The organism is Pseudomonas sp. PvP025 (assembly GCF_017832155.1).
Taxonomy (GTDB): Bacteria; Pseudomonadota; Gammaproteobacteria; order Pseudomonadales; family Pseudomonadaceae; genus Aquipseudomonas.
In genome coordinates this window covers 806446-921788 of sequence record NZ_JAFIBJ010000001.1, presented here as the reverse complement: position 1 = coordinate 921788, position 115343 = coordinate 806446, and the positions used below count along the sequence as shown (strand labels likewise).

The following is a 115343-nucleotide window of genomic DNA, read 5'->3' as shown; positions in this document are numbered from 1 at the left end:
CCCTGAAAAACCTCAAGGACAACAACGCCGGTCAGCCGTCGACCCTGGTGCTGGTCATCGGCGAGTCGACCAACCGCCAGCGCATGAGCCTCTACGGCTACCCGCGCAACACCACGCCGGAACTCGACAAGTTGCGTGATCAACTGGCGGTGTTCGACAACGTCATCACCCCGCGCCCCTACACCATCGAGGCGCTGCAACAGGTGCTGACGTTCGCCGACGAAGAGAACCCCGACCTGTACCTCAAGACTCCGTCGATTGTCAGCGTGATGAAACAGGCCGGTTACAAGACCTACTGGATCACCAACCAGCAGACCATGACCAAGCGCAACACCATGCTGACGACCTTTTCCGAACAGGCCGACGAGCAGGTGTACCTCAACAATAATCGCAACCAGAACGCCCGCCAGTACGACGGCGACGTGCTGGCGCCCTTCGCCAAGGCCCTGGCCGACGGCGCCGAGCGCAAGTTCATCGTGGTGCACCTGTTGGGCACACACATGAGCTACCAGTACCGCTACCCGCCCAGCTTCGACAAGTTCACCGACCGCCAGGGCGTGCCGAAGGGCGTCAGCGATGCGCAGTTGCCAACCTACAACAGCTACGACAACGCGGTGCTGTACAACGATTTCGTGGTGTCGAGCCTGATCAAGGACTACGCCAAAAGCGATCCCAACGGCTTTTTGCTGTACCTGTCGGACCACGGCGAAGACGTGTTCGACTCCGTCGGTCACAGCACCCTGGGCCGTAACGAAGCCAAGCCGACCGCGCCGATGTACACCATCCCGTTCATGGCCTACGCGTCGCCCAAATGGCGCGAAAGCCACGACTGGAGTTTTGCCGGCGACCTGCAACGCCCTTACAGCAGCTCGCAGTTGATTCACACCTGGGCCGATCTGGCCGGGTTGAGCTTCGACGAATGGGACCGCAGCCGAAGCCTGGTGAGTGACAGCTTCAAGCCGCGTCCGCTGATGATCGGCAATCCTTACGAGACCAAACAGAAGGGCTTGATCGACTTCAGCCTGATCAAGCCGAAGAAGATCGAACCGAACGAGGTAGTACTCAAGTAGCCCCCCCTGAAACAAGAAGATAATAATCATTCTTGTTTAAGCCTAAAGTTGCACGACTCCTTTCGTCTTTGAGCCAAGGCCTTTTTTATCGAAAAGGCTACAAAGAAAAAAGGAGTCTGCCACCATGCTTTCGCCCTTCACCCGCTCCATCACCCTCACCCTCGGCCTCTTCGGCGGCGTCTTCAGCCCTGAGCTTCTGGCTGAAACCGATCCCGAGCACACGTCTTCCACGGCACTCGAACTGGCCGCCACCAGCGTCACCGCCGAGGGCCTGGATACCAACACCGAACACACCGGGGCCTACACCACCGGCGCCATGAGCACCGCCACACGCCTGAACCTGTCCATCAAGGAGACCCCGCAATCGGTCTCGGTGGTCACCCGCCAGCAAATGGACGACTTCAACCTCAACACCCTGACCGAGGCCTTGCGCCAGACCACCGGCGTCGTGGTGCAGCACAACGACTCGGACAGGGCCTCGTACTCGGCCCGCGGCTACGGCATCAGCAACTTCCAGGTCGACGGGATGCTCAATACCTTCGGCTTCATGAAGTCCGACGCCGACACCATCATTTACGACCGTATCGAAGTGGTACGCGGTGCCACCGGCTTGACCACCGGCGCGGGCGACCCGTCGGCCACGGTCAATATGGTGCGCAAGCGGCCGACCGGCCAATGGCAGGCTAAAACCGGGCTCAGCGCCGGCAGCTATGACAACTACCACAGCTACGTGGACGTGGGCGGCCCGCTGGCGTTTGACGGCAGGCTGCGCGGGCGCGGCGTGCTGGCCTACCGCGACAGTCAATCGTACCGTGACAACTACACGCTTCAGCGCGTGGTGGGCTACGGCATTCTGGAAGGCGACCTGAGTGACGACACCGTGCTTGCGGTGGGCTATGACTATCAGGACAAGCAGGTGCAAGGCACCTCCTGGGGCACCGTGCCTTACTGGAACAGCCAGGGGGGCAAGGCCGGGCTGTCACGCTCCACCAACATGGCCGCGCACTGGAGCTCCTGGCCGCTGACCGACAAAACCCTGTTCACTACCCTCGATCACAAACTGGGCGGGGACTGGCGCCTGAAAGCCGCTTACACCCACCGACAAAGCGATACCGACGGCAAGGTGTATTACGGCGGCACCGGCTTCCCGAATGCGGACCGCAGCGGCATGGGCGCCTGGGCCAGTCGCATGGTCGGCACCTCCAGGATGGACGTGTTCGACTTCAACCTTTCCGGCGCCTATTCGTTACTGGGGCGGCAGCATGAATTGATGATGGGCTACGGCCAATCGCAGCAAAGAGACGCTTCGCCGCATCAGCGCAATGTACTGCCCGACGGCTACCGCACCATCGAAGACTGGAAGCACATGGGCGGCATCGGCAAGTTTGCCGATGTCACCACCGGTCTCAAGGGTGAACACAGCCGCAAGGAGCAGAAAGCGGGCTACCTGGCCACACGCCTGAGCCTGACTGACCGCACGCACGCGGTACTGGGCAGCCGCTATGGCAGTTGGGAAATCGAAAACTCCTGGCCCCAATACGATAATGACGACCAGTGGATCAAGTCCGATAAAAACCACCAGGTCCACAATGATATGTGGACGCCCTACGCCGGCCTGCTTTACGACCTGACCCCGGCCTACACCGTTTACGCGAGCTACACCGACATCTTCAAACCGCAGGACCGACGTGATGCCAGCAGAAAATACCTGGAGCCCGTGGTCGGCAGCAATTATGAGGTGGGCCTCAAGGGCAGCCTGCTCAATGAGCGCTTGAACCTTGCCACCGCCTATTTCTGGAGTACCCAGGACAACGTTGCGGAGCTGGACGACTCAGTGCCGCCGGACCCAAAGACGAGAGAGTCGTTCTACAAATCAGGCGGCAAGGGCAACAAGGTGCGCGGGTTTGAAGTGGAGCTGGCCGGTGAAGTGATGCCCGACTGGAATATCACGGCGGGCTACACCTACACCCACTCCGTGAACGGCAAGGGCCAACGCAACAACGTCGAGCAACCGCTGAACCTGCTGCGGCTGTCGAGTGCATATCGGCTGCCGGGCGCGTGGCGCCAGTTGACGGTGGGCGGCGCCTTCAACTGGCAGAGCGAAACCTATGCCTGGAGCAACAGGCCGACCGGCGAGCGCGACGCCAAGGGCAACCCCATCACCACTCGGGCGAAGATCACTCAACAGGCTTACTCGCTGGTGAACCTGATGTCCCGCTACCAGTTCAACGAACATGTTTCGGCGTCGCTTAACGTCAATAATTTATTCGATAAAAAGTACTATGAGCGCGTCGGCTTTTATAACGGCGTGTACTGGGGCGACCCACGCTCGATCACGTTGGCGATGGACTGGAAACTCTGAGGTCCGCGTCTGCAACGTTAACAAAGTTGTTATCACTGACTGTTGCTTGCGTTAATTTCCACTTAATAAGATCGCCCCACAATCGCCCCATGAGTTCGCCCGTGGAGCGAACGAACAACGATCACTCTTAATGGAAATACTGCCATGAAACTTTCGACCTTGATGCTTGCCAGCCTGATGACCCTGACCTCCGCCGCCGCCTTTGCAGAAGGTGGCTCGGAGCGTTCGAAGCAGTTCTACAATGACTTCACCTTCATGCAGGAAAAGACCCACGGCACTAACGAACAAACTGCTTCCGCTGACGGCAAGACATTAAAAGCCGATACCGACGAACAGCAGCAGCCAAACAGTTAATTTAACGCTTCGTTAATCTGCACCACCCGTTACCACTGCGCGCCTTTGGCAAACGGTTTATTGGGCGCCATTTAATGGCGCCCTTTTTTTGCGGTTATTTATTAAAGCGGTTTATTCCAGAACAGCATGCGGCCATTGGCCGGATCAAATACCGAATCATCGAACCCGAACTTTCGATAGGCCGACTGTGCCACTTCATTGCCTTCCAGCACTTCCAGGGTGATTTTGCAGCAGCCGCGCTGGCGCGCGATTTCCTCGACCTTTTGCAGCATCTTCTGGCTCAACCCCAGGCCGCGAAACGCTTCCATCACCGCCACATCGTGGACGTTGACCAACGGGCGACAGGCAAAGGTGGAAAAGCCTTCAAAACAATTGACCAGACCGGCAGGCTCGCCCCCCACAAACGCCAGCACGCTGAAAGCGTAGGGGCGCTTGGCCAGTTCGGCCGGCAGTTGCTGCACAAGGTCGGCGGGCAGGCTGTGCCCCCCGCCCATGGGGTGTTCGGCGTAATGGTTGAGCACCAGGGCAATCGCCTCGGCGTGCACCGGATTGGTGTAACTGGCTTGCAGCACCAGGATATCAGGGGTGTCCATCAGCGTCCTCGATCATGACAGCAAGGGAATCGGCTCCCTTTGAGGGCACCGATTGTAAGCGCGGAGTCAGCAGCGGATGAAGGCGATTCACTACAAAGGCATGTACGAAAAAGCGAAGCTTACGCAGCGAAAAGTTTGTCACAGACCAAAACGCTGCCATTGCATCTCCTGCAGTCGGCTCAGGGTCCGTCGAAATGGGAACGCCAGATAACCCTCCGTGTACAGGCTTTGCAGCGGCACGCTGGCCTCTATGAACAGCGGCACCTTGCGGTCATAGCACTCATCCACCAAAGCAATGAAGCGACGCACGCTATCATCGTGCACCGACAACTGCGGCAGTTCGCGATCCCCCGCTACCACGCGCGTGGCAGCGTCTTCAGTGCCTCGGGCGATGCGCCCCGGACGCTGTTGTGCACTGAGGTTGGGCACCTCACCCAGCAGAATCGCTTTGAAACGATCGCACAAGAGCATGAAGTCCATCGCGGCCAGGGGTTGCTCGCACAAGTCGGGATAGCGGCACCACAGCACCGTGTCACTGGCCTGCACCGTCATGATCGAACGATGCCCTACGCTGATCGCCCCGCCGCCGAGCGCTGGCCCGTCGCTCAATGTCTCGAACACCGCCGCCAGTGCATCGGCCTGATTGACCCAGTAGCGCTGCACATCCACGCCCGGGTGCAAACGATGATCCTCGCCGCCGTCCACGGCCACCACGTGCATATGCTGCTGGATCGCCGCGATGCCCGGCAGGAAACGCTCGCGGTTGAAGCCACCGGCATACAACTGGTCGGGTGGCTGATTGGAGGTGCACACCACCACCACGCCGTGCTCGAACATCACCTGGAACAGACGGCCGAGAATGATCGCATCGCCAATGTCGTTGACGAACAACTCATCGAAGCACAGCACCCGCACGGCCTGGCTGAGCTCACGGGCCAGCGCCTGCAAGGGATCCTGGATGCCGGTGAGCTGGAACGAGCGCTGATGCACCCAGGCCATGAAGTGATGGAAGTGCTGACGCCGCGCAGGCACCCGCAGGCTTTGGTAAAACTGGTCCATCAGCCAGGTCTTGCCACGGCCCACCGGCCCCCAGAGGTAGACGCCGGTGATCGGTGCACGGCCCTCGTGCAAGGCTTCATGGCAGGCGTGCAGCGCCTCGACCGCCCGGCGCTGGGCGTCGTCGGGGACGAAGCCCTGCTGCGCAATGGCGTGCCGGTAGGCCGCAAGGGGCGATTCGAACGTCATGGATACCTGCCCTGACCACACCACAATCAACTGTGGGAGGGGGCTTGCTCCCGATGGCGCCGGACCGGCCAAAAATCAATTGACTGGTACACCGCTATCGGGAGCAAGCCCCCTCCCACACTCGGAGTTCGCCTGCGCTATATCGATTTACGCCAGGCTCTTGCTGACCACCTCAAACACATCGCTGGACAGCTCACCGCAGCCACGAATGCGCTCCAGCTCGGCCTTCATCAGCGCCTGGCGCGCAGCGTCGTATTTGCGCCAGCGCGTCAGCGGTGCCAACTGGCGCGAGGCGATCTGCGGGTTCAACGTGTTCAACTCGATCACCAGGTCCGCCAGGAAGCGGTAGCCCGAGCCATCGGCGGCATGGAAGTTGACGAGGTTCTGCCCGGCAAACGCACCGATCAAGGCGCGTACCTTGTTCGGGTTCTTGATGGTGAACGCCGGATGCTGCATCAGCGCCTTGACCCGCGCCAGTCCGCCCGGCAGGGTGCTGCCGGCCTGCACGCTGAACCACTGGTCCATGACCAGCGGGTTGTCCTTGAAGTTCTCGGCGAACACCGCCAACGCCTGCGCCTTCTCCGCCTCGAAGGGCGAGTTCACCAGCACCGCGAGCGCGGTCAGGCGCTCGGTCATATTGTCGCTGGTGTCGAACTGATCGAGGGTGGCCGCCAGCACTTGCGGTGTGCCGCTGAGCATCAGGTACGACAGCGCGATGTTCTGCAGCGCGCGACGGGCAAAATGCTCGGCCGCCGCGACATACGGGGTCTGCTTGGACAACTCGCGATTGGCCTGATAACGCAACCACAGGCCTTCGAACAGGTTATCCGCCAGTTGCCTGCGCGCGAACTCGCGGGCGGCGTGGATCGCATCCACATCGGCGACTTCGCTGATTTCCGCCAGGTACGCTTCGCCGGGCAGCGAGAGCATTTCGGCGACCATGGCCTGGTCCAGGCTTTCATCACTCAATACCGAGCGCAGTGCATTGATCAGGCGTTGATCCAGCTTCAGCGCCTGGCCGGCCTGGTGCTGGCCGATCAGTTCCTGCAAGACCTGCACCGACAGTTGCTGGCCGGCATCCCAGCGGTTGAAACCGTCGCTGTCGTGCTGCATGAGGAACATCAGTTGGTCGCGGCTGTACGGGAAGCTCAGTTTCACCGGCGCCGAGAACCCACGCAGCAGCGAAGGCAACGGCTGTTCAGCGATATCGACAAAGGTGAAGGTCTGCTCGGCTTCGGTCACCGAAATCACCCGCGACGTGGCGCCGGCAGTTGCTTCACCCGCCAGGCGCAATGGAATGCCGGCGCCCTTCCCGTCCAGCAGGCCCAGTTCCACCGGAATCACGAACGGCAGTTTTTCGACCTTGTCCGGCGTTGCCGGGCAGCTCTGGCGGAACGTCAGGCTGTAGGTATTGGCGGCCGCATCAAAGGCTTCGCTCACCGCCAGACGGGGCGTACCGGCCTGGCTGTACCAGCGCTTGAACTGGCTGAGGTCGGCGCCGTTGGCGTCTTCCATCGCCTTGATGAAGTCGTCGCAGGTCACCGCCTGGCCATCGTGGCGTTCAAAGTACAGGTCGCTGCCTTTGCGGAAACCGTCGGCACCGAGCAGGGTGTGGATCATGCCGACCACTTCCGAACCCTTTTCGTACACGGTAAGGGTGTAGAAGTTGGAGATCTCGATAAAGCTGTCCGGACGCACCGCGTGGGCCATGGGGCCGGCGTCTTCGGCAAACTGGTGGGTTCGCAGATAGGCCACGTCCTGGATGCGCTTGACCGTGGCCGAGTTCATGTCGGCGGAGAAGCCCGAATCACGGAACACGGTGAAGCCTTCCTTGAGCGACAGCTGAAACCAGTCGCGGCAGGTGACGCGGTTACCCGACCAGTTGTGGAAATATTCGTGGGCGACGATCGCCTCGACGCGCTGGTGCGCGGCGTCGGTGGCGGTTTCGGCGCGGGCCAGCACGGCGCTGGAGTTGAAGATGTTGAGGCCCTTGTTTTCCATGGCGCCCATGTTGAAATCGTTGACCGCAACGATCATGAAGATGTCGAGATCGTACTCACGGCCGTAGGTTTCTTCGTCCCAGCGCATGGATTTTTTCAGGCTGGTCATGGCGTGCTGGCACTTGTCGATATTTTCCGGCTCGACGTAGATGCGCAGCGCCACTTCGCGCGCGGTCATGGTGGTGAAGCTGTCTTCGACGCACCACAGGTCACCGGCCACCAGCGCGAACAGGTAGGCGGGTTTCTTGAACGGGTCTTCCCAGGTCGCCCAGTGCCGGCCGTCTTCGCCAGGGCCGCTGGCAATCGGGTTGCCGTTGGACAGCAGCACCGGGTAACGGTGTTGCTCGGCGATCACCGTGGTGGTGAAGGTGCTCATCACGTCCGGGCGGTCAAGGTAATAGGTGATCTTGCGAAAGCCTTCGGCCTCGCACTGGGTGCAGAACATGCTGCCGGACTTGTACAGGCCTTCCAGCACGGTGTTGGTTTCCGGGTGGATCTTGACCGTGGTGTCGAGGGTGAAGGTCGCACTCGTTGGCTGCACGGTCAGGTGGCTGTCGGTCAACTGGTAGTCAGCGGCGGTCAGCGCCTGATCGGCCAGGTTCACGTTCAACAGTTCCAGCAGTTGCCCATCCAGCACCAGCGGCGGCAGGCCGGCGCCGCGCTCGGGGTTGCGGCGCATCACCAGCTGCGCGTGGACCAGGCTGTGGTCCTCGAACAACTCGAAGGTCAGGTGCGTCTCGTCGATCAGGTAGTCCGGCGCCTGATAGTCCTTCAGGTAAATCATCTTCGGTTGTTCGGTGCGCATGCTGGGAGTCCTTCTACTGATGCACGGCGAGCTGGTAGGCCGTGTATTTACGAATATTGATAACGCCGGTATCGAAGATCAGGTATTGGCCCTTGATCCCCAGCAGCGTGCCTTCGGCAATCGGGTTCTTGTCCAGGTTGAAGCTGACGATCTTGGTCGGGTACTGCTCGACCGGGTAACGAATAGTGAGCGGCTCAACGTCGGCAATGGTTTGGATGGCCTGCAGGCCAAAGCGTTCCTGCAACGTCACCAGACATTCGGCGCAGTTGGCGAACAGCTCATCGCGCACTTGCTTGAGATCAACGGTCTGCGCATCGCCCTTGAGCAGGGCGCGCCAGTTGGTCTTGTCGGCCACCTGGCTGCGAAACAGGTCTTCGACGAAACCCGATTGCTGACGCGTCGCCACGCGCATGATCGGCAGCGCCTGGCTGGCCCCCTGGTCGAGCCAGCGGGTCGGCAACTGGGTCGCGCGGGTGATGCCGACCTTGATCCCCGACGAATTGGCCAGGTACACCACATGGTCGGTCATGCAGAAGGTTTCGCCCCACACCGGATCACGGCAGGTGCCGGCGTCGTAATGACAGCGCTCCGGGCTCATGATGCACAGGTCACACTGGGCCAGTTTGGTCATGCACGGGTAGCAGTAGCCCTGGCTGAAGCTGGTCTTGGTCTTGCGCCCGCAATGGCTGCAATGGATGGCGCCGAGAAACTCCAGGCGGATGTGGGTGCCGATCAGGGGATTGACCGGCACCTCCGTGCTTCCCAGGCGAAACGCGTACTGAACGGTCGGCTCACCGAGTTGCGCCGACATTTTGCTGACTGCACCGCGACCAATTTCAATCAATGGATCGCATCCGACTTGAACAGAATATTGGGCACCGTCTCGGCCTTGGACGCGCATTCCTGCGGGCCCATGTAACCGGTGCGCTGGTCTTCCGGCAGGTTCTGGACCTCCCAGGCGATCATCGCCTGCAGCGACAGTTCGCGCTGCTCGGCGGTGAGCTTGCGGCCATCGGACCATTTGCCGATTTCCACGGCGAGCTTGAGGCTCTCGTAGATATCCGGGGTGATATTTTCGATCATTTCAGCAAAAGAGGACATGGGACTCTTCCTTATCAAATAGACGCTTTGCGGCGGTTGTAGAGACCACCCAGCAAACCGGTGAGGCAACCGATGACCAGCCCGCCCACATGGGCCGCGTTGGCGATTTCGCCGAAGCCGATCATCGAGACCAGCCCCGACAGGCACAGCAGCAGCCATATCAGCATCATCGCCAGCACCCCACGGGGCAGGCGATACGCAGGGTTGGGCGAGAGCAGTTGAAAGATCCAGCAATGCCCGAGCAGGCCATACAGGACGCCGGACAAGCCACCGAACAGGCCGGGGCCGCCGTACGCGTATTGTGCATAGTTGGAAACCAGGCTGAACAACAGGGTCAGGCCCAGCAGGTTGATGCTGCCCTGGCGCGCTTCGATACGCCGACCCAGCTCCCAATACCACATGCCGTTCATGGCCAGGTGCAGGATGCCGAAGTGGATCAGCATCGGCGTGACCAGCCGCCACCACTGCCCCTCGGCCAGCATCTGGGCGAACGGGGTGAACTGGATGTACTCGCCCATGACCCGAAACGGCAGGAAGGTCAGCCAACCGACGGCTTGCAGGTTTTCACCGAGCAGGGTCACCGCGCCCACGATCAGACTCGCCAGCAGCACCAGCGCCGTGACCGGGCTGTGGCGCACTTGCTGCACAAAGCCTGGGCGCGCGGCCGGCGCCTGCTCGGGAATATCCAGTTGCCGGTCGGGGTCGCCGGCGGGAAAGCGCTGATACAGCACGCGCACGTCATCGCTGATGCCCTCGGGCACCCACAATACCTGCTCGCCTGCCTCTTCACTGACGTGATGGGGCACTTGCATGCGTTGCAGCAGCTTGACGAAACCGCCCAGGTCGACGCTCAGGGGCAAGCGCAATACAGCCACGGTACTCATTCAATAACCTCGGGACGCTCAACGTCGACCCATACGAATTTAGCCGGATCCAGTCGGGTTTCCTGGTCCAGACGGTACGCCACCAGCTTGCCGTACAGCACCGCGCTGTAATCCAGGCAGGCCAGGTTCGGGCGGATGGGTGCCGGATTGCCGCTGCGCCAGTAATGGCCGACGAACAGCAAGGGTTCATCGACGCCATAGCGCAGCAGTGAATTTTTTTCGCTCGAGGACAGCGGCGTGCGCGCCACCGGCTCGGGCAGTGCGTCGGGCTGGAAGACCACGTCGCCGTAGGTCTTGGGGTCGTCCTCCCAGAACTTGGTGCGAAAGAACGAGCGGGTCAGGCCGTCGCCGCCGGTCAGCGTCAAGCCGTGGGGCAGGCGCATGTCGGTACCGCGCAGCAGGCGGTCGAAGGCGTTGCAGGCAAAACTGCCGGGCACGGCGGCCGCCTGCAGAAAGGACCGGTCGATGCAGCCGTCGGGGAATCGGGCGCGCAGTGGCTGGATAAAACTTTCGTCCCAGCACGCATGCACCACGCGAAAACGCCCGGCGTCGACGAACAGCGGCATGTCGTAGAACCAGCCAAGGAAATCCTGCCAGTCACCCGGGTGCTGCTCGAACTGGGTCAGGGTTTCGTGGATCAGCCGCGCATGCCGGGGGTTGTGCTCGCGCACGAACTGCTTGCCACTGCCCGGCGGCGCCGCTGTGGTCCAGCCCAGCGCGTTGAACTCATGGTTGCCCATGATGCACAGCGCCTGACCGGCCACTGCCATATCGTGGACGATATGCAGCGCCTCGCGAATGCGCGGGCCACGGTCGATGATATCGCCGAGGAACACTGCCATGCGCGACGGATGGCGCCAGGTGCCGCCCTGCTTGTGGTAACCCAGGCGTTCGAGCAAGTGCTCAAGGGTATGAGCGCAACCGTGCACGTCACCAATCAGGTCGTAGCTACGCGCGGGATCGAGCATCAGTCGCCTCCACCCCCCAAGCGGCTGCCCCAGCCCAGCTTGGTGCGGCACACTTCATAGTAGTTGTGGTCCAGCGGGTGAATCAGGCGCAACTTCTGCGCCTTCTTGCTCACGGTGATGGTGTCACCGGGCGCACAGGTGAAATGGTTCTGCCCGTCGCAGGAGACTTGCGGGTAGATCTGCATGTCTTTGGACACCACGATTTTCAGCTCGCTGTTGCCGTCGACCACAATCGGCCGGCTGGACAACATATGGGGGTACATCGGCACGATCACAATGGCATCGAGCTTGGGATGCATGATCGGGCCACCGGCCGACAGCGCGTAGGCGGTGGAGCCGGTCGGCGTGGCGACGATCAGGCCGTCGGCCTTCTGGCTGCACACGAACTGGCCGTCGATATACAGCTCGAACTCGATCATCCGCGTGGATTTGCCAGGGTGCAGCACCACGTCGTTGAGCGCATCGCCCTGGCCGATGGCCTCGCCGTGGCGGCGCACTTCGGCCTGCAGCAGGAAGCGGTTTTCCACCAGGTAATGGCCGTCGAGCACCTTGGCCACTTCGACTTCCAGCTCATCGGGGCGGATATCGGTCAGAAACCCCAGGCTGCCGCGGTTGATCCCCAGCACTGGCACGTTATGCCGCGCCAGAGCGCGTGCGGCGCCCAGCAGGCTGCCATCGCCGCCGACCACAATCACCATGTCACACACTTCGCCGAGCATCTTGCGCGAGGACGTCTGCAAGCCGTGGCCGGGGAGAATCTCGGCGATGGTGTCTTCGAGGATCACGTGCAGGTGGCGTTCGAGCAGGAATTTTTTCAGCCGGCGGACGGTGTCCAGCACCTGGGTACTGCCCAGGCGACCGATAATGCCGATATTGCGAAATTGCTCCATGGGGCTCCTGCGGGTTCCGGGTGCGGCGAAAAACCACGATTATGGGTGAAAGGCCGCGTCAGGCAAAACCCTTTGTCAGCGCAAAGCCTTGATGACAATGGTTCTCACGCAGCTGCGTCACACTTAAAAGGCTATGCTCGGAGCATGACTGTGTTCCCCGACCTGCACACCTTGCCCCGCCAATTGCGTCACCCCGAGGTGCGCGACCTCGCGTGGGTGATCCTGGCGCCGCCGATGCTGGCGCAGACGCCATGGCCGCAACGCCACCCGCTGGCCGGCAGCGACTGGGTGCAGGCCCCCTGCCGGCTGGAACACTGGCTGCGTCAGTTGGACGAGGACAGCAGCGCCCTGCAGCACTGGCTCAGCCTGGCACGCACGCGGCGCCTGGGCCTGTATTACGAGCGCCTCTGGCAATTCGCCGTGCAGCACGCACCGGGCGTTCAGTTGCTGGCCGCCAACCTGCCGATCCGCCGGGCCGGGCATACGCTGGGCGAGCTGGACATGCTGCTGCGCGACCGCGATGGCGTGCACCACCTGGAACTGGCGATCAAGCTGTACCTCGGGCCGCAAGCCGGTAATGGCCAGGCCACCGAGCAATGGCTGGGCCCGGGCTGCCATGACCGGCTCGACCGTAAGCTGGCGCACCTGGCCGAGCATCAACTGCCGATCTCCGCCCGCCCGGAAAGCCGCGAGGTGCTGGCCGCGCTGGATGTTCAACAGTTCGACGCGCACCTGTGGCTCGGGGGTTACCTGCTGTATCCGTGGCCGGGCCCGGCCGAACCGCCGCTGGGCGCCCATCCGCAGCATTTACGCGGCAGTTGGTTGCATCAGCGTGACTGGCAGGACTTTGTCGCCACGCGCCCGCCGGGCCGCTGGCAACCCCTGCCGCGCCACGCCTGGCTGGCCCCGGCGCATTACCCGGCTGATGAGGTGTGGAGCGAGGCCCAGATGCACACGTGGCTGACAGCGCTGGACCCGATGGCGCCGGCGCAACTGCTGGTGCGGCTGGTGCAGCAGGGCGAAGACTGGGAGGAAGCCGAGCGCCTGTTCCTGGTCGCCGACCTGTGGCCGAATGTGCCGGGCAACCCCTGAGGGTCAAACCGGCTGCGACTTGACCTTCAGGTGCCGGGCGTACCAGGGCCGCCTCGGCACGCGCTTGAACAGCCCTTGCAACCCGTCGTCTTCGGCGCTGAAGGTAATGCGCAGCGCCAGCTTCATGGTTTCCGGGTCCATTTCCATCGACTTGCCCATCTGCAACCCCGGCGTGGTGCTGCAGCCATGGGTATCCGGCCCCAGCCACGGATCGCCCACTTCCACCCAGCGGCCCGGGGCAAACCAGGCCACGCCATTGACTTGCATGCGGCTGACTTCGCCCGGATTGAAACGCGCATGGGCGCGGAACCAGTCTTCGATGCGGTCATCGATCCAGCCGTGAAAATGCCAGAACACGGGGTTCACATGGGATGAAAACGGATCGCCGAGAAAATCGTTTTGCGCCACATACCAGCGCGCCGCGAAGTCCGAAGGGTCGCGGGCGAACGGCACCGGCGCGCCATTGGAGGGGTCGCGCGGCACCGACGCCCAGCGCATGTGCAGCCAGTCGTGCAGGCCCAGCTCCATTTCCGAGCCCAACTGGCCGAGGGTCAACCGCGCCAGATAGCGCGGGTCGCGGTATTGGGATTCCCACACCTGGAAGTTGCTGTGGTAGGTCTCGGCGGCCTTGATATCGCTGACCCACTGGGTGTAGTCGCTGTCGTCCGGCGCCGACCAGGTGGGCGGCAGGGAGAAGCCATCGTGGTTGTCGAAGTAACGCAAAAAGCCCAGGCGATCGCGCTCCAGCGCCGGCTGGGGGGCGGGAAATTGCGGCCATGACGGCAGGTCCTGCATCGAGCGCGCGGTGCCGAGCATGTGGCGGTGCATGAAGAAGAAATCGATGCCCGAGCCGTTGCGGTCCTTGCGCTTGCCACGGGCGTCACGCTCCTGCCCGCGTGGGCCGGGTTGCCAGCCGATGCCGCGCAGGGCGTCGCGCTTTTCTTCGGAGAGCTTGTGCCACTGGTCGCGGGTGGCGTGCCAGAGCTGGTGAAACAGGCGGTGTTCGGGCGCGATCAGCCAAGCCAGCAAGGTCGGGTTGAGGCCGATGCGCTGGCGGGCTTCGGGAAACAGCTGTTTGTGGGCGATGAAGCGGTTGTCGCGCTCGGTCAGTGCCAGGGGGCGGTCGAGATCGAGGATTTGCCCACTGAGGGTGCTGCTGCCGGCGTTGGCGAAATCGGCCCACACCTCGTCGAGGGTCATTTTGAATTCATAGGCGGGCGCGCCACCGGCCGAGTCACGGTCGATCAGCCGCCAGTAGAGCAACGTGCCTTCGCCCGTCAGGTCGCCCAGTACGCGGTAACGCGGTTCGCCCTCGGCACGCAGGTTTTCGGCGGTGTCCAGGTAGCCGCGCAGGCCACGGCCACGCGGCGCGATATCCAGCAGCAGCTCCAGGCCGTGCAGCGGCAGGCCCTTGAGCCCGGCGTCATGGCCTGTCAGGCGCAGGCTCCACACACCGCGCAAGGTATTGGCCAGGTGTTGCCCGGTGGTATCGGCCAACGCCACCGTGGCTTCGCCGGGGGTGATGGGAAATTCTTCTTCCCGCGTCAGCTCGCGATGGGCGTAAAAGGCCGCCGGCACAGCCGCGCCGGTCAGCGCCAGGCCTGCGATGAACCCACGTCGAGAGATCGTCATTGTCTACCTTAGGAAACGGCTTAATCAGAGCTAGAACGTTTGCAGCCCGACGAAATTTACCGCCCCGCCCTGCCCGCCTAAATTTCCTCTGTCATGGCTCGTCCTTCCCAGATAGCAAAGGCCTCAACTGACTGAGATGGCAATGACAAAACCACGTTCGAAAAAGGCGCTGTATCTCGGCTTGCCGCTGGCCCTGGCCCTGGCCATTGGCGCCGGGGCCGGGTTTCTGGTCTGGGATCACTGGTTCAAGGGCAATGCCGGCTACCCGCTGGAGGTGATCAGGCAGGCCAATGAAATGCAGGACCGCCTGTTGTCGTTCGACAGCCACATCACCGTGCCCATGGATTTCGGCACCGCCGGCAATGAGGCCGACAAGGATGGCAGCGGCCAGTTCGACCTGGCCAAGGCGGCACGCGGACGCCTCTCCGGCGCAGCGCTGACGATTTTCGGCTGGCCGGAAATCTGGAACGGCGACAATGCACCGCACAGGCCCACCGACGGCTTTGTCGAAGAAGCCCGCCACGAGCAGGAGGTGCGCTACACGATCATCACCGGCATGGTGCGCGACTTTCCCAACCAGGTCGGCATCGCCTACACCCCGGATGACTTCCGGCGCCTGCATGGCGAAGGCAAATTCGCGATCTTCATCAGCATGCTCAACGCCTACCCGCTGGGAGATGACCTGAACCAGCTGGACCTGTGGGCCGCGCGCGGCATGCGCATGTTCGGCTTCAGCTACATCGGCAACAATTCATGGTCGGACTCGTCGCGCCCGTTGCCGTTCTTCAATGACTCCACCGATGCCCTGGGCGGGCTGTCGCAGATCGGCCAGCAAGCGGTGCAGCGCCTGAACGACCTGGGCGTGATCATCGATGTGTCACAGATGTCGACCCAGGCGCTGGAGCAGGTCGCGCAATTGAGCCGCACGCCGATGGTGGCCTCGCACTCGGCGCCGCGCGCGTCGGTGGACATCCCGCGTAACCTCAGCGACAAAGAGCTGCAACTGATCAAACAAAGCGGCGGTGTGGTGCAGGTGGTGGGCTTCCCCGCCTACCTGCGTCCGCTGAGCCAGCCCACCCAGGACAAACTCAACACCCTGCGCGCGCGCTTCGACCTGCCGCCCCTGCCCAACCTGGCCATGGCGCTGATGCCGGGCGACGCCATCATCGCCGCCTGGCCCGAGCAGAAATTCGGTCAGTACGCCCAGGGGCTGTACGGCATCCTCGAAGAAGAACCCAAGGCCAGCCTCAAGGACTGGGGCGATGCCGTTGATTACACCGTGCGCAAGATCGGTATCGATCACGTGGGCATTGCTTCGGACTTCAACGACGGCGGTGGTATCGAGGGTTGGAACAACGTCGGCGAGGTCCGCAACGTCACCGCCGAGCTGATCCAGCGCGGCTACTCCGAAGCCGATATCGCCAAGCTGTGGGGAGGTAACTTCCTGCGGGTATGGGACCAGGTGCAAAAAGCCGCCAAGCCGTTGGCCAACCGTTAATCAACCACGAAGCAAGCCCATGACCGACCGCCGCACCTTTCTCAAGCAGGCTGGCCTGCTCGCTGCCAGCCTGCCCCTGGGCGCTTCGCTGATGCCGTCGGCGCTGGCCGCCACGGCAAACGATCCCTGGACGGGATTGAAGCAGTTGTTCGACCAGGACCCGAGCTACCTGCATTTCTCCAACTTTCTGGTGACCTCGCACCCCAGGCCGGTGCGTGACGCCATCGAGCGCTATCGCCTGCAGATCGACCGCAACCCCGGCCTGGCGATGGACTGGGACCTGCAGGAAACCTGGAAGCGTGAAGGCCAGGTACGCGACTGGGCCGGCCGCTATTTGAAGGCCACACCGGCACAGATCGCCCTTACCGGCAGCACCTCCGAAGGCCTGGCGATGATCTATGGCGGCATCAAGGTGCGGCCGGACCAGGAAATCCTCACCACCGTCCATGAGCATTACGCCACCCAGAGCGTGCTGGATTTTCGCACGCTCAAGGAAGGCACACAGGTGCGCCGCATCGAGCTGTTCGAGCGCGCCAGTCAGGTGTCGGTGGATGAAGTGCTGGGCAATATCCAGCGCGCCATCCGCCCCAACACCCGCGTGCTGGGCATGACCTGGGTGCAGTCCGGCAGCGGCGTGAAGCTGCCCATCGGCGAAATCGGCACGCTGCTGAACGAGCACAACCGCAACCGCGACGACCAGGACCGGATACTTTACGTGGTCGACGGGGTGCATGGTTTCGGCGTGGAAAACCTCGACTTTCCCGACATGCAATGCGATTTTTTCATCGCCGGCACCCACAAGTGGATGTTCGGCCCGCGCGGCACCGGCGTGGTCTGCGCACGCGACAGCAAGAACAAATACGTCACGCCCATGGTGGCGACCTTCTCCGAAGACACCAATTTCGCCACCCGCATGACCCCCGGCGGTTATCACGCCTTCGAGCATCGCTGGGCGGCGGATGAAGCCTTCAAGCTGCACCTGCAACTGGGCAAGGCGCAGGTGCAGGCGCGTATTCATGAACTCAACACCGAGCTGAAAACCCGCCTGCTCGCCCATCCGCAGATCGAGCTGGTGACACCGCGCAGCGCGGCACTGTCGGCCGGTTTCACCTTCTTCCGGGTCAAGGGCCAGGACAGCGACGCGGTGGCGGCCTATCTGATGAAAAACCGTGTGGTGGTCGATGCGGTGGAGCGTGATGCCGGCCCGGTGGTGCGCACGTCTCCCGGCCTGCTCAACTCCACCGATGAAATCCAGCGTTTCATGCGCCTGCTGAGCCAGCGGGTGTGATGCCCTTTTCCCTTTGAACGAGATGCCCACATGACTCCATTCCAACTCAACCCCCTGACGGCACTGGCGTTGACTGCCGTGTGCGGCGCGCTGTTGCCCAGCCTGGCCTGGGCCGATACGCCGCAACCGGGCAAAGTGTTCAAGGACTGCAAGGACTGCCCGGAAATGGTGGTGCTGCCGGCCGGCACCTTCACCATGGGCACCCCGGACGATGAAGTCGGCCGCGAGCCCGACGAGGGCCCGATGCATGAGGTGACCTTTGCCAAGCCTTTCGCCATGAGCCGCTTTCAGGTGACCGCCGGCGAATGGGACAGCTACCTGCGCCAGAGCGGTGTGAAGATCGCCGACGGCGACACCCGCCCCGGCCGCGAATGCATCGCCAGCAAGCCGCGCTACCCCCAGGGCCCGCGTCAGCCGGCGGTGTGCATGGACATGGACGACATCAGGCAGTACGTGAGCTGGCTGTCGAAAAAAACCGGCCAGCGTTACCACCTGGTCAGCGAGTCGCAACGCGAATACGCCGCCCGCGCCGGCTCCACCGGACCGTTCCCCTTCCCGTTCGACGAAGGCAAGGGCTACAGCATCGCCCGGCACGCCAACACCTATGGCCCGGCGGATGGCTACAGCTATTCGTCGCCGGTGGGCAGCTACCCGCCGAACGCGTTTGGCATGTATGACATGCATGGCAATGTGTATGAGCGGGTTGCCGATTGCGAACATCCCAACTACATCGGCGCGCCCACCGATGGCAGCGCGTGGGTGGAGCCGAACTGTGAGGGGTATCAGATTCGGGGTAATGACTGGGGCGAGGCACCGGTGTTTTCGCGGTCGGGGAATCGGAACAATATTTACCCGCAGACGCGTGGGGATTGGGTTGGGTTCAGGGTTGTGCGGGAGCTTTGATCAGGGTTTGGTTGGGCGCTTTTTTGGGGGGCATATCCGTTTTTTGGTGATGGCTGATATGGGTTCCGCCCTTACGGCGGGTCACTTTTGGAAAAGAGCCCCAAAAGTAACCAAAAGGGCTCTTGCCCCACCACTCGGCACCTCGCTTAGGCTCGGTGTGCCCGCACGCAGACTTGAATCCGTGGGCCGCCGCAATGGGCCATCCATGGCCCAGTGCGGCTAACCCGGCGTCCTGCCGGGTTACCCACGGATTCAAGCCTGCGTGCGGCCAGCGTGGTTGACGGGGCGCTTGAGATCAAGATCAAAAGCCAAAGCAGAGCCAGAGCCAGAGCCAGAGCCAGAGCCAGAGCAGATCAAAGGCAGTGTGATATCCGACAGACAAATGGAGATCAACTGTGGGAGGGGGCTTGCTCCCGATAGCGGTGGGTCAGCTAAAAATAAGCTGACTGACACTCAGCCATCGGGAGCAAGCCCCCTCCCACAGTTTGTACAGCGTACGGCAGACAACCCCGGTCGGCTCTAAGGCCGCCGCGCTCTTGATCTTGATCTGAGGCGCCCCGTCAAACACGCTGGCCGAACGCAGGCTTTGGAGCGTGGGTAACCCGGCAGGACGCCGGGTTAGCCGCGCTGGGCCATGGATGGCCCATCGCGGCGGCCCACGCTCCAAAGCCTGCGTGAGGGCATGCCGAGCCTAGGCGAGGCACCAAGTGTTGGGGCGAGGACCTTTTGGTTACTTTTGGGTCCTTCCAAAAGTGACCCGCCGTAAGGGCGGAACCCATATCAGCCGTTACCCCACCAACGGATATGTACACAAAACCAACCCAACCCTCACTGCCTGGCATGCCGAACCTGCACCTCCGGCATCGCCGAAGAATGATGATTAAGAATCTTCCACTCCCCCTCAACCTGCTCATAAACAAAGGTATACCGCGCCTGCACCTGCCGCTTGCTCCCACCGGCCTTAGTCAACGTAAAGGTATAAACCCCACTGTCCATCGCCACATTGCTGCCCAGTTGGCGGATCTCGCGGTAGTTGATCTGCCCCACCGGCTTGAGCGCCAGGAAGTGATCGAAGTAATCCCTGATCTGATCCGGCGTGGTACGCACCTGATTGGACACGGTCGGCTGCAACACCGCATCCGGCGCGTACAACTTGACCACCGATTTGGCATCGCCGGTCTGCAACGCACTGTTCCAGAGGTCGAACAGCCCGGCAATCTCACGGTCCTTCACATTGACAGGCGCCTGGGCCACGTCCAGGTACACATAAGGGGCCGTGACGGCAGCCTGGGCAAGCGGTGCGCTCAAGGCAAACAACAGGGCGAGGGCGGCGGTTCTGGATTTCATTTGCGATGCTCCGGTGATGTTCGTTGAGCCCACTTTGCCAAGCCGCCCTCCTCCCGCCATCGGCCAACCGGGGGCATTTGCCTATGCCATATGGCAGATAGCGCCCAGGGTGCCCGTCGAGGTCTAATAGCCGCCTCGCGCCCCTGAGCATTCAACATGCACAACACGCCTCACGACCCTGCCAGCGCGCTGGCCATGCGCGCGCACTTCAGGCAGTCGCAAAGCCGCACCGCGCGCCTGCGCCTGCTGGTCGACACCGGGCAGGAACTGGCCCAACTGGCCCCCGCCGCGATGCGCGAACGCGTACTGGCACGGGCCTGCGCGTTTCTGGCGATGGACCACGGGCTGCTGCAGGAATGGGACGCCAGGGGCGTCGCCCACTCCACTGCCCGCCAGGGCAACCCGGCCCACCTCGCCCGTCTGGCGACCCTCGCCGACCGCGGCCGGCGCACGCCGTACTGGCAGGAACTGCCGGGCGAGGCGCTGCCCAGCGTGCTGCATGTGCCGCTGCGCGGCAGCGACGGCGGCACCTTTGGCGTGCTGGTGCTGGGCAACAGCGTGAGCCTGCGCGCGCCGGACCATGAAGACGCCGAATCCCTGCAATTGCTCGCCACCCTGCTGGCCGCGCACCTGGAAAACGACCGCCTGCTGACCACCCTCAAGGCCCGCGACAAACACCTCTCCGAGCTGGTCAACCGGCTGCTGCACGCCCAGGAGGATGAACGCAAACGCGTGGCCTACGACCTGCACGACGGCCTGGCGCAGACCCTCGCCGGCCTGCATCAGCGCCTGCAAGGGTTCGCCGGCCGCTGCCCGCCGTTGCCCGACGCCCTGGCCACCGACCTGCAGGCCATCCTGACCCTGGCCCAGCACTCGGTCGGTGAAGGCCGGCAACTGATCGCCGGCCTGCGCCCCGTAGTGCTCGACGATTTCGGCCTGTTCAAGGCCCTCGACAAGGAAGCCGACCGTCTGCGCGATGCCGGTGTGCGCGTGGTCTGGCAGGCGCACTGCGACACGCGCCTGCCCAGCCAGGTGGAGATCGCCCTGTTCCGCATCGGCCAGGAGGCGATCAACAATGTGCTCAAGCACGCGCAGGCCAGCCAGGTGCAACTGGCCCTGGAGCTGTGTGACGGCGAAGCCGCTCTGCGGGTCGACGACAACGGCCGGGGCTTTGCCGTCGGGCAGCCGCGCGATGACGCGCAGCACCTGGGTCTGGCCACCATGCAGGAGCGTGCCAGCCTGCTCGGCGGGCGCTTCAGTTGCGTCAGTACGGTCGACGGCGGAACCCGATTGCAGGCCAGCGTGCCTGCCCACTTCAATGGAACCTGCCCATGAGCGATGTACTGCGTCTGGTCCTCGCGGACGACCATGAAGTCACCCGCACCGGCTTTGTCGCCCTGCTGGCCGGCCACCCGCAGTTCGAGGTGGTCGGGCAGGCGCGCGATGGTCAGCAGGCCGTGGATCTGTGCGAGCAACTGCTGCCGGACATCGTCATCCTCGATATCCGCATGCCGGTGCTCAACGGCCTCGGTGCGGCGCGCCTGCTGCAACAGCGCCTGCCGGCACTGAAAGTGGTGATGTTCACCATGGACGACAGCCCCGACCACCTGGAAGCGGCGATCAATGCCGGTGCCGTCGGCTACCTGCTCAAGGACGCCAGCCGTGACGAGGTGATCGCCGCCCTGCAGCAAGTGGCCGCCGGCGGCGAAGCGCTCAACAGCCTGGTCAGCACCCGCCTGCTGCGGCGCATGGCCGAGCGCAACGCCGGCGGCGCAGCCCCCACGGAACACCTCACACCCCGGGAGCGCCAGGTGCTGGGCCTGGTCGCCACGGGCATGAGCAACCGCGAAATCGGCGCGCAGCTGGGGATTACCACCGGCACCGCCAAGGCCCATGTCGAGCGGGTGATCGGCAAGCTGGGCGCCGCCGACCGCACCCAGGCGGCGGTGCGCGGCATCGCCCTGGGCCTGGTGACCCAGGCATGAGGCGCTTGCAGGCGCAGCGCTGGGCCGACCTGCCGTTGCGCGGCAAGGCGCTGCTGGTGATTTCGCTGCCACTGGTGGTGCTGCTGCTGTCGCTGGTGCTGATCTACATCACCGAGCGCCAAACGGCCCACGCCGAAGAGGACGTGCGTCGGGTGCTGCGCGTGCAGCGCGATATCCAGGCCGTGCACACCCTGCTGGCCGAAGCGGCGGGCAGCGTGCGCGGTTACCTGTTGACCCGCCGCGAGGACTTCCTGCCCAGCTACCGCACGGCCGGCCCGCAGATCGAATCGGCGCTGCACAGGCTCGACAGCAACGTGCGCGACCCACGGGTGCGCGAAGAGCTCAACGCAATCAAGCCGCTGATCGCGCACAAGGTCGACGGCCTGGAAGCCATGCTCAACGACCGCGAGGCCACAGCGGAGTCGATCAGCGCCATTCTGATCAGCAACAAGCACATCCTCGATGCGTTGCGCCAACACATCAGCACCATGCTCCGGCTGGAAGATTCGTTGCTGGCCGAGCGCAGCAAGGCCGCGGCCGAAACCCGCGAGCGCCTGCTGCTGTCGACCTGGCTGGCGGCGGTCTGCGGCTTGTTCGGCGCCATCGTCGCGGTGCTGTTTCTGTCCAAGGGCATCGTCGCCCGGGTGCAGAACGTGCAACGCAACGCACAGCGCCTGGCGCTGGGTCACCCGCTGCTGCCGCAACCGCCGGAACACGATGAAATCGGCCAGTTGGGCACGCGCCTGGTGGAGGCCGGCCTGCTGCTGTCCGAGCGCGAGCGTGCGCTGCGCGACAACGAAGAGCGCTTGCGGCTGATCATCGACGGGGTCAAGGACTACGGGATCTTCGCCCTCGACACAGCGGGCCACGTCACCAGTTGGAACAACGGCGCCGAGCGCATCAAGGGCTACACCGAACAGGAAATCATCGGCCAGCATTTCTCGCTGTTCTACCTGCCCGAGGAATGCCCGCAGCACCCGGCCATGGCGTTGCGCGAAGCCACGCGCAACGGCGACTACAGCGAAGAAGGCTGGCGCTGCCGCCAGGACGGCACGCACTTCTGGGCCAGCGTGGTGATCACCGCGCAGTACGACAGCACCGGCGCCCTGCGCGGCTTCTCGAAGATCACGCGCGACATCACTGACCGCCGCGCGGCGGAAATCGCCCTGCGCACCGCCCGCGAAGAGGCCGAACGCGCCAGTCGCGCCAAAAGTGAGTTTCTGTCACGCATGAGTCACGAGCTGCGCACCCCGCTCAACTCGATCCTGGGCTTTGCGCAACTGCTGGAGATGGACGCGCCGGCCGCGCACACAGCCAACGTCGGCCACATCCTGCGCGCCGGGCAACACCTGTTGACGCTGATCAATGAAGTGCTGGACATCGCCAAGATCGAAGCCGGGCGCCTGCCGCTGAACCTCGAGCCATTGCCGTTGGCCGGGGTGCTGCAGGAGTGCCTGACGCTGGTGTCGCCGATGGCGGCGGACGCAGGCATCCAGTTGCAGCCACTGCCCGCGCTCGCCCCCGACCTGGGCATCGTCGCCGACCGCCAACGTCTCACCCAGGTGCTGCTCAACCTGCTGTCCAATGCGATCAAGTACAACCTGCGCCCCGGCCAGGTGAGCATCGAGGTGAACCTGCACGGCCAACGCATCGGCGTGTCGGTGTGCGACACCGGCAAGGGCATTGCGGCCGAGCACCTTGGGCAACTGTTCAAGCCGTTCGAGCGCCTGGGCGCCGACCCGACCGTCGAAGGCAGCGGGCTGGGCCTGGCGCTGAGCAAGAGCCTGCTGGAGAAGATGGGCGGCACCCTGCAGGTGCACAGCCAACCCGGCATCGGTTCGCGTTTTACCCTGGAGCTGCCGCTGGTAAGGGTGCAGGAAGCGCAACGTCCCGACGCCGCCATCAGCGACGCCCGGTCGGCCCGCCCTGCGCCCGGCACGCAGGCGATTCACGGCAAGGTGCTGTGTATCGAAGACAACCTTGCGAGCCTGGCGCTGATCGAAACCCTGCTGCAGCGCAGGCCGGGCATCAAGCTGCTGTCGAGCATGCAGGGCCAGCTCGGGCTGGACCTGGCCGCGCAGCATGCGCCCCAACTGATTCTGCTGGACGTATCGCTGCCCGACATCGACGGCCTGCAGGTGCTGCAACGCCTGCGCCGCGCGCGGCTGACCCGCGACACGCCGGTGCTGATGCTCACCGCCGATGCCAGCGACCTCACCCGCACGGCCTTGCAGCACGCCGGCGCGACCGCCGTGCTGAACAAACCGATCAACGTGCCTGCGTTTCTCGCCCACCTCGACCAGTATTTTCCGGAGCCCGCGTGAACCTCGACCTGCGCATTCTGATTATCGACGACCAACGCCCCAACCTTGACCTGGTGGAGCAACTGCTGGCGCGCGAAGGCTTGACCAATGTGCTGAGCAGCACCGAGCCGCTGCGCACCCTGGAGCTGTTCAACAGCTTCGAGCCGGACCTGGTGATTCTCGACCTGCATATGCCGCAGTTCGACGGCTTTGCGGTGCTCGAACAGCTTAACCGGCGCATCCCCCACGGCGAGTACCTGCCGGTCCTGGTACTCACCGCCGACGCCACCCGCGACACGCGCCTGCGCGCCCTGGCCCTCGGCGCGCGGGATTTCATCAGCAAACCGCTGGACGCGCTGGAAACCATGCTGCGGGTATGGAACCTGCTGGAAACCCGCGCGCTCTACAAAACCCTGCGTACCCTGGTGCCGGCCGAGCAGATTGCGTTGTTGCAACGTTGCTGAAGCCGGGCGGCCGGGTCACTCGATAAAGCGCTCCAGCGCGAACGGCGCCAGCGCGGCAGGCAGCGTGCCCTCCACCACCCATTGCGCAATCGCCTCGCCAAACAGCGGGGCGAACTTGAAGCCATGCCCGCACAGCCCTGCGGCGATCAGCAGACCGCCAATGCGCGGGTCCGCGCCAACGATGGGGTTACCGTCCGGCGTGCTGTCGAAGAATGACACGCGGTGCCCGACAGGTTGCGCATCCAGCAGACGCTTGAGGCGTTGCGTGGCGCGGTCGCGGTGGGCCAACACGCTCGCATCGCTCAGGCTGCGCTCGAATGCGTCCGGGTCGATGGGTTGGCTTTCACTGGCGATCAATGAGCCGATGAAGTAGCGGCCCGGCGTGTCAGGGCGCAGGTAGAACCCGGCGTCGCGGTCGCAGTAGCCAGGCATGGGCGGATGCGCGCCGGGCGTCTGAACGATACCGACGGTTTGCCGCGTGGCGTGGATCGGCAGTGGCGCCTGGCAGTCGGCGGCCAGCCGCGCAGCCCAGGGCCCGGCGGCGTTGACCACGCGGGCGCTGGCGATAAAACCGCGATCGGTGTGCACGCCAATCACCCGCCCACCGTCGCAGACGATGCGCTGCACGGCCCGCCCCTCTTCGATGACCGCACCGAGGGCGCGCGCGCCCGCAGCAAAGCTCTGCGCGGTCTGTCGCGGGTCGCAATAGCCGGCGTCGGGCTCGTACACCGCACCGGCCAGCGCGTCGCTGTGCAGGTCGGCAATCAGGTCACGTGCGGCCGCCGGTGAAAGCCATGCCAGGCCGTGCAGGCGCGCCACATTGGCCTGGGTCGCGGCCTGCTCGCGCGGCGCAATGCCGGTGAGAAAACCGGTGCGCCGATAGCCGCAGGCGCCCGGATAGCGTTGCGCCCAATCGCGATACGCCTGCACCCCGCGTGCCGCCAACCGGCTCAGGGCGGGGTCGGCGTAATACTCACGCACGATCCCCGGCGACGCGCCGGACGCGCCGCTGGCGATAGCGCCTTTGTCGAGCAGCCGCACCGACACACCGGCCCGCGCCAGGTGCCAGGCCGCGCTGGTGCCGGTGGTGCCGCCGCCGATGACGATGACGTCGGCGGACTCATGCATGGGCGCGAGCGCCGTCGAGCACCACGCTGGCAGGCAGGCAGGGTGCGAGGCTGGCGGGCGACAACGGTTTGAAACGCGGGCGTGGCGCACGGGTCTCGCGAGGCGTCGAGGCGCTGTACAACCCCTGCAGGCTCGGCAGCCCGTCATGCCCCAGCCGCTGCCACAGGTAGGCGGCCACACGCGGCATGGTCGGTGCCGCCAGGTAGGCCAGGCCCTTGAGCCACAGGTAAGCCTGGGCGCTGTCGGTCACGTCGCGTTCAGGGCACTGCATCCACTGGTGCAATACGTCCCAGGCATCACGCACCGAGACCGCGTCCAGGCGGAACGCGAGGGCCAGGCGTTCGACGGCCGCGTCCAGGCTCACGCGCCCCTCGGGCTCGATAGCCTGCCGCTGCTGATCGAGGTGGGCCAGAGCCAGGTCGATACGGCTGTCGAGTGCGCCCGCGAGTTCCACGTTGACCACCTCGATGAATGCTTCGATGGCGAAGTTGGTTTCGCCGTTTTCCGGGCTTTCGCGGCTGAGGAAATAACGCACGCCGTCGCTGCTGGCCGGGGTGTGGTCGACGATGTCGGCCGCCCACACCACGTGCAGGCGGCTGGTGGAGAATTTCGCGCCTTGCAGGTTGTAGAAGTAGTTGGTGAGCACGTAATCGAACGACCGGTGATCCTGCAGCGCATCCATCACCGCCGCACTGCCGGCCAGCAGCAACACCGCGTTGTCGATACCGAAGCTGACCAGCGTGGTCACAGCACTGCTGCGCAGCATCGCGTGGCCGTGCTCAGGGGTTTGCTCCAGCGCGCGGTCGGCGCAGGTCAGCGCGTATTCCCAGCCGGACTCAAACAGCACCCGTGGGTTGCCGAAGCGGTCCGCGCTCCAGGCCACGCCCCAGTCACCCGGCGCGGTGAGGCGCACACGGCCGTTTTCACGCTGCAAAAAGCGCGCAATCACCTCGATGATCGACGCCGGCGCGCCGCTGGCACTCATGCGGTGCAGCAACTGCTCGGGGTCGGCGACCTTGAGGAACAGGCTCTCGACCTCGACCCATTGCAGCGGGCTGTCACCCATGCGCGGCTGCGGGTTGAGCATGCTTTCCGGGCGGAACAGCGCGCCGCAGGCTTCACAAAAGTAGCCGCCGGCGCCGGCCTGGCAATACGGGCACTGGCCCACCAGCCAGGCGCCGGCCATGTAGCGCCGGGTGCCAGGGCAGTACAGCACGCGCTCGCTCACGTTTTCGGTGACGCCCAGCGCCACCAGCCGCTCCACCGTGCGCTGGGCATTGGCGGCATGCTGGCGAGCATACGGGCCCTGCACCAGGTCGAGGAAGTCATCGACTTGCACGTCGAGGGCGCGCAGGTCATTGGCGATCCGGGCGTGGTAGTCGCGCACCACGGCTTCGGGCGCGCGCTGTTCCTGCAGGCCCTTCCACAACACGTAGGAGTCAAAGCCGTCCACCGCCGACACCACGTCGACGTGGTGACCCTGACTGCGCAGGTAGCGCGCGAGCATGTCCATGCGCAGGTAGGGCCCGGCGATGTGGCCCAGGTGCAGGCGGCCGTTGGGCGTTGGCGGAATCGGCATCAGGAAGAAGGTTTGCGCAGGAGTGGCGGTCATCGGTTCAGTCCATCAAGGCAGCGGAAGGTGTGGCAGCGGCGGTGTCGGGCCAGTGCGCCACGAGCAGGTCAAGGGCTTCGCGGGCAATGCCGGGGGCCAGGCGAAACCCCGCACCGCTGCCGGCACCGGCAAATACCAGGTGTTGCTCGGGGTGGTAGCTGACCTGCGACTCGCCGCTGGGGCTGTAGCTGTCGCAGAACACCCGGCCACCGCGGCAACGCGCCACCAGGTCGGGCAGGTAATGCGCCAGGGTGCGGGTGGCGACCTGCACGTCGTGGGCGTTGATTTCCAGCGCGTGTTTGCGTGGCGCCACGTCCCACTCGTCGCAACGAAAGCTGAACAGCCACTGGTTACGCGCCGGCAACGGCATCAGGTAAGCGTCCGATTGCGGCAGGAACAGCGCCGCGGCATCCGCCGGTGGCCGGCCGTCGATATGCAGGGCCACCACCTTCTTCACGCGCAGGCCATGCTCGGCCGCAATCGCGGCAAAGGGCGACTCGCTGACCCACGGCCCGGTGGCCATCAGGGTGCGTTGCGCCTGCACGCGGGAGCCGTCGCTGAGGCGGATGCCGGTGCGGGTGATGGCCTCTACGCCGACCCCTTCGAGGCAATGCACATTCGCACTGGCCAGGCTGTGGCTGATCAGCAGGCGCGCCACCAGCGGCGGCTCGTAGCTTTCCGCCGTGCCGCCGCTGGACAGGCATTCGTCGGCGCCCAGGTTCAGCGCGGCGCCCAGACGTTCGCCGAGGGCCTGCAGCGACACATCGGCCGGCAGCACGGGCGCCTCGACCACGGCGCGCTGGATATCGGCAGTGAACCCGTGATGGGCCAGCCAGTACACCGGCGCCTGGGTGGTGCGAAGGTCCAGCCGGTCACGCAACGCGCGATACAGCCCGGCGCTCTCCCCGGCCAGGCGCCGCTCACGCTCGGACTTGCCGGTGGCCAGCAGCACGCCCGCCGAATGCGCGGTGGCGCCGTCGCCGACGCGGTAGCGGTCAATCAGCAGGATCCGCCAGTGCGGGTAACGCTGTACGGCGTGGTGCAGGGCCCAGGCGCCGATAATGCCGCCGCCGACAATCACCAGGTCGAAATCAACCTGCCGACTCATGCCCACCACACCGAAAACACCTGGGCCTGGGTGGTGCTGTTATTGCGCACAAAATGCGGGCGCCACGGCTCGAAATACACGCTGCCGCCATTTTTTACCGCGTGCCAGGTGCCGTCGTAATACACCTCCAGATCGGCGCCGCTGATAAACCAGATTTCATTCACCGCGTGTTTGTCTTCTTCGGTACCGCAGCCGGGCTCGATGGTGAAGCGCGAGGACTGGATCGGCGCGTTGGTCAGCCGGCCGGAAAAGTGGTGCAGGTACAGGTGCACGCCTTGCAGCGCAACGGGCTCCTCGGTTTCGCGAATCACCGGGGCGTTGCCGTTGGGGGGAAGTGTGATGGGTTCCATGGCGGGACTCCTGGGTCTAGTGGGCGACGGCGGCGAGGCGATCGAAACGCCCATCGCTGACGTCCTCGAAGGCAGCGCTGGCGCCCCACTGGACGCATGCTTCAGGCTCGTCCAGGTCGTAGAGGGGCTGGCCGCTGACGCTGTTGATGATGTGCGCGCAACGCCAGGGGATCAGGCCCAGGTTCGGGTCGGCGATGCCTTTCTGGCTGCGCGCGGCGTTTTGCACATAGAGCGCCGAACCCTGCGGGCCATCCCATTGCACCGAGTAGTCGGGGTTGAACACGTACTCGCCGTTGCGCCGGGCGATGCGCGGTTCGAGCGCTTCCAGGCACGCCGGCATCTGGTAGGCGTAGCCGGTGCACAGCACGGCGACGTCGGCGTTCAGTTCCTCACGGGCCTGGCTGTGCCCGTGCAGCAGCGCCAGGCTCCAATGCTGCGCGCGGGGCTGCACGGCGGTGAGCTCGCGACCTGGCAGCAGGCGGACCTGACAGGGGTGATGCAGCACATGCTTGAGTTCGTACAGGCGCCGATAGATCGACTGCAACAGCGATTGCGAGATGCCGTCGCTGGCCAGCTTTTGCTCGGCCAGCAGCGGTTGGCGCACGGCCTCGGGCTGCGCGAAGAAATGATCGCTGTACTGCGGGGTGTACAGCTCGTTGGTAAACGGTGACTCGTCCAGCGGCGCGAAATTCCAGCGCCGCGACACCCAGGTCACGCTGGCCGGCAGTGCGCTGGTGTCGGACAGCAGGTGCTGGATGATCTCGGCGCCGGTCTGGCCGCCGCCGATCACCACCACGCGTTTGTCCTTGAGCGAACGCTTGCGGGTCATGTACTGCGAGGCATGAAACAGCGTGTCGCCCAAGTGCGCCTGCGCAAACGCCGGCACCGACGGTTGTTGCCCGGTGCCCAGCACCAGGTTGCGCGCGGGCTGCATCCAGGTATCGCCCTTGAGCATGAACAGGCCGTTTTCGAAGGTCACCGAACGCACGTCGCGGTTGAACTGCAGGTTGGGCAACTGGCTGCACGCCCAGCGGTAGTACTGGTTGAATTCGCGGCGCAGCACTTGATCGAAATTGGCGTTGATGAAGCTCAGCAGTTGCTTTTTCTTCGACAGGTAGGCCAGGAAGGACAGCGGGTTGGAGGGGTCGACCAGGCTGACCAGGTCCTTGAGGTAATGCACCTGCAACCTGGCTTCGGGCACCATCATGCCGGGATGCCACTGGAACTCGCTGCTGCGCTCGAAGAAGGCCGAGCTGATGCCCGCATGGGGCCGGGCGAGTGCCGCCAGGCTCAGGTTGGCCGGACCGATGCCGATTCCCGCCATGTCTACCACTGCGGCTGCAGAGAGCACACTCATGATCACTATCCCTATTGATGATGTTTTCAGATGCAGCAACGCCTCGCGATGATCACGAAGGCGTGCCGGGCGTTGGCTTGATGCCGTTACAAGTGGTGGTGCATCAACTTTCCACGGTCTGCACAAGCGGGGCCTTGAGCATCAGCAGACACAGCAGCATGGCCAGCAGCGACAGGCCGATCGCGACGCCGACCGCGACCTCGATGGCGTCGTCCAGCGGCTGCACCGAGGTGAGCAAGGCGCCGAAGATCGCCACACCAAAGGCCGAGCCGCTTTGCCGGCTGGCGTTCAGGGTGCCGGCGGCGACGCCGGCCTTGGCACGGTCGACCACGCTCATCAATACGGCGGTGGCGGCCGGGGTGATGATCCCCGCGCCGAAACCGACTGCCGGATAGCACAGCGCGATACGCCAGTACGGCGCGTCACCGGCCAGGGCGAACAGGCCGATAAAGCCCAGGGTGTACAAGCCGAAACCTGCCACCAGCACGGCACGTGGGCCGTAGGCACGGGTCAGGCGACCGCAGGTGAAACTGCCGAGGGTGACCATGGCGGTCAGGGGTAAAAAGGCCAGCCCGGTTTCCAAAGGTGACCAGCCGCGATGGGTCTGGAAATACAGGCTCAACAGGAAGAACAGCCCGTAGAACACCAGGGCCGAGGCCATCGACAGGAAAGTCGCGCCGGAAAAGGTCGGATTGCGGAAATACTGCAGCGGCAGCATCGGGTCCTTGTGACGGCTTTCGGTGACCAGGAACACACACCAGGCGATGCACGCGACGAACACGCCCGCATAGACCCATTCGGAATTCCAGCCCAGCCTGGCGCCCTCGATCAACACGGCCACCGAGGAGCCCAGCGCGATAATCGCCGCGATTTGCCCGGTAACGTCCAGGTGTCGGTTGGGCGCCAGTGGCGCAGCGTGCGGGATGCGTGAGGTGAGCCATACGCCGATCAAGGCAATCGGTACGTTGATCAGGAAGATGCTGCGCCAGCCGAACAGTTCGATCAGCACCCCGCCCACCAAAGGCCCGGCGGCCATGGCGATGCCGCCGCAGCCGGCCCACACGCCGATGGCGCTGGCGCGCTGATGGGACTGCGGGTAGGCGCTGTTGATCAGCATCAACGAGCACGGCACCAGCAGCGCTGCGCCCAGCCCCTGCAGCACACGGGCGCCGACCAGCTCCGGCAGGTCGGTGGCCAGGCCGCACAGCGCGGATGCCAGGGCGAACAGGCCAAGGCCCAGGGCGTAGATTTTTTTCGCGCCGAAGCGGTCGCCGAGCAGGCCGCCGGTGAGCAGCAGGCTGGCGAATGTGAGGGTGTAGGCGTTGATCACCCATTGCAGCCCGGTGATGTCCGAACCGAAGGTGGTGGAGATGGACTCCAGCGCCACGTTGACGATCGAGGTGTCGAGGATGACGACCACATAACTGAGGCTGGTGGCGATCAGTACCTGTCGTTGATAGCGCGTGCTGAGTTCCATGGCTGCGTGTGTCCCTGGCGACATAATTGCGGCGTGACTATAAGCAGCTTTGTCCGATAAACGCTTCGAGGCGTGTCGAAGTGTTGGTGTTTGTGTCATCCTCGGCCCTGATATCACCCGGCACAGCGCGGAGTTCAAGGGAATGACCCAACCTAAAATTTCATCCATCGCCTACCTGATCGCCGAACCGGTGCGCGCCGTGATCCTGATCACCCTCGCCGACGGCAGTGCGCTGTCGGCCAGTGCCCTGGCCGATGCGGCCGGCGTGACGCCGCAGACTGCCAGCTCGCACCTGGCCAAATTGCTCGACGGCGGCCTGCTCACCGTTGAAACCAAGGGCCGCAATCGCTTCTATCAGCTGGCTGGTCCCGACGTTTCCCATGTCCTGGAAAGCCTGGCCGCGGTGTCCCCGCAAACCAGTTCGTGGCGCAGCCTGCCCAACCGCGCGGCCCATGACCTGCGCTTCGCACGTTGCTGTTATGACCATTTGGCCGGTCAGGTCGGTGTGGCCGTGACCCAGGGCATGCTGGAGCGCGGCTATATCCTGGAGCGCAACGAGCGCGAATACGTGCTGAGCCTGCGCGGCATCGAATGGCTGCAATCGCTGAACCCGGAAAGCGGCGAACCGTGCTTTCAGGACCACGTGCAGGCCCGGCGTTGCCTGGACTGGACCGAGCGCGAGCACCATATTGCCGGCCCGCTCGGCAGCCATCTGCTGGATACCTTTACCCAACTGGGCTGGCTGCGTCGGCAGGCGGGCACCCGCGCCGTGTTTGTCACCGTGGCCGGCTGGCGTGCGTTCAAGACCCACCTGGGGATTGAGCACCTGCGCCATCTCGAAGCGCCGCTGCGCGTCCTGACCACGGCCTGATCCTCAAGCGGGTTGCGCGCTGAACAGCCCCTCTATGTCCACGATACGCCGCTCCTGCGCCGCCCCGCTCTGCTGCCAGGCCGGGATCGCGTTGATGCGCGCGTACCAGGCCGCCACATGGGGATACTCAAGGAACGGCGCCTGGGTGCGCGGGATATGGCTCAGCGGCGCCGCCAGGTCGATATCGGCCAGGGTCAGGGCGTCGCCGACCATGAATGCACGGGTGCGCAGATGCTCGTCGAGCACCGCCGTGTAGCGATGGATCGCGTGCAGTGCCTCGGCCACCAGGGTAGGGTTTTCGGCATGGCCCTTGAGGCGTTCCATAAAGCGCTGCTCGATCAGCACCGTGGGCCCGCGACGAAAATGTTCGGCGGCCCAGAACATCCACTTGAGGGTTTCGTACTTCGCCTTGCCCTCGGGCAGCAGTGCAGAACCGCTCTGCTCGGCCAGATAGATCATGATGGCCGAGGCCTCGAACAGCACCACATCGCCGTCAACGAAGGTCGGGATGCTGCCGTTGGGGTTAAGGGCCAGGTATTCCGGTGTGCGGTTCTGGCCGCTGAACAGGTCGAGGAAGACGAATTCAACGTCCAGCCCCAGGTAAGCGGCGGTGGTCAGCACCCGCCGGGTGTTGCTTGAGCCTCGGTCGCCATACACTTTCATGCCACTGCCTCACTTGCCTGTTCGTCGCTGAAGGCCGGGTGCTCGCTGAGCATCAGTGCCACCTCGGCAGCCTGGCGCACCGACTGGTACACCGAGTTGACCATCGGCGCCGCCAGGTAGGACGCCACGCCCAGCAGCCAGATGTTGTCCGGCCGGTCGGCACCCGGCAGGCTGACCTGCAATTGCGCAGAGACCGCCGGAGGGATGCAGGGCGCACCAGATGACACCTGCAACTCAAGGCCATCAGGCGTGGCATGGAACTGTTGTTTGTGAAAACCACTGGCACACACCACGGCGTCGACCGCGTGGCTGTTGCCATGGTCATCATGGGCGAGCCAACGGCCCTGCCACTCAAGCCGGGTGGGCACATGCGCGGCCAGTTGCAGGCGGCCTTCGTCGATCCACTGCGACAGGGTGACGGCGGTTTGCAGGGGCACCGCGAACAGATAGCGCCCCACCGCTTCCCAGCAGTTTTGCAGCGCGGCCGTACGCACCGCCGCAGGGGCGGCGCGCAGTTTCAGGTCCGCCAGGTCCATGCAGTGCACCAGCAGGTTTTGCCAATCGGTCGCGCCACAACTGGCCAGGGCGATTTCACCGCGCAGGCGTTGAGCCGCATCGCGACTGCGATCAATCTGTTCGCGCAGCGGACGCCCATTGATGGCCTTGGCCGCCTTTGCGAGCAGGCGCAGCAGATGCCAGTACAGCCTGGGGCTTTCCAGGTCGAGCCGGGCAAATCGCGCCTCATCCAGCGCAACCGCGCTGCGCCGTGGCGTGGCCGTGCGCACGCCGGGCAAGCGTCCGGAGGGTGAAGCCATCAACACGCGATGCCCCGCGCCGCACAGCAGCAGTGCGCTGTCGACAGCAGACAGACGGCTGCCGAGCACCAGCACCCGCGACGGTTTATGCAAGTGCTGCAACCAGGCGCCGGTGGGGTACGGCGTGGTGAAAATACCCGGCGTGCCCACATGCGCTGCGACCTGCGGCGGCACACAGGGCGCCGCGCTGCCGGTGCACACCAGCACCGCCGAGGCGTAAAGCTCGGCGCCATTGTCCAGCTGCAATTGATAGCGACCAGGCGCAACCGGCTTGATGCGCCGCACCGTCGCGCGCACCACCCGATGCTCGATGCCCTGAGCCTCGGCGAGGTCGAGATACTCCGAGTAGCGTTGCTTGAGGTAGCCCGACACCCAGGCCCTGGGCACGAAACCGTCCTCACTGGCGGCAATGCCCTGGGCGTTCAGGTAACGCTGGAAGTCCTGCGGGTCATCGTCGAGCACCGACATCGTCTGCACCGAGGTGTTGCACAACAGCCCCTGCTCGGCAGCGGTAAAGGCGATCGAGTCGGCGAGTCCCTGGGGATCGATCAGGTCGATACGCCGCGCCTTCCCCGTGCGCACCAGCGCAATAAAGGCCGCAACGCCAGTGACCGAGCCGCCGATAATGGCGACCGCACGACTGAAGCTCACAACGCCCGCGCCAGCAAGCGCACGCCGTACCAGCCCCAGTACACACGGTGGTAGGTGATCAGGCCATTTTCGATTTCCATCATTTCCATCAAATCGACCTGCTCGCCCTTGGGCGTCTTGCGTGGGTATTCCCAGGTCAGGTTGCGCCCGTTGATGAAGGCCTTGTCGCTGCGATACCACTCGGCGAGGTCGCTGGGGAACTTGCGTTTGCTGTCTTCCATGAAGCGCTGGATGGTGGCGCGTCCTTCCAGCACGCCGCTGCCGTGATCGGGGTAGATGGCCAGCACCAGCGGCGTTTCGAATACTGCGTTTTCGGCATAGAGCGCGGCGGTGGCGGCCAGGTCGCCGGCACAGACGGTGGAGTGCCAGGATTCGTAGATATCCAGCAGGCCAGGGTCGATGGACGAAGTCATGGCGGTTTCCTTGGGTGGCAGCGCTGGGCTGAGAGAGCCTGTGACTATAGGGAATTGGTGAGGGGGGATGCTTCGGGCTGGGTCGAAGTGTGTTGGGTGGCTGGGTGGCTGGTGGGGTACATATCCGTTGCTGCGGTTATGGCGGGTATGGGTTCCGCCCTTACGGCGGGTCACTTTTGGAAAAGAGCCCCAAAAGTAACCAAAAGGGCTCTTGCCCCAACACTCGGCACCTCGCCTGGGCTCGGTGTGCCCTCACTCCGGCTTTGGAGCGTGGGCCGCCGCGATGGGCCATCCTTGGCCCAGCGCGGCTAACCCGGCGTCCTGCCGGGTTACCCACGCTCCAAAGCCTGCGTTCGGCCAGCGTGTTTGACGGGGCGCCTCAGATCAAGATCAAGAGCGCGGCGGCCTTAGAGCCGACCGAGGTTTTCCTACCTGGCGCTGTTCAAACTGTGGGAGGGGGCTTGCTCCCGATGGCTGAGTGTCAGTCAGCTTATGGGTAGCTGACCCACTGCTATCGGGAGCAAGCCCCCTCCCACAGTTGATCTCCATTTGTCTGTTGGATATCACACTGCTTTTGATCTGCTTTGCTCTGGCTCTGGCTCTGCTTTGGCTTTTGATCTTGATCTCAAGCGCCCCGTCAACCACGCTGGCCGCACGCAGGCTTGAATCCGTGGGTAACCCGGCAGGACGCCGGGTTAGCCGCACTGGGCCATGGATGGCCCATTGCGGCGGCCCACGGATTCAAGCCTGCGTGCGGGCACACCGAGCCTAAGCGAGGTGCCGAGTGGTGGGGCAAGAGCCCTTTTGGTTACTTTTGGGGCTCTTTTCCAAAAGTGACCCGCCGTAAGGGCGGAACCGCCAGTAGCCATCCCCCAATAACGGCTATACACCCAAACGGCTATACACCCAATCACTCCCCCCCAGAAGCAGTAACCCCATCCCACCCCCCACCCAACGCCGCAATCAACTGCACACTCGCCACCAAACGCGTCTGCAGCAACGTCAACACCGTCCGCTCATTACTCAATGCGGTCGCCTGCACCGTCACCACATCCAGATACGCAATCAACCCTGCCTTGTACTGGTTCTGCGTCAACCGCAACGACTCACGCGCGGCGTCCAGCGCTTCGTTGCTGACCACCGCCTCGTCTTCCAGCACCTTGAGCTGCACCATGTAGTTTTCCACTTCACGGAACCCATCCAGCACCGTCTGGCGGTACTTGGCCACGGTCTCGTCGTAGGAGGCCACCGTGCGGTCGACCTCGGCCGAGCGCTGGCCGCCGTCGAACAGGGTCATCGCAAGCTTGGGCCCCACCGACCAGAAGCGGTTCGGCAGGCTGATCCAGTCGGCATAGGTACTGCTGGTATACCCGCCCGCCAGGCTCAGGCTCAAGTCCGGGTAGTAGGCGGCCTTGGCCACGCCGATATTGGCATTGGCGGCGATCACCGAGCGTTCGGCCGATGCGATGTCCGGGCGCCGTTCGAGCAGTTGCGAAGGCAGGCTCAGCGGGATTTGCGGCAACGCGGGAATGTCCTTGCTCACCGCCAGGTTGAAGTTGGCCGGGGCCTCGCCAACCAGCACGGCGATGGCGTTTTCCAGTTGCGCGCGCTGCCAGATCAGGTCAATCAGGCTGGCCTGGGTGGTCTTGAGCTGGGTTTGTGCCTGGGCGACCGCGTCCTTGCCGGAAATGCCGGCGCGGTATTGGTTTTCGGTCATCTGCAGCGAACGCTGATAGGTGTCCAGCGTGGCTTGCAACAAGCGCGTCTGTTCATCCATCACGCGCAATTGCAGGTAGCTCTGCACCAGCTCCGACTGTTGGCTCAGGCGCATCGCCGCGAGATCCGCAGCGCTGGCTTCGGCGCTGGCCTCGTTGGCTTCCAGGCCTCGGCGCAACTTGCCCCACACGTCCGCCTCCCAGCTCACGCCCAACTGCGCGTTAAGGGTGTCGCGGATACCGCTGCTGGAACTGCTCAGGCTCGCGTTGCTGCTGCCGGTGCCCTGGCTTGCGCGGGTCTTGCCGACGCTCAGGTCGACGCTGGGGTAAAACGCGCCACGGGCGCTGCGCACCAGCGACTGGGCCTGACGGAAACGTGCTTCGGCCTGGGCCACGGTCTGGTTGGAGGTGTTCAAACGCGTCACCAGGTCATTCAATTGGCGGTCGCCGTACAGCTCCCACCAGGCGCCACGGGCCAGGGAGTCGCTCGGCGTGGCCTGGCGCCAGCCCTGGGCTTCCTTGAACTGGGCCGGCTCGATCACCTCCGGGCGTTTGTAATCGGGGCCAATGGCACACGCGCTGAGCAACAGGCCGCACAGCAAAAGGCTCGCCACGCGGGACCCACGGAACATGGCGCATTGGGCAAACGTTGAATCGGTCATAGCGCAGAGTCCAGGGCAGCATCGGTACGCACGCCACGCCAGGCGTTGAAACGGTGGCGTGCGCGGTCGAGATAGAGGTAGACCACCGGGGTGGTGTAAAGGGTCAGGACCTGGCTGAACACCAGGCCGCCGATGATGGTCAGGCCCAGCGGATGGCGCATTTCCGCACCGTCGCCGCTGCCCAGCAACAAGGGCAAGGCGCCGAGGATGGCCGCCAGGGTGGTCATCAGAATCGGCCGCAGACGCAGCAGGCAGGCGCTGCGAATCGATTCCAGCGGGCCCAGGCCGTCGTTGCGCTCCAGTTGCAACGCCAGGTCGATCATCAAAATCGCGTTTTTCTTCACCACGCCGATCAGCAGGAACAGCCCGAGCAGGGAGATCAGGCTGAACTCGCCGCCTGTCAGGTAGATGGCGAGCATGGCGCCGACCCCGGCCGACGGCAGCGTCGAAAGAATCGTCAGCGGGTGAATGTAGCTCTCGTACAAAATACCCAGCACCAGGTACACCGCCACCAGCGCGCCGAGGATCATGAACGGCTGGCCTTTCTGCGTGGCGGCAAAGGCGTCGGCGGTGCCGGCCATCTTGGCGATCACGTCCTCGGGCAAGCCGACCTTGGCAATCGCCCGTTCGATCGCGGCCGTGCCCTGCTCCACCGTGACCCCGGGGGCCATGTCGAAGGCAATGTTTTCCGAAGCGAACTGGCCCTCGTGGCTGACCCGGTCATTGGCCAGGCTGTTTTCGTAATGGGCAATGGTCGACAACGGCACCCGTGCGCCATCGGCGGTGATCACCTGCATCTGGTTGAGGGTGATCGGGTCCTGGGCATATTTGGGGTTGACCTCCATCACCACCTGATACTGATTGAGGCTGTCATAGATGGTGGAAATCTGCCGCTGGCTGTAGGCGTTGTTGAGCACCGCCGTGACCATGTCCATGTCGATGCCCAGGCGCTTGGCCTGGTCACGGTCGACAATCAGCGTGACCTGCGCCGCCCCCCGGCCCTCCCGCGCATCGATGGCGGTCAGCTCCGGCAACGTACGAAAGGCGGCGACCACTTTCGGGTACCACAGCCGCAGCGCGGCAAGATCGCCACTTTGCAGGATGTAGGAATATTGCGCGCTGGTCTGGTCACGACCGCCGCCAAACTGCAGGTCCTGGTCGGCCATCAGGAACAGGCGCCCGCCCGGCACCAGCGGCACGTCCTTGCGCAGGCGCTCGATCACCGCCTGGGCAGACACCTTGCGCTCGGCAATCGGCTTGAGGCGTACCAGCATCACCGCGTTGTTGGTGCCGTTGTTGCCGCCGATAAAGCCGGCCACGCTGAGCACCGCCGGGTCCTTGAGCACTGCCTTGCGGAAGGTCTCCATCTTCGGCTGCATCACGCTGAACGACAGGCCGTCGTCACCGCGCACGAAGCCGATCAGCTGGCCGGTGTCCTGCTGAGGCATGAAGGTCTTGGGCACCACCACATACAGCGCGACGTTCACGCCGATGGTCAGCAGCAGGCTGAGCAATGTCAGGCGCCGATGGCGCAGCACCCAGTCCAGGCTGATGGCATAGCCGGCCACCATGCGGTCGTTGACCTTCTGGCTCCAGCGCTGCAGCCCGGTCATGCGGCCCTTGACCTGGGGCTTGAGCCAACGTGCACAGAGCATCGGGGTCAGGGTCAGCGAGACGATCAGCGACACAATGATCGCCGCCGACAGGGTGATCGAGAACTCACGAAACAGGCTGGTGACGATGCCGCCCATGAACAGGATGGAAAGGAACACCGCCACCAGCGACACGTTCATCGACAGCAAAGTAAAGCCCACTTCCTGAGCGCCCAGATACGCTGCCTTCATCGGCGGCACACCGTCGTCGATATGCCGGGAGATGTTCTCCAGCACCACGATGGCATCGTCCACCACCAGGCCGGTGGCGAGGATCAACGCCATCAGCGAAAAATTGTTCAGCGAGAACCCATACAGGTACATCACCGCGAAGGTGCCCACCAGCGACACCGGCACCGCCAGGGTCGGGATCAGCGACGCGCGGAAATTGCCGAGAAACAGGTACACCACCAGGATCACCAGGCCCACCGCGATCAGCAGGGTCATCTCGGCTTCATGCAGGGTGGCGGTGATCACCGGTGAGCGGTCCATGGCCAGGCTGAGCTTGACGCTGGACGGCAACACCGCCTGCAACGCCGGCAACTGCGCCTTGATCTGCCTGACCGTTTCGATGATGTTGGCGCCGGACTGGCGGTTGATCACCAGCAGCACCGCCGAATCGTTGTTGAAGAAGCCACTGTTGTAGCGGTCTTCGACGCCGTCGGTGATCTTCGCCACGTCCGACAGGCGCAGGGCCGCGCCATTCTGGTAGCGAATCAGCAGCGGCTCGTAGTCCTTGGCTTTTTCCAACTGGTCGTTGGCCTGGATCTGCCAGTTGCGCTGGCTGTCTTCCAGCGAGCCCTTGGGCCGGCGCTGGTTGGCATTGGCGATGGTGTTACGCACATCGTCCAGGGCCACGCCGTATTGGTCGAGGGCCTTGGGTTGCAGTTCGATGCGCACCGCCGGCAGCGAACTGCCGCCGATCTGCACTTCGCCCACGCCGGGCACCTGGGACAGGCTTTGCGAGAGGATGGTCGAGGCCAGGTCGTAGAGCTGCCCCTTCTGCAACACGTCCGAGGTCAGCGACAGCACCATGACCGGCGCCTGGGACGGGTTGATCTTCTTGTAGGTGGGCATGCTGCGCATGCCGCTGGGCAGCAGGTTGCGCGACGCGTTGATGGCGGCCTGCACCTCCCTTGCCGCGCCGTTGATATCGCGGTCGGAGTCGAACGCCAAAATCACCCGAGTGGAGCCCTGGCTGGACGAACTGCTCATGGTGGTGATGCCGGCAATCGAGCCGAAGGAACGCTCCAGCGGCGTGGCCACGGTGGACGCCATCACTTCGGGGCTGGCCCCGGGCAGGCTGGCCGACACCACGATCACCGGGAAGTCGATCTGCGGCAAGGGCGACACCGGCAGCAGGTTGAAGCTGACACCGCCCAGCAGCATGATCGCCAGGCTCAGCAGCAGCGTGGCGACCGGCCGGCGAATGAAAGGTCCGGACAGGTTCATGGCTCAACCGGCGCCAGGCGTTGCGGCTCTTTGCGCCAACGCCGTCCCAGACGATCGAAGTACAGGTAGATCACCGGTGTGGTGAACAGCGTCAACACCTGGCTCACCAGCAGGCCGCCGACCATCACCAGGCCCAGGGGCTGGCGCAACTCGGCGCCGGAACCGCTGGCGAGCATCAGCGGCACCGCACCGAACAGCGCGGCCAGGGTGGTCATCAGGATCGGCCGGAAACGCAGCAGCGCCGCCTGATAGATCGCCGTCTGCGGGTCAAGGCCCTGGTTGCGTTCGGCGTCGAGGGCGAAGTCGATCATCATGATCGCGTTCTTCTTCACGATACCGATCAGCAAAATGATGCCGATGATCGCGATCATGCCCAGGTCATTACCGCTGAGCAGCAAGGCGAGCAACGCGCCCACCGCTGCCGAGGGCAGAGTCGAGAGGATGGTGATCGGGTGGATATAGCTCTCGTACAACACGCCAAGCACGATGTACATGGTGACCACCGCCGCCAGGATCAGCAGCAGGGTGCTCGACAGCGAAGCCTCGAACGCCTGGGCCGCGCCCTGGAACTGGGTCTGCACGCCCACCGGCATGCCGATGTCCTTCTGCGTCTGGTTGATCAGTTCCACGCCTTTGCCCAGCGCGACGCCCGGGGCCAGGTTGAACGACATCATCACCGCCGGGAACTGACCGATGTGCGCAATCGCCAACTGCGCCTGGCGCTGTTCCACGCGGGCGAGGCTCGACAGCCGCACCTGGCCGCCATCGGTGGTTTTCACGTGGATCTGGTTCAGCGCCTCCGGGCCGAGGGTTTCGCCCGACTGGGCCTGCAATACCACACGGTACTGGCTGGCCTGGGTGTAGATGGTCGAGATCTGCCGCTGGCCGAAGGCGTCGTACAGCGCATCGGTAATGGTCGACACGCTGACCCCCAGGCGCGAGGCCGCATCGCGGTCGATCACCAGATACACCTGCAGGCCCTTGTCCTGCAGGTCGCTGGCGACGTCGGTCAACTCCGGCAACTGACTGAGGGCCTGCACCAGCTTGCCGCTCCACAGCGCCAGCAGCTCGGCGTCCGGGGACGACATGCTGAACTGGTATTGGGTGCGACTGACGCGGTCTTCGATGGTCAGGTCCTGCACCGGTTGCATGAACAGGCGAATGCCCACCAGCTTGTCGATCTGCGGTTGCAGGCGTGCGATCACCTCGGTCGCGCTCAGGTCACGTGCGGCGTGGGGCTTGAGGTTGATCAGCAAACGGCCACTGTTGAGCGTGGCGTTGTCACCGTCCACGCCGATATAGGACGACAGGCTTTCTACGGAGGGGTCGGCCAGGATGATTTTGGCCAGTTCCTGTTGGCGCTGGCTCATGGCGGCAAACGAAATCGACTGCGGCGCCTCGGAAACACCCTGGATCACCCCGGTGTCCTGCACCGGGAAAAAGCCCTTGGGCACCACCAGGTACAGCACCACGGTGAGGCCCAGGGTCGCGATGGCCACCAGCAGGGTCAGCGGCTGGTGCCTGAGCACCCATTGCAGCATGCGCGCGTAGCCGTTGATCAGCCAATCGATCCAGGCGCCGCTGGCCTTGTAGAAGCGGCTTTGCTCCGCTTCCTCGGGCTCGCGCTTGAGCAAGCGCGCGCACATCATCGGCGTGAGGGTGAGCGAGACCACCAGGGAGATCAGGATTGCCACCGCCAGGGTGATGGCGAACTCGCGAAACAGCCGCCCCACCACATCAGCCATGAACAGCAGCGGAATCAACACGGCGATCAGCGACAGCGTCAGGGAAATCAGGGTGAAGCCGATCTGCCGCGCGCCCTTGAGCGCTGCCGCCATGGGCGTCTCCCCTTCCTCGATATAGCGCGCGATGTTTTCCAGCATCACGATGGCATCGTCCACCACGAAACCGGTGGCGATGGTCAGGGCCATCAGCGTCAGGTTGTTGATGGAGAACCCGGCCAGGTACATCACGCCAAAGGTGCCCACCAGTGAAAGTGGCACGGCGATCGACGGAATAATGGTCGCACTGACCCGGCGCAGGAACAGGAACGTGACCATCACCACCAGGGCAATGGCAATCAGCAATTCGTGCTGCACATCGGTGACCGAGGCGCGAATGGTCTGGGTGCGGTCGGTGAGCACGGCCACATCCAGACCGGCCGGCAGGTTGTCGGTGATGCTCGGCAGCAGCGCCTTGATGCGGTCGACCACCTCGATGACGTTGGCGCCCGGCTGGCGCTGGATATTGAGCAGCACAGCCTGGTTTTCATTGGCCCAGGCGGCAAGGCGTTCGTTTTCGGCGCCGTCGACGATCTGCGCCACATCCTTGAGACGCAACGGCGCGCCATTGTTGTAGGCGAGGATCAGCTCGGCGTATTGCTGGGGCGAGACCAGTTGATCGTTGGCGTCGAGCATCGACACCCGCGTGGGACCGTCGAAGTTACCCTTGGGCTGGTTGACGTTGGACGCGGCGATCAGGGTGCGCACGTCCGACAGGTTCAGGCCGTTGGCTGCCAGGGCCTCGGGGTTGACCTTGATGCGCACGGCCTGACGCTGGCCGCCGGCGATGCTGACCATGCCGACGCCGCTGATCTGCGCGATCTTTTGCGCCATGCGGGTGTCGACCAGGTCATTGAGCTTGGGCAGCAGCATGGTTTTGGAGGTGATTGCCAGGGTCAGCACCGGGGTGTCCGCCGGGTTGACCTTGTTGTACACCGGCGGCGCCGGCAGGTCCTTGGGCAACAGGTTGGTGGCGGCGTTGATGGCGGCCTGCACCTGTTGCTCGGCGACGTCCATGTTGATGTCGAGGTTGAAGCGCAGGGTCAGCACCGAGGCGCCGCCGGAGCTGGTGGACGCCATCTGCGTAAGGCCGGGCATTTGCCCGAACTGGCGCTCAAGCGGCGCGGTGACCGCGCTGGTCATTACGTCGGGGCTGGCGCCGGGGTACAGGGTCATCACCCGGATCGTCGGGTAATCCACCTGGGGCAACGCCGATACCGGCAGCAGCCGGTACGCGATGATGCCGGCCAGGACAATGGCCAGCATGCTCAGCGTGGTGGCGACCGGGCGAAGAATAAACAGCCGCGACAGGTTCATGAACCGACCTTTTGCGCCTTGCCGGCGTTAACGCCGCTCTCGGTTTTGGCCGCAGGTTTGCCTTGCAGGTGTTCGGTCGGGGTGGTGGGCACTTCGGCACTGTCGTTGACCACTTCGATTTCGCTGCCGTCCTTGAGCCGGTCGGTGCCTTCCATGACCACGCGGTCACCAGCCTTCAGGCCCTCTTTGATCACGGTGTTGTCGCCGTCGGTATCGCCGACTACCAGCGGCTGAACCTTGACCTTCCGGTCGCCATCGAGCACGTAGACGAAGGTGCCGTTGTTGCCGAACTGGATCGCGGCGGACGGCGCCAGCACCACGTCACGCAGGGTATCGGCCAGCAGGTGTACGTTGACGAACTGGTTGGGAAACAGTGCCCGATCCTTGTTATCGAAGCGTGCCTTGAATTTCAGGGTGCCGGTGGTGACGTCGATCTGGTTGTCCAGGCTTTGCAGTACGCCGACGGCCTGTTTCTTCGCGTCGCCACGGTCCCAGGCCTCAACCGGCAGTTTGTTGCCGGCGTGGTAACGGGCGAGCACGGTGTCCAGGGTGTTTTCCGGCAGGGTAAAAGCCACGCTGATCGGCTGGGTCTGGGTGATCACGGCCAGGGCGGTCGTGTCGTTGGCGGCGACGAGGTTGCCGACGTCCAGCTGACGCAGGCCAACGCGGCCGGCAATCGGTGCGCGGATTTTGGTGAATTCGAGATTGAGCTTCGCGTCATCCACCGCGCCCTGGTTGGTCTTGACCGTGCCCTGGTATTGCAGGACCAGCGCTTCGGCGGTGTCCAGCGTCTGCTTGGCGATGCTGTCCTGCTTGTACAGGTCGCGATAACGCTGCACGTCAACCTGGGCGTTTTTCAACTGCGCCTGGTTCTGCAGCAGCGTGCCCTGGGCCTGGAGCAAGGCGTTCTGGTAGCTGCGCGGATCTATTTCCGCCAGCAGGTCGCCAGCCTTGACCATCTGCCCCTCTTCAAAGGCGATCTTGACCAGTTCCCCACCGACCCGGCTGCGTACATTGATGGTGTTGAGCGCGGTGACCGTACCCAACGCCTTGTAGTACACCGGGAACTCCCCCAGCACCGCCGGCGCCACACGCACCGGCACCGGCCCGGTGGACCCGCCGAAGCCCGGGCGGGCCATGCCGGTTTTGCCGGTGTGCCCCGCCGCCGCGTCCTTGTGGGCACTACTGCCGGGCCAGAATTTCCAGCACAGGCCGGCGATAACCAGCAGCACAAGCAGGCCGAACAGCCAGCGGCGGGAGTTGCGGGGGGAGGATTGCATGGAGTGATCAACCATTGGGCGCGAGAGCTTCTTCTTTGGGAGGCTGAAAGATAAGCACTGGGGCAGTTTAAGAAAAGCGCCTTTACCGGCTATTTACCTTGGGCTTACAGGTTTCAACCGTTGCAGCTTAGTTCAAATGCTATTTCGCTAAGCCGCTGAAGCTCAAATAAAAACGGCCTGGACGAGGCCAGGCCGCAAGCATGTATCAGGCGTATTACTGCAAAATCGCAGTAATGTACCGAAACAGTTACTTCAAAACAGCCAGGGCGGCTTCGTAGTTTGGCTCCTGGCCAATTTCAGCCACCAGCTCGCTGTGCAGCACTGTGTCGTTTTCGTCCAGCACTACCACGGCGCGGGCGGTCAGGCTGCGCAGTGGGCCGTCGGTGATATCGACACCGTAGTCCTGGGAGAAGGCAGCGCTGCGGAAATCCGACAGGCTTTTCACGTTTTCCAGGCCTTCGGAACCGCAGAAACGCGCCTGGGCGAACGGCAGGTCGGAGGAAATGCACAGCACCACAGTGTTGCTCAGCTCGTTGGCCTGGGCATTGAACTTGCGCACCGAGGTGGCGCAGGTCGGGGTATCGACGCTTGGGAAGATATTCAACACTTTGCGCTTGCCGGCGAAGGAAGCCAGGGTGGCATCCGACAGGTCACCGGCGGTCAGGGTAAAGTCGGGAGCCTGGGAACCGGCCTGTGGCAGTTCGCCTTCAACCTGGACAGGGTTACCTTTGAGAGTGACTTGAGCCATGAACGAAATCCTTATACGGGTTTGATGAAACGAATTCGAGAGGCCGAAGTTAACCACAAAGTACCGCCGCTACCTACCCCGCAGGCAAATTGTCATCACCCCGGGTTGTGGTTTAATTGCACGCTTTTTGCCCGCCCCTTTTCAGGAACCCGCCCTTGATAAATCAGCCCTCCACCAAAGTCCTGGTTATTGGTTACGTCTGGCCGGAACCCCGTTCCTCGGCCGCAGGCGGGCATATGATGCAGATTCTTGAGACGTTTCTCACCCAAGGTTGGGACATTACCTTTAGCAGTCCGGCCGCACTCGGCGAGCATAAGGCCGACTTGTCGACGCTGGGCATCGCCGAATGCGCCATCGAACTCAATAACAGCAGTTTCGATGAGTTTATCCGTGAGCTGGCCCCGGATATCGTGCTGTTCGACCGTTTCATGATGGAAGAGCAATTCGGCTGGCGCGTGGAAAAGTGCTGCCCCGGCGCGCTGCGCGTGCTGGAAACCTCGGACCTGCAAAGCCTGCGCGACGCACGTCACCAGCGTTTCAAGGAGCACGCAAAAGCGCATTCCGACAGTGACGACTTCACTGCTCTGTTCGCCCCTGCGCTGAGGGACGAATTCCAGCGCATGGCTGACACGGACCTCGCCAAACGCGAAATCGCTGCCATTTATCGCTGCGATATCAGCCTGATGATTTCCGACGTGGAAATCCGCCTGCTCACCGAGCAATTCAAGGTGCCAGCCGCCCTGCTCCACTGGTGCCCGCTGATGATGCAGCCGCCCACCGCCGCCTTTGCGCCCTTTGAAGACCGCGCGCATTTTCTCAGCATCGGCAACTTTCGCCACGCCCCCAACTGGGATGCCGTGCTGTGGATGAAGAGCAGCATCTGGCCGCTGATCCGCCAGCAACTGCCGGGCGTCCAATTGCACATCTATGGCGCTTACACACCGCCCAAGGCCACTGCCCTGCACAACCCGGCGCAGGGTTTTCATGTGCTGAACTGGGCCGAAGATGCGCTGCAGGTGATGAGCGCCGCGCGCATCTGCCTGGCGCCGCTACGCTTTGGCGCGGGGATAAAAGGCAAACTGGCCGACGCCATGCTGTGTGGCACACCCAACGTCACCACGCCCATCGGTGCCGAAGCCATGGGCGATGAACAGCCCTGGCCCGGCATGATCGAACACCGAGCCCAGGCGCTCGCCGCCGCCGCCGTCGCCCTTTATCAGGACCGTGAGCGCTGGACCCAGGCCCAGGAACAGGGTCGCCAACTGCTCGCCCGCCGCTATGACCAGCGCATCCACGGCCCGGCGCTGGTGCAATGCCTGGAAAACTGCCGCATCCACCTCGCCAACCACCGCCGCAACAACTTCACCGGCAGCATGCTGCGTCACCATGCCCACAAGAGCACGCAGTACATGTCGCAGTGGATCGAGGCAAAAAACCGCGCCCTATGAGGCCGGCGCTGGCGAGGTGGTGCGTGAGGAGGCATTATCCTGTGCAGCAATCACAATAAAGCGACGGCGCCATGACCCGAGCAACGCGAGTTACCGACCCTTCCTACGAACTGATGGACGATCACAACGGTCTGTCCATCATCTATCGCCAGCACGGTTTCCCCTGCCCGCTGGTGCGCTGGCATTTCCACAAGGAATACGAGCTGCACTTGATCGTTGCCAGCTCGGGCAAGGTGTTTATCGGTGACTACATCGGCAACTTCTACCCGGAAAGCCTGTTTCTCACCGGCCCCAACCTGCCCCACAACTGGATCAGCCAGGTGGAGGAAGACGAAGTGGTGCCCAAGCGCGACATGCTGGTGAACTTCACCGATGAATTATTCGAACACGGCAGCCATGTCTTCGCCGAACTCAAACGCCTGGAACCGTTGCTGGAGCGCGCACAGTACGGCATCGAATTTCGCTGCAAAAAAAACATCGCACTGGCCATGGGCCTGATGCAGCGCATTGAGGAGACCCAGGGCATCGCGCGACTGGGGCACTTCTTCATCCTGATGGAGGCGCTGAGCACGTGTGAGGATTATCAATTGCTCTCGGGCGCCACCACGCCGCAATTGGCCGACGAACACAACATTGACCGCACCAACCGCGCGGTGGATTACATTTTTGCTCACTACGCACGGGAGTTGCCGCTGGAGGAAGTGGCGGACTACCTGGGGATGAAGCCCACCTACTTCTCAAGAGTGTTCAAGCAGGCGACGGGCCGTACCTTTGTCGAATTTGTTAACCGTTTACGCATCAGCAAATCCTGCGAGTTGCTGGCTGACGGAGAGAAGGCGGTGACGGATGTGTGTTTCGAATCGGGGTTCAATAACATTTCCAACTTCAACCGGCGTTTTCAACAGCTCAAGGGCATGACGCCCTCCCACTATAGGCGGTTGGCGGTGCAGCGGTTGACCGAGCAGAACCTCGCCTGACATTGACCGCACCCACCTCCGTGCAGGCACGATCAAAAAATGGCTACATTGCCTGTCACACATGCCTAGTGAACGCCATTAGTCCTGCAGCCACTCAGCAACAACATCACCGCTCTCCTTAGCAGGTGATATTTTTCTGACAGCCGGTTCAAGGATAGGCAATGATCATTAGCGCGCAAAAACTTCCTGCCCTCCACACACAGCACCCTCACCCGGCTGAAAGCGCCCCAAGCGTGCCGCTTGCCGACGCTGCCACGCTCAGCGCGGCGAACATGCGCCCTGCCTCGCGAACGCGCAGAGACCTGCAAGGTTCAACGCCTGCTTCCAACCCGCGCCAAGAGAAAATCAACCAATTCGCCGACGCCCTGGTTGAGCGTGGTGACCGCCAACTGGCCGCCGATATTGCCAATGGCCTGATCCGCGAAAAGCTCGACAAAAACGCATCTGTTGATTCCGAGCAGATAGCAATCCCAAATGACTCCACTTTCCGTCAGCGCTGGAGCGAACTTGCGAACGCACTGCACTCGGAGCCGTTCAAATCGTTTGCGCAGGCCAATGATATTGACCTCAACACCATCATGATCGATAAAACAGGGAGTTTGATTGCGCTCAAAAAGGGCACTTACTATGACATCTACTCACGGACGGATGACGATTGGGCGCGTGCTTCGGTGGACGTTCTGGCGGCAGTAGAAAAACTATCCATTCGGGACCTGATCAACTTCTCTGACAAGGATTTCGTGTCCCTCAGAAACCTGATCGCGTTTTACGATTTGCCTCGATCCACTACCGGTGATGACGTGCTGCCTATCATCGAAAAACTGTTGAAAGGCACCTTCCCAGAGCCGGACAAATCCGACAAGCATTACACGCAGCTTGTTGCCAAGCGCGACCAGCAAAAAAAAGAGGCCCGCCAGGCGATCGCAGACTTACCGCCGCATCAACTGAACCAACGCCTGGCCGAGTTCGCGCCGTTAACGGCAGCAGAAAGAGTAAAATGCGCTGACAAAGAGCTGGCGGTGCTATGCAGTCAGGCATTGATTAAGCTGTTGCCGGAACCGCGTAGCACACACATGGGGCTGTCGGCCTCTGAGATTATCCTCAACGAAATTCCGGAATATTCGACATTTAACCAGGCGCGCGCACACCTTTTAAAAGCGCTGAGCAGCGACGTTTTTACAACCTTTTTAAAAAACAACAACATCACTGCTTCCAGCGTCAGATTCCTTCCAGACAGCGGGGAATTGACAGGCAACGTCGAAGGCAAGGACAAGACCTTCACCTTGAACGATGTTTCGGATTGGCATGATATCTGGGAAAAAATCAAGAACGCCGTCCAACAAATGGCAGGCGGCTCTGGCGCTGCCGTTGAATATCCGGCCGCATCTGCATCATTGGACGAAGTGATGCGGTTTTACAACGAGCCGGTCCCTGAACGACAAGGTTCAACACAACAGCCTGTGGTGAGCGTCCTGCGCCGAATAGCAGAGATGTCCCAAAACAAAGGTTTCAAAGCATTGGTGGACACAACCGCCAACGATGCGGCGTCCCAGGTTGTGCGCAAGCGACAGCAGGCAGTGAGCAATCAACTCTCTGACACGTCCATTAAGCCATCCAGGCTTGAAGCTCTGGCGCAAGCGATTAAATCCAGTGACGCTGACTCAGTGGAAACAGGAGCAGAAAGCGCCGAAAGCGCACTGGCCATCGCCATGTACCGCGCAATGCTCGCAGTGAAGGCCGATCCCACCCAAGCCTCCAACAAAATCATCGATTCGATACCGCACGACAGTCTGTTCGGACAATGGTGGGATTACCTTGGCAAGGCGCTGAACGCACGCGGGTTCATCGAGTGGGCCCGCGAACAGAAAGTGGACTTGGCGTCCCTGCGCTATGCCCCCTCGGACCGGGCGCTGGTCGGCAAGGTCAATGGCATAGACCGGCGTTATACCGCCAATGATTTTGCGGAAAAATACCCTGGGTATTTTGACGTGCTCACGCCAGTGTTGAATGCCGCAGCGCCCTTCGCAACACGTGGAGCAGAAATGAAGCTGCCGGGAACCATCAGCGCCAATGCACCGTTTGAATCGGTGTGCAATTTTTATGGTATCAGCACCCACTACAGCGGCCCGGCCTTCGCACAACAAACGCAGATGATGGGGCGAACACAACAGTTCCCTACGCCTGTTGAAGACACGGATCGAATCGTGAACGATTTGATCCGAAAAAAAACAGCATTGGGGGACAGCAATGATCGATACGCCCTCATTGGTGAGCTTAAACGCCTCAATGCGGAGGACACCTCGACATGGATCAATAGCGATCCTGATTCGTCGCATCAGCCTAAGGGTGCCAGAACTCTTCGGCAGTTTCTTCGAGACAACAAATGGAACGACGTCACGTCGAGTCAGCAGACCGAAAACCTGTTAAAGGCGTTGCAAACGCCCGTCCCTCAATCACCGGCCTTGGGCAACGTCTGGGGGTTTCTCTCCACCGACCTCCCCCTTAGCGTTAAACAGCGCAGCAAGGTGGCGGAGTTTGTGAAAGACAATATCGGCCAGCACGACAGCCTTTGGAGCTATTTAAGCGCCGGTATCACTGGCCTCGACGCCCAACCTGACAAAGCACTGGAACGGATATTGTCCAGTGATAAAGCCGTCGAATTTGCCGCGAAGCTGGAAATCGACATGCAGGGGCGCACGACCACGACCAGCCTGAAGCAGTGGCTGTTGACAGCCCTGGTGCTGGAGCTCGACCCGAAGGCGGGCTCTGCGCGCAATAAGGTTGCAGACTTCCACTTCATGCACGCTGATAACTGGGGACTTCACCCCAACGAAATCAGCCAGCGTTTCGATAAACACTTGATTGACACCGGTAAGGTACCCGCGGCACTGGCCCCGATCGCCTCGCATTTGCTGAAGTCAGGTATGGCGCCACAGTTTGTACGCAAAGACCTGCCGTCAGCGGCGACGCTGGGCTCCTCCGAGTTTGCCATCTACACGATGGGGGTAAATCTGGTCGAGCAGATAGCCCCCGGTGCAGCCACCGGCATGAGTGATGAACAGATCACCCGGTTTATCGGGATTGATCCCATTTCAGCTGATGAGACCCAACAACGCGCCATGGCCGGGATGAATCCGGTGATGGATTGGGCTATCTGCAACGGTCATGTCGTGAAGAGTGACAAGGATGAATACACCCTGGAACAAATGGCAACCGCGCAAAAATCCCTGAATAAACAGACCACTGAAGTGGCTGCCGCCAGCAAGTTTCTGGGTACCGTCAAGGCGCCCAGCAGGCGGGCGATGGCCCTTGAAGCGTTGCGGGCAAAATTTGGTTCCACTATCGATTTCGAGAATACGTACGTACGGGAGAGGGTCGGCAAGATATTTTCCGGCGTTAAAGCGAGCATTGCCGCAGTGTATGAGTCCGGCCGTCTGGGTGATCAGTGGGATCCGGAAAAGCCCGGGGTGGACGTCGAGAACCTGCGCAGGCACGCCTCTGAATTACCGGTCATAAAAGAGCAATTTAATAACGCTATCGAACAGGACTATACGCAGCGCAGGACCCACAGTATTTCGCAACTCAAGGATATGCTCAGCAAACTGCCATTGCCGATTCGCGTTGCCTTGAAGAATGGCGGAATGAACCTGTACGCCGTGGGAAATACCGGCGGTATCGTGCTGGATGTCGATCACTACGGAAAGCAGTACACGCTCGCCGTCTACCCGGGCGCTGGAAAAATAATACAAATCCCGGCGATAGACCGTTCGGTGCTTCACGGCAAAGCCGGCAGCGTAACCATCGACTTGAAGGCCTTCCAAAGTGGCGCAGAGCCAAAACCTGAACTCTCCCCCAACGTCGTCTTGACGCCCCTGCACGTTGTCGACCCCAATGTTTATGAAGGGGGCAGGCGACTTTTGTTTGCAGAGCAGGCGGGCACTACGCCCGCCAACTACGAAAGTATCAGGTTCCAACACGTGGCCGAAGTGCTGGTTGACACGGCCTACCTGAACAAGGCCAATTTCACCAACAAACAACGTGGGTTCAACCCTGTGGACAATGCCGTCGAGCCCAGTGATGTCTTCCTGGGCTTCATGAAAGTAGTACCCGGCGGCTCAAGTATTCTGGACCTTTACAACGGCGATTATAAGAAAGCGGTATACGACCTGGGCGTCGACATCGTCATGTATGCAGCCACGGAAGGTGCAGGCAAACTCTGGTCACTGCTCAAATCGGGTACAGGCTGGGCGGCGGTCAAGGTGTCTGCCAAATTCATTGAGAAGTTCGGCGCCAAAGAAGGTGAAGATCTTGTGATCAGAGACCTTACAGCCAACAGTACCTCACAGACGCTCCTTTCAACCAGTCGACTGCAGCAAAGCCATCTGGCGGAACTGGGCGACGGGAAGTTTGTGCAGCCATCCAACATGGAAGACGGTGTCGTCATAAGCTCCGATACCCCCCCACACACCAAAGTGACGGCAATCTTCCAGGAAGGTAACTGGTACGCCTACGACAGCAAAACAGCACAAGCCTATGGGCCGGCGCTGAAAGGGTTCGTGTCCGACACAACATCACTCGTGCAAAAAGAAACCTTTTCAGACGGCACCTCAGCGCTGGTAGCGCAAAAATCATTGGCCGAAGACGCCTTTACCCTCCCGCGCGTCAATGGCTTTGACCTGATCAACGAGGGCAAGGTCTACCGTTACGATACCCACGCGCCTGGTGTATTGACTGACCTGGAATCGGCCGATCACTTTAAACCGCTCGAAGGTTTCGAGGCGATCTGCCGAGCCCCGACAGGGCTCACTGGCCGATTCAGGCGCGGTGCCAATGACACCTGTTTCTCCAAGATCATCGACAACGTATCCAGTGAGTTGACCCAGGAACTGCAGGCGCTTGAGCACGTGCGGCTGTTCCCCTCGGAACCGAAGCTGTTCAAAAAGGATCAATTCGTCATTTTCGAGCGACGTCGGTTTAAGTTGGTTGAAGGTGAAATGGGCCCCCAACTGATGCCCGTCCTTGATAAAAAACGCATCACCTACAAGGACATTGTCAAAGGCACGATCACGCAGGATCCACAGTTCGGCTTTTACAGTGCGCAACCCAGTGACGCGTTGGCGCGGGAAAGCCGGGTGGTGAAGCTCAACAGCATCAGCACGGCGTGCGATGACAAGCGCGAGTTGCGAGGTATCGTGGTTAAGGACTCGATCACCGGCAGTACCAATCAATACTTGGTGATCGAAGCGGATATCGGCGAGTTTTACGTTGCGACATTAAACAAAGCGCCTGGCGACGAACTGACCTTTATAAAATGCACATCCAGAGAATTACCGTTGGTCATGAGCTATAAGGCTAAGCTCAACATACGCCAAGGCGTTTCCCACGTCCCCATTGATCACGATTTTATTGCCTTGCCGAAACTCGATATGGCGTTTCAAGCGCTGGAGCGTTCTGGCTATACGAGACAGGAAGTCGATGAGCTAAAAGTCTATTGTAAAGAGATGACCCCGGAACAGCAGCGTGAAGTCGTTTATCAACTGCAACGGCACGACGCGATCGGTAAAGCCGACATCGCTCTAAGGCCGATACAAGTGGCCGCATTGGATAAACCTGCTGACTTCGCAACCAGAACGGTGGAACAGCAGAACAAATTCTATGCAGAGCAAGCCAAATCCAATGTCAATCTTGGAATGAAAGCCACAGGGCTGGGACCCGGCAATCAAGTGCGGTCCACGGCGGATAAGGCGCGTGCGCAAGCCGCATTACAGACCCTCAGTTGGATACGTAATACTGCGGAGAGCCACGCGCCAAATCGCGCCAATCTCGTGCTTAAAACCGGGGCTGGCAACTGCGGAGAAATGGCGATTTTGTCCAAGGACATTATTAATAAGAGCGGCGGTAGAGCCTATGAATGGTATGCATCGGACGCTCACGCGTTCACGGTGGTGGGTGGACCCTCAACGCTACCATCAGGGACCGTCGACTTTTCCGAGCAAGCCTGGAACGACGCCTGGATCGTGGACCCATGGACCGATATTGCCTGTCCCGCTCGCGAATACACGCAGAACCTCAAGAAAGTCATGGCCCAGTGGGAAGGTAAAAATATAAAGATATTGGAGGGAGAGGCATTAATCAGCCCGTTGAATAAAAACTGGATGGAAAATCTCATAACGAAACCAAAAAATCCCTTTCCTCACGGGTATAACCGTTCCTGAACACCCTGCACAGGAACAAGCGCGCCGTCACCGTGTGATCGGCGCGCTTTGCCCAAGCCTAACCTGACCTGCCCCCCTCAGCCAAACTGCCAACGAGTGCAAAAAAGTATCAGCGAACGTGCACCCAAGGATTTGTCACAAGCGCATTTCAGGGCTGTAATCAACGCACACTCTTCCTGACTACCTGTAGGAAGACACAACAACAATAACTGTCCTTCTGCAGCCCTCTGGGCGCGGAAATGGAGTGCGCGATGAAGTTCACAGCGAAAGCACTGCTTGTCTCTACCTGCATGACAACCTGCATGACCCTCAGCGCCGTCAGCTTCGGCGCCCAGACCCTGACCATTGCCACCGTCAACAACAGCGACATGATCCGCATGCAAAAGCTCTCGAAAACCTTCGAGGCCGAGCACCCGGAGATCAAGCTGAACTGGGTGGTGCTCGAAGAAAACGTACTGCGCCAACGCCTCACCACTGACATCGCCACCCAGGGCGGGCAGTTCGACGTGCTGACCATCGGCATGTACGAAGCTGCACTGTGGGGCGCCAAGGGCTGGCTGGAGCCGATGAAAGACCTGCCGGCTTCCTACGACCTGGATGATGTATTCCCTTCGGTGCGTGACGGTTTGTCGGTCAAGGGTTCGCTGTACGCCCTGCCGTTCTACGCCGAAAGCTCGATCACCTATTACCGCACCGACCTGTTCAAGGACGCCGGGCTGACCATGCCCGAGCACCCGACCTGGAGCCAGATCGGCGAATACGCGGCCAAACTCACCGACAAGTCCAAGGAGCAGTACGGCCTGTGCCTGCGCGGCAAGGCCGGCTGGGGCGAGAACATGGCGCTGATCACCACCCTGGCCAACGGCTACGGAGCGCGCTGGTTCGATGAGAAGTGGCAGCCCGAGTTCAACGGCCCCGAGTGGAAGGACGCGCTGAACTTCTACGTCGACAACATGAAGAAATCCGGCCCGCCGGGTGCTTCAAGCAACGGTTTCAACGAAAACCTGGCGCTGTTCAACAGCGGCAAGTGCGCGATATGGGTCGATGCCAGCGTGGCCGGCTCGTTCGTCACCGACAAGACCCAGAGCAAAGTGGCTGACCATGTCGGCTTCACCTTCGCCCCCCACGAAAAAACCGACAAGGGCACCTCGTGGCTGTACTCCTGGAGCCTGGCGATTCCCACCAGCTCCAAGGCCAAGGACGCCGCCAAGGTGTTCACCAGTTGGGCAACCTCCAAGGAATATGGCGCACTGGTCGCCAAGACGGACGGCATCGCCAATGTACCGCCAGGCACGCGTGCCTCGACCTACAGCGATGAGTACATGAAGGCCGCACCGTTCGCCAAGGTAACTCTGGAATCGCTGAAAGTCGCCGCCCCGACCAAGCCGACCCTCAAGCCGGTGCCGTATATCGGGATTCAGCTGGTCACCATTCCCGAGTTCCAGGCGATTGGTACGCAAGTGGGCAAGTTCTTCTCCGGTGCCTTGACCGGTCAGCAGACGGTCGACCAGGCACTGGCTGCCGCGCAGACCACCACCGAGCGTGAAATGAAGCGGGCGGGTTATCCCAAATAAACTGGGAATACCACAGTAAATGTGGGAGGGGGCTTGCTCCCGATAGCAGTGGATCAGCCAACTGATTCATCAACTGATACACCGCTATCGGGAACAAGCCCCCTCCCACACTGACCGCACTCCGATTCATGCTCCGCACTGGTCTTGATTGCCATGAATACAACACCCAAAAACCGTCTGGCCAACCCTGGCTGGTTTCTCGTCAGCCCTTCGGTGGCCTTGCTGCTGCTGTGGATGATCGTACCGCTGGGCATGACCCTGTACTTTTCACTGATCCGCTACAACCTGCTCTACCCCGGTGAAAACCAGTTCGTAGGGCTGGAGAACTTCACCTATTTCGTCACCGACTCGGGGTTCCTGCCCGGCGCCACCAACACCCTGTTGCTGGTGGGCAGCGTGCTGTTGATCAGCGTGGTGTTTGGCGTGTTGATCAGTGCCCTGCTCGAGGCCAGTGAGTTCCTCGGCCGTGGCCTGGTGCGGGTGATGCTGATTTCGCCGTTTTTCATCATGCCCACCGTCGGTGCGCTGATCTGGAAAAACCTGATTTTCCACCCCGTGTCGGGGATTCTCGCCGCCGTGTGGAAGTTCTTCGGCGCCGAACCCGTGGACTGGCTGGCGCACTACCCGCTGTTGTCGATCATCATCATTGTGTCGTGGCAATGGCTGCCTTTCGCCATCCTGCTGCTGATGACCGCCATGCAGTCCCTCGACCAGGAGCAAAAGGAAGCCGCGCGCCTGGACGGTGCCGGCGCCATCGCGATCTTCTGGCACCTGACCCTGCCGCACCTGGCCCGCCCGATTGCGGTGGTGGTGATGATCGAAACGATCTTTTTGCTCTCGGTGTTCGCCGAAATCTTCACCACCACCAACGGCGGCCCCGGTTACGCCTCGACCAACCTCGCCTACCTGATCTACAACCAGGCGCTGGTGCAGTTCGACGTGGGCATGGCCTCGGCCGGCGGCTTGATCGCCGTGGTCATCGCCAATATCGCGGCGATCATCCTGGTGCGGATGATCGGCAAAAACCTGACTGACAAGCCTTGAGGGCCGCGCCATGACGCTTCAACAATCCCGCCGCCTGCAAAGCCTGTTGCTTGGCACGCTGGCCTGGGCCATCGCGATCCTGATTTTCTTCCCGATCTTCTGGATGGTGCTGACCAGCTTCAAGACCGAAATCGACGCGTTCGCCACCCCGCCGCAGTTCATTTTCACGCCGACGCTGGAGAACTACCTGCACATCAACGAACGCAGCAACTACTTCGCCTACGCGTGGAACTCGGTACTCATTTCGTTCAGCGCCACCGCCCTGTGCCTGCTGATCTCGGTACCGGCCGCCTACTCCATGGCGTTCTATGAAACCAAACGCACCAAGGGCACGCTGCTGTGGATGCTGTCCACCAAGATGTTGCCGCCGGTGGGCGTGCTGATGCCGATCTACCTGCTGGCCAAGAGCTTTGGCCTGCTGGATACGCGCATCGCGCTGATCATCATCTACACCCTGATCAACCTGCCGATCGTAGTGTGGATGGTGTACACCTACTTCAAGGACATTCCCAAGGACATCCTCGAAGCCGCGCGCCTGGACGGCGCCACCCTGTGGCAGGAAATGGTTCGCGTGCTGCTGCCGATCGCCAAGGGCGGCCTGGCCTCCACGGTGCTGCTGTCGCTGATCCTGTGCTGGAACGAGGCGTTCTGGTCGTTGAACCTGACCTCGTCCAGCGCAGCGCCGCTGACGGCGTTGATCGCCTCCTACTCCAGCCCCGAAGGTTTGTTCTGGGCCAAATTGTCCGCCGTCTCGACCCTCGCCTGTGCGCCCATCCTGATCTTCGGCTGGATCAGCCAGAAGCAGCTGGTGCGTGGCTTGTCCTTCGGCGCCGTCAAATAATAATTGCAAGCGGAGGCCCATCTCATGGCCAACCTGAAAATCAAGAATCTGCAAAAAGGCTTCGAAGGCTTCTCGATCATCAAAGGCATCGACCTGGAAGTGAACGACAAGGAATTCGTGGTGTTCGTCGGCCCTTCGGGCTGCGGCAAGTCCACCCTGCTGCGCTTGATCGCGGGGCTTGAAGAAGTGAGCGAAGGCACCATCGAACTGGACGGGCGCGACATCACCGAAGTGACCCCGGCCAAGCGCGACCTGGCGATGGTGTTCCAGACTTACGCGCTGTACCCGCACATGAGCGTGCGCAAGAACATGTCGTTTGCCCTGGACCTGGCCGGCGTCGACAAGAAGCTGGTGGACAGCAAGGTCAGCGAAGCGGCGCGCATCCTCGAACTCGGCCCGTTGCTTGAGCGCAAGCCCAAGCAACTGTCCGGCGGTCAGCGTCAGCGCGTGGCGATTGGCCGGGCGATTGTGCGCAACCCGAAGATCTTCCTGTTCGACGAACCGCTGTCCAACCTCGATGCCGCGCTGCGCGTGCAGATGCGCCTGGAACTGGCGCGCCTGCACAAGGAGCTGCAGGCGACCATGATCTACGTGACCCACGACCAGGTGGAAGCGATGACCCTGGCCGACAAGGTGGTGGTGTTGAACAGCGGGCGCATCGAGCAGGTCGGCTCGCCGCTGGACCTCTATCACCAGCCGGCCAATCTGTTTGTGGCGGGTTTCCTCGGCACACCGAAAATGGGCTTTCTCAAGGGCAAGGTCACGCGGGTCGAATCGCAGAGCTGTGAAGTGCAACTGGACGCCGGCACCTTGATCAACCTGCCGCTCAGCGGCCCGACCCTCAGCGTCGGCAACGCGGTGACCCTGGGCATTCGCCCGGAACACCTGGAAATCGCCGCAGCGGGCCAGACCACCCTGACCGTCATCGCCGACGTCGGCGAGCGCCTGGGCAGCGACACCTTCTGCCACGTCATCACCTCAACAGGCGAGCCGCTGACAATGCGGATTCGCGGCGACATGGCCAGCCAGTACGGCGAAACCCTGCACCTGCACCTCGACCCGGCGCACTGCCACCTGTTCGACACCGACGGCGTGGCCGTGGCCCGCCCACTGCGCGCTGCCGCCTGATTTCGCGAGTATCTTCTGATGAAACTGAATAAGCAGAACCTCACCCTGTTGGCGCCGCAAGTGAAAATCCCCGCCTACGCCATTGCCAGCACTACGCAGGGCATCGCGCATATCGGCGTAGGCGGTTTCCACCGCGCGCATCAGGCGTATTACACCGATGCGCTGATGAATACCGGCGTTGGCCTGGACTGGAGCATCTGCGGCGTCGGCCTGCGGGCCGAGGACCGCAAGGCCCGCGACGACCTGGCCGGCCAGGATTACCTGTTCACCCTGTATGAACTGGGCGACACCGACGACACCGAAGTGCGCGTGATCGGCTCGATCAGCGACATGCTGCTGGCCGAAGACGGCGCCCAGGCGCTGATCGACAAACTGGCCGACCCCGCCATTCGCATCGTCTCGCTGACCATCACCGAAGGCGGCTACTGCATCGACGACAGCACCGGCGAGTTCATGGCGCACCTGCCGCAGATCCAGCATGACCTGGCCCACCCTGCGGCGCCGACCACCGTGTTCGGTTTTATCTGCGCGGCGCTGAGCCAACGCCGCGCCGCCGGCACCCCGGCGTTTACCGTGATGTCCTGCGATAACCTGCCGCACAACGGCGCCGTCACGCGCAAGGCGTTGCTGGCGTTCGCCGCCCTGCACAATGCCGACCTGCACGACTGGATCAAGGCCAACGTGAGTTTCCCCAACGCCATGGTCGACCGCATCACGCCCATGACCAGCAGCGCGCACCGCCTGCAACTGCACGACGAGCACGGCATCGACGATGCCTGGCCGGTGGTGTGCGAACCCTTTGTGCAGTGGGTGCTGGAAGACAACTTCGTCAACGGCCGCCCGGCCTGGGAAAAAGTCGGGGTGCAGTTCACCGATGACGTCACGCCCTATGAAGAAATGAAGATCGGCCTGCTCAACGGCAGTCACCTGGCGCTGACCTACCTGGGCTTTCTCAAGGGTTACCGGTTTGTGCACGAGACCATGAATGACCCGGTGTTTGTGGCGTACATGCGTGCCTACATGGACCTGGACGTCACGCCAAACCTGGCGCCGGTGCCGGGCATCGACCTGACCGCGTACAAACAGACGCTGGTGGACCGCTTCTCCAACCAGGCGATTGCCGATCAGCTGGAGCGCGTGTGTTCGGATGGCTCGTCGAAGTTTCCCAAGTTCACCGTGCCGACCATCAACCGTTTGATTGCCGATGGCCGTGAGACCGAGCGGGCAGCACTGGTGGTCGCAGCCTGGGCGTTGTACTTGAAGGGCGTGGATGAGAACGGTGTGAGCTACAAAATCCCGGATCCGCGTGCCGAGTTCTGCCAGGCACTGGTCAGTGACGACGCGCTGATCAGCCAGCGACTGCTGGGGGTGGAAGAGATTTTCGGCAAGGCTATTCCCAACTCACCCGCGTTTGTGGCAGCGTTCGAGCGGTGTTATGCAAGTTTGCGCGATCATGGCGTCACTGAAACCCTGCAAAACCTCCTGAAGAAACCGGCTTAAAACTGTGGGAGGGGGCTTGCTCCCTCCCACATTGACCGCATTTCAATCCAATAATAAAACTGCTGAGCACTCCCTCATGACCCAGCAAAACCTGTTCCTCGGCATCGACTGCGGCACCCAGGGCACCAAGGCCATTGTCCTCGACGCGGCCACCGGCAAGGTGCTGGGTCTGGGCGCCGCCGCACATACCCTGATCAGCGGCGCCAATGGTCGCCGCGAACAGCACACCCAGGAATGGCTGGATGCGTTCACCGAAGCCACCCACCGCGCCCTGCAACAGGCCGGCGTGGACGGCCGCGACATCCTTGGCATCGGCGTTTCCGGCCAGCAACACGGCCTGGTGCTGCTCGACGACGAGGGCCAGGTACTGCGCCCGGCCAAGCTGTGGTGCGACACCGAAACCGCACCTGAAAATGACCGATTGCTGCAACACCTGGGCGGCGAACGCGGTTCGCTGGAGCGCCTGGGGGTGGCGATTGCGCCCGGTTACACCCTGTCCAAACTGCTGTGGACCCGCGAACAGCACCCGGATGTGTTCAGCCGCATCGCCCATATCCTGCTGCCCCACGACTACCTGAACCATTGGCTGACCGGGCGTGCCGTGGCGGAATACGGCGATGCGTCGGGCACCGGTTATTTCAACGTGCGCACCCGTGAATGGGATGTTGCGCTGCTCAAACACATCGACCCCAGCGGTCGCCTGGAAGCGGCCCTGCCCGAGCTGATCGAAGCCGACCAGGCCGTGGGCACGATCCTCCCCGCCATCGCCGAACGCCTGGGCATCAACCCCCACGCCATCGTCTCCAGCGGCGGAGGCGATAACATGATGGGCGCCATTGGCACCGGCAATATCGCGCCGGGCGTGATCACCATGAGCCTGGGCTCATCGGGCACTGTCTACGCCTTTTCGGATCAGCCCAACATCAGCCCCCAGGCCTCGGTGGCGACTTTCTGCTCTTCCAGCGGCGGCTGGCTGCCGTTGATCTGCACCATGAACCTGACCAACGCCACCGGAGTGATTCGCGAGCTGTTCGAGCTGGACCTGGCGGCCTTCAACGCCCTCGTCGCGCAGGCTCCGATTGGCGCCGACGGCGTGAGCATGCTGCCGTTTCTCAACGGCGAGCGCGTACCCGCCCTGCCCCATGCCACCGGCAGCCTGCACGGCCTGACCATGACCAACCTGACCCGCGCCAACCTGTGCCGCGCGGTGGTCGAAGGCACCACCTTCGGCCTGCGCTACGGCCTCGACCTACTGCGCGAAACCGGCCTGCAAAGCCAGCGTATCCGCCTTATCGGCGGCGGCTCGAAAAGCCCGGTGTGGCGGCAGATGGTTGCCGATATCATGAACACCGAAGTGATTTGCACCGAACAACCCGAAGCCGCCGCCCTCGGCGCGGCGATCCAGGCGGCGTGGTGCCAGAGCGGCGAATCCCTGGCCAGCCTGTGCGACAAATGCGTCAGCGTCGACCCGGCCAGCCGCACGTTGCCGGTGGCGGCCAATGTCCTTGCCTGTCAGCAGGCTTACGAACGCTATCAACAGCACGTGGCAACCCTTTAAGAGCGAACGACTATGTATCTGGTGTGTGGTGAAGCGCTGTTTGATTTTTTCAGCGAGGAAGAGGTCGGCGGGCAGGCTGCCAAGCTCAATTACCGGGCGATTGCCGGCGGCTCGCCGTTCAACGTGGCGGTCGGCCTGCGCCGTCTGGGCATCGAGGCCGGGCTGTTTGGCGGGCTGTCCACCGACTTTCTGGGACGCCGCCTGTTGCAGGTGCTCAAGGACGAAGGCGTCAGCGAGCGGTTTCTGCTGGAGTTCGCCGCGCCCACCACCCTGTCAATGGTTGCAGTGGGGGCCAATGGCTCACCGCAGTACAACTTCCGCGGCGAGGGTTGCGCCGACCGCCTGCTGGAAATCGACCATCTGCCAAATTTGGGCGATGAAATTCGCGGGCTGCATGTGGGTTCGTTTTCGCTGGTGGTGCAGCCGATTGGCGATACCCTGCTCGAGTTGGTCAAGCGTGAAAGCGGCAAGCGCCTGATCAGCCTCGACCCCAACGTGCGCCTCAACCCGCAGCCGGATATCCAACTGTGGCGCGAGCGCGTGGCGCAACTGGCGCAGCATGCCGACCTGATCAAGGTCAGCGACGAAGACCTGCACCTGCTCTACCCCGACCAATCACCGGAAAGCGTGCTGCAGGACTGGTTGCAGCACCGCTGCCAGTTGGTGTTCCTCACCCGTGGCGGCGACGGCGCCAGTGTGTTCAGCCGCCAGCATGGCACCTGGTCGCAACCGGCGATGAAGATCGTGATGGCCGACACCGTAGGTGCCGGCGACACCTTCCAGGCTGCGTTGATTGCCTGGTTGACCGAGCATCAACTGGACTCGGTGCAAGGCCTGCACCAGCTGACGCGCGAACAGATCGACGCGATGCTGGGCTTTGCGATTCGCGCCTCGGCCTTGACCTGCACCCGGACTGGGCCCGACCTGCCGTACCGTCTGCAGCTGGACTGAGCCTGCCCGGGCAAAAAAAAGAACGGCAACCGCCGTTCTGACAGGGGCTCAGCGTTTAACCGAGCCTGCGGGTCATCGATAAATCGACCCCATACGTTTGACAGGTTCCTGCGTGTGCTTGAGGTCTTCGCGCAACCCGGTGATCAGGTTGCAAATGGCGCGGCTGCTGTCGAGCTTGTCGGCATTGATGCCTTTGACTTCCAGATCCACTCGGTCACGATCACGCTCGTCATACACTTTGATCGTCAGCGACGCGTCTTCGGCTTTAATGCATTCACACCGCTTGGGCAGAAAACTTCCTTCAATAATGCTGCGTAGTTCCAGTTCCGAAAGCATGGCTAACCTCTCCTTTTATGAGACTGCCAACTGATTGTTATGTGTCTGGCGGGCAGGTCCCCGCCGCGCCCTGCCAACCCTGGAAGACGCTTTCACTTAATGAGCGTACTCGGCAAAACTGACGCGCGTTGTAACTTTTCCTCATAAGCTGAGGCGTCGTTTACATAACTGAATCTGGAACTATCGCAGTGCCCTGAATTATCGCCGAACGACTTCGATTAAACGTTTAACCCGGCAAACTCGGTTAAACAGGTTAAACTTGCAGAAATATATAGCAAACTTTTAACCCTGAGGTCGTCCCGCAGACAATGATCAAAACTCCCGCACAACTTGCCGTGATGCGCGAAGCCGGGCGCCTGCTGGCCGAGGTATTTACCCTGCTCGACGGCTTCGTCGCCGCCGGCCGCTCTACCCTGGAACTGGACGCCGCCGTCGAAGCCTTCATCCGTAACGACCTGCAGGCGCGCCCGGCCAGCCTTGGGCAATACGATTATCCCTTCTCCATCAATACATCGATCAACGAGGTGGTATGCCACGGCATGCCCAATGCCAGGGACGTGCTCAAGGACGGCGACATCATCAATATCGACATCACCCTGGAAAAAGGCGGCTTTATTGCCGACTCCAGCAAGATGTACATGATCGGCAACGTGGCGCCCAAGGCACGGCGGCTGGTGGATAAGACCTTCGAGGCGATGTGGGAAGGTATTCGCCAGGTCAAACCCGGCGCACACTTGGGCGATATCGGCCACGCGATCCAGAGCCATGCGCAAGCCAACGGCTACAGTGTGGTGCGTGAATACTGCGGCCACGGCATCGGCCGCGACATGCACGAAGAACCGCAGATCCTGCACGTCGGCCGCCCCGGCACCGGCCTGCAATTGCGTGAAGGCATGGTGTTCACCATCGAGCCGATGCTCAACCAGGGCAGCGCCAAGGTACGCAACCTCAAGGATGGCTGGACGGTCGTGACCCAGGACAACAGCCTGTCGGCACAGTGGGAACACACCGTCGCGGTGACGGCGCAGGGGTTCGAGGTGCTGACCTTGCAGGCCCTGCCCTGACCCCCGCGTTCACCTCAGGCCACCTGTTTGATGCCGGCCTTGGCTTCCAGCTCACGCACCAGGGGCAGCACGCGCTGGCCGAAGTACTCGACCTCTTCCTGAAAGTGCAGGAACCCGGCCAGTATCAGGTCCACACCCACCGCCTTGAGCGCCACGATGCGCTCGGCGATTTGCTGTGGCGTGCCGATCAGGTTGGTCTTGAAGCCGTCGTTGTACTGCACCAGGTCGGCAAAGCTGGACTTGGCCCAGTTGCCCTCGCCTTCCGGTGAGGCCCTGCCCGCCTGTTTGGCCGCATCGCCAAAGGCGTTGACTGCCTCCGGGTCCGCCTTGTCGATGATTTCCGCAAGTACCGCACGGGCTTCTTCTTCGGTGTCGCGGGCAATGATAAAAGCGTTCACACCCACCTTGACCGAATGGTTGTTGGCCGCGGCCTTGGTGCGAATATCGTTGACCTGGGCCTGGATGCCTTCGGGCGTGTTGCCGTTGGTGAAGTACCAGTCCGACACCCGCGCCGCCATGTCCCGCGCGGCCCTTGAGCTGCCGCCCTGGAACACCTCAGGCTGGCCCAGTGGCTTGGGCTTGAGGGTGTAGTTGTCGAAGCGATAGAAGTCGCCTCTGAAAGTGAAATTGTCCTGCGACCAGATGCCTTTGAGCGCACGAATGAATTCTTCCGAGCGGCGATAGCGTTCGTCGTGCTCCAGCCAGTGCTCGCCGATGGCCTGGAACTCGCCCTTGAACCAGCCGCTGACGATATTCACCGCGATGCGGCCGTTGGTGAGCTGGTCGATGGTCGCCAATTGCTTGGCCGCCAGCGCCGGCTGCCAGGGGCCCGGCAGGATCGCGGCAATCACCTTGAGTTTGGTGGTCGCGGCCAGCAGGGCGTGACTGAATGCCACCGATTCGTGCTGGTTATCGGCGCCATAACCCGCCGTGAAGCGGATCTGGGTCAGGCCATATTCGAAGCCGGCGGCTTCGGCCAGTTGCGCCAGTTTGCGGTTGTAGTCGATGCCCCAGTGGGTGCGCTGTTCGATCTTGCTCACCACCAGCCCACCGCTGACGTTGGGCACCCAATAGGCAAATTTCACGGCTTGCTGACTCATCTTGAGGTTCCTCGCACACAGGGATGTATCAAGCCTTGAGCAGCAAGCGTGCCAGGCCTCGGTAAAGGCCCGGCGCACAAGGGTTGCGCCCGTAAAACGGGCACCGGGCATAGCCACCGGACACTGTCACCGATTGCGCCGGTTTGTCGATCCACTGTTGCTGGCGCAACAGTCAATGGCACCTGCCCCCCGTAAACACGGGCTGTCGCACCCGGCACGGAGTGTGCAATCCCCCTCGCACATGATCACTGCCCAGGAGCCGTCCCCCATGACCGAACACCACGTCATCAACCCGTTGTCCATCGGCGTCGACTACCCGACACTGGCCGCCCGTTTCCGGCCGATCTTTGAGCGTATCGCCGAGGGCGCGCTTGAGCGCGAACACACGCGCACCCTGCCCCATGAACCGATCCAGTGGCTCAAGCAGGCCGGTTTCGGTGCGGTGCGCGTACCGGTGGAATATGGCGGCGGCGGCGCTTCGTTGCCGCAGTTGTTTGAACTGCTGATCGAGCTGGCGGCTGCCGACTCCAACGTGCCCCAGGCCCTGCGCGGGCATTTTGCGTTTGCCGAAGACCGCCTGAACGCACCACCGAGCGCCGGGCGCGACCTGTGGTTCAAACGGTTTGTCGACGGCGATATCGTCGGCTGCGCCTGGACCGAAATCGGTACGGTGGCGATTGGCGATGTGGTCACCCAGGTCAGCCCCGACGGCGAACAGTGGACACTCAATGGTGAGAAGTTCTACAGCACCGGCAGTATTTTCTCTGACTGGATCGACGTGTATGCGCGGCGCAGCGATACAGGCGGCGACGTGATCGCCGCCACCCGCACCCGCCAGCCCGGCGTGGTGCAGAGCGATGACTGGGACGGTTTCGGCCAGCGCACCACCGGCAGCGGCACCACGCGGTTTACCGATGCGGTGGTGCAAGCGCAGGACGTGATCGACTTTGCCACGCGCTTCAAATACCAGACCGCGTTCTACCAGTTAGTCCTGTTGGCAACCCTGGCCGGCATCGGCCGAGCGGCGCTCAATGATGTGGCCCGGCAGGTGCGTGACCGCAAACGCATCTATAGCCATGGCAATGCCGCGCATGTCAGCCAGGACGCGCAGGTGCAACAGGTGGTGGGTGAAATCGCCGCGCTCGTGTATGCCGCCGAGGCCAGCGCGCTGAAAGCGGCGGTGCCGGCGCAACGCGCCTACCTGGCACGGTTCGGCGGAGACGATGCCGCAGAGCGTGACGCCAATGTGGCCGCCGAGATTGAATCGGCGACGGCGCAGGTGGTGGTCTCGGAACTGATCCAGCGCGCCACCAGCCAATTGTTCAATGCGCTGGGCGCCTCGGATGTGCGTCAGGGCAAGGCGCTGGACCGGCACTGGCGCAACGCACGCACGGTGTCGTCACACAACCCGGTGATCTACAAGGCGCGGATTATCGGCGATTGGGTGATCAACGGCAGCGAACCGCCGTTCGTGTGGCAGATCGGTAATGGCCCGAAACAAGCCTGAAACCCTACTGGATCGAATGCTGGAAGCTCGACCTGGAACCTCTGTGGCGAGCGCGCTTGTCGCAGCGAGCGGGCCTGTCGTGGCGAGCGGGCTTGCCCCGCGTTGGGGTGCGAAGCGCCCCCATCAAGGAACATGCGGTGTACCTGACACTGCGCAGAGGATGGCTTTGGGGCTGCTGCGCAGCCCAACGCAGGACAAGCCTGCTCGCCACAGGGAATCTGCGCTTAACTGAACGGCATTGGGGCTTGCCCCGCATTGGGGTGCGAAGCGCCCCCAATCAAGCAAAACGCGGTGTACCTGATACGGCTCAGCGCCTGGCTTTGGGGCTGCTGCGCAGCCCAACGCAGGACAAGCCTGCTCGCCACAGGGAATCTGCGCTTAACTGAACGGCATTAGGGCAAGCCTGCTCGCCATTGGAGTGTGGTTGCCTGGGCCTACTCACTCCCACACTTGAAGGGTGTGCTGGTTAGAACGCGAGTTTGTAGCCGACGGCCATCAACATGATCGCCAGGCACGGGCGCAATACGCCGTCCGGGATCCTGCCGGTCATGTGGCTGCCCAGGTAAATGCCCGGCAGCGAGCCCATCAGCAAAAAGCCCAGCAGGTGCCAGTCCATGTTGCCCATGCTCGCATGGCCAAGACCTGCGACCAGCGTCAGGGGCACGGCATGGGCGATTTCGGTGCCGACCAGACGGCGCGTGGCGAGGAACGGATAAAGAATAAACAGCGCCACCGTGCCGAGGGCGCCTGCGCCAATGGACGTGAGCGCGACCATGGTGCCGAGAATCGCGCCGGTGACCACCGTCAGCCCGTTCAGGTTGCGCGGGCTCATGTGGTAATCATCGCCGGCATGGCGCTGGGCGAAGGCCAACAGGCGTTGCTTGAACAGGATCGCCAGGGCCGTGAGCAGCAGCACCACGCCCAGGGCCTGCTTGATCACCGCGTTCATCGCAGTGGGGTCGGTGTGCAGGCTGGCGAGGAACCACAGGGTCAGCAACACCGCCGGCACGCTGCCCAGGGTGAGCCAGCCGGTGATGGTCCAGTCGATGTTTTTGTTCCGGCTGTGCACCAGCACGCCACCGGACTTGGTGATGGCCGCGTATAACAGGTCGGTGCCCACGGCGGTGGCCGGGTTGATGCCGAACCACAACAGGATCGGCGTCATCAGCGAGCCCCCGCCGACGCCGGTCATGCCCACGATAAACCCCACGATCAGGCCGGCAACCACAAAACCAATATTTCCCACATCCATTAACGCTACCTGCGGCCTTATAAATTTCTGGCGGCAGGATAGCGATTTTTCTTATAACCACTTATATCAATGTGATCTGACTTTATGCCTTTTGCGCCAGTCGGCGACACGCGTACGCCTCGGTCCGGTAAGGAAAGGCCACCGTATCGCGACCTTTCAGGGCTGGATGGGTGTCGATCAGCGTGCGCAATTGTGCGCTGACCCTGGCTTTGTCCGGTGCAGGCAACGCAGCGATGAAACTCACGGACAGGAAGCGATCGATGATCACCTCCTGAGGGCTGCCGACATGACGGTAGGGAAAACACGTCATGTCAAGTGAGGAAAAATACTCACCGGTGAAGGCCTCGCGCCAATGCCCGCTGTGAAAGCGCGGTGTATCGCCCTCATACGGCGTGATGATTTCGGTGATCGCCGCCACCCAATCCACCGATTCATCGCGCACATTCCACACCAGCCCCAGGCATCCGTCGGGTTTGAGCACGCGGTGAATCTCCGCCAGCGCAGCCTGGGTGGAGAACCAGTGAAAGGCCTGGGCGCAGACCACCGCATCGGCACTTGCCGTGGCCAGCGGGATGCTTTCGGCGGTGCCGTTGACCAGCCGCACATCCGGCAGCAGCCTGGCTAACTGCGCGCCCATCTGCGCCACCGGCTCCACCGCGATCAACGCAGGTGCCAGGGTGCTGACCAGGCGGGTGAACTTGCCCGTGCCGGCGCCCAGGTCGATCACTGTCGACTGCGCATTGATGCGCAAGGTATCGGCGAGCCAGCCGGTGAGCTGGCGTGGATAGTTCGGCCGGCCCTGTGCGTAGGTCGCGGCCTGAGTCGAGAAACCTTGTTGAGCGGACGTGTGAACACCAGTCATGGCCAATCTCTCTTCGGGTAAAGCGGGGCCACAGTGTGCGCCTCCTCGCTTTTATTTTCTAATGCGTGCATCCAATCGCCGCGCGCCTGGGTAGTAGCTGCAGCAACCCTGCTGTTCTACTCAATGGAGAAACACCATGAACGCAAAAGCCCTGCTCTGCCTGACCGGTTTGCTGGCCACCAGCCCTGCGGCATTCGCCCAGACCAACCTGCCCGACAGCATCAAGGTGCCGGCTGGCCACACAGTGTCGATGGAGACCACCGGCGTCGGCGAAATCACCTACGAATGCCGCGACAAGGCCAGCGCTGCCGGTGAAACAGAATGGACCTTCGTCGGCCCCAAGGCCGTGCTGAATGACCGCAGCGGCAAACCGGTCGGCACCTATTTCGGCCCGCCTGCGACCTGGCAGGCCAAGGATGGCTCGAAAATCACCGGCACGCAGTTGGCCGTGGCGCCGTCGAGCCCCGGCAACCTGCCGTATCAACTGGTCAAGGCCAACCCGGCCGAGGGCAAGGGCGTCATGAGCGGCGTCAGTTACATCCAGCGGGTGGCGCTCAAAGGTGGCGTTGCGCCGAGCAGCACGTGCACCGCTGCCAATAAAGGCCAGCAGGAAGTGGTGAAATACCAGGCGGACTATCTCTTCTGGTCAGCCAGCTGAGTAAATTCAGCTACGCTGCCGGAGGAATATCACCGTTTCCTTCTGCAGGAGCGAGGTTGGTCGTGCCTGCAGAAGGTTTGTGCTGGGGACATCATTTGTTTGATTACGACGCCTGCCTACTGGCTTGTGCCCGTGGCGATCAACAGGCCTTGCGCCGCTTGTATGAGCAGGAAAGCAGCCGCTTGCTCGGCGTGGCGTTGCGCATCGTGCGCGACAAGGCGCTGGCCGAAGATACCGTGCATGACGCGTTTATCAGGATCTGGCACGGCGCTGCAGGTTTTGACCCCGGCAGAGGTTCGGCACGCGGCTGGGTGTACAGCGTGACCCGCCACCAGGCGCTGAACGTGGTGCGCAGGACCGCCCGCGACGTACCACTGAGCGAAGAGCACGAGCCACTGGCAGAACCGGCTGAAACCTTTGAATTCCCCGCACGTTCCGGGCAGATCCACACCTGCCTGGAGCGGCTCGACCCGGCCCGTCGCCGTTGCATCCTGCATGCCTATGTCGACGGCTATTCCCACAGCGAAATCGCGCAGGCACTCGGCACCCCGCTGGGCACCGTCAAAGCGTGGATCAAACGCAGCCTCGCCGCCTTGCGGGAGTGCATGACATGAACACTGAAGAACTGGCTGGCGAATACGTCTTGGGCACTCTGCCTCTGGCGCAGCGCGCCGAGGTCGAACAACGACTCGGGCATGACGCCGACCTGCGCGCGGCGGTGGATGCCTGGGAGCAACGCCTGTTGCCGCTGACGACGCTGGCGGCGCCGGTGGTGCCATCGCAGCACCTGTGGCGACGCATTCAGCAGACGCTCGCCGTGCCCGCCCCGCGCGTGCCGTGGTGGAACCTGCTGGCCGTTTGGCGTGGCCTTGCCGCTGCAGGATTGGCGGCGAGCATGGTGCTGGCAACGCTGTTGCTGGTCCGTGCGCCCCTCGCCGAGCCGAGTTTTGTGGTGGTGCTGGTGGCGCCGCAAAGCCAGGCGCCCGGCTGGGTGATCCAGGCAAGCAGCAATCAGCAGATCCAGTTGATTCCTTTGGGGGTGATGCAAGTGCCCGCCGACAAGGCATTGCAGTTCTGGACCAAGGGCGACGGCTGGCAGGGCCCGGTGTCCCTGGGGCTGGTCAAGCCCGGGCAAACGCTGTCGGTGCCGCTGGACCGGTTGCCGCCGCTTGCGCCAAACCAGTTGTTCGAACTGACCCTGGAAGACCCGCGCGGCTCGCCCACCGGCAAACCGACCGGGCCAATCCAGGCCATCGGCCGCGCGGTCAAGGTGCTGTGATCAACCGACAGTGGGCAACCACACGCGAAAACGCGCGCCGCCCAACGGTGACGCCTCGGCGATCAGGCTGCCGCCCTGGGCTTCCAGGGCGCGCCGGCTGATCGCCAGGCCCAGGCCAAAGCCGCCGGTGGCACGGTCGCGGCTGCGGTCCAGGCGGTAGAACGGCTCGAAGATGCGTTCACGCTGGTCCCGGGGAATGCCGATGCCATCGTCATCCACGCAGATTTCACAGCCCTCGGCGTCCACCCTGACGCTCACCTGGATACGCGCGTCGCAGTAACGCGTGGCGTTGCGCAGCAGGTTCTGCAGCGCCCGCGCGGTGAGGCGCGGGTCGAGGCTGAAGCGCTCCACTGCGCAGTCGAGCGATACGTCGATCACAATCGCGGGGTTTGCCAGCTCATCGTCGATGCTGCCCAGCACGCTGTCGATAAACTCGTCGAGCATCACCTCCACGCGCTCCGGCAATTGCGCCGGAGTCTGCAGGCGGCTGTAGGACAGCAGTTCCAGCACCAACTCGTCCAGCTCACGAATATGCGCGACCAGCCCCTGCAGGCGCTCGCGCCCGGCCTGGGGCATGTCTTCGGACAATGCCAGCGCCAGGCCGAAATCCAGCCGGGTCAAGGGCGTGCGCAACTCGTGGGAGACGGCGTTGAGCAAGTCGCGCTGCTGGTTGAGCAGCCGTTCGATGTCACCGGCCATGGTGTCGAACACCGCAGCCAGACCGCCGATGTTGGAACTGGGCGGGATGTGCGTGCGTTCAGACAGGTTGCCCATGCCCAACTGCGCAGCGGTGTTTTTCAGGCGCTCCAGGTCACGCCAGTGCGGACGCAGCCACACCAGCAGGCAGGCCAGCAGCGCACCGCCCACCAGCACATTCATCGACCAGTACAGCAGGTTGATGTCCAGCGGGTCGTCGGGGATGGTCAGCTTGACCACGAACTGGTCGTTGATCGGTGAACTGATTTCCCCCATCCAGCCCCATTCGCCCAGGCGGACCACCGGTTTGCCCTGCTCCAGCAGCTTCTCTTCGGCCGGCGTGAAGCTGGCGTCCTTACGCAGCAATAGATGCACTTTCTGCGGGGCAAAGTCGCGGTCCAATTGTTCGGTCACCTGCGACCAGCGCTCCACCGGTGCACGCAGGTACTGTTTGACGATCAGCTTTTGCTGGCCGCGCGACTGCTCGATGTTGTAATCCAGGTAGCGATGCTCGAACAACTGCACCGTCAGTTTGGGAATCAGATAGATCGCCGCACTGTAGGTGACGATGGTGATGAGGTAGAGGCGCAGCAGGACACGAAACATGGCTCAGCATTCCCACTCGGAGCGGCTGAACAGGTAGCCCTTGCCCCACACAGTCTTGATCTTGCGGGCTTCGCCGGCATGATCGTCGAACTTGCGGCGCAGCTTGGAGATGGCCACGTCCACCGAACGGTCGGTGCCGTTGAATTCGATGCCGCGCAGGCGCTGCAGGATCTGGTCGCGGCTGAGCACTTCGCCGGCATGGCGCGCCAGCACCACCAGCAGGTTGTATTCACCGCTGGACAACTCCACCGGCTGCTCGCGCCAGGTGACGGTGCGCTCCGACAGGTCGATGCACAGGTTGCCCATGATGATCTGGTCGTTGGCCGCCTGCGGTTCGGATAAACTGCTGCGCCGTAACAGGGTGCGCACCCGCGCCAGCAACACGCGCGGCTCGCAGGGTTTGGTCACGTAGTCGTCGGCGCCCATCTCCAGGCCCAGCACCTGGTCGTGGCTGTCGTCGCGGGCGGTGAGCATCAGGATCGGCAGGCCCGCAGAGTCGGCGCGCAGCAGGCGGCACACCTGCAGGCCGTCGAGGCCGGGCAGCATCAGGTCGAGAATCACCAGGTCCGGCGGGTTCAGGCGCGCCCGTTCACGCACCTGATCGCCACGGCTGAGCACACTGACTTGATAGCCGTTGCGTTCCAGATAGCTGGCAATCAGCTCGGAGAGCGCGGCGTCGTCTTCCACCAGCAGAATGTTCGGCATCAAGATGTTTCCAAATAGTACGGCTTTGCAGGATTGTGCAAGGATATACGCCCTCGGCCCACAGTGGGCTGCACCTTACATTTCTTCACACACCACCTACACAGCTTTACAGCACCACGGCGCCGGTGACCTTAGGATGCGCCAGTCAATATTGGGATAAGAGCATGTCGAAGAATCTGTTTGCGCCATTCTGCCTGTTGGCACTCACACTGGCGCTGAGCGCCTGTGAAAAGTCCACGGCCAAGGCGCCGCAAATGCCCCTGGCCAAAGTGCGCATCGAAACCCTGCAGGCCAAGCCACTGTCCATCACCAACGAACTGAGCGGGCGCATCGCCGCGCCGCGCATTGCCGAGGTGCGCGCCCGGGTGGCCGGTGTGGTGCTGCAGCGTGTGTTCAAGGAAGGCCATGACGTGAAACAGGGCGATGTGCTGTTTCGCATCGACCCGGCACCGTTCAAGGCCGACCTCGACAGCGCCCAGGCCAACCTGAGCAAGGCTGAGGCCAACGCCTTCCAGGCGCGCTTGCAAGCGCAGCGCTATAGCCAACTGGTGGAAGGCAACGCGATCAGCGGCCAGGACTACGACAATGCCCGCGCCGCCGTGCGCCAGACCAGCGCCGAGGTTGCCGCGCAGAAAGCCGCCGTCGACCGCGCCCGCCTGAACCTGGGCTATGCCACCGTCACCGCACCGATTTCCGGACGCATCGGCCGTGCGCTGGTCACCGAAGGTGCGCTGGTCGGCCAGAACGAAGCCACGCCGCTGGCGACCATCCAGCAACTGGACCCGATTCACGCCGACCTCACCCAGTCCACCCGCGAGCTCAACGACCTGCGCCGCGCCTTCCGCGCCGGCAGCCTCAAGCAGGTCGGCCAGGACCAGGCCAGGGCCACCTTGATTCTGGACGACGGCAGCCTGTACCCGCTGCCGGGCAAATTGCTGTTCGCCGAGATCAGCGTCGACCCCGGCACCGGGCAAATCATCCTGCGCAGCGAGTTCCCCAACCCGGACCTCGACCTGCTGCCCGGCAGCTTTGTGCGGGTGCGCCTAGAACAGGCCGTCGACCGGCAAGGCATCAGCGTGCCGCAACGCGCCATCACCCGCGACAGCGCCGGTATCCCGATGGTGCTGCTGCTGGACGCCGAGCAGAAAGTCAGCCAGCAGCCGGTGGAACTGGGCTCGGTAATCGGTGATCGCTGGATCGTCAGCAGCGGCCTCAAGCCGGGCGACCGTATCGTCGTCGAAGGCCTGCAACACGCGCGTCCCGGTGACACCGTTGAAGTCGACGCCAGCCCGCTCGTGAAGGAATAACCCGCCATGCCGCAGTTCTTTATCGACCGCCCGGTGTTCGCCTGGGTGGTGGCCCTGTTTATCCTGCTGGCCGGTGCGCTGGCCATCCCGCAGTTGCCGGTGGCGCAGTACCCTGACGTCGCGCCGCCGAAAGTCGAAATCTACGCGGTGTACCCGGGCGCCTCGGCCCAGACCCTGGACCAGAGCGTGGTCAGCCTGATCGAGCAGGAGCTCAACGGCACCGACCACCTGCTGTATTTCGAATCCCAGAGCAGCCTGGGCTCGGCCACCATTACCGCCACCTTTCAGCCGGGCACCAACCCTGAGATGGCCCAGGTGGATGTGCAAAACCGCCTCAAAGCGGTAGAGCCGCGCCTGCCCCAGGCCGTTACCCAGCAAGGCCTGCAGGTGCAGAAAGTCTCCGCCGGCTTCCTGCTGCTGGTGACCCTGACCTCCAATGACGGCAAGCTCGATGACACCGCGCTCAGCGATTACCTGGCGCGCAACGTGATGAACGAGCTCAAGCGCCTGGACGGCGTGGGCAAGGCGCAGCTGTATGGTTCGGAACGGGCGATGCGCATCTGGATCGACCCGCAGAAACTGATCGGCTTCAACCTCACGCCGGCCGACGTCAACGCCGCGATTGCCGCGCAGAACGCCCAGGTTGCCCCCGGCAGCATCGGCGACCTGCCGGGCACCAACACCCAGGAAATCACCGCAGCGATTCTGGTCAAGGGCCAGCTGTCGACGCCGCAGGAATTCGCCGACATCGTGCTCAAGGCCAACCCGGACGGTTCCACCGTACGTGTCGGCGATGTGGCGCGGGTGGAAGTCGGCAGCCAGGAATACCAGTTCTCCACGCGCCTGAACGGCAAGCCGTCCACCGCCGTGAGTGTGCAACTGTCGCCGGGCGCCAACTCGTTGAACACCGCGACCCTGGTGCGCGCCAAGATGGACGAGCTGTCGCGCTATTTCCCGGCCAATGTGGAATACAAGATCCCGTACGACACCTCGCCGTTCGTCAAGGTCTCGATCACCAAAGTGGTCTACACCCTGCTCGAAGCCATGGCGCTGGTGTTTGCGGTGATGTTTCTGTTCCTGCAGAACGTGCGCTACACGCTGATCCCCACCCTGGTGGTACCGATTGCCTTGATGGGCACCTTCGCCACCATGCTGGTACTGGGCTTCTCGATCAACGTGCTGACCATGTTCGGCATGGTGCTGGCGATTGGCATCCTGGTGGACGATGCGATTGTGGTGGTGGAGAACGTCGAGCGCATCATGGTCAGCGAAGGCCTGTCGCCCAAGGACGCGACGAAAAAAGCCATGGGCCAGATCACCGGCGCCATCATCGGCATCACCCTGGTGCTGGTGGCGGTGTTCCTGCCGATGGCCTTCATGAAAGGCTCGGTGGGGGTGATCTACCAGCAGTTCTCGCTGTCAATGGCCACCTCGATCCTGTTCTCGGCGTTCCTGGCGCTGACCTTGACCCCGGCCCTCTGCGCCACCTTGCTCAAGCCGATCGCCAAGGGCGAGCACCATGCCAAGGGCGGTTTCTTCGGCTGGTTCAACAAACGTTTTGAACAACTCACCGACCGCTACGAAGGCTGGGTGACCTATGCGCTCAAGCGCAGCGGGCGTTACCTGCTGATTTATCTGGTGTTGCTGGTGGGCCTGGGCTGGATGTTCACGCGCCTGCCCTCCTCGTTCCTGCCGGTGGAGGACCAGGGCTACACCATCACCGACATCCAACTGCCGCCGGGCGCAAGCAAGAACCGCACGGTGCAGGTGGCCGAGCAGATCGAGGCACACAACGCCACCGAGACCGGCGTGGGCGATACCACCATGATCATGGGCTTCAGTTTCTCCGGCTCAGGGCAAAACGCAGCGTTGGCGTTTACCACGCTCAAGGATTGGTCGGACCGCGGCGCCGATGCCTCCGCAGCATCAATTGCCAACCGCGCCAACGCGGCTTTTGGCGGCCTCAAGGACGCGATTGCCTTCGCAGTGCTGCCGCCGCCGGTTGACGGCCTGGGCACCTCCAGCGGTTTCGAGTTTCGTCTGCAAGACCGTGGCGGCGTCGGCCACGCAGCGTTGATGGCGGCGCGGACCGACCTGCTCAATGCGGCGGCAAAAAGCCCGATCCTGGCCAACGTGCGTGAAAGCGCCCTGGCCGAGGCACCGCAGGTGCAGCTCGAAGTGGACCGCAAGCAGGCCAATGCGCTGGGGGTATCGTTTGCCGATGTGGGCAATGTGTTGTCCTCGGCGATCGGTTCGGCCTATGTCAACGACTTCCCCAACCAGGGCCGCATGCAGCGGGTGGTGGTGCAGGCCGAAGGCGATCAGCGCAGCCAGGTGGCGGACTTGATGAAAATCAACGTGCGCAACAAGGACGGCAAGATGGTGCCGTTGTCGGCGTTTGTCGAAGCCCGGTGGACCCAGGGCCCGGCGCAGTTGACCCGCTACAACGGTTACCCCGCTATCGCGATCACCGGCGAAGCCGCGCCGGGGCACAGCACCGGCGAGGCGATGGCGGAAATCCAGCGCCTGGTCAGCCAGTTGCCCGCCGGTCTGGGCCAGGAATGGACCGGACTGTCGTTGCAGGAGCGCTTGTCCGGCTCCCAGGCGCCGATCCTGCTGGGCCTGTCGCTGCTGATCGTGTTCCTGTGCCTGGCGGCCTTGTATGAAAGCTGGTCGATTCCGACATCGGTACTGCTGGTGGTGCCGCTGGGCGTGCTCGGCGCAGTGCTGGCGGTGACCTTGCGCGGCATGCCCAACGATGTGTTCTTCAAGGTTGGCCTGATCACCATCATCGGCCTGTCGGCGAAGAACGCGATTCTGATCATCGAATTCGCCAAGGACCTGTATGACCAGGGCGAAGACCTGATCAGCGCGACGCTCAAGGCCGCGCGGCTGAGGTTGCGGCCGATCATCATGACTTCGCTGGCGTTCATCCTCGGCGTGGTGCCGCTGGCAATCGCCACCGGCGCCAGTTCGGCGAGCCAGCAGGCGATTGGCACGGGTGTGATCGGCGGGATGATCACGGCGACACTGGCGGTGGTGTTTGTGCCGGTGTTTTTTGTGGTGGTGATGAAGCTGGTACGCAAGCGGCATACGCCCGACTGATCGACACCCCGGTGTTCGCTGTCGAGTTCATGATCAAGTGCAACCGAATAGGCTATGGTGCTCTCAACTACCCTGTTGTGAGCACCCATGGCCTTCCTTGCCCGCACCCACCCTCGCCTTTCCTGCGCCGCCGTCCTCGGCGTTGCCGTCGGCATCCTGGCTCCGGCCGATACGCTGATCGGCAAAATCCTGATCGGCTGGAACGCCGGCGTCTGGACCTATCTGCTGCTGATGCTGTGGCTGACCAGCCGCTCGCGCGCCGACGACGTAAAACGCATCGCCGAGATCGAAGACGAGAACGCCGGGCTGGTGCTGTTCGTGGTGTGCATCGCCGCGATTGCCAGCCTGGCGACCATCACCCTGAATCTGGTGGGCATCAAGGACCTGGACAGCACCGCGCGCCTGCTGCACTACGGTTTTACCGGGATGACGGTGATCGGTTCGTGGCTACTGATCGGGGTGATCTTCAGCGTGCATTACGCCCGCCTCTTTTACACCTGGGAGGGCGACGAGCCCGCGCTGCGCTTTGCCGAAGGGTTGCGTACGCCCAATTACTGGGACTTTCTGTATTTCTCGTTCACCATCGGCGTGGCGGTGCAGACCTCGGATGTGGGCGTGGCCACGCGCAGCCTGCGCAAGGTGGTGCTGGGGCAATCGCTGATCGGCTTTCTGTTCAATACGGCGATTCTGGGTTTTTCGATCAATATTGCTGCAGGGTTGTTCGGTTAAAACGCAAAAAGGGGAAGCCTGAGCTTCCCCTTTTCGCATGCGTGAGTCCCTTAGAACGCGTACTGCACGCCTACCGTGGCGCCCCACGGCTGATCGTAGGCCTTGCCTTTCATGTGCGTGGCTTCAGCATGCACGCTCAGGCTTGGCGACAACGACACCGCCATGCCGCCCGCGACCTCGTAACTGCCGCCCGACAGGTTGTTTTTAAAGGCCTGGTCGTTGATATAGACCTTGTTGTCCGGGCTAAAATCACGTGCCACCGCCGCACGCAGGTACGGCTGCAGGACGCCGCCGCTGTCGAGCTGGATATTTTTACCGGCGGTCATGCCCACCTTGCCGATGGCCGACGTGGCACGATCGCTCTTCGCCTTCAGACCGTTGTCCATGGTGTAGTTGGAACCGCCAACAGCGGCGACGGACAACTGCGCGAAGGGTTCAAGATACAAACCGTCGTCATCGAGCTTGATGTTCTTGCCGACTTCAACCGAAGCACTTACCGCGTCCTGCGAGTATTTGCCTTTGGCGCGCTGACCGTCACTCATGTTGACCTGGCTCTGGCCGTTCAGTCGGTTGACCTTGGCCGTCAGGTCCACATACACCCCGCTCTCGTCATCACGAAAAATACCGTAGAGACCGGCGTAGTAGCTGTTGACCATACCGCTGCTGCCGCGACTCAGGCCCAGGTTGGAGTTGCTGTAACCACCCATCACACCCAGTGTCCACAGCTCATCCATCGCCCAGTCTGCACCCAGGCTCAGGCCTGCCTGATTCTGGGAGTAGCCGACGCCGTTGCTGTTGGCCGCTACGTCAATCTTGTTACCGTAACCGCGCATCCACAGGCCCTGGCTTTTGCCTTCACCGAAGCGGACTTCACCCATGCGTGTGCGCAGGATGCTTTCCTCGCCACGCAGTACGACCGGTGCCGCGTTGGCAAGCGCCAATACGGCCTTGGCGCTGGTACTGGTGCCCCGCTTCTCGGTGTCCAGGAACCAGTCGGTGCCTTCCTGCTTGAGCCCGTATTCGAACGCACCGACGTCGACGGTATCGCCTACCAGGCCGAACCTGGCACCACCACTTTCGGTGTGCACGACCTTGATTGCGTTGCCGGTAGCCAATTCCGAGCCACTGGCGCCCACCAGCAGTTGGTGATTACCTTCGGCGTTGCCGTTGACATTCAACAGGTCGGTATCGCCGGTGTTGAAGTTGGTGTGCATCTTGAAGGTGCCGTTACCGGTCAGGCTGTTGGTGTTCAACTGGACGTATTGCGCGGGGTCGCCAAACACTACATTACCGCCCCCCATTTTCAGCGCGTTGACCTGGCTGTCACCCACCAGCACCCACTGGGCATTGCTGTTGACATCCAGTTGCTTGACGTTGAACAACTGGCCGGTCAGCGACGCGTTGTTATTGAGTTGCACAGTGCCCGTACTGCCCGCGCCAATGCGCACATCACCGAACAGGCTGCTGTTGTCGACGTTCATGTTCGCGGTGGAGTTATTGGCTACCTGAAGCAGGTCGCCATTGCCGCTGAGCAGGTTCGAACCGTTAAGCACTTGAATATCGGCATGGGTGCCATTGCCAACGGGCGGGTTCACCAGGATGGCCGCGCCGGTCTTGCCCTGGACCACGGAATTATCGAGGATCAACGAGTTGGTGCGGGTCAGTGTGGCGTCGGTGCGCATGTTGACGCCATTGACGCCGCCGATGATACGGCTGTTGTTGCGCGCCGCAGCGTCGGCGTTGAGCAGCACCAAACCGACACCCGTCGCGGCCGTGGCTTCGACACGCGCATTATCCAGGTTCACCACGCCGTAGCCGGCAGACGAAATACCACGGGTCGAGCCGGTGACGCTGCTGTCTTTCACCGTGGCCCTTGAACCGTCTACTCCCCCTGTCGTCCGGGTGACGGACACACCCCAACCGGTAGAGTTTGTAACCGTACTGTTATTGGTCACCAGCAGGCTGCTGTTGCCGGTAACCAGAATGGCCTGGTTTATCATGGAACGGGCAGTCACTTGTGAGCCATCGATGACCACAGTCGACTGCTGCCTTGCATCAATATCCAACGTCCTGCTACCTGCCTCTGCCGTCAGGCCTGCACCGCTCATCACAATCTGATTGGTGATGGCGCCGTGGGCAATCAAGCTTGAGGCTGGGTTCAGCGAATAATCATCAACACGCGTCGTGCTCGATATCGAGGTATTTGGGAGTGTAACTATGGTTCGCGCGTGAGCATTGGGCGCTGCCAAAAGCAATAACGCAATGGCTGGGGCCGTCAACGCAACGCTCAGGGGGGTGGGTTTGAAGTTAAAGACTGCCGACATATAGTGAACCTCTAGTTCCTGCACGAAACGATAGGGCGGGTTCTAAACCATTTGAGACCCAGCCAATCAAGCGGCGCCATGATTGATCAGTGCAAGCCCGAAATCTGTAGGACATTTCCGAACAATTCAATTGAATACGCAGCGAGATGCGTAGGCGCAATTGCAGCGGTACCGTTGCACAATAAATAATAATAAATGGGGAAAACACCAAAGAGGGTGACGCCCCTCTTTGGCATTTACGCTTGAACTTCAATTACGTGGGCACTGCCCCCCCGGCACAGTAGTTGGCGCTACTGGTGGCAGGCCTGAACCCTCGAACACGATAAGTTGCGGGAAGCGAGGACACTGTCGAGCCAAGGTACAGCGTGCTGGTAGTGACCGTTGCAGAACCAGTGGTCAACAACGACCTATTGGCGTTAATTGGATTAAACAGAAGCGTAGAGTTTGCAGGGAACGTCACATCGAAACCATTACGGGCCGCCACATCATCCGGCACCGAGAAAGTTCGAACTTCAGTAACCACCGCAGCCCCCGAACCGGTGTTGTTTTGATAACCGGCGAACGTCACACTGACGAACTGCCCTGCCGTCAAATATTCCGAACCGGGAATATGCACGACGAGGTTGCCACTGTTAATGGGTCGCAGGCTGTCGCAGTTGAGCGTTCCGGTGTTGTTAAGCACCCTCGGTGCGCTCATTTGCAGAATCACGGAGTCTACCCTGACCAGTGTAGGGGGCGACGTCTGCGGGTTTGCACTGGCAAGCGAGGTGAGGGTGTAAGACGCCGGCTGGGTAGGACCGCCCAACGTCCTGATATCGGCGAAGGGAATCTGGAATTCGATGGCCCCAGACGGAGGAATGGCCGTGACGGTCTGCGGATACAGCCGACCACCGTAATTCAACGTCACCGTGAAAGGCAACGAATCCTGGGGGAGCACCGCCGCCGTCCACAATGGCACCAGCGCTCTGGCAGGCAGATTCACGTCGGCCGCCTCCAGGTGATTGGGTGGCCCGAATGTACCACCGGCACGTATCGCCTGAACCACGACTGGCGGCAGGTTGGTGTTGACGTCCCCTGGCGGCGTGGGGTCAGGCCCCACCACCGACAGGTCCAGATCGAATGGAGTGCTTAACGGCGCGGCCGGATAGATGCTGGTCCCGCGTCTTACCTGGTAGGATGCCGTCACCGGCACCCGGCTCTTGCCCGCCGCTCGAGGCCCGTACAGCGTATCCATGTTGGCGGGCGTGAATGTAACCGGAATCGCAAAGGGCGTGTTGCCCACCGGTACGGTTATGGGAATTGACCCAAACGACGAGGAGAGCGTGACGACCAGTTGGTCTGTCGGACGCACAACGTTCAGGTAGGACGGAATCATCACCCTGACACCGTTCGCATCAGCCACGTCTTTGATGTTAATTAAACCGTCACCCGGGGCGGCGAGTTCGACCTGCGGTGTCAGGAAGTCTGAAGGTGCGGGAGCCTCAACCAAGTCTTCAAGGTCAAGACTGTAGGATATTTCAGAGGGATTGCCGGCAACGTCGGATATGACGTAGCGAACTGTGTAATTCCCTTTCTTTTCAGCCTCAACCACCCACAGCGGCAGTGGGATAGACGGTGGCAAGGCCGGATCCAGGCGATATTTCGTGTCGGTGCCTGGGGCAGGCGTGAACACGTAGGGTCTGTCCGAAGAGCCAAAAAACATTTCAACGGTATCGTCCGGAGACAGCCCGTCCAGCGCGCTGTATGGAATCGGAAGGTTTACCGTCTGGTTTGGCTGGCTGGCGATAAACGCGCGATCCAGCGGTCCGGTCATACCCGCAGGCAGCTGTGGTGCGGGAGGCTTGACGCGGGGGCCGTCGTAAGGAGTCGTCTCGTCAACGACCAGGAGTTGCGCGACCGAATAGTTATCCACTCCCGAGTCCGCGACGAACACCCTGTACCTGATCAAATACAAGCCGGGGGCACGATAGGACTGTGGTATCGGCAACGGCACAGGGTCAGGCTGATTGCTCAGAGAACGTTGAAATCTGCTGCTGTTGCTAGCGAAATAGGCATCTTCAGCAGTTGAGTCCAGGCCGCTCAGATCAAGATAGGGAGCAATCTCTAAGGTGACGATATCGGGCTGGAGCGAGTCGGTACTGGCACCGATCCACAGGGGAATATTGTAGTTAGTCTGTTGCTTCTTTGAGCCCGTGCGTGAAAGCAAGCCGGTATAACCGGGTACCTGATCTTCAAGCGCTGCGATGTCAAATCGCTGAGGCGTGTAATCGTTAGGAAATTTGGGTACAAAGTTGTCAATGATTTCTCTGTTTGTAGATTCCATTATCTTGCTCCGGACAGTAAGCCACTGAACATCAGGACACGCCTCGTTAATTGAATGAACCTGATGGGTTCATCAACCACGAATTTTTTAAAGCCTGCAAACAACGCCACAACAACTCACCTGATTACGGAAGGCGAAAACAACTTCGTTCAACCGCACACAACTCCGCGAGGCGTGCAGTAACAACCGGTGGAGTAAGTCAAATCAACTCGCACCCACCCGGGCGCGGACGCGCCCACTTTCACTCCGTCACGCCATACCTCATAACTGCCGGTAGCGGATTTGAAATTACGCAAGGGGTACAACGCCGTGTCGTAGGCGTCCACGACGATCGTTGTTCCTGCGGCAGCGTATTCAGGTTCCCAACGCAATGACCGCTCGAATACAACATTCGAATTCTGGGTGCTCCAGTTATTCTCGTTAAACCCTTGCCACTTGAACCTTATCGTGTCGCCCACCCGCAGGCCGGTGTGCGCGGCGATAAACCAGCGCACCCCATTGGCCAACATCGACCACGCCACCCCATTCACCGGTTGGGTTTGCGAGCGACAGGTCAAATAACCATTGGTTAACGTGTGTTGCACCACCGGTGCAGGCAACGGTACGAACCTGACATTCACCGTGGTCACCGGGGAACGTTGCTCGTTAACACCGTTGCTGGTGATGTAATGCACCGCGTGAGCGGTCACGGTGGTGCTATCGAGCACGGCAGCCGGCACATCGGAAAAATTCACCCAGCTACCGGCTACATCGCCCGCCCTTACCGAATAAGTGGCCACCGGACCGTCGCCATTCCAGAACAGCTGCAGTGTGTCCCCTGGTCGCGGCGTATCAAACAGACGCACGCGCACACGAATGGGGTAGCCCCTGTCGTCGTTGACCAGCAGATTGGTGCCGGTGCGCCCCACCACTTCCACCGGCGCCAGCGTCGGGTTGAGCAACGCGGGCGCATTGGCGTGATCCTGCCCGGCAATCGTCAGGTTGACATTGACCGCGAGGGGCGCTGACGGTGTCGGCGAAAGATTGAGGCCGATCACCTCGTAACGCACTTGCACAGTTTCTGCCGCCAACGCAGGTTTGGGTCCTCTTAGAACGGGCCACGGAATTTCAACCTCGAAAGGCATCCGGGACACCCCTTGCGCGTTCGTTGGCCGAGCATCCCAGTACACGATCACTTGATGCCCGGCGGCTGCCGACCATCCGGGATAGTCGATACGAACGAACACGCCCGCACGCGCGTCATCACGCTTGATCAACCGATCGTCATAGGCAGGAGGACGAATGCTTGGCGCCGGCAAGCCAATCCCCATCACAAAAGGCAGGCCCGCACTCATCTCGCTGAAATTGCCGGCCTCGTCGAAAATTCGAAAGAACGCATAAGCCTGGCCATTATTCAGATCTCGAAAAGCATCAGCATTCAGCGTGGCCGTGCGCGGGACAGTGCCGAAATTCACTGGCGAGCCTCCGTCTGCCTGCGCCACCGGAGGGGTGCTCGAATTGGATAAATAGATCTCGACACGATCCCCGGGCGCCTCGATGTTATAAGCCGGAAGCTTGAAGACCGTGGGTTGATGGTCGAGCACATATTGCTCATCAAGCACCGGCACGGGAGGCACCTGAAACTCCAGCCTGTCGGTTGGGCGCAGCAGTGTCGGGCGCTCCAGGTCAATGGTGATCGTCACTTTGGGATCGCTGGACGTCTGCCCGCTGGCGTTGCGAACGCTGTAATAAAGGTGAGCGACCCGAGTGCGGCTGCGCAGGTTGAGCAGGCTGATTTCACGTTCGTAAAACGCGGGCATGTCCGGCGGTGGCGCGCCCACGTAAAACCGGTCGAGAAGCCTGACGCCATCATCGCTCTCCCACCAGACCTCGCAGGTATGCATGGGATCATCCACCGCGTCCGGGATGGGTTGCCAGGCGGGGATTTGCAGCTTCAGCGGAGCCAGCAACAAGTTTTGCGCAACCACGCCTCTGCCGTCTGCGGTATTGACGCCCGGTACCGTTAGCGGGTCCAGGCCAGTTGAGGTGACGGCGATCCTCGCGGTCAGCCCGGAACGACGCGAATAGGGCTTTACGATAATGGTCATGTTCCAGGCCTCGGGATTAGTTTCGCCACCGCATGTCAGGGGAAGAGCACTTCCTGGCTGCTGTAGGAAAAATTAAACGCTGAAAGCCCGTACCCGGATACTGTCATAACTAACAGGTGGCCCCATCCATTCGTCGGTTTTTTCCAGCTCGGCGCAGCGAGCATTTCCAAATAGTCCTTGACGGAACCCGGCAGCCTGGCATTTTATGAAACCGGTTTCATCGTTCGCATGCCCACGCGGGAACCGCACACTCCAATAAGAAAGGCCGCTATCGTGACTTCCTTTTCCTCCGCCCAGCGCAGCCGCGTGACCATGCTTGACGTGGCCCAGCGCGCAGGCGTCTCCAAAGCCAGCGTGTCACGCTTTATCGGCGACGACCGCGCCCTGCTCTCCGATGCCATTGCCCTGCGCATCGAACAGGCCATCAGCGAACTCGGCTACCGCCCCAACCAGATGGCACGTGGATTGAAGCGTGGCCGCACGCGCCTGATCGGCATGCTGGTGGCCGATATCCGCAACCCCTATTCGATTGCCGTGATGCATGGCGTCGAGACTGCCTGCCGCCAGCATGGCTACAGCCTGGTGGTGTGCAACACCGACCGTTGCGACGAGCAGGAGCGTCAGCACCTCGCCGCGCTGCGCTCGTACAACATCGAAGGGTTGATCGTGAATACCCTCGGCCATCACCTTGATCAATTGCTGGAACTGCAACAGGAAATGCCGTTGGTGCTGGTTGACCGCAAGGTTGAGCCGCTGCATAGCGACCTGGTAGGGCTGGATAACGCCGCAGCCGTGCGCATCGCCGTCGAGCATCTGCAACAGCAGGGTTATCTCAATGTGTTGCTGGTGAGCGAAGCCGCCGACGGCACCAGTTCCCGCTTGGAACGCCAGACCAGTTTCAAGGCCGAAATCGCCGCCCGCCCTGGTTTGACCGGCGCGGTATTGGAGCTGGATAGTGCGCTGGAAAAGCACTTGCACACCTTTCTTGCCAACCCTGGCCCCAAGGCGCTGTTCTGCGCCAACGGCATTGCCGCGCTGGCCTGTACGCGCGCGCTCAAGGCCCTGGGTTGCACGTTGTTTGAGGAAGTCGGCCTGATCGCTCTGGATGACCTGGACTGGTATCCGCTGGTGGGCAACGGCATTACTGCCCTCGCCCAGCCGACCGAAGCGATTGGCGCCAGCGCCTTCGATTGCCTGCTCAAACGCCTGCGCGGTGATGACGCGCCGACGCGCACGCTGGATTTTTTGCCGCAACTGATTATCCGAGGCTCCACCCAATTACCTGTGGGAGCTGGCTTGCCTGCGATGACGGTTTATCAGACGAAGCAGTAGTCGACTGACCCACCGCTACCGCAGGCAAGCCAGCTCCCACATTTGTTTGCGTATAAAAATGAAACCGGTTTCAGAGGTACACAACAATGCATAACTACCCCGTTTCCATCAGCCTTTCCAGCTACGGCGCCGACCTGGTTCGCCAGCAGGGCCAATTGAGTTTCGTCCAGTTGCTGGCGTCTGCCGGCGCGCAACGCATCGAGTGGCGCGAAGAATTGCTGACCACCGAGCAACCCGCCCAGCTGGCCCAGGCCGCTGCCAGTCATGGCCTCGAAGCGGTATTTTCTTCACCGCTGGAGCTGTGGGTGGCCGGCCGCGCCCAGCCGAATGCGGAACTCGCCGCCACCCTGGACCGTGCCCAGGCCTTTGGCGCGCGCTGGCTGAAAGTCTCCCTCGGCTACTTCACCGACACCAACGACCTGCAAAGCCTGCACGCCCTGCTCAACCGGCACGCGGTGCAGTTGCTGGTGGAAAACGACCAGACCCTGCATGGCGGGCGGATCGAACCGATGCAGCGTTTTTTCAGCGAGGTCGAGCGCCTTGGCCTGCCAGTGAAGATGACCTTCGATATCGGCAACTGGCACTGGCAGGACCAGTCGTCCCTCACGGCCGCGCGCCTGCTGGGCAGGCACGTCGATTACCTGCATTGCAAGGCCGTGGCCCGGCGTGCGGACGGCAAGCTGGTCGCACTGCCGCCCAGTGTCACCGACCTGCACCTGTGGGAACAATTACTCAAACACATGAACCAAGGTATTACCCGGGCGGTGGAGTTTCCGTTGCAGGGCGATGACCTGGTCGAGGTCACTGCCCGCCAGGTCGCCGCCCTCGCCTGCCTTGGCCAACCTCGCGCGGAGAGTGCCCATGCCTGAGATCGATATCCTTTCGTTCGGCGAAACCATGGCGATGCTGGTCGCCGAGCAAACCGGTGATCTGGCTCAGGTCATGCAATTTCACAAACGCATTGCCGGGGCCGACAGCAACGTCGCCATCGGTTTGGCGCGCCTGGGTTTCAAGGTCGCCTGGCTGAGCCGGGTGGGCAACGACTCCCTCGGCCGCTTTGTGGTCGACACCTTGCAAAACGAAGGGCTGGACTGCCGGCATGTGGCGGTCGACCCGCTGCACCCTACGGGCTTTCAGTTCAAGTCCCGCGAAGAGACGGGCAACGATCCTCAGGTGGAGTATTTCCGCAAGGGCTCGGCGGCCAGCCATTTGTCCGTCGACTCGCTGAACCCGGCGCTGCTGCAGGCGCGGCATCTGCATGCCACCGGGATTGTGCCGGCGTTGTCCGACGCTACGCGCGCGCTGTCCTTCGAGTTGATGACGCAGATGCGCAAGGCCGGACGCAGTGTGTCGTTCGACCCCAACCTGCGCCCGGCATTGTGGGCCAGTCAGCAACAGATGATCCGCGAAATCAACGCCCTTGCCGCCCTCGCCCACTGGGTACTGCCGGGCCTGAACGAAGGGCGTCTGCTCACCGGGCTGGATGACCCGGCCGATATCGCCGCGTTCTACCTGGACCAGGGCGCCGAAGCCGTGGCCATCAAGCTCGGCGCGGACGGCGCCTATTTCCGCACCCAGATGGACCAGGGATTTATCGCCGCCGTGCCGGTGGACAAAGTGGTCGACACCGTCGGTGCCGGCGACGGCTTCGCGGTCGGCATGATCAGCGCCCTGCTGGAAAACATGAGCTTCCCCGAAGCGGTGCAGCGCGGCAACTGGATCGGCAGCCGCGCCGTGCAAAGTCGCGGCGACATGGAGGGCCTGCCGACCCGTGCTGAATTGACCACCCGATCCGTCGCATAACCCATTCCCTGTTGCCACAACTACAACAAGCTCAGGAGCAACCTTATGGAAACCGTGAAACTCGCCACCCGCCGCTGGTGGTACATCATGCCCATCGTGTTCATCACCTACAGCCTGGCCTACCTGGACCGCGCCAACTACGGCTTCGCCGCCGCCTCCGGTATGGCCGAAGACCTGATGATCACGCCGGGCATGTCATCACTGCTCGGTGCGCTGTTTTTCCTTGGCTATTTCTTCTTCCAGGTGCCGGGGGCGATCTACGCGCAGAAACGCAGCGTCAAAAAACTGATTTTCGTCAGCCTGATCCTCTGGGGCGGCCTCGCCACCCTCACCGGCGTGGTGTCCAACGCCTACATGCTGATCGTGATTCGCTTCATGCTCGGCGTGGTCGAAGCCGCAGTGATGCCGGCGATGCTGGTGTACCTGTGCTATTGGTTCACCCGTGCCGAACGTTCGCGGGCCAACACCTTCCTGATCCTCGGCAACCCGGTGACCATGCTGTGGATGTCGGTGGTATCCGGCTACCTGGTGCAGCATTTCAGCTGGCGCTGGATGTTCATCATCGAAGGCCTGCCGGCGGTGCTGTGGGCGTTTATCTGGTGGAAACTCGCCGACGAGCGCCCCAAGGACGCCAAATGGCTCAGCGACAGCGAAAAACACAGCCTGGAAAGCGCCCTCGCCGCCGAACAGGTGGGCATCAAGGCCGTAAAAAACTACGCCGAAGCGTTTCGCTCGCCCAAGGTAATCATTCTCGCGCTGCAGTTTTTCTGCTGGAGCATCGGCGTATACGGCTTTGTGTTGTGGTTGCCGTCGATCCTCAAGAAAGGCCTGCAGATGGACATGGTCGAGGCCGGCTGGCTGTCGGCGCTGCCGTACCTGGCGGCGGTGATCGCCATGCTCGTGGTGTCGTGGGGCTCGGACAAACTGCAAAAGCGCAAACGCTTCGTGTGGCCGCCGCTGCTGATTGCCTCCATCGCCTTCTATGCGTCCTACGCGCTGGGCGCCGAACATTTCTGGTGGTCCTACACCCTGCTGGTGATTGCCGGGGCCTGTATGTATGCGCCCTATGGGCCGTTTTTTGCCATCGTGCCGGAAATTCTCCCGGCCAACGTCGCCGGCGGCGCCATGGCACTGATCAACAGCATGGGCGCCCTCGGCTCGTTCGGCGGCTCGTACCTGGTGGGCTACCTCAACAGCAGCACCGGTTCGCCGGGCACTTCCTACCTGCTGATGAGCGGTGCGTTGATGCTGTCAGTTGTGCTGACCATTTTCCTCAAGCCCGGCGCCAGCGACCGCGCGTCCTCACCTACTCTGGAGCTGAAGGTAAAGACCTCATGAAAAAATCCGTCGTGCTGTACAAAAAACTTTCCGCGCCGCTGATGGCGCGCCTGCACGAACACGCAGACGTGACCCTGATCGATGCCCTTGACGAAGCCGGCCTGGCCAAACTGCGCGACGCCCTGCCCGGCGCCCACGGCCTGCTCGGCGCGAGCCTGCGCCTGGACGCCGAACTGCTCGACCTGGCGCCCAAACTCGAGGCCGTGGCCAGCGTCTCGGTGGGCGTCGATAACTACGACATCGACTACCTCACCCGACGCCGCATCCTGCTCAGCAATACCCCGGACGTACTCACCGAAACCACCGCCGACACCGGTTTTGCGCTGATCCTGGCCACCGCCCGCCGGGTGGTGGAACTGGCCGACATGGTGCGCGCCGGTCAATGGCACAAAAACATCGGCCCCGCGCATTTTGGCAGCGACGTGCACGGCAAGACCCTGGGCATCGTCGGCATGGGGCGCATCGGCGAAGCCCTGGCCCAACGCGGGCATTTCGGCTTTGGCATGCCGGTGATCTACCACAGTCATTCGCCAAAACCTGCGGTGGACGCGCGTTTTGCTGCGCAGTACCGCAGCCTGGACGACCTGCTGCAACAGGCTGACTTTGTGTGCCTCACGTTGCCGCTGACAGCGCAGACGGAAAAGCTGATCGGCGCACGCGAGTTTGCGCTGATGGGGCCGGAGACGATCTTTATCAATATCTCGCGGGGCAAGGTGGTGGACGAGGCGGCGCTGGTGGATGCGTTGCAACAGCGCACGATTCGTGCGGCGGGGCTGGATGTGTTTGAGCGTGAGCCGCTGGAGCATGCTTCGCCGTTGCTGCGGTTGAATAATGTGGTGGCGACGCCGCATATTGGTTCGGCGACTCATGAAACGCGGGAGGCAATGGCCAGGTGTGCGGTTGATAATCTGCTGGCGGCGTTGGGCGGGGAGCGGCCTTTGAATTTGGTGAATCCGGGGGCTTATGTGGGTTGAGCCCTTTTTTTGGGGTTTTATGGGGGACATATTCGTTATTTGGGTAATGGCTGATATGGGTTCCGCCCTTACGGCGGGTCACTTTGGAAAAGCCCCAAAGTAACCAAAGGGCTCTTGCCCCACCACTCGGCACCTCGCTCAGGCTCGGTGTGCCCGCACGCAGGCTTGAATCCGTGGGCCGCCGCGATGGGCCATCCCTGGCCCAGCGCGGCTAACCCGGCGTCCTGCCGGGTTAGCCACGGATTCAAGCCTGCGTGCGGCCAGCGTGGTTGACGGGGCGCCTGAGATCAAGATCAAGATCAAAAGCCAAAGCAGATCAAAAGCCAGAGCAGAGCAGTGTGATATCCATTCAGACAAATGGAGATCCAAATGTGGGAGGGGGCTTGCTCCCGATAGCAGTGGGTCAGCTACCCATAAGCTGACTGACCCACCCTCATCGGGAGCAAGCTGGCTGGGCCGGCATTCCGGGCTCTTTTCCAAAAGTGACCCGCCGTAAGGGCGGAACCATAATCAGCCGTTACCCAAATAACAGATATGTACCCCGTAAAACCCAGCCAAAAAGCTCACCGCAAAGCCCTGCGCAACACCTTCCCCACCGTAGTCTTGGGCAACTCCGTACTCCGAAACTCCACATACCTGGGCACCTTGTACCCCGTCAAATACTCCCGACAATGTGCCAGAATCTGCGCCTGGCTCAAGCTGGGATCCTTGCGCACCACAATAATCTTCACCCTCTCCCCGGTCACCCCATCCTCCACCCCGATGGCCGCCACTTCAGCCACGCCGGGATGCATCGCCACCACGTCTTCGATCTCGTTGGGGTACACATTGAAACCCGAGACCAGAATCATGTCCTTCTTGCGATCCACCAGACGGATATACCCGCGCTCATCCATCACCCCGATATCGCCGGTCGACAACCACCCCTGCGCGTCCAATACCTCCGCCGTTTCTTTGGGCCGCTTCCAGTAACCCTGCATCACCTGCGGGCCGCGCACTTGCAGTTCGCCCTGCTCGCCAATTTCGGCAATCTCGCCGTCTGCCCGCACGAACCGCACCCAGGTCGACGGCAGCGGCACGCCGATGCTGCCGGTGAATTCCATCTCGCGCATGCGCGAAATATCGATGGGGCTGATGCTCACCACCGGCGAGCATTCGGTGAGACCGTAGCCCTCGATGATCGGCAGCCCGGTGACGTCCTTCCAGCGCTTGGCCACCGCGGTGTGGGTGGCCATGCCGCCAGCGATCACCAGGCGCAGGGCGGAAAAATCCCGCGCGCAGAAGTCCTTGTTCTCCAGCAATCCGTTGAACAGCGTGTTCACCCCGGCGATCCCGTTGAAGCGTTCCTTGCGCAGGATCATCTGCACACGCTTCACGTCCCGTGGGTTGGCGATCAGGATATTGCGCCCGCCCAGGCACATGAACATCAGGCAGTTCACCGTCAGGGAAAAGATGTGGTACAGCGGTAGCAGCGTCACGTTGCTCTGCTGTTGCGCCGGGTCCAACTGGTCGCCGACCCAGGCCTTGGCCTGCAACAGGTTGGCGATGATATTGCGGTGGCTGAGCATTACACCCTTGGCGTCGCCCGTGGTGCCGCCGGTGTATTGCAGAAAGGCCAGGTCATCGCGTTGCATCGGCACCGGCAGGTGATTGAGCGCCCGCCCCTGTTTCAGCACCTGGTTGAAACGCACCGAACCACTCAGGTTGAACACCGGCACCTGCTGCTGCACACGGCGCAGGATGAAGTTCATCGCCGCGCCCTTGAAGGTGCCGAGCAGATCACCGATGGCTGCCACCACCACGCGTTTGACACTGCTGCCCTGCATGACTTTTTCCAGGGTGTGGGCGAAGTTTTCGAAGATCACCACGGTCTCGGCGCCGCTGTCCTTGAGCAGGTGCCTGAGCTCATGGGAGGTGTACAACGGGTTGACGTTGACCACCACCGCACCGGCCAGGATCGTGCCCAGCAGGCAGATCGGATATTGCAAACAATTGGGCATCATCAGCGCCACGCGGTCGCCCTTCTTCACGCCCTGGCCCTGCAGCCAGGCGGCAAACGCAATGCCCTGAGCCTGCCAGTCGGCGTACGTCATCTCGGTGCCGATGCTGACGTACGCCACGCGGTCGCGAAACTTCTCCAGGTGTTCGAGGAACACTTCGCGCAACGATGGGTAGGCCTCGATATCGGCCTCAATGTCTGCCGGAACCCCGGGCAGGTATGCGTTCAACCAGATGCGTTCGGTCTGTTCCAGGCTGATAGCGTTCATGGCAGTTTCCCTGTTGTTGTTATGGGTGGCGCTATTTTTCGACGATGGCGGTGATGCCCAGGCCGCCCGCTGCGCAGATCGAGATCAGGCCGCGCCCGCCGCCGCGTTCATGGATGGCCTTGGCCAGCGCGGCGAGTTGCCGGCCTCCGGTGGCGGCAAAGGGGTGACCGCAGCCCAGCGAGCCGCCGTTGACGTTCATCTTCGCGCGGTCGATGGCGCCCAACGGCGCCTCCAGGCCCAGTCGTTCGCGGCAATAGTCGGGGTCTTCCCAGGCTTTGAGCGTGCACAGCACCTGGGCGGCGAATGCTTCGTGGATCTCGAAGAAATCGAAATCGGCAAAGCCCAGCCCTTCACGCTTGAGCATGCGCGGTACGGCGTAGGCCGGGGCCATCAGCAGGCCTTCGCTGCCGTCGACGAAATTCACCGCCGCCGTCTCGCCGGTGCGCAGGTAAGCCAGCACCGGCCAGCCATGGGCGGCGGCCCAGGCTTCGCTGGCCAGCAGCACCACCGAGGCGCCATCGGTGAGCGGCGTGGCGTTGCCGGCGGTGAGGGTGCCGTGCTCGCGGTCATAGGCCGGCGCCAGGCCGGCGAGTTTTTCCAGGCTGGTATCGGCGCGCAGGTTGTTGTCGCGGGTCAGGCCGCGATGGGGACTGATCAGGTCATCGAAAAAGCCACGCGTGTAGGCGGCATCGAGACGCTGATGGCTGGTGAGGGTCAATTCGTCCTGGGCCAGGCGCTTGATCTGCCAGCGCCTGGCCATTTCTTCGCAATGCTCACCCATGGACAGGCCGGTGCGCGGCTCGCCATTGCGCGGCAGCAGTGGCTTGAACAGCATCGCCGGGCGCGCCTTGAGCAGCGCCTTGAGCTTATCGCCCAGGCCTTTGCCGCGATTGGCCGCCAGCAATACGTGGCGCAGGGATTCATTGATGCCGATGGGCGCATCGGACGTGGTGTCGGCGCCACCGGCAATGCCCACCTCGATCTGGCCGAGGGCGATTTTGTTCGCCACCAGCAACGCCGCTTCAAGCCCCGTGCCGCAGGCCTGCTGTACATCGTAGGCGGGCGTTTGAGGGGACAGCGTGGTCGACAGCAACGACTCGCGCGCCAGGTTGAAGTCTCGCGAATGTTTGATCACCGCGCCTGCGGCAAACTCGCCCAAGCGCTGGCCGTGCAGGTTGTAGCGATCCACCAGGCCTTGCAGCGCAGCCACCAGCAAATCCTGATTACTCTCGAAGGCATACACCGTGTTGGAACGGGCGAACGGGATGCGGTTGCCGCCGATGATCGCTACGCGGCGGGTCGGCGCCGGGTTGAAGCTGTAGTCACTCATGCCAGGTTCTCTTTCCAGATAAACAGCCCGCGCATGTGCGGCTTGTCGCCCGCGACGTTGCGCACTTCGAATGCCCGGCGCGGGCCGCTCAGCGGATGGCTCCACAGCGCGACCTGGCCGGGCAGGAAGATCGGCAATTTGAAGTCGCAATGGGCCTCGGCTGCGGCCAGGCCGCCCGGAGGTTGCCCGGCGGCCAGCGCCCGGCCCAGGGTCCACATGCCGTGGGCGATGGCGCGGCGAAAACCAAAGATTTTTGCGCCGATCAGCGAGGTATGAATCGGATTGAAGTCCCCCGACACCCTGGCGAAGCGACGTCCCAGGTCGGCGGGCAACACCCAGCGCTGGGTGCGCAACAGGCCTTCTTCCGGCAAGGGCAGCGCGTCGTCCCACAGCTCGCCGACGGGATTTTCCACCTCGCGGCGCAAGTAAAGGCTGTCGCTTTCCCACACCAGAGCGCCTGCGCCGTAAGCGCGAGTGGCGATGCTCAGCGCCTGACCCTTGGGGTGGGCCACCCAGCGTTCGCAATACACCTCCAGGCGCAGGGCCTGGCCTTCGTGCAAACGCTGATGCTGACGAATGCGGTTGGCCAGGTGCACCATGCCGCTGGCCGGATACGGAAAACTCGGCCGGGTCAGCAACATCAGGTGCAAGGGAAACGCCAGCACGTGGGGATAGGACAGCGGCACGCCCTGCTCGCGCCGGAAACCACAGGCACGGCCATAGGCGGCGATACCGGCAGGCGACAGCTCCACGGCCGAACGCACCAGGCGCTGAGTGGGCAACGGCGGTGCACCGTCGAGCGCGGGCTTGCGCAAGGCGCGCACCCCGTCCAGCAGCAGCCGGCTGCGCGACGGTGGCGGGTCGATGATCTGCGTCACGTAGTCCATGGCTCAGGCTCCCAACAGGCTTTGGCCGCACACCCGCACCACCTGGCCATTGACCCCGCCCGAGGCCGGATGGGCCAGCCAGGCGATGGTCTCGGCCACGTCGATGGGCTGACCGCCCTGGGACAGCGAATTCATGCGCCGCCCCGCTTCGCGGATCATCAGCGGAATTTTCGCGGTCATCCGGGTTTCGATAAACCCGGGCGCCACCGCATTCACCGTCACTTGCTGCGCCGCCGCCTGGGGTGCCAGCGCGTTCACCAAGCCGATCACACCGGCCTTGGAGGTGGCGTAATTGCTCTGCCCCAGGTTGCCGGCGATGCCGGAAATCGACGACACGCAGACGATGCGCCCGCCCGGGTTCAGGCCCTGCTGGTCGAGCAACGCCTGGCTCAATTGCAACGGCGCTTGCAGGTTGACCGCCAGCACACTGCGCCAGGCGTCTTCGCTCATTTTGGCGATGGTCTTGTCGCGGGTGATCCCGGCGTTGTGCACCACCACATCAAAGGCGCCGTGCTGGCTGATGTGGTCGTGCAACAGGGCGGCGGCATCCGCGGCGGTGATGTCCAGCGCCAGGGCCGCGCCGCCCACGCTGCTCGCCGCCTGTTGCAAGGCATCCCGGGCCTGGGGCACATCCACGCACACCACATGGGCGCCGTCCCGGGCCAGTACCTGGGCGATGGCCAGGCCGATGCCCCGGCTGGCGCCGGTCACCAACGCACGGCGACCGGCGAAGGGCGCGTCCCAGTCGACCGCGACCTGGCCGTCCACCGGTTTCTCCAGGCGCACCACTTGCCCCGAGACATACGCGGAGCGGCGCGACAGGAAAAAGCGCAGGCTGCTGTCGAGCGCGTCTTCGGCGCCCGGCGCCACGTAGAGCAACTGCACGGTAATGGCCCGACGCAGCTCCTTCGCCAGCGAGCGCACCAGGCCCTCGAGGGCGCGTTGTGCGATGGACTGCGGCGGCGCCTGGCAGTGTTCCGGCGCGGTGCCGAGCACCACCACCCGTGACTGCGGGCCAAGGCGCCGGGCATTGGCGTGGAAGAAAGTGTAGAGCGTGTCGAGCTGCTGCACGTCGACCACGCCGGTGGCATCGAACACCGCGCCCTGCACCTTCACTGTGGACGGCGCCTTCAGCGTCGCCGGGATGGCAGCGACGGTGTCGGTGGCCGTGAAAAGGCGCTGCACAGGCTCAACCAGACGCCCGGCCCCGGCGACGATCACCGGATTGACCAACGCGGCCTGACCGCTGCGATGGCGCTGCAGAGGCACGGGTTGCGGCAGGCCGGCGGCCTGGGCCACGCGTCGCCCCCAGGGGGAATTGACGAACGAAAGGTAGCGGTCACTCATAAATACATTCCTTGCACACTATTCGAAAACGCCACAGGCCTGTGTGGCGAGCAGGCTTGTCCTGCGTTGGGCTGCGCAGCAGCCCCAAAGCTAGGCGCTGAGCCGTATCAGGTACACCGCGTTTTGCTCGATGGGGGGCGCTTCGCACCCCAACGCGGGGCAAGCCCGCTCGCCACAGAGGCTCCGGCCTGATGTTGCAGCGCGCCCTAATGCCGTTCAGCTAAGCGCAGATTCCCTGTGGCGAGCAGGCTTGTCCTGCGTTGGGCTGCGCAGCAGCCCCAAAGCCAGGCGCTGAGCCGTATCAGGTACACCGCGTTTTGCTCGATGGGGGGCGCTTCGCACCCCAACGCGGGGCAAGCCCGCTCGCCACAATAAGCCCACACATTTTCCTTGACTGAACGGCATTAGGGCTTGCCCCGCGTTGGGCTGTGAAGCAGCCCCCGTAAGACGAATGCGTGGTATCAGGCACTCCGCGTGGGCTGGTTTTGGGGCTGCTTCGCACCCCAACGCGGGGTAAGCCCGCTCGCCACTTTGGCCGGTTCCAGCGCTTGCTTGCGCTGCTGCAGTGCCTCCAGCAAACCGAAGTCCTGCGCGAAGTCGTCCACCTGGATGGCGTGGTCGGCGTATTCCACATAGCGCCCGAGCAGGCTGTCTTCGTCGTCGCTGATGAGGTCCAGCGCCCGCGCCTTGACGCGCCAGGCGGTAAAGGCCGTGGCAGAAATCGGCATCGGTTCGAGCAGGCCCTGTTTGATCGCAGGCTTGAGCCGCGCTTCGATCAACTCCAGTTGAGGCAGCAACCGGAAGCCCAATTCGCCATAAGCCAGCTTGTCGATTTCCGGCCGGGGAATATAGGAATCAGCGAGCAAACGGTCGCGGGTTTCGCAGGGCGTCTGCACCAGGTCGGCGACCTCGGCCAGCAGGCGATCGGACGGTTTGCGCTGGGGAATGCCCAACGGAAAACTCAAGCCACGCAGCACCGCCGCCGCCGCTTTGGACGGGTAGTTATCGAGCACTTCGGCCAACGCTTCGTGGGCCCGCAGCAATGCATCACGGGCCGACCAGTGCACCAACGGCAGGTCCGCCTGGGGCCGGCCGTCGTCTTCAAAGCGCTTGAGCACGCAGGACAGGATGTACAACTGCGACAGCACATCGCCCAGGCGCCCGGTGATGCTTTCCTTGCGCTTGAGGGCACCGCCGAGTACGCCCATGGACACGTCCGACACCAGCGCCAGCACCACCGACAGACGATTGGCCTGGCGGTAGTAGCACGCCAGCGCTGGTTCGGTGTGGGCCGGAGCGGCAATCAGGCGGCCGCCGGTCAGACCATGCACCGCCGCGCGCACGGTGTTGGCCAGCACAAAGCTGATATGGCCGAACATCGCGCTGTCGAACGCTTCCAGCGCCTTGCGCCGGTCCGGGTTGCGCGCCGCTTCCATCTCGCGAAACACATAGGGATGGCAACGAATCAGGCCCTGGCCATAGATGATCAGGCAGCGGGTCATGATGTTCGCGCCTTCCACCGTGATGGCGATGGGGCTTTGCTGGTAGGCACGGGCCAGGAAGTTGTTGGGCCCCATGCAGATGCCCTTGCCCGCGACGATGTCCATGCCGTCGTTGACGATCATCCGCGCACGTTCGGTGACGTGGTACTTGGCGATGGCCGAAATCACCGAAGGCTTCTCCCCGGCATCCAGCGACGCCACCGACACCTTGCGCACCGCATCGCAGGCATACAGATGCCCGGCCATGCGCGCCAGCGGTGCCTGCACCCCTTCGAACTTGCCGATGGGCAGGCCGAACTGCTTGCGCATTGCCGCGTACGCGGTGGTGCCGCGCACCGCAACCTTGCCCAGGCCGACGTTGGCCGATGGCAGCGAAATCGCGCGCCCCGCCGCCAGGCATTCCATCAACATGCGCCAGCCATTGCCGACCTGTTCACGGCCACCGATCACCCACTCCAGCGGAATGAACACATCCTTGCCGGTGGTGGGGCCGTTCTGGAATACCGCGTTCAATGGCCAGTGGCGACGGCCGCTGTTCACCCCGGGGTGCGAGGTGGGGATCAATGCGCAGGTGATGCCCAGCGCACCCGGCGCGCCGAGCAGGCCCTGGGGGTCTTCGGCGCGAAACGCCAGGCCGAGCACCGTGGCAATCGGCCCTAACGTGATGTAGCGCTTGTCCCAGGTGACTTTGAAGCCAAGGACTTCCTGGCCCTCGTGCAGGCCTTTGCAGACGATGCCGAGGTCGGGAATCGCACCGGCATCGGAGCCGGCATACGGGCTGGTCAGCGCGAAACACGGGATGTCTTCGCCCCGCGCCAGGCGCGGCAAGTAGTAGTTGCGCTGGGCATCGGTGCCGTAATGCAACAGCAGTTCGGCGGGGCCCAGGGAATTAGGCACCATCACCGAAATCGCCGCTGCCGAGCAGCGGGTCGACAGCTTCATCACCACCTGCGAATGGGCGTAGTGGGAGAAGCCTTTGCCGCCGTACTGCCGGGGAATGATCATGCCGAGGAACCCGGCGTCCTTGGTGTACTGCCAGGCTTGCGGGGACATGTCCTGCCAGACCTGGGTGGTTTCCCAGTCGTTGGCGATGTCGCACAGGGTTTCGACTTCGTTGTCGAGAAAGGCCTGCTCTTCGGCACTCAGGCTGGCCGGCGCGGCTTTCAAGAGGCGCTGCCAGTCGGGCTTGCCGCTGAACAGTTCGGCGTCCCACCACACGGTGCCGGACTCGATGGCCGCACGCTCGGTGTCGGACATCGCCGGCATGATCGTGCGAAACAGCGCCAGCGCCTTGCCGGTCAACAGCGCACGGCGCAGCGGTTTGATCGCCAGCAGCAGCGCGGGCACTACCACCAGCAGCGCCGCAAGGGTGATGCCCACACCCGCCACCACGCTGAACAGGTAACCCATCGCCAGCCATACCAGGCCAGTGCCGAGCCACAGCGCGGCGGCGGCTTGTCGATACGCCAGGACAATCGCGGCGGCGAAACCCACCAATAACCAGATAACCATGGGACACCTCTCTCGATTTCAGGACGGAGCAAATTCAAATTAAACTTTGAAATTTTTATTTAATGCTTGAGCCAAAAAAAGCAGCCGACCCGGTCAGCCGCCTGTTACTTGATTGCATCGCCATGGGTCGCCTGCGCGACCCATGGCGACAGGTCAGAACGCGTAGGTCGCCGACAGGCTGACCACCTCGCCCTTCGCATCGGCCTTGCCGTCCAGCGTCGCCCCACCGAGACGATCCTGGTTTTGTGTCCTGAGCTTGGCTTTCTCGACGAATTGCCGCGAGTAGGCACCGTCGATGCTCAAACCGGGAATGGCGCGAATGTTGTAGCCGAAGCCCAGGGACGCGAAAATCCGATCCCCGTCCGGGATACGCGGGTCACGCGTGGAGTTGCGCGTAGGCGTCTGGTCGGTGGCCACGCCGGCGCGGAAGGTGAAGTCATCGGTAAATTTGTAGTCACCGCCCAACGACACCATCCACGTGTCCTTGTAGTTATAGGGAATCGACACGATTTGCTGGCCGTCGGACTTCAACGTCAGCGCCTTGAACGACGACCACTGGGTCCAGGTGACGCTGGCGCCCAAGGTCAGGCGGTCATTGAACTGGTGGACCCAGTCAACGGAGGCGTTGGCGGGCACGTCCAGTTGCGCCGAGGCATTGGCGCCGTTGGCGTTGAGGTTCAGCCCTGGATAAGCCAGCGACGGCAGGCCGCTTTCGATCAACGTCCTGTTGGTCTCGTCGGCGTAGATGTTGTATTTGCCCTCCAGCTTGTTCTTGATTTTTGCGTGGTAGTTCAGGCCCAGGGTGTCGACATCGGTCGGTTTCCAGACCACCCCGGCAAACCAGCCCACGGAGGTGTTATCCACCTTCACGCGCATCAGCGCGGAGCCTACGCCTGAGGGGAACGGCAGACCGATGTTCGGCGACAGCGCCGCGGCCGAATACAGGTCAAGGTTCTGGCTCACAAAGCCCTTGGTGTGCTGCACGATGGCGCCACCGCCCAGCGAAAACTGATCGTTGACCTTGAACGATAACGAGCCGGTGACACCGACCGTTTCAATGTGGGTATCGACGGCAAAGTCGCGGCCGATCCAGTCCTGGTCCCACGTGGTGCGCGCACCCATCGGCACCACCTGGCTCAAGCCGAAGGCAAAGCGATCGTTGATCGGCATTACCATGAAGCCGGTTGGCAACCATGCGGTGAAGCCGCCCTGACCACCGTCGCCGGTCCGAGGCGTGGAACTGAAATCCGTGGGGTCGACGCTGGCCGGTGCATTGCCGGCATAATCCTTGGCCGTGCCCTTGTACTTGATGTTGATACGCGCGTAATCAACGGTGAACTGCGAGATGTTGTGATCGATAAAGGCCATGGCCGCCGGGTTGTTATAGGCCGCCGAAGGATCGTTCTGGAACAGCGAGCCGCCACCGAAGGCACGCCCCCATCCGGGAGCGCCGAAGGTCGGCGTGCCAAAACCGCCGGCTTGCGTCTGACCCGTTACACCGATAAGGCCGCCGAGGACTGCCAGGCTCAACAACGTGCGGGCCTGCCGTTTCTTATTATTCATGCTCCACTCCTTATTTTTATCCTCCAGGATCGGCTGTCCCGACCTGGCCTGCCGCAACAAGTGCCTCTTGCGAGGCACTTGCGTGTTTCAACGTGTGATCATCACGTCAAGCGCTCCGGGCCCTCAGGGCGTCACGGTAAACGCAGGGTTCGGCACGGCGGTCAGTGCAGTGATCTTGCAGCTGCCCACGGTCTGGGCGCTTGGGACGCTCAAGGTGTTGGTGGAGTTGCTCCAGTTGACATTGATGGTCACCGGCGAGCTCGAGCAGTTGTTGAGGATCTTGAAGTTCACCCCGGAAACCGTCCCGGTGAACGCATCCGGGCCCCCGCTGGCGACGCTCAGCGTCCAGGGCAGGCCTTGCAGCACCGGCACGCTGCACAGGGAGTTGGAACCACTGACCGAAGCGCCGGTGATGGCAGCGCTCGCACCATTGCCTGCGACGGTACCGGTGAAGGTGATGTTGCAGGTGACGGGCAGGTTCAGCGAGGCAGGCGACGTCACAGTGATGGAGCCTGCCGTCGAGAAGCCGGCGCCGGCCGGCGCGATAGTTGCCGCATTAGCCATCGACGCCGCGCCAAAGCACAGGGCAAACGACGTTGCACAAACGAGGGTTTTCAAGCTTTTCATTGTTTTTCCTCACATGTTGTGGCGAATCATTTCGCCAGGGGTAATGGCCATGAACGAGAGGTCACGGTGAAACTGCAGAACTTCCCTTTCCAGCCAAATTTCAATGCATTTACCGCTGTAACAAATCCGCGTACTCAGTCGACCACTTTGAAAGTGGGCGGCATCTTGATCGACACCGACTTGATCCTGCAGTCCTCGCCAATCGGCACATCGCGGGCCTCCAGCTTGCCGGTGGCGTTATCCCAGGTGCCATCGGCAGTCGACGGGCCGCACTTGCCGCCCAGGCCGAAGGCATGCACGTCGACGCTGATCCTGGACATGGAGCCGCTTTGCGTGTCCCGGGCGATCAGCACCCAGGGCAGATTGATGGCCTCGACGCGGCTGCACTTGAGGCCGCCGTCGAACTCGACCTTGTCGACATTCACCGAGGAGCCATCGGCCGCGACCTTGCCGGCGACCTTGATGGTGCAGTCGGCGCTGATCAGCTTGCCCTTGGAAAAACTGATCGGGCCCTGCGCCGTAAAGGCACCGCCGGCGGGCTCGATGCGCGCGGCCTGGGCCTGGTGGTAGACGATCAGGCCCAACGCGGCCAGAACGATAGAAGAGATGAACCTGGCAGGTGTTTGCATGGTGGACGTCCTTCCCTTGAAATTATTGTTGTTCGGGTCATACAACGTTATTGCAGCTTCAATGGGGCGCAGCGCCGCGACCGTACTGGTGCAGATACTTCGCGCGCTGTGACGGTTGAAGATTGGTCAGTGAGAGATCGCCGGCGTAATGATTGAGCACGCGTTGGTCCATACGGCGGCGCCAGAGGTACGGCACATACGCCCAGACGATCATGCTGGCGTAGCCGTAGGGAAGTTGCGGCGACTCATCAAAGTGACGCAACGACTGGTAGCTGCGGGTGGGGTTGGCGTGATGGTCCGAATGCCGTTGCAGCTGGAACAGAAAGATATTGGTGACGATGCGATTGCTGTTCCACGAATGGCGCGGCGAGCAACGTTCATAACGGCCATTGGGCAACTTCTGGCGTTTGAGGCCGTAGTGCTCGACGTAGTTGACCACTTCCAGCAACGAGAAGCCGTACACGCCCTGAATGATCAGAAACGGAATCACTGCGGCGCCCAGCCAGGCAATCATCGCGCCCCACAACACCACGCTGTACATCCACGCGCTCAACACGGCGTTTTTCCAGTGCCAGGCCGGCAGGCCGAGTTTGCGCAGGCGTTCACGCTCCAGATTCCACGCCGAACGGGCGCTGAACCACACCGAGCGCGGCAGGAATGCCCAGAAACTTTCGCCCAGCCGGGAGCTGGCAGGGTCTTCCGGGGTGGCAACCCGCACGTGATGGCCACGGTTGTGTTCGGTGTAAAAGTGCCCGTAGAAGGTCGGCGCCAGGGTCACCTTGGCCAGGAACACCTCCAGCGGACGAGGCTTGTGGCCCAGCTCATGGGCGGTATTGATGGCAATGCCGGTGGCCGCGCCAGTGGACATCGCCATGCCCAGGTAGGTGAACCAGCCAACCGCGCCGTGCAACTCGGTGCGCGCGGTCATAAAGGCGGCGGCTTTTGCCAACCCACTGGCGGGATCCAGCGTGGCGGTGGCGCGCAGCAGGCCGCCGTTGATGATCCAGTCGATGCCGCCGGCCGCCAGCCAACCGGTGACCACCACCGAAGCGATCACGAACAGCACGCCGATATAGACGATCCAGCGGTAGTAGCTTTGGCTTTCGAGGTGGCTGACGGCGGACTCGGGCGGGTTGCTGACGTCCTCGCCGAGCAGACCGTCGATCAGGGGAATCAGGCCGAAGATCACCAGCACGCCCACCCACCACAACGATTGAACGCCGGTGGCGATGGCCAGGGCGCCAGAGAGCAAGGGCGTGGCCAGCGGCATGATGCCCAGCCACCACAGGTGGCGCTTGCCGTCGGTCCACACGCCTGGTGCTGCCAGGGTCTGATTCATGGCAGCCTCCGCGCACGCTGGGCGGCAGGCGGGTTGATGGAGCGCTGACTGCCTGCTGCAGTCAGCCATGCGATAAAAGGCGTTTTTTTCATTATTTTATTCGCTCTTAGGCATTTCAAAAACTGTTTCAAATTACACATTGAAATAATTTTTTTAAATAAATAGCGCGGAATCGTTAGCTCGTCAACTATTTCTTCAACCCTTTTTTGCGTGACCGGGCAGTCTGTTTTTCAGCTGTTCGGTCAGGTCTGCAGCGCGGGCGTTGACGCCGTGAAATCGCGCGTCGAATCGCCACGCTACGGATGCACCAGGGCAAGTGGCGCAGGCGCAATCGCGGCGTTTTCTCCCGTTCGGGCACGTCTGGCGACCTGCTCCACCAACGCCGCCACCCGTTCGGTAGCCGTAATCGGCAGCATGTGCCCACAGCCCTCCACCACCTGCAGCTTGAGCCCGGGCACCTTGCTGGCCAGGGCCTGGCCGTGTTTGCGCAAGTCGAGCACCTTGTCCCGCGAGCCATAGATCAGCCCGATCGGCAAGGTCAGTTGCGGATAGCGCGCCACCATGTGCGGCAGGTCATCGTTGACCTGGTTGATCTCGGTGGAGGCTGCGTAGAAATTGTCAGGACGCATGCCCAGCAAACCGCCGCCTCGGGTGGCAAAATCGGCCGGGGCGGCATCCGGCGCGAACACGCCCTTGACCACCGAACGTTGGGTCAACAGGCCGATGGGCAAGGTCAGCGTGCGCGCGACCCAGCGGCGCAGCCACGCCGGGCGCACGGCCAGGGACAGGAATACCGGCGGCAACAGGCGCTGGGGATGAGTCAGCGGCGCCACCAGAATCAAGCCGGACACCGTCTCGGGATGATCAAGCGCCAGCGCCAGGGCAATCGCGCCGCCCAGGGAATGGCCCAGCACCAGCGGTTTATGCAGGCCCAGGGTATTTATAAGGTCGCTGATCTGCCGCGCCTGGGCCGGCAGGTCCGCCGCCGTGCCTTTGCCACGGGTGGAATAGCCGGAGCCCGGGCGGTCGACGCTGATCACGCGAAAGTGTGCACTCAAGCGGCCAGACAAGGCATAGGTGAGGTTGCGACTGCTGCCCATCAGGCCGTGAATCATCACCAGCGGGGGGCCGCTGCCCTCCTCGACATAATGAAAGCGCTCGCCCTTGACCTCCACCACCCGCCCGTTGCGCGGCACGGCCGCTTCTATGCGCCGCGTCATCCACGCACTCAAGCCCCACAACACCGCGCTTGCACCGACAAACACCGCTGCAGCCACACCCCATTCGACAGCCATCGCTTCGTCCTCCGCTTCCCTGGAGCTGGCGACCCGACCGGTATTGATCGAGGCCTCAGCCATCGTCCCTGCCCTGCTTGCGGGCCTCACTCATAGCGTGCGCGTCCGTCGGACAAGGCGCACATACCAAACAAGGTCCTGGCGTGGGCGAATTTTTCAGGTAGATTATTTAAAATCTTTTTTAAAATATGTAATTCAAATTTCCTTTGCAATGGTGTTTCATCCAAAAAACAGGAGCGCACCCGATGCCCATGAGGGACTGCCCATGAATACCCAGCGTGAATCAATCGACATTGCCATCATCGGCTCAGGCTTCGCCGGCCTGTGCATGGCCATCCAGCTCAAGCAGGCTGGCTTCAACGACTTTTTTGTTGCCGAGCAGGCGCAGACCCTCGGCGGCACCTGGCGCGACAATCACTACCCCGGCTGCGCCTGCGATGTGCAGTCCCACGTGTACTCGTTTTCGTTTGCGCCCAACCCGCACTGGTCGCGGCAATTTGCGCCGCAGGCCGAGATCCGCGCCTACCTCGAGCAATGCGCGCAGCGCTTTGAACTGGCGCCCTACCTGCGGTTTGGCACGGGCCTGCAACGCGCGGTGTTCGATGAACACCAGCAGCGCTGGCAACTGAGCTTCAGCGATGGCCGCCAGGTGAGCGCGCGGGTGCTGGTGTCGGGCATGGGCGGCTTGTCGCGCCCGGCGCTGCCGGACATTCCGGGTCTGGAGAGTTTCAAGGGCAAGCGCTTCCACTCCCAGCAGTGGGACCACGACTATTCCTTGAAGGGCAAGCGTGTCGCAGTGATCGGCACCGGGGCCAGTGCCATCCAGTTCGTGCCGCAGATTGCACCGCAGGTGGCGCACTTGGACCTGTTCCAGCGCACCCCGCCGTGGATCATGCCCAAGCCCGACCGACCGATTTCCGCCGGCGAACGCTGGCTGTTCAAACACCTGCCCTTCACCCAGCGGCTGGTCCGCAGCGCCTTTTACTGGACGCTCGAAGGCCGCGTGGTGGGCTTTGCCCTGCATCCCCGGCTGATGACAATGGTGCAGAAAATCGCCCTGCGTCATTTGCGCAGGCAGGTCGCCCGCCCATCGCTGCGCAAGACCCTCACGCCGGATTACACCCTCGGCTGCAAGCGTGTGCTGATCTCCAACGACTACTACCCGGCGCTGTCGCGCAGCAATGTCGAGGTGGTGACCGACCCGGTGCTGCGCATCGAAGCCGACGGCGTCGTCACCGCCGACGGCATCAAGCACCCGGTCGACTGCCTGATCTTCGGCACCGGTTTCCAGGCCAGCGATCCCCTGCCCCGCGACTGCATCATCGGGCGCCACGGCGTTGACCTGATGGACACCTGGCACGACGGCGCACATGCCTATAAAGGCACCACGGTGCCGGGCTATCCAAACCTGTTCCTGATTGTCGGGCCCAACACCGGGCTGGGGCACAACTCGATGATTCTGATGATCGAGGCCCAGGTCGCCTACATCCTCGATGCGTTGCGACAGATGCAGCGCAAACGCATCGCCACGGTGGACGTCAAGCCTGCCGTCGAACAGGCCTGGAACAGCCAATTGCAGGACAAACTCCAGCGCACCATCTGGAACACCGGCGGCTGCCAGAGCTGGTACCTCGACCCGCGCACCGGCAAGAACACCACGTTATGGCCGGGCTCCACCTGGCGTTTCAGGCAGCTCACCCGGCACTTTGCGCTCAAGGACTATGGGGTCGACCTGGCCCCCGTCCCGGCGCCCACGCGCGCAACGCCTGCGCCCCATTCCACTGCAGAAGGCAGCCTGTCATGAAGTCATTCGACGGCCGCGTGGCGGCCATTACCGGCGCGGCGTCCGGCATGGGCCGCGCATTGGCCCTGGCGCTGGCGCGCGAAGGTTGTCACCTGGCGCTGGCGGACGTGAACCGCCAGGGCCTGGAGCACACCGAAGCGTTGATTCGGTCTTCGACCCTGTCGCCAGTGCGGGTCACCACCCAGGTGCTGGATGTGGCCGACCGCCAGGCCGTGGACGACTGGGCCGCGCGCTGCGTGGCAGAGCATGGCGCGGTCAACCTGGTGTTCAACAACGCCGGCGTGGCGCTGTCGAGCACCGTCGAGGGCGTGAGCTACAGCGACCTGGAATGGATCATCGGGATCAACTTCTGGGGTGTGGTGCACGGCACCAAGGCGTTCCTGCCGCACCTCAAGGCCAGCGGCAACGGCCATGTCATCAACACCTCCAGCGTGTTCGGCCTGTTTGCCCAGCCCGGCATGAGCGGCTACAACGCCAGTAAATTTGCCGTGCGCGGCTTTACCGAGGCGCTGCGCCAGGAGCTGGATCTGCAACGCTGCGGCGTGTCCGCCACCTGCGTGCACCCCGGCGGCATTCGCACCGACATCTGCCGCAGCAGCCGCATCGACGCGAACATGACCGGCTTTCTGATCCACAGCGAGCAACAGGCCCGCGCCGACTTCGAAAAACTCTTCATCACCGACGCCGACCAGGCCGCCAGGGTGATCCTGCAAGGCGTGCGCAAAAACAAGCGCCGGGTGCTGATCGGCCGCGACGCGTATTTCCTCGACCTGCTCGCCCGTTGCCTGCCGGCCGCCTACCAGGCGCTGGTGGTGTTCGCCAGCAAACGCATGGCGCCCAAGCCGCGCAGGCCTGTGTTCGAACCCAACGACGAACCCCGTCTCTGAAAAAGGAGCACGCACCATGTTGCCTATCCGTCGCGATATCCGTTTTGCCTTGCCTGCCGAGCGCATCAAGAACTGGCATGAACAAGGCCCGTTCGTCACGCATTTCTTCAATGCGCTGTCGCTGCTGTTTCCCCAGGGCGAGCTGTTCTTCATGGACAGCGTGCGCCACTACCGCTCGCGCATCGATGATCCTGCGCTGAAAAAGGAAATCCAGGGGTTTATCGGCCAGGAAGCCATGCACAGCCGTGAGCACGTGGCCTACAACAACCTGCTGGAGGACGCGGGATTGCCGGCGCATAAACTGGACAGCCGCCTCAAGGTGATTCTCGATCTGCAGAAAAAACACCTGCCGCCGTCCTTCAACCTGGCGGTGACCATAGCCCTTGAGCACTACACCGCGATGCTTGCGGAAATCCTCCTCAGCGACCCCTCGCGCTTCGGCGATTCACTCAAGGGCTACCAGCAGATGTGGTACTGGCACGCCCTTGAAGAAACCGAGCACAAGGCCGTGGCGTTCGATGTCTGGAACCGCGTCATCAAGCCCGGCCCCAAGCGTTACCTGCTGCGCACCGGCACCATGCTGTTCACGACCCTGTTCTTCTGGCTGGTGGTGCTGGATTTCCATGTACGCCTGCTGTTTGCCGACCGCAAGGCCGGCGGTCATTTGAAGGGGTTCTGGCGCATGTGCAAATTTTTGTACGGCCCCAAAGGCGTCTTCCCGCGGATGCTGGTGCCGTGGCTGCATTATTTCAAACCCGGTTTTCACCCCTGGGACCATGACAACCGCGCCCGCCTGGCGGGCATCGATGGGCTGGTCGAAGAGATCGAACAGACCCGCACTACCTATGAGTCGGCCAGCCTTTAAACCCATCAAACAGCGCGTTGACTATTCCTGTGGCGAGCGGGCGCGCCACAGGACCGTGGCGCGCTCGTCTGCCCGATCGAAAACCCCGTGGAACTTTGCCAACAAATAACCACCTGAATCCAGTACGCTCACCCTTTTTACATCAAGGAGTTATCTCAAATGGCCAAAGCCACCGCCCGCCACATCCTCGTTTCCACTGAAGAAAAGTGCAACGAACTGAAATCCCAAATCGAAGGCGGCGCCGATTTCGCAGAAATCGCCAAAGCCAACTCCAGCTGCCCATCCAGCCGTCAGGGCGGCGACCTGGGTTCGTTCGGTCCGGGCCAGATGGTCAAGGAATTCGACAGCGTGGTGTTCAGCGCCCCGGTCAACACCGTGCAAGGCCCGGTGAAAACCCAGTTCGGCTATCACCTGCTGGAAGTCACCAGCCGCCAGGACTGATCCTGCCGCGCTGATGCCCCAACAACGGCCCGCCTTCTGGCGGGCCGTTGTGCATGGGGTGACGGGCGACCCGTAAGCCGCTAACGTACAGCCCTCATTCTTCACCCGGCGCTCAAGGCTGACCATGCGATTGGCGTTTCCCCCACTCCTTAGCTCCATCCTGGCGCTGCTGCTGGCCAGCACGGCCGTGACCGCAGCTCCGCAGACCTACCTGACGGTCTACGGCGAGCCGGCCAAATACGCCGCCGGTTTCAGCCACTTCGACTACGCCAATCCCGATGCGCCCAAGGGCGGCACGCTGCGCCGTTCGGCGCTGGAGATCGGCCGTTTCGACCATGTGCTGCCCTATATCGACAAAGGCATCGGCGTGTCCCAGGTCGACGGCTGGCTCTACTCCCCGCTGGCCCAACGCTCGCTGGATGAGCCCTACACGGTCTACGGCCTGGTGGCGGAAAAGATGGAACGCGCCGACGATGGCCTGTCATTGCGTTTTTACCTCAACCCCAAGGCACGGTTTGCCGACGGCACACCGATTACCGCCGAAGACGTGCGCTACAGCTACGACCTGCTGATGACCCAGGGCAGCCTGCGTTTTCGCACGCTGTTCGCCGATGTCAAACAGGTGGTGGTCGAAGGCGAGCGCCAGGTGCGCTTCGACTTTTCCAGCAACGAGAACCGCACTCTGCCCCTGGACCTGGCCACCCTGCCGGTATTGCCCGAGCACTGGTGGAAAACCCGCGACTTCGCCAACGGCGGCGGTTATGAAGCGCCCCTGGGCAGCGGCCCGTACAAGGTCAGCAAGATCGATTCGGGCAGCACCATCACCTTTACCCGCGACCCCGATTGGTGGGGCAAGGACCTGCCGGTCAGCCGTGGCCTGTACAACTTCGATCACCTGAGCCTGGAATACTTTGGCGACACCGAGGTGGCGCGCCAGGTGCTGCGCGGCGGCGCCTACGATTTCAACCGTGAGTTCTCCGCCACCGGTTATTCCATCGGCTACAACGGCCCGGCGCTGGACGACGGCCGTCTGCAACGCGCGCACCTGGCCAGGGAGATGCCGCAACCGGCCCAGGGCTACGTGTTCAACGTGCAGAATCCGCTGTTCAAGGACCGCCGCGTGCGCAAAGCTTTGGCGATGCTGTGGGACTTCGAGTGGGCCAACCGGCAGATGATGCACAACCTCTACATTCGCCAGCAGAGCTTCTTCTCCAACAGCCCGTTGGCCGCCACCCAGTTGCCCACCCAGGAAGAGCTGGCGATTCTCGAACCGCTGCGCGGCCAGGTGCCCGACGAGGTGTTCACCCAGGTGTTCAAGGCGCCGGTCACCGACGGCAGCGGCGTGATCCGCGATAAACAGCTGCAGGCCCTGGCCCTGCTGGAGGAAGCCGGCTGGAAACCCGAGGGCGACACGCTGGTGAACGCCCAGGGCGAACCGCTGGAATTCACTTTCCTCAACACGCAGACCGGCATGGAACGTCTGCTGCTGCCCTACAAACGCAACCTGGCGCAGATCGGCATCACCCTGAACATTCGCCGTATCGACTCCTCGCAGTACGTCAACCGCGTGATGGCGCGGGACTACGACATGATCGTCACAGGCTTTCCAGTCACCCCCTCGCCCGGGATGGAGCTGTACAACTTCTTTGGCTCGGCGGCCGCCCATGACCCCGGCGCCAACAACTACATGGTGCTCAAGGACCCGGCCGTCGACAGCCTGATCAAAGGCCTGGTCAAGGCAAACACCCAGGCGCAGATGCTCACCTACGCCCACGCTCTGGACCGGGTGCTGCAATGGAACTACCTGTGGATTCCCAATTACTACCCGCCGGGCACCTCCGCCGCGTGGTGGAACCGCTTCGGTCGCCCGGCCATCGAGGCCAAAAATGACGAAGCCCTGGAAACCTGGTGGGAAATCAGCCCCACACCGCTGACCCATGAACAAATGAACGCCGCACTGAAAAAACGCGCAGGTGCCCGCTGATGTTTGCCTATATCGTGCGGCGCCTGCTGCTGATCATCCCGACCCTGGTGATCATCCTGCTGGTGAATTTCGTCATCGTGCAGGCCGCGCCCGGCGGGCCGGTGGAACAGGCTATCGCCCACCTGCAGGGGATCGGCGGCGGCGGCGTGGGGGCCGGCGCGGGCGAAAGCATCAGCGCCTCGCGCGCCAGCCGAGGCCTGGACCCCAAGCTGATCAAGGACATCGAAAAGCAGTACGGCTTCGACAAACCGGCCCCGGAGCGTCTGTGGCTGATGCTCAGCAACTACGCCCAACTGGATTTCGGCAACAGCTTCTTTCGCGGCAAAACCGTGATCGAGCTGATCCTGGAAAAAATGCCGGTGACGATCTCCCTCGGCCTGTGGGCCACCTTGATCACCTACCTGGTGTCGATCCCCCTGGGCATCCGCAAGGCAGTGCGCCATGGCAGCAGCTTCGATGTGTGGAGCAGCACCGCCATTGTGATCGGCTACGCGATGCCGGCGTTTCTGTTCGCGATGTTCCTGATCGTGGTGTTCGCCGGCGGGACCTCGCTGAACTGGTTCCCGGTGCGCGGCCTGGTCTCGGACAACTTCGACGAACTGAGTACCGTGGGCAAGGTTGCCGACTACTTCTGGCACCTGGTGCTGCCGGTCACCGCGCTGGTGATCGGCGGGTTCGCCACGCTGACCATCCTCACCAAAAACTCGTTTCTCAATGAAATCACCCGCCAATACGTAGTGACGGCCCGCGCCAAGGGCCTGAGCGAACGCCGCGTGCTTTACGGCCACGTGTTTCGCAACGCGATGCTGCTGGTGATTTCGGGCATTCCCCAGGCGTTCATCAGCGTGTTCTTCGCCGGCTCGCTGCTGATCGAGGTGATTTTTTCCCTCGACGGGCTGGGCCGCATGAGCTACGAAGCGGCAGTGTCGCGGGACTACCCGGTGGTGTTCGGCTCGTTGTTCATCTTCACGCTGTTCGGCCTGCTGATAAAACTCATCGGTGACCTCTGCTACACCCTGGTGGACCCGCGTATCGACTTCGCCGCGAGGAACGCCTGATGCTCAATCTGTCTCCCGTGGCACGCCGCCGTTTCGAGCGCTTCAAGAAAAACCGCCGGGGCTGGTGGTCGCTGTGGCTGTTTATCGGCCTGTTCATGCTCACCCTCGGCGGCGAGCTGATCGCCAACGACAAACCGCTGGTGCTGAGCTTCAAGAACGAGCTGTATTTTCCGGTGTTCAAGCGCTACACCGAGCAACAGTTCGGCGGGCAGTTGCCGTTCCAGGCCGACTACCGCAGTGACTACGTGCAAACCCTGATCAAGCAGGACGGCGGCTGGATGCTGTTTCCGCCGATTCCGTTCAGCGACGACACGCCCAACTACGAACTGACCCGCCCTGCCCCCAGCCCGCCCTCGGCGGTGAACTGGCTGGGCACCGATGACCAGTCCCGCGATGTGCTGGCGCGGGTGATCTTCGGTGCGCGCGTATCGATCCTGTTTGCGTTGGCCCTCACGGCCATCAGCGGCGCCATCGGCATTGCCGCCGGGGCCTTGCAGGGTTACTACGGCGGCTGGGTGGACCTGCTCGGGCAGCGCATCCTTGAAGTGTGGTCGGGGCTGCCGGTGTTGTACCTGCTGATTATCCTGTCGGGGTTCGTGGAGCCCAATTTCTGGTGGCTGCTGGGGATCATGGCGCTGTTTTCCTGGCTGGCCCTGGTGGACGTGGTGCGCGCCGAGTTCCTGCGCGGGCGCAACCTGGAGTACGTCAAGGCCGCGCGCGCCCTGGGCCTGGGCGACGGCAAGATCATTGGCCGGCATATCCTGCCCAATGCAATGACCGCCACCCTGAGCTACCTGCCGTTTATCCTCACCGGTGCGATTTCCACCTTGAGCGCCCTGGATTTCCTCGGCTTCGGCATGCCCGCTGGGAGTGCCTCGCTGGGCGAGCTGATCGCCCAGGGCAAGCAGAACCTGCAAGCGCCGTGGCTGGGCCTGACGGCGTTTTTTACCCTGGCGCTGATCCTGTCGCTGCTGGTGTTTATCGGCGAGGCCCTGCGGGATGCCTTCGACCCCCGCTCATGAGTGACTGCCTATGAACCTCATCGAAATCCGCGACCTGTGCGTCGCGTTCAGCGGCCAGACCGTGGTGCGCAACCTCAGCCTGGACGTGCGCGAGGGCGAATGCCTGGCGCTGGTGGGCGAGTCGGGCTCGGGCAAGTCGGTGACCGCCCACTCGATCCTGCAACTGCTGCCCGAAGCCGGCACCCACACCACAGGCTCGGTGAAATACCGTGACCAGCAATTGGTCGGCGCAGCGCCCGCCACCTTGCAGAAACTGCGCGGCAATCGCATTGCGATGATCTTTCAGGAGCCGATGACCTCGCTCAACCCGCTGCACAGCATCGAAAAGCAGATCGGCGAAACCCTGCTGCTGCACAAAGGCCTGGGCGGCAAGGCGGCGCAGGCGCGCATCCTCGAACTGCTCGAACTGGTGGGCATTCAAAACCCCCGGGAGCGCCTCAAGGCCTATCCGCACCAACTGTCCGGCGGCCAGCGCCAGCGGGTGATGATCGCCATGGCGCTGGCCTGCGAGCCGCAACTGCTGATCGCCGACGAACCCACCACCGCGCTGGACGTGACCGTGCAGCGCAAGATCCTGCTGCTGCTCAAGTCGCTGCAGCAACGTCTGGGCATGTCGCTGCTGCTGATCAGCCACGACCTCAACCTGGTGCGCAGCATTGCCCAGCGCGTGTGCGTGATGCGGGCCGGCGAGAGTGTCGAACAGGCCGCGTGCGAAACCCTGTTCACCGCGCCGCAGCACCCTTACAGCCGGTTGCTGCTCGACGCCGAGCCCTCGGGCGAAGCGTTGTGCAGCGACACCCGCGAAACGGTGTTGCAGGTGGACGACCTGAGCGTGAAATTTGCGCTGGGCGGCGGGCTGTTTCGCCGCAAGACGTATCTGCAGGCGGTGGACGGCATCAGCCTCAGCGTGCAACGCGGCAAGACCCTGGGGATTGTCGGCGAATCGGGCTCGGGCAAATCCACCCTGGGCCAGGCGATCCTGCGCCTGCTCGACTCTACCGGCAGCATTCGCTTCCAGGACGCAGCCCTCGACCCCCTCAGCCATCAGCAGATGCGCCCGTGGCGCAAACAGATGCAGGTGGTGTTTCAGGATCCTTACGGCAGCCTCAGCCCGCGCATGTCGGTGCAGCAGATCATCGGCGAAGGGCTGGAAGTGCATGCACCGTGCAGCCTGGCCGAACGCGATGCGCAGGTGATCCAGGTGCTCAGGGACGTGGGCCTGGACCCGGCCAGCCGGCATCGCTACCCCCACGAATTCTCCGGCGGCCAGCGCCAGCGCATCGCCATCGCCCGCGCGCTGGTGCTCAAGCCGGCGCTGATGCTGCTGGACGAACCCACCTCGGCGCTGGACCGCACGGTGCAAAAACAGGTGGTGACGCTGCTGCGCGAACTTCAAGAAAAATATGGCCTGACGTATCTGTTTATCAGCCATGATCTGGCGGTGGTACGCGCCATGGCCCACGACATGATCGTGGTCAAGGACGGCAAGGTGGTGGAACGCGGGCCGAGCCATCAGGTGTTCGACGCGCCGCAGCACCCCTACACCCGGGAACTCCTGGCCGCCGCGCACATTGCACGGTAAGAAATACAGGAAACCCATCACTTGTGGCGAGCGGGCTTGTCCCGCGTTGGGGTGCGAAGCGCCCCCAATCCAGCAAAACGCGGTGTACCTGATACGACTCAGCGCCTGGTTTTGGGGCTGCTGCGCAGCCCAACGCAGGACAAGCCTGCTCGCCACAGGGAATCTGCGCTTAACTGAACGGCATCGGGGCTTAACCGCTCGCCACAACGCAATTGTGTGAGGTGTTTATGACGAATTTGCATGGCAGGACCGCCCTGGTCACCGGTTCCACCAGCGGCATCGGCCTGGGGATCGCGCTGAGCCTGGCCGAGGCCGGTGCCGACCTGATCCTCAACGGCTTCGGCGACGCCGACGCAGTGATCGCCCAGGTGCAGGCGTTCGGCGGCAAGGTCGGCCATCACCCGGCCGACGTCAGCGACCCGGCGCAGCTCGCCGACCTGTTCGCCTACGCCGAGCGCGAATTCGGCGGCGTGGATATCCTCGTCAACAATGCCGGCATCCAGCACGTAGCGGCGGTGGAAGACTTCCCGGTGGAGCGCTGGGATTCGATCATTGCGATCAACCTGTCCTCGGTGTTCCACACCACGCGCCTGGGCCTGCCGGGCATGAAGGCCAAGGGCTGGGGGCGCATCATCAACATTGCCTCGGTGCACGGTCAGGTCGGTTCGGTGGGCAAGGCGGCGTATGTGGCGGCCAAGCACGGCGTGATCGGCCTGACCAAGGTGGTGGGCCTGGAGACGGCTGCCAGCAACGTCACCTGCAATGCGATCTGCCCCGGCTGGGTGTTGACCCCGCTGGTGCAGAAGCAGATCGATGATCGCATCGCCAAGGGCGTCGACCCGCAGCAGGCGCAGCATGATTTGCTCGCCGAAAAACAGCCGTCGCTTGAGTTCGTCACACCGCCGCAACTGGGTGAGCTGGTGTTGTTCCTCTGCAGCGACGC

Annotated in this window: 88 protein-coding genes (2 of these 88 only partly in view); 44 read left to right on the top strand and 44 right to left on the bottom strand. The window is 62.5% G+C overall.

All coding sequences use genetic code 11. From position 1 onward, the window contains the following. The 3 genes from JOE32_RS03745 to JOE32_RS03735 form a co-directional block, all read left to right on the top strand. A protein-coding gene (locus JOE32_RS03745; RefSeq protein WP_209981554.1) for a phosphoethanolamine transferase CptA crosses the window boundary here: on the top strand, positions 1-1070 show its 3' portion. The gene continues 673 nt to the left of window position 1, outside the view; only the last 1070 of its 1743 coding nucleotides appear in the window; the start codon falls outside the window, past its left edge; its stop codon occupies positions 1068-1070. A gap of 124 nt (positions 1071-1194) precedes the next feature. Continuing rightward, positions 1195-3432, top strand: coding sequence for a TonB-dependent siderophore receptor (locus tag JOE32_RS03740; RefSeq protein ID WP_209981552.1), 2238 nt, complete (start codon positions 1195-1197; stop codon positions 3430-3432). 144 nt (positions 3433-3576) lie between these two features. Next, positions 3577-3786, top strand: coding sequence for a hypothetical protein (locus tag JOE32_RS03735; RefSeq protein WP_209981551.1), 210 nt, complete (start codon positions 3577-3579; stop codon positions 3784-3786). A 101-nt stretch (positions 3787-3887) separates the two neighbouring features. Here JOE32_RS03735 and JOE32_RS03730 read toward each other — a convergent pair whose 3' ends face one another. From JOE32_RS03730 to JOE32_RS03695, 8 genes are all read right to left on the bottom strand, one after another. After that, positions 3888-4379, bottom strand: a complete 492-nt coding sequence (locus JOE32_RS03730; RefSeq protein ID WP_209981549.1) for a GNAT family N-acetyltransferase — start codon at positions 4377-4379, stop codon at positions 3888-3890. Positions 4380-4517: 138 nt separating this feature from the next. Then, positions 4518-5624 (bottom strand): cell division protein ZapE, encoded by a 1107-nt coding sequence (gene zapE, locus JOE32_RS03725; protein ID WP_209981547.1) that lies wholly within the window; start codon positions 5622-5624, stop codon positions 4518-4520. Between the two features lie 147 nt (positions 5625-5771). Continuing rightward, on the bottom strand, positions 5772-8429 hold the full coding sequence (pepN, locus tag JOE32_RS03720; protein WP_209981545.1) for an aminopeptidase N: 2658 nt from the start codon (positions 8427-8429) through the stop codon (positions 5772-5774). Between the two features lie 13 nt (positions 8430-8442). Then, positions 8443-9273, bottom strand: a complete 831-nt coding sequence (locus JOE32_RS03715; protein WP_209981543.1) for a DUF2797 domain-containing protein — start codon at positions 9271-9273, stop codon at positions 8443-8445. After that, positions 9270-9530, bottom strand: coding sequence for a DUF1315 family protein (locus JOE32_RS03710; protein ID WP_209981541.1), 261 nt, complete (start codon positions 9528-9530; stop codon positions 9270-9272). Before JOE32_RS03710 ends, JOE32_RS03715 begins: the two co-directional genes overlap by 4 nt. A gap of 14 nt (positions 9531-9544) precedes the next feature. Continuing rightward, the gene (locus JOE32_RS03705) at positions 9545-10414 is read right to left on the bottom strand and encodes a rhomboid family intramembrane serine protease (RefSeq protein ID WP_209981539.1); all 870 of its coding nucleotides are present in this window, start codon (positions 10412-10414) and stop codon (positions 9545-9547) included. After that, a complete protein-coding gene (locus JOE32_RS03700) occupies positions 10411-11382 on the bottom strand; it encodes a metallophosphoesterase (RefSeq protein WP_209981537.1) in 972 nt (323 codons plus the stop codon). The genes JOE32_RS03705 and JOE32_RS03700 overlap by 4 nt, the downstream gene beginning before the upstream one ends. Further along, a complete protein-coding gene (locus tag JOE32_RS03695) occupies positions 11382-12272 on the bottom strand; it encodes an NAD(+) kinase (RefSeq protein ID WP_003217892.1) in 891 nt (296 codons plus the stop codon). The genes JOE32_RS03700 and JOE32_RS03695 overlap by 1 nt, the downstream gene beginning before the upstream one ends. Before the next feature lie 144 nt (positions 12273-12416). Between JOE32_RS03695 and JOE32_RS03690 the strand changes: the two genes are divergently transcribed. Further along, positions 12417-13364 carry a DUF1853 family protein gene (locus JOE32_RS03690; protein ID WP_209981534.1) on the top strand — a complete coding sequence of 316 codons (948 nt, stop codon included), beginning with the start codon at positions 12417-12419 and terminating at the stop codon, positions 13362-13364. 3 nt (positions 13365-13367) lie between these two features. Here the strand turns inward: JOE32_RS03690 and JOE32_RS03685 are convergent, their stop codons facing one another. Further along, a complete protein-coding gene (locus JOE32_RS03685) occupies positions 13368-14996 on the bottom strand; it encodes a PvdJ/PvdD/PvdP-like protein (protein WP_209981532.1) in 1629 nt (542 codons plus the stop codon). A 142-nt stretch (positions 14997-15138) separates the two neighbouring features. On the opposite strand from JOE32_RS03685, the gene pvdM reads away from it, so the two are divergent. Genes pvdM through JOE32_RS03670 form a run of 3 tightly spaced genes read left to right on the top strand, consistent with a single transcriptional unit; the run spans position 15139 to position 18685 of the window. Further along, the gene (gene pvdM, locus JOE32_RS03680) at positions 15139-16494 is read left to right on the top strand and encodes a pyoverdine-tailoring dipeptidase-like protein PvdM (protein ID WP_209981529.1); all 1356 of its coding nucleotides are present in this window, start codon (positions 15139-15141) and stop codon (positions 16492-16494) included. 19 nt (positions 16495-16513) lie between these two features. Continuing rightward, positions 16514-17782 carry an aminotransferase class V-fold PLP-dependent enzyme gene (locus JOE32_RS03675; protein WP_209981527.1) on the top strand — a complete coding sequence of 423 codons (1269 nt, stop codon included), beginning with the start codon at positions 16514-16516 and terminating at the stop codon, positions 17780-17782. 30 nt (positions 17783-17812) lie between these two features. Then, entirely contained in the window at positions 17813-18685 is an 873-nt protein-coding gene (locus JOE32_RS03670) for a formylglycine-generating enzyme family protein (RefSeq protein WP_209981526.1), read from the top strand. An 828-nt stretch (positions 18686-19513) separates the two neighbouring features. Here the strand turns inward: JOE32_RS03670 and JOE32_RS03665 are convergent. Continuing rightward, complete coding sequence (locus JOE32_RS03665) at positions 19514-20032, bottom strand: SgcJ/EcaC family oxidoreductase (RefSeq protein ID WP_209981524.1); 519 nt, start codon at positions 20030-20032, stop codon at positions 19514-19516. A gap of 156 nt (positions 20033-20188) precedes the next feature. On the opposite strand from JOE32_RS03665, the gene JOE32_RS03660 reads away from it, so the two are divergent. The 4 genes from JOE32_RS03660 to JOE32_RS03645 are packed head-to-tail and all read left to right on the top strand — an operon-like array spanning position 20189 to position 24784. Further along, positions 20189-21367, top strand: coding sequence for a sensor histidine kinase (locus JOE32_RS03660; RefSeq protein ID WP_209981522.1), 1179 nt, complete (start codon positions 20189-20191; stop codon positions 21365-21367). Beyond that, the gene (locus JOE32_RS03655) at positions 21364-22017 is read left to right on the top strand and encodes a response regulator transcription factor (RefSeq protein WP_209981520.1); all 654 of its coding nucleotides are present in this window, start codon (positions 21364-21366) and stop codon (positions 22015-22017) included. Before JOE32_RS03660 ends, JOE32_RS03655 begins: the two co-directional genes overlap by 4 nt. Next, a complete protein-coding gene (locus JOE32_RS03650) occupies positions 22014-24341 on the top strand; it encodes an ATP-binding protein (protein WP_209981518.1) in 2328 nt (775 codons plus the stop codon). Before JOE32_RS03655 ends, JOE32_RS03650 begins: the two co-directional genes overlap by 4 nt. Continuing rightward, positions 24338-24784: a response regulator gene (locus JOE32_RS03645; protein WP_209981516.1), complete on the top strand. Its 447-nt coding sequence runs from the start codon at positions 24338-24340 to the stop codon at positions 24782-24784. Before JOE32_RS03650 ends, JOE32_RS03645 begins: the two co-directional genes overlap by 4 nt. A 15-nt stretch (positions 24785-24799) precedes the next feature. Here the strand turns inward: JOE32_RS03645 and JOE32_RS03640 are convergent, their stop codons facing one another. From JOE32_RS03640 to JOE32_RS03615, 6 genes are all read right to left on the bottom strand, one after another. Then, on the bottom strand, positions 24800-25912 hold the full coding sequence (locus tag JOE32_RS03640; protein WP_209981514.1) for an FAD-binding oxidoreductase: 1113 nt from the start codon (positions 25910-25912) through the stop codon (positions 24800-24802). Next, positions 25905-27524, bottom strand: coding sequence for a methionine--tRNA ligase (locus tag JOE32_RS03635; protein WP_209981512.1), 1620 nt, complete (start codon positions 27522-27524; stop codon positions 25905-25907). Before JOE32_RS03635 ends, JOE32_RS03640 begins: the two co-directional genes overlap by 8 nt. Positions 27525-27528: 4 nt before the next feature. Continuing rightward, a complete protein-coding gene (locus JOE32_RS03630; RefSeq protein ID WP_245228959.1) occupies positions 27529-28632 on the bottom strand; it encodes an FAD-dependent oxidoreductase in 1104 nt (367 codons plus the stop codon). Beyond that, positions 28629-28982, bottom strand: a complete 354-nt coding sequence (locus JOE32_RS03625; protein ID WP_057008863.1) for a cupin domain-containing protein — start codon at positions 28980-28982, stop codon at positions 28629-28631. Before JOE32_RS03625 ends, JOE32_RS03630 begins: the two co-directional genes overlap by 4 nt. Before the next feature lie 16 nt (positions 28983-28998). Continuing rightward, positions 28999-30339, bottom strand: a complete 1341-nt coding sequence (locus tag JOE32_RS03620) for a SidA/IucD/PvdA family monooxygenase (RefSeq protein WP_245228957.1) — start codon at positions 30337-30339, stop codon at positions 28999-29001. A 103-nt stretch (positions 30340-30442) separates the two neighbouring features. Continuing rightward, positions 30443-31816 carry an MFS transporter gene (locus JOE32_RS03615; RefSeq protein ID WP_209981508.1) on the bottom strand — a complete coding sequence of 458 codons (1374 nt, stop codon included), beginning with the start codon at positions 31814-31816 and terminating at the stop codon, positions 30443-30445. 142 nt (positions 31817-31958) lie between these two features. Between JOE32_RS03615 and JOE32_RS03610 the strand changes: the two genes are divergently transcribed. Beyond that, a complete protein-coding gene (locus JOE32_RS03610) occupies positions 31959-32687 on the top strand; it encodes a helix-turn-helix transcriptional regulator (RefSeq protein WP_209981506.1) in 729 nt (242 codons plus the stop codon). Between the two features lie 3 nt (positions 32688-32690). Here the strand turns inward: JOE32_RS03610 and JOE32_RS03605 are convergent, their stop codons facing one another. The 8 genes from JOE32_RS03605 to tpx form a co-directional block, all read right to left on the bottom strand. Beyond that, complete coding sequence (locus tag JOE32_RS03605) at positions 32691-33350, bottom strand: glutathione S-transferase family protein (protein WP_209981504.1); 660 nt, start codon at positions 33348-33350, stop codon at positions 32691-32693. After that, complete coding sequence (locus tag JOE32_RS03600; protein ID WP_209981502.1) at positions 33347-34816, bottom strand: FAD/NAD(P)-binding protein; 1470 nt, start codon at positions 34814-34816, stop codon at positions 33347-33349. The genes JOE32_RS03605 and JOE32_RS03600 overlap by 4 nt, the downstream gene beginning before the upstream one ends. After that, the gene (locus JOE32_RS03595) at positions 34813-35229 is read right to left on the bottom strand and encodes a nuclear transport factor 2 family protein (RefSeq protein WP_209981500.1); all 417 of its coding nucleotides are present in this window, start codon (positions 35227-35229) and stop codon (positions 34813-34815) included. Before JOE32_RS03595 ends, JOE32_RS03600 begins: the two co-directional genes overlap by 4 nt. Before the next feature lie 910 nt (positions 35230-36139). Further along, positions 36140-37606 (bottom strand): efflux transporter outer membrane subunit, encoded by a 1467-nt coding sequence (locus JOE32_RS03590; RefSeq protein WP_209981498.1) that lies wholly within the window; start codon positions 37604-37606, stop codon positions 36140-36142. Then, complete coding sequence (locus JOE32_RS03585; protein WP_209981496.1) at positions 37603-40710, bottom strand: efflux RND transporter permease subunit; 3108 nt, start codon at positions 40708-40710, stop codon at positions 37603-37605. The genes JOE32_RS03590 and JOE32_RS03585 overlap by 4 nt, the downstream gene beginning before the upstream one ends. Continuing rightward, on the bottom strand, positions 40707-43808 hold the full coding sequence (locus JOE32_RS03580; RefSeq protein WP_209981494.1) for an MdtB/MuxB family multidrug efflux RND transporter permease subunit: 3102 nt from the start codon (positions 43806-43808) through the stop codon (positions 40707-40709). Before JOE32_RS03580 ends, JOE32_RS03585 begins: the two co-directional genes overlap by 4 nt. After that, entirely contained in the window at positions 43805-45103 is a 1299-nt protein-coding gene (locus JOE32_RS03575) for an MdtA/MuxA family multidrug efflux RND transporter periplasmic adaptor subunit (RefSeq protein WP_209981492.1), read from the bottom strand. The genes JOE32_RS03580 and JOE32_RS03575 overlap by 4 nt, the downstream gene beginning before the upstream one ends. Before the next feature lie 232 nt (positions 45104-45335). Then, positions 45336-45836: a thiol peroxidase gene (gene tpx / locus JOE32_RS03570; protein ID WP_209981489.1), complete on the bottom strand. Its 501-nt coding sequence runs from the start codon at positions 45834-45836 to the stop codon at positions 45336-45338. Between the two features lie 158 nt (positions 45837-45994). Between tpx and JOE32_RS03565 the strand changes: the two genes are divergently transcribed. The 10 genes from JOE32_RS03565 (at position 45995) to JOE32_RS03520 (ending at position 63072) form a co-directional block, all read left to right on the top strand. Then, entirely contained in the window at positions 45995-47284 is a 1290-nt protein-coding gene (locus tag JOE32_RS03565) for a glycosyltransferase (protein WP_209990308.1), read from the top strand. A 71-nt stretch (positions 47285-47355) separates the two neighbouring features. Then, the gene (locus tag JOE32_RS03560) at positions 47356-48261 is read left to right on the top strand and encodes an AraC family transcriptional regulator (RefSeq protein ID WP_209981487.1); all 906 of its coding nucleotides are present in this window, start codon (positions 47356-47358) and stop codon (positions 48259-48261) included. Between the two features lie 161 nt (positions 48262-48422). Further along, the gene (locus JOE32_RS03555) at positions 48423-54476 is read left to right on the top strand and encodes a hypothetical protein (RefSeq protein WP_209981485.1); all 6054 of its coding nucleotides are present in this window, start codon (positions 48423-48425) and stop codon (positions 54474-54476) included. Positions 54477-54727: 251 nt separating this feature from the next. Next, positions 54728-56050, top strand: a complete 1323-nt coding sequence (locus tag JOE32_RS03550) for a sugar ABC transporter substrate-binding protein (protein ID WP_209981483.1) — start codon at positions 54728-54730, stop codon at positions 56048-56050. 153 nt (positions 56051-56203) lie between these two features. Beyond that, complete coding sequence (locus JOE32_RS03545; protein WP_057009372.1) at positions 56204-57094, top strand: sugar ABC transporter permease; 891 nt, start codon at positions 56204-56206, stop codon at positions 57092-57094. 10 nt (positions 57095-57104) lie between these two features. Then, positions 57105-57935: a carbohydrate ABC transporter permease gene (locus tag JOE32_RS03540; protein WP_003233033.1), complete on the top strand. Its 831-nt coding sequence runs from the start codon at positions 57105-57107 to the stop codon at positions 57933-57935. A 24-nt stretch (positions 57936-57959) separates the two neighbouring features. Beyond that, entirely contained in the window at positions 57960-59063 is a 1104-nt protein-coding gene (gene ugpC, locus JOE32_RS03535) for a sn-glycerol-3-phosphate ABC transporter ATP-binding protein UgpC (RefSeq protein WP_209981481.1), read from the top strand. Positions 59064-59081: 18 nt separating this feature from the next. After that, entirely contained in the window at positions 59082-60563 is a 1482-nt protein-coding gene (locus tag JOE32_RS03530) for a mannitol dehydrogenase family protein (RefSeq protein WP_209981479.1), read from the top strand. A 76-nt stretch (positions 60564-60639) separates the two neighbouring features. Continuing rightward, on the top strand, positions 60640-62121 hold the full coding sequence (xylB, locus tag JOE32_RS03525) for a xylulokinase (RefSeq protein WP_209981477.1): 1482 nt from the start codon (positions 60640-60642) through the stop codon (positions 62119-62121). Positions 62122-62133: 12 nt separating this feature from the next. Next, positions 62134-63072, top strand: a complete 939-nt coding sequence (locus JOE32_RS03520; RefSeq protein ID WP_209981475.1) for a carbohydrate kinase — start codon at positions 62134-62136, stop codon at positions 63070-63072. 72 nt (positions 63073-63144) lie between these two features. Here the strand turns inward: JOE32_RS03520 and JOE32_RS03515 are convergent, their stop codons facing one another. Further along, the gene (locus JOE32_RS03515) at positions 63145-63408 is read right to left on the bottom strand and encodes a DUF1652 domain-containing protein (protein ID WP_209981473.1); all 264 of its coding nucleotides are present in this window, start codon (positions 63406-63408) and stop codon (positions 63145-63147) included. 308 nt (positions 63409-63716) lie between these two features. Between JOE32_RS03515 and map the strand changes: the two genes are divergently transcribed. Continuing rightward, the gene (gene map, locus JOE32_RS03510) at positions 63717-64472 is read left to right on the top strand and encodes a type I methionyl aminopeptidase (RefSeq protein WP_209981471.1); all 756 of its coding nucleotides are present in this window, start codon (positions 63717-63719) and stop codon (positions 64470-64472) included. A 14-nt stretch (positions 64473-64486) separates the two neighbouring features. On the opposite strand, the gene sfnG is transcribed toward map, so the two are convergent. Further along, complete coding sequence (gene sfnG / locus JOE32_RS03505) at positions 64487-65572, bottom strand: dimethylsulfone monooxygenase SfnG (RefSeq protein ID WP_209981470.1); 1086 nt, start codon at positions 65570-65572, stop codon at positions 64487-64489. Between the two features lie 28 nt (positions 65573-65600). After that, positions 65601-65741, bottom strand: coding sequence for a hypothetical protein (locus tag JOE32_RS03500; RefSeq protein ID WP_209981468.1), 141 nt, complete (start codon positions 65739-65741; stop codon positions 65601-65603). Positions 65742-65840: 99 nt separating this feature from the next. Here JOE32_RS03500 and JOE32_RS03495 point away from each other — a divergent pair, with 99 nt between their 5' ends. Continuing rightward, entirely contained in the window at positions 65841-67079 is a 1239-nt protein-coding gene (locus tag JOE32_RS03495) for an acyl-CoA dehydrogenase family protein (protein ID WP_209981466.1), read from the top strand. A 466-nt stretch (positions 67080-67545) separates the two neighbouring features. Here the strand turns inward: JOE32_RS03495 and JOE32_RS03490 are convergent, their stop codons facing one another. Together JOE32_RS03490 and JOE32_RS03485 are read right to left on the bottom strand one after the other, a co-directional pair. Further along, entirely contained in the window at positions 67546-68331 is a 786-nt protein-coding gene (locus JOE32_RS03490; RefSeq protein WP_057010206.1) for a sulfite exporter TauE/SafE family protein, read from the bottom strand. An 82-nt stretch (positions 68332-68413) separates the two neighbouring features. Then, positions 68414-69193: a class I SAM-dependent methyltransferase gene (locus tag JOE32_RS03485; protein WP_209981465.1), complete on the bottom strand. Its 780-nt coding sequence runs from the start codon at positions 69191-69193 to the stop codon at positions 68414-68416. 136 nt (positions 69194-69329) lie between these two features. Here JOE32_RS03485 and JOE32_RS03480 point away from each other — a divergent pair, with 136 nt between their 5' ends. The 3 genes from JOE32_RS03480 (at position 69330) to JOE32_RS03470 (ending at position 71130) form a co-directional block, all read left to right on the top strand. Continuing rightward, positions 69330-69851, top strand: coding sequence for a DUF3455 domain-containing protein (locus JOE32_RS03480; RefSeq protein WP_209981463.1), 522 nt, complete (start codon positions 69330-69332; stop codon positions 69849-69851). 95 nt (positions 69852-69946) lie between these two features. After that, entirely contained in the window at positions 69947-70465 is a 519-nt protein-coding gene (locus tag JOE32_RS03475; protein ID WP_209981461.1) for a sigma-70 family RNA polymerase sigma factor, read from the top strand. Continuing rightward, entirely contained in the window at positions 70462-71130 is a 669-nt protein-coding gene (locus tag JOE32_RS03470) for an anti-sigma factor (protein ID WP_209981459.1), read from the top strand. The genes JOE32_RS03475 and JOE32_RS03470 overlap by 4 nt, the downstream gene beginning before the upstream one ends. Here the strand turns inward: JOE32_RS03470 and JOE32_RS03465 are convergent, their stop codons facing one another. Both JOE32_RS03465 and JOE32_RS03460 read right to left on the bottom strand, forming a co-directional pair. Beyond that, the gene (locus JOE32_RS03465) at positions 71131-72432 is read right to left on the bottom strand and encodes an ATP-binding protein (RefSeq protein ID WP_209981456.1); all 1302 of its coding nucleotides are present in this window, start codon (positions 72430-72432) and stop codon (positions 71131-71133) included. Between the two features lie 3 nt (positions 72433-72435). Continuing rightward, complete coding sequence (locus JOE32_RS03460; RefSeq protein WP_209981454.1) at positions 72436-73137, bottom strand: response regulator transcription factor; 702 nt, start codon at positions 73135-73137, stop codon at positions 72436-72438. 164 nt (positions 73138-73301) lie between these two features. On the opposite strand from JOE32_RS03460, the gene JOE32_RS03455 reads away from it, so the two are divergent. From JOE32_RS03455 to JOE32_RS03445, 3 genes are all read left to right on the top strand, one after another. Further along, positions 73302-74444, top strand: coding sequence for an efflux RND transporter periplasmic adaptor subunit (locus JOE32_RS03455; RefSeq protein ID WP_209981452.1), 1143 nt, complete (start codon positions 73302-73304; stop codon positions 74442-74444). 6 nt (positions 74445-74450) lie between these two features. Continuing rightward, the gene (locus tag JOE32_RS03450) at positions 74451-77549 is read left to right on the top strand and encodes an efflux RND transporter permease subunit (RefSeq protein WP_209981451.1); all 3099 of its coding nucleotides are present in this window, start codon (positions 74451-74453) and stop codon (positions 77547-77549) included. Positions 77550-77636: 87 nt separating this feature from the next. Next, the gene (locus JOE32_RS03445) at positions 77637-78278 is read left to right on the top strand and encodes a DUF1345 domain-containing protein (RefSeq protein ID WP_209981449.1); all 642 of its coding nucleotides are present in this window, start codon (positions 77637-77639) and stop codon (positions 78276-78278) included. A 50-nt stretch (positions 78279-78328) separates the two neighbouring features. Here JOE32_RS03445 and JOE32_RS03440 read toward each other — a convergent pair whose 3' ends face one another. The 3 genes from JOE32_RS03440 to JOE32_RS03430 all read right to left on the bottom strand — a co-directional run bounded on the left by JOE32_RS03440 (position 78329) and on the right by JOE32_RS03430 (position 85012). Continuing rightward, positions 78329-80143, bottom strand: a complete 1815-nt coding sequence (locus JOE32_RS03440; protein WP_231423696.1) for an autotransporter outer membrane beta-barrel domain-containing protein — start codon at positions 80141-80143, stop codon at positions 78329-78331. Between the two features lie 712 nt (positions 80144-80855). Next, entirely contained in the window at positions 80856-82925 is a 2070-nt protein-coding gene (locus tag JOE32_RS03435) for a hypothetical protein (RefSeq protein WP_245228951.1), read from the bottom strand. 149 nt (positions 82926-83074) lie between these two features. Beyond that, entirely contained in the window at positions 83075-85012 is a 1938-nt protein-coding gene (locus JOE32_RS03430; RefSeq protein ID WP_245228949.1) for a hypothetical protein, read from the bottom strand. A gap of 273 nt (positions 85013-85285) precedes the next feature. Here JOE32_RS03430 and JOE32_RS03425 point away from each other — a divergent pair, with 273 nt between their 5' ends. The 5 genes from JOE32_RS03425 to JOE32_RS03405 all read left to right on the top strand — a co-directional run bounded on the left by JOE32_RS03425 (position 85286) and on the right by JOE32_RS03405 (position 90459). Then, the gene (locus JOE32_RS03425) at positions 85286-86344 is read left to right on the top strand and encodes a LacI family DNA-binding transcriptional regulator (protein WP_269325509.1); all 1059 of its coding nucleotides are present in this window, start codon (positions 85286-85288) and stop codon (positions 86342-86344) included. A gap of 86 nt (positions 86345-86430) precedes the next feature. Further along, positions 86431-87213, top strand: a complete 783-nt coding sequence (locus tag JOE32_RS03420) for a TIM barrel protein (RefSeq protein WP_209981446.1) — start codon at positions 86431-86433, stop codon at positions 87211-87213. Next, positions 87206-88147: a sugar kinase gene (locus tag JOE32_RS03415; protein ID WP_209981444.1), complete on the top strand. Its 942-nt coding sequence runs from the start codon at positions 87206-87208 to the stop codon at positions 88145-88147. The genes JOE32_RS03420 and JOE32_RS03415 overlap by 8 nt, the downstream gene beginning before the upstream one ends. A 45-nt stretch (positions 88148-88192) precedes the next feature. Further along, the gene (locus tag JOE32_RS03410; RefSeq protein WP_209981441.1) at positions 88193-89485 is read left to right on the top strand and encodes an MFS transporter; all 1293 of its coding nucleotides are present in this window, start codon (positions 88193-88195) and stop codon (positions 89483-89485) included. Beyond that, positions 89482-90459 (top strand): D-glycerate dehydrogenase, encoded by a 978-nt coding sequence (locus tag JOE32_RS03405; protein ID WP_209981440.1) that lies wholly within the window; start codon positions 89482-89484, stop codon positions 90457-90459. Before JOE32_RS03410 ends, JOE32_RS03405 begins: the two co-directional genes overlap by 4 nt. Positions 90460-91022: 563 nt before the next feature. On the opposite strand, the gene JOE32_RS03400 is transcribed toward JOE32_RS03405, so the two are convergent. The 10 genes from JOE32_RS03400 to JOE32_RS03355 form a co-directional block, all read right to left on the bottom strand. Further along, positions 91023-92726 (bottom strand): AMP-binding protein, encoded by a 1704-nt coding sequence (locus JOE32_RS03400; RefSeq protein ID WP_209981437.1) that lies wholly within the window; start codon positions 92724-92726, stop codon positions 91023-91025. A gap of 31 nt (positions 92727-92757) precedes the next feature. After that, positions 92758-94056 carry an acetyl-CoA C-acetyltransferase gene (locus tag JOE32_RS03395; RefSeq protein ID WP_209981435.1) on the bottom strand — a complete coding sequence of 433 codons (1299 nt, stop codon included), beginning with the start codon at positions 94054-94056 and terminating at the stop codon, positions 92758-92760. After that, entirely contained in the window at positions 94053-94943 is an 891-nt protein-coding gene (locus JOE32_RS03390; protein ID WP_209981433.1) for a MaoC/PaaZ C-terminal domain-containing protein, read from the bottom strand. Before JOE32_RS03390 ends, JOE32_RS03395 begins: the two co-directional genes overlap by 4 nt. Before the next feature lie 3 nt (positions 94944-94946). Beyond that, positions 94947-96290 (bottom strand): 3-oxoacyl-ACP reductase, encoded by a 1344-nt coding sequence (locus tag JOE32_RS03385; protein WP_209981432.1) that lies wholly within the window; start codon positions 96288-96290, stop codon positions 94947-94949. Positions 96291-96751: 461 nt separating this feature from the next. After that, on the bottom strand, positions 96752-99304 hold the full coding sequence (locus JOE32_RS03380) for an acyl-CoA dehydrogenase (protein WP_209981430.1): 2553 nt from the start codon (positions 99302-99304) through the stop codon (positions 96752-96754). A 153-nt stretch (positions 99305-99457) separates the two neighbouring features. Next, complete coding sequence (locus JOE32_RS03375) at positions 99458-100867, bottom strand: outer membrane protein transport protein (protein ID WP_209981427.1); 1410 nt, start codon at positions 100865-100867, stop codon at positions 99458-99460. A 123-nt stretch (positions 100868-100990) separates the two neighbouring features. Continuing rightward, positions 100991-101494 carry an alkane oxidation protein activator PraB gene (gene praB / locus JOE32_RS03370; RefSeq protein ID WP_209981425.1) on the bottom strand — a complete coding sequence of 168 codons (504 nt, stop codon included), beginning with the start codon at positions 101492-101494 and terminating at the stop codon, positions 100991-100993. 134 nt (positions 101495-101628) lie between these two features. Next, a complete protein-coding gene (gene praA, locus JOE32_RS03365; protein WP_209981423.1) occupies positions 101629-102123 on the bottom strand; it encodes an alkane oxidation protein activator PraA in 495 nt (164 codons plus the stop codon). Between the two features lie 58 nt (positions 102124-102181). Next, positions 102182-103462, bottom strand: coding sequence for an alkane 1-monooxygenase (locus JOE32_RS03360; RefSeq protein ID WP_209981421.1), 1281 nt, complete (start codon positions 103460-103462; stop codon positions 102182-102184). A 296-nt stretch (positions 103463-103758) separates the two neighbouring features. Further along, positions 103759-104820, bottom strand: a complete 1062-nt coding sequence (locus tag JOE32_RS03355) for an alpha/beta hydrolase (RefSeq protein ID WP_209981419.1) — start codon at positions 104818-104820, stop codon at positions 103759-103761. 202 nt (positions 104821-105022) lie between these two features. Here JOE32_RS03355 and JOE32_RS03350 point away from each other — a divergent pair, with 202 nt between their 5' ends. The 9 genes from JOE32_RS03350 to JOE32_RS03310 form a co-directional block, all read left to right on the top strand. Further along, positions 105023-106561: an NAD(P)/FAD-dependent oxidoreductase gene (locus JOE32_RS03350; protein ID WP_209981417.1), complete on the top strand. Its 1539-nt coding sequence runs from the start codon at positions 105023-105025 to the stop codon at positions 106559-106561. Next, positions 106558-107448: an SDR family NAD(P)-dependent oxidoreductase gene (locus JOE32_RS03345; RefSeq protein ID WP_209981416.1), complete on the top strand. Its 891-nt coding sequence runs from the start codon at positions 106558-106560 to the stop codon at positions 107446-107448. Before JOE32_RS03350 ends, JOE32_RS03345 begins: the two co-directional genes overlap by 4 nt. A gap of 16 nt (positions 107449-107464) precedes the next feature. Continuing rightward, positions 107465-108313, top strand: a complete 849-nt coding sequence (locus JOE32_RS03340) for a metal-dependent hydrolase (RefSeq protein ID WP_209981413.1) — start codon at positions 107465-107467, stop codon at positions 108311-108313. Between the two features lie 159 nt (positions 108314-108472). After that, positions 108473-108754 carry a peptidylprolyl isomerase gene (locus JOE32_RS03335; RefSeq protein WP_057010182.1) on the top strand — a complete coding sequence of 94 codons (282 nt, stop codon included), beginning with the start codon at positions 108473-108475 and terminating at the stop codon, positions 108752-108754. 124 nt (positions 108755-108878) lie between these two features. Continuing rightward, a complete protein-coding gene (locus tag JOE32_RS03330; protein ID WP_209981411.1) occupies positions 108879-110738 on the top strand; it encodes an extracellular solute-binding protein in 1860 nt (619 codons plus the stop codon). Next, on the top strand, positions 110738-111796 hold the full coding sequence (locus JOE32_RS03325; protein ID WP_209981409.1) for a microcin C ABC transporter permease YejB: 1059 nt from the start codon (positions 110738-110740) through the stop codon (positions 111794-111796). The genes JOE32_RS03330 and JOE32_RS03325 overlap by 1 nt, the downstream gene beginning before the upstream one ends. Then, a complete protein-coding gene (locus tag JOE32_RS03320) occupies positions 111796-112818 on the top strand; it encodes an ABC transporter permease (protein WP_209981407.1) in 1023 nt (340 codons plus the stop codon). Before JOE32_RS03325 ends, JOE32_RS03320 begins: the two co-directional genes overlap by 1 nt. A 10-nt stretch (positions 112819-112828) precedes the next feature. Next, positions 112829-114400, top strand: coding sequence for an ABC transporter ATP-binding protein (locus JOE32_RS03315; RefSeq protein WP_209981405.1), 1572 nt, complete (start codon positions 112829-112831; stop codon positions 114398-114400). Positions 114401-114627: 227 nt separating this feature from the next. Then, positions 114628-115343, top strand: partial view of a 3-hydroxybutyrate dehydrogenase gene (locus JOE32_RS03310; RefSeq protein ID WP_209981403.1) — the 5' portion only. 58 nt of this gene lie beyond the right edge of the window; the window shows 716 of its 774 coding nt (coding positions 1-716); it begins with the start codon at positions 114628-114630; the stop codon falls past the right edge of the window.

What these genes read in the sequence shown, in the direction of transcription:
- JOE32_RS03740 (WP_209981552.1), top strand. Translation starts at nt 1,195, where the DNA reads ATGCTTTCGCCCTTCACCCGCTCCATCACCCTCACCCTCGGCCTCTTC.
- JOE32_RS03735 (WP_209981551.1), top strand. Translation starts at nt 3,577, where the DNA reads ATGAAACTTTCGACCTTGATGCTTGCCAGCCTGATGACCCTGACCTCC.
- JOE32_RS03730 (WP_209981549.1), bottom strand. Translation starts at nt 4,379, where the DNA reads ATGGACACCCCTGATATCCTGGTGCTGCAAGCCAGTTACACCAATCCG.
- zapE (WP_209981547.1), bottom strand. Translation starts at nt 5,624, where the DNA reads ATGACGTTCGAATCGCCCCTTGCGGCCTACCGGCACGCCATTGCGCAG.
- pepN (WP_209981545.1), bottom strand. Translation starts at nt 8,429, where the DNA reads ATGCGCACCGAACAACCGAAGATGATTTACCTGAAGGACTATCAGGCG.
- JOE32_RS03710 (WP_209981541.1), bottom strand. Translation starts at nt 9,530, where the DNA reads ATGTCCTCTTTTGCTGAAATGATCGAAAATATCACCCCGGATATCTAC.
- JOE32_RS03705 (WP_209981539.1), bottom strand. Translation starts at nt 10,414, where the DNA reads ATGAGTACCGTGGCTGTATTGCGCTTGCCCCTGAGCGTCGACCTGGGC.
- JOE32_RS03700 (WP_209981537.1), bottom strand. Translation starts at nt 11,382, where the DNA reads ATGCTCGATCCCGCGCGTAGCTACGACCTGATTGGTGACGTGCACGGT.
- JOE32_RS03695 (WP_003217892.1), bottom strand. Translation starts at nt 12,272, where the DNA reads ATGGAGCAATTTCGCAATATCGGCATTATCGGTCGCCTGGGCAGTACC.
- JOE32_RS03690 (WP_209981534.1), top strand. Translation starts at nt 12,417, where the DNA reads ATGACTGTGTTCCCCGACCTGCACACCTTGCCCCGCCAATTGCGTCAC.
- JOE32_RS03685 (WP_209981532.1), bottom strand. Translation starts at nt 14,996, where the DNA reads ATGACGATCTCTCGACGTGGGTTCATCGCAGGCCTGGCGCTGACCGGC.
- pvdM (WP_209981529.1), top strand. Translation starts at nt 15,139, where the DNA reads ATGACAAAACCACGTTCGAAAAAGGCGCTGTATCTCGGCTTGCCGCTG.
- JOE32_RS03675 (WP_209981527.1), top strand. Translation starts at nt 16,514, where the DNA reads ATGACCGACCGCCGCACCTTTCTCAAGCAGGCTGGCCTGCTCGCTGCC.
- JOE32_RS03670 (WP_209981526.1), top strand. Translation starts at nt 17,813, where the DNA reads ATGACTCCATTCCAACTCAACCCCCTGACGGCACTGGCGTTGACTGCC.
- JOE32_RS03665 (WP_209981524.1), bottom strand. Translation starts at nt 20,032, where the DNA reads ATGAAATCCAGAACCGCCGCCCTCGCCCTGTTGTTTGCCTTGAGCGCA.
- JOE32_RS03660 (WP_209981522.1), top strand. Translation starts at nt 20,189, where the DNA reads ATGCACAACACGCCTCACGACCCTGCCAGCGCGCTGGCCATGCGCGCG.
- JOE32_RS03655 (WP_209981520.1), top strand. Translation starts at nt 21,364, where the DNA reads ATGAGCGATGTACTGCGTCTGGTCCTCGCGGACGACCATGAAGTCACC.
- JOE32_RS03650 (WP_209981518.1), top strand. Translation starts at nt 22,014, where the DNA reads ATGAGGCGCTTGCAGGCGCAGCGCTGGGCCGACCTGCCGTTGCGCGGC.
- JOE32_RS03640 (WP_209981514.1), bottom strand. Translation starts at nt 25,912, where the DNA reads ATGCATGAGTCCGCCGACGTCATCGTCATCGGCGGCGGCACCACCGGC.
- JOE32_RS03635 (WP_209981512.1), bottom strand. Translation starts at nt 27,524, where the DNA reads ATGACCGCCACTCCTGCGCAAACCTTCTTCCTGATGCCGATTCCGCCA.
- JOE32_RS03630 (WP_245228959.1), bottom strand. Translation starts at nt 28,632, where the DNA reads ATGAGTCGGCAGGTTGATTTCGACCTGGTGATTGTCGGCGGCGGCATT.
- JOE32_RS03625 (WP_057008863.1), bottom strand. Translation starts at nt 28,982, where the DNA reads ATGGAACCCATCACACTTCCCCCCAACGGCAACGCCCCGGTGATTCGC.
- JOE32_RS03620 (WP_245228957.1), bottom strand. Translation starts at nt 30,339, where the DNA reads ATGAGTGTGCTCTCTGCAGCCGCAGTGGTAGACATGGCGGGAATCGGC.
- JOE32_RS03615 (WP_209981508.1), bottom strand. Translation starts at nt 31,816, where the DNA reads ATGGAACTCAGCACGCGCTATCAACGACAGGTACTGATCGCCACCAGC.
- JOE32_RS03610 (WP_209981506.1), top strand. Translation starts at nt 31,959, where the DNA reads ATGACCCAACCTAAAATTTCATCCATCGCCTACCTGATCGCCGAACCG.
- JOE32_RS03605 (WP_209981504.1), bottom strand. Translation starts at nt 33,350, where the DNA reads ATGAAAGTGTATGGCGACCGAGGCTCAAGCAACACCCGGCGGGTGCTG.
- JOE32_RS03595 (WP_209981500.1), bottom strand. Translation starts at nt 35,229, where the DNA reads ATGACTTCGTCCATCGACCCTGGCCTGCTGGATATCTACGAATCCTGG.
- JOE32_RS03590 (WP_209981498.1), bottom strand. Translation starts at nt 37,606, where the DNA reads ATGACCGATTCAACGTTTGCCCAATGCGCCATGTTCCGTGGGTCCCGC.
- JOE32_RS03585 (WP_209981496.1), bottom strand. Translation starts at nt 40,710, where the DNA reads ATGAACCTGTCCGGACCTTTCATTCGCCGGCCGGTCGCCACGCTGCTG.
- JOE32_RS03580 (WP_209981494.1), bottom strand. Translation starts at nt 43,808, where the DNA reads ATGAACCTGTCGCGGCTGTTTATTCTTCGCCCGGTCGCCACCACGCTG.
- JOE32_RS03575 (WP_209981492.1), bottom strand. Translation starts at nt 45,103, where the DNA reads ATGGTTGATCACTCCATGCAATCCTCCCCCCGCAACTCCCGCCGCTGG.
- tpx (WP_209981489.1), bottom strand. Translation starts at nt 45,836, where the DNA reads ATGGCTCAAGTCACTCTCAAAGGTAACCCTGTCCAGGTTGAAGGCGAA.
- JOE32_RS03560 (WP_209981487.1), top strand. Translation starts at nt 47,356, where the DNA reads ATGACCCGAGCAACGCGAGTTACCGACCCTTCCTACGAACTGATGGAC.
- JOE32_RS03555 (WP_209981485.1), top strand. Translation starts at nt 48,423, where the DNA reads ATGATCATTAGCGCGCAAAAACTTCCTGCCCTCCACACACAGCACCCT.
- JOE32_RS03550 (WP_209981483.1), top strand. Translation starts at nt 54,728, where the DNA reads ATGAAGTTCACAGCGAAAGCACTGCTTGTCTCTACCTGCATGACAACC.
- JOE32_RS03545 (WP_057009372.1), top strand. Translation starts at nt 56,204, where the DNA reads ATGAATACAACACCCAAAAACCGTCTGGCCAACCCTGGCTGGTTTCTC.
- JOE32_RS03540 (WP_003233033.1), top strand. Translation starts at nt 57,105, where the DNA reads ATGACGCTTCAACAATCCCGCCGCCTGCAAAGCCTGTTGCTTGGCACG.
- ugpC (WP_209981481.1), top strand. Translation starts at nt 57,960, where the DNA reads ATGGCCAACCTGAAAATCAAGAATCTGCAAAAAGGCTTCGAAGGCTTC.
- JOE32_RS03530 (WP_209981479.1), top strand. Translation starts at nt 59,082, where the DNA reads ATGAAACTGAATAAGCAGAACCTCACCCTGTTGGCGCCGCAAGTGAAA.
- xylB (WP_209981477.1), top strand. Translation starts at nt 60,640, where the DNA reads ATGACCCAGCAAAACCTGTTCCTCGGCATCGACTGCGGCACCCAGGGC.
- JOE32_RS03520 (WP_209981475.1), top strand. Translation starts at nt 62,134, where the DNA reads ATGTATCTGGTGTGTGGTGAAGCGCTGTTTGATTTTTTCAGCGAGGAA.
- JOE32_RS03515 (WP_209981473.1), bottom strand. Translation starts at nt 63,408, where the DNA reads ATGCTTTCGGAACTGGAACTACGCAGCATTATTGAAGGAAGTTTTCTG.
- map (WP_209981471.1), top strand. Translation starts at nt 63,717, where the DNA reads ATGATCAAAACTCCCGCACAACTTGCCGTGATGCGCGAAGCCGGGCGC.
- sfnG (WP_209981470.1), bottom strand. Translation starts at nt 65,572, where the DNA reads ATGAGTCAGCAAGCCGTGAAATTTGCCTATTGGGTGCCCAACGTCAGC.
- JOE32_RS03495 (WP_209981466.1), top strand. Translation starts at nt 65,841, where the DNA reads ATGACCGAACACCACGTCATCAACCCGTTGTCCATCGGCGTCGACTAC.
- JOE32_RS03490 (WP_057010206.1), bottom strand. Translation starts at nt 68,331, where the DNA reads ATGGATGTGGGAAATATTGGTTTTGTGGTTGCCGGCCTGATCGTGGGG.
- JOE32_RS03485 (WP_209981465.1), bottom strand. Translation starts at nt 69,193, where the DNA reads ATGACTGGTGTTCACACGTCCGCTCAACAAGGTTTCTCGACTCAGGCC.
- JOE32_RS03480 (WP_209981463.1), top strand. Translation starts at nt 69,330, where the DNA reads ATGAACGCAAAAGCCCTGCTCTGCCTGACCGGTTTGCTGGCCACCAGC.
- JOE32_RS03470 (WP_209981459.1), top strand. Translation starts at nt 70,462, where the DNA reads ATGAACACTGAAGAACTGGCTGGCGAATACGTCTTGGGCACTCTGCCT.
- JOE32_RS03465 (WP_209981456.1), bottom strand. Translation starts at nt 72,432, where the DNA reads ATGTTTCGTGTCCTGCTGCGCCTCTACCTCATCACCATCGTCACCTAC.
- JOE32_RS03460 (WP_209981454.1), bottom strand. Translation starts at nt 73,137, where the DNA reads ATGCCGAACATTCTGCTGGTGGAAGACGACGCCGCGCTCTCCGAGCTG.
- JOE32_RS03455 (WP_209981452.1), top strand. Translation starts at nt 73,302, where the DNA reads ATGTCGAAGAATCTGTTTGCGCCATTCTGCCTGTTGGCACTCACACTG.
- JOE32_RS03450 (WP_209981451.1), top strand. Translation starts at nt 74,451, where the DNA reads ATGCCGCAGTTCTTTATCGACCGCCCGGTGTTCGCCTGGGTGGTGGCC.
- JOE32_RS03445 (WP_209981449.1), top strand. Translation starts at nt 77,637, where the DNA reads ATGGCCTTCCTTGCCCGCACCCACCCTCGCCTTTCCTGCGCCGCCGTC.
- JOE32_RS03435 (WP_245228951.1), bottom strand. Translation starts at nt 82,925, where the DNA reads ATGGAATCTACAAACAGAGAAATCATTGACAACTTTGTACCCAAATTT.
- JOE32_RS03430 (WP_245228949.1), bottom strand. Translation starts at nt 85,012, where the DNA reads ATGACCATTATCGTAAAGCCCTATTCGCGTCGTTCCGGGCTGACCGCG.
- JOE32_RS03420 (WP_209981446.1), top strand. Translation starts at nt 86,431, where the DNA reads ATGCATAACTACCCCGTTTCCATCAGCCTTTCCAGCTACGGCGCCGAC.
- JOE32_RS03415 (WP_209981444.1), top strand. Translation starts at nt 87,206, where the DNA reads ATGCCTGAGATCGATATCCTTTCGTTCGGCGAAACCATGGCGATGCTG.
- JOE32_RS03410 (WP_209981441.1), top strand. Translation starts at nt 88,193, where the DNA reads ATGGAAACCGTGAAACTCGCCACCCGCCGCTGGTGGTACATCATGCCC.
- JOE32_RS03405 (WP_209981440.1), top strand. Translation starts at nt 89,482, where the DNA reads ATGAAAAAATCCGTCGTGCTGTACAAAAAACTTTCCGCGCCGCTGATG.
- JOE32_RS03400 (WP_209981437.1), bottom strand. Translation starts at nt 92,726, where the DNA reads ATGAACGCTATCAGCCTGGAACAGACCGAACGCATCTGGTTGAACGCA.
- JOE32_RS03395 (WP_209981435.1), bottom strand. Translation starts at nt 94,056, where the DNA reads ATGAGTGACTACAGCTTCAACCCGGCGCCGACCCGCCGCGTAGCGATC.
- JOE32_RS03390 (WP_209981433.1), bottom strand. Translation starts at nt 94,943, where the DNA reads ATGGACTACGTGACGCAGATCATCGACCCGCCACCGTCGCGCAGCCGG.
- JOE32_RS03385 (WP_209981432.1), bottom strand. Translation starts at nt 96,290, where the DNA reads ATGAGTGACCGCTACCTTTCGTTCGTCAATTCCCCCTGGGGGCGACGC.
- JOE32_RS03380 (WP_209981430.1), bottom strand. Translation starts at nt 99,304, where the DNA reads ATGGTTATCTGGTTATTGGTGGGTTTCGCCGCCGCGATTGTCCTGGCG.
- JOE32_RS03375 (WP_209981427.1), bottom strand. Translation starts at nt 100,867, where the DNA reads ATGAATAATAAGAAACGGCAGGCCCGCACGTTGTTGAGCCTGGCAGTC.
- praB (WP_209981425.1), bottom strand. Translation starts at nt 101,494, where the DNA reads ATGAAAAGCTTGAAAACCCTCGTTTGTGCAACGTCGTTTGCCCTGTGC.
- praA (WP_209981423.1), bottom strand. Translation starts at nt 102,123, where the DNA reads ATGCAAACACCTGCCAGGTTCATCTCTTCTATCGTTCTGGCCGCGTTG.
- JOE32_RS03360 (WP_209981421.1), bottom strand. Translation starts at nt 103,462, where the DNA reads ATGAATCAGACCCTGGCAGCACCAGGCGTGTGGACCGACGGCAAGCGC.
- JOE32_RS03355 (WP_209981419.1), bottom strand. Translation starts at nt 104,820, where the DNA reads ATGGCTGAGGCCTCGATCAATACCGGTCGGGTCGCCAGCTCCAGGGAA.
- JOE32_RS03350 (WP_209981417.1), top strand. Translation starts at nt 105,023, where the DNA reads ATGAATACCCAGCGTGAATCAATCGACATTGCCATCATCGGCTCAGGC.
- JOE32_RS03345 (WP_209981416.1), top strand. Translation starts at nt 106,558, where the DNA reads ATGAAGTCATTCGACGGCCGCGTGGCGGCCATTACCGGCGCGGCGTCC.
- JOE32_RS03340 (WP_209981413.1), top strand. Translation starts at nt 107,465, where the DNA reads ATGTTGCCTATCCGTCGCGATATCCGTTTTGCCTTGCCTGCCGAGCGC.
- JOE32_RS03335 (WP_057010182.1), top strand. Translation starts at nt 108,473, where the DNA reads ATGGCCAAAGCCACCGCCCGCCACATCCTCGTTTCCACTGAAGAAAAG.
- JOE32_RS03330 (WP_209981411.1), top strand. Translation starts at nt 108,879, where the DNA reads ATGCGATTGGCGTTTCCCCCACTCCTTAGCTCCATCCTGGCGCTGCTG.
- JOE32_RS03325 (WP_209981409.1), top strand. Translation starts at nt 110,738, where the DNA reads ATGTTTGCCTATATCGTGCGGCGCCTGCTGCTGATCATCCCGACCCTG.
- JOE32_RS03320 (WP_209981407.1), top strand. Translation starts at nt 111,796, where the DNA reads ATGCTCAATCTGTCTCCCGTGGCACGCCGCCGTTTCGAGCGCTTCAAG.
- JOE32_RS03315 (WP_209981405.1), top strand. Translation starts at nt 112,829, where the DNA reads ATGAACCTCATCGAAATCCGCGACCTGTGCGTCGCGTTCAGCGGCCAG.